Source organism: Aquiflexum gelatinilyticum, from assembly GCF_024813435.1.
In the GTDB taxonomy this organism is placed as follows: domain Bacteria; phylum Bacteroidota; class Bacteroidia; order Cytophagales; family Cyclobacteriaceae; genus Cognataquiflexum; species Cognataquiflexum gelatinilyticum.
On sequence record NZ_JANAEZ010000004.1, the window covers coordinates 115,343 to 230,685 of the forward strand.

At 40.7% G+C, this 115,343-nt stretch carries 99 protein-coding genes and 1 other RNA gene (2 of these 100 running past the window's edge); 50 read left to right on the forward strand and 50 right to left on the reverse strand.

Going from position 1 to position 115,343, the window contains the following annotated elements; all coding sequences use genetic code 11:
- The 8 genes from NK987_RS10915 to aroQ form a co-directional block, all read right to left on the reverse strand.
- Window positions 1–954, reverse strand: partial view of a DUF4249 domain-containing protein gene (locus NK987_RS10915; RefSeq protein WP_259263872.1) — the 5' portion only. The gene continues 111 nt to the left of window position 1, outside the view; the window shows 954 of its 1,065 coding nt (coding positions 1–954); the start codon lies at window positions 952–954; the stop codon falls past the left edge of the window.
- A 5-nt stretch (window positions 955–959) separates the two neighbouring features.
- The gene (locus tag NK987_RS10920; protein WP_259263873.1) at window positions 960–3,362 is read right to left on the reverse strand and encodes a TonB-dependent receptor; all 2,403 of its coding nucleotides are present in this window, start codon (window positions 3,360–3,362) and stop codon (window positions 960–962) included.
- A 10-nt stretch (window positions 3,363–3,372) separates the two neighbouring features.
- Window positions 3,373–4,842, reverse strand: coding sequence for an IPT/TIG domain-containing protein (locus tag NK987_RS10925; RefSeq protein ID WP_259263874.1), 1,470 nt, complete (start codon window positions 4,840–4,842; stop codon window positions 3,373–3,375).
- A gap of 83 nt (window positions 4,843–4,925) precedes the next feature.
- Window positions 4,926–5,642: a tRNA1(Val) (adenine(37)-N6)-methyltransferase gene (locus NK987_RS10930; protein WP_259263875.1), complete on the reverse strand. Its 717-nt coding sequence runs from the start codon at window positions 5,640–5,642 to the stop codon at window positions 4,926–4,928.
- Between the two features lie 69 nt (window positions 5,643–5,711).
- Window positions 5,712–6,164: a ribonuclease HI gene (gene rnhA / locus NK987_RS10935; RefSeq protein WP_258424964.1), complete on the reverse strand. Its 453-nt coding sequence runs from the start codon at window positions 6,162–6,164 to the stop codon at window positions 5,712–5,714.
- Window positions 6,165–6,223: 59 nt separating this feature from the next.
- Window positions 6,224–6,808: a MarC family protein gene (locus tag NK987_RS10940; RefSeq protein ID WP_259263876.1), complete on the reverse strand. Its 585-nt coding sequence runs from the start codon at window positions 6,806–6,808 to the stop codon at window positions 6,224–6,226.
- A 4-nt stretch (window positions 6,809–6,812) separates the two neighbouring features.
- The gene (locus tag NK987_RS10945) at window positions 6,813–7,868 is read right to left on the reverse strand and encodes an aminotransferase class V-fold PLP-dependent enzyme (RefSeq protein WP_259263877.1); all 1,056 of its coding nucleotides are present in this window, start codon (window positions 7,866–7,868) and stop codon (window positions 6,813–6,815) included.
- A 6-nt stretch (window positions 7,869–7,874) separates the two neighbouring features.
- Entirely contained in the window at window positions 7,875–8,294 is a 420-nt protein-coding gene (gene aroQ / locus NK987_RS10950) for a type II 3-dehydroquinate dehydratase (RefSeq protein ID WP_259263878.1), read from the reverse strand.
- 116 nt (window positions 8,295–8,410) lie between these two features.
- Between aroQ and NK987_RS10955 the strand changes: the two genes are divergently transcribed.
- The 6 genes from NK987_RS10955 to pyrF all read left to right on the forward strand — a co-directional run bounded on the left by NK987_RS10955 (window position 8,411) and on the right by pyrF (window position 15,096).
- Window positions 8,411–8,617: an addiction module protein gene (locus tag NK987_RS10955; protein ID WP_113925062.1), complete on the forward strand. Its 207-nt coding sequence runs from the start codon at window positions 8,411–8,413 to the stop codon at window positions 8,615–8,617.
- Between the two features lie 277 nt (window positions 8,618–8,894).
- On the forward strand, window positions 8,895–9,824 hold the full coding sequence (xerD, locus tag NK987_RS10960; protein WP_420841179.1) for a site-specific tyrosine recombinase XerD: 930 nt from the start codon (window positions 8,895–8,897) through the stop codon (window positions 9,822–9,824).
- A gap of 67 nt (window positions 9,825–9,891) precedes the next feature.
- Window positions 9,892–10,941, forward strand: a complete 1,050-nt coding sequence (locus NK987_RS10965; RefSeq protein WP_259263879.1) for a quinone-dependent dihydroorotate dehydrogenase — start codon at window positions 9,892–9,894, stop codon at window positions 10,939–10,941.
- A 133-nt stretch (window positions 10,942–11,074) separates the two neighbouring features.
- Entirely contained in the window at window positions 11,075–13,537 is a 2,463-nt protein-coding gene (locus tag NK987_RS10970; RefSeq protein WP_259263880.1) for an FtsK/SpoIIIE family DNA translocase, read from the forward strand.
- Window positions 13,538–13,583: 46 nt separating this feature from the next.
- The gene (lolA1, locus tag NK987_RS10975) at window positions 13,584–14,237 is read left to right on the forward strand and encodes an outer membrane lipoprotein periplasmic chaperone LolA1 (protein ID WP_259263881.1); all 654 of its coding nucleotides are present in this window, start codon (window positions 13,584–13,586) and stop codon (window positions 14,235–14,237) included.
- A gap of 40 nt (window positions 14,238–14,277) precedes the next feature.
- Complete coding sequence (gene pyrF, locus NK987_RS10980) at window positions 14,278–15,096, forward strand: orotidine-5'-phosphate decarboxylase (RefSeq protein WP_259263882.1); 819 nt, start codon at window positions 14,278–14,280, stop codon at window positions 15,094–15,096.
- 76 nt (window positions 15,097–15,172) lie between these two features.
- Here the strand turns inward: pyrF and NK987_RS10985 are convergent, their stop codons facing one another.
- Window positions 15,173–16,012, reverse strand: coding sequence for a sugar phosphate isomerase/epimerase family protein (locus NK987_RS10985; RefSeq protein ID WP_259263883.1), 840 nt, complete (start codon window positions 16,010–16,012; stop codon window positions 15,173–15,175).
- Window positions 16,013–16,163: 151 nt separating this feature from the next.
- Between NK987_RS10985 and NK987_RS10990 the strand changes: the two genes are divergently transcribed.
- Window positions 16,164–17,210 (forward strand): twin-arginine translocation signal domain-containing protein, encoded by a 1,047-nt coding sequence (locus NK987_RS10990; protein WP_259263884.1) that lies wholly within the window; start codon window positions 16,164–16,166, stop codon window positions 17,208–17,210.
- 13 nt (window positions 17,211–17,223) lie between these two features.
- Here the strand turns inward: NK987_RS10990 and NK987_RS10995 are convergent, their stop codons facing one another.
- Together NK987_RS10995 and NK987_RS11000 are read right to left on the reverse strand one after the other, a co-directional pair.
- Window positions 17,224–17,985, reverse strand: a complete 762-nt coding sequence (locus NK987_RS10995; protein WP_259263885.1) for a 3-keto-disaccharide hydrolase — start codon at window positions 17,983–17,985, stop codon at window positions 17,224–17,226.
- A gap of 62 nt (window positions 17,986–18,047) precedes the next feature.
- Window positions 18,048–19,361 carry a Gfo/Idh/MocA family protein gene (locus NK987_RS11000; protein WP_259263886.1) on the reverse strand — a complete coding sequence of 438 codons (1,314 nt, stop codon included), beginning with the start codon at window positions 19,359–19,361 and terminating at the stop codon, window positions 18,048–18,050.
- A 370-nt stretch (window positions 19,362–19,731) separates the two neighbouring features.
- Between NK987_RS11000 and NK987_RS11005 the strand changes: the two genes are divergently transcribed.
- The 3 genes from NK987_RS11005 to NK987_RS11015 are packed head-to-tail and all read left to right on the forward strand — an operon-like array spanning window position 19,732 to window position 24,486.
- A complete protein-coding gene (locus NK987_RS11005; protein ID WP_259263887.1) occupies window positions 19,732–21,084 on the forward strand; it encodes a Gfo/Idh/MocA family protein in 1,353 nt (450 codons plus the stop codon).
- Window positions 21,085–21,115: 31 nt separating this feature from the next.
- Window positions 21,116–22,582 carry a sodium:solute symporter family protein gene (locus NK987_RS11010; protein WP_259263888.1) on the forward strand — a complete coding sequence of 489 codons (1,467 nt, stop codon included), beginning with the start codon at window positions 21,116–21,118 and terminating at the stop codon, window positions 22,580–22,582.
- Window positions 22,583–22,599: 17 nt separating this feature from the next.
- Complete coding sequence (locus NK987_RS11015) at window positions 22,600–24,486, forward strand: 6-phosphogluconolactonase (RefSeq protein WP_259263889.1); 1,887 nt, start codon at window positions 22,600–22,602, stop codon at window positions 24,484–24,486.
- Between the two features lie 201 nt (window positions 24,487–24,687).
- Here the strand turns inward: NK987_RS11015 and NK987_RS11020 are convergent, their stop codons facing one another.
- Window positions 24,688–25,704, reverse strand: coding sequence for a Gfo/Idh/MocA family protein (locus NK987_RS11020; RefSeq protein WP_259263890.1), 1,017 nt, complete (start codon window positions 25,702–25,704; stop codon window positions 24,688–24,690).
- Between the two features lie 71 nt (window positions 25,705–25,775).
- Here NK987_RS11020 and NK987_RS11025 point away from each other — a divergent pair, with 71 nt between their 5' ends.
- A complete protein-coding gene (locus NK987_RS11025; protein WP_259263891.1) occupies window positions 25,776–26,153 on the forward strand; it encodes a VOC family protein in 378 nt (125 codons plus the stop codon).
- A gap of 126 nt (window positions 26,154–26,279) precedes the next feature.
- On the opposite strand, the gene NK987_RS11030 is transcribed toward NK987_RS11025, so the two are convergent.
- From NK987_RS11030 to NK987_RS11040, 3 genes are all read right to left on the reverse strand, one after another.
- Window positions 26,280–29,720: a sensor histidine kinase gene (locus NK987_RS11030; protein WP_259263892.1), complete on the reverse strand. Its 3,441-nt coding sequence runs from the start codon at window positions 29,718–29,720 to the stop codon at window positions 26,280–26,282.
- Between the two features lie 26 nt (window positions 29,721–29,746).
- Window positions 29,747–31,105 (reverse strand): SdrD B-like domain-containing protein, encoded by a 1,359-nt coding sequence (locus tag NK987_RS11035; RefSeq protein WP_259263893.1) that lies wholly within the window; start codon window positions 31,103–31,105, stop codon window positions 29,747–29,749.
- Window positions 31,106–31,559: 454 nt separating this feature from the next.
- Window positions 31,560–32,846 carry an aminopeptidase P family protein gene (locus NK987_RS11040; protein ID WP_259263894.1) on the reverse strand — a complete coding sequence of 429 codons (1,287 nt, stop codon included), beginning with the start codon at window positions 32,844–32,846 and terminating at the stop codon, window positions 31,560–31,562.
- A gap of 127 nt (window positions 32,847–32,973) precedes the next feature.
- Between NK987_RS11040 and NK987_RS11045 the strand changes: the two genes are divergently transcribed.
- From NK987_RS11045 to NK987_RS11060, 4 genes are read left to right on the forward strand one after another with little or no spacing between them, the layout of a single operon-like run.
- Entirely contained in the window at window positions 32,974–34,203 is a 1,230-nt protein-coding gene (locus NK987_RS11045; RefSeq protein WP_258424988.1) for a M16 family metallopeptidase, read from the forward strand.
- 1 nt (window position 34,204) lies between these two features.
- Window positions 34,205–34,849, forward strand: coding sequence for an O-methyltransferase (locus tag NK987_RS11050; protein ID WP_259263895.1), 645 nt, complete (start codon window positions 34,205–34,207; stop codon window positions 34,847–34,849).
- The gene (locus NK987_RS11055; protein ID WP_259263896.1) at window positions 34,846–36,447 is read left to right on the forward strand and encodes a LysM peptidoglycan-binding domain-containing protein; all 1,602 of its coding nucleotides are present in this window, start codon (window positions 34,846–34,848) and stop codon (window positions 36,445–36,447) included. Before NK987_RS11050 ends, NK987_RS11055 begins: the two co-directional genes overlap by 4 nt.
- Window positions 36,448–36,472: 25 nt before the next feature.
- Window positions 36,473–37,462, forward strand: a complete 990-nt coding sequence (locus NK987_RS11060; protein WP_259263897.1) for a DUF3078 domain-containing protein — start codon at window positions 36,473–36,475, stop codon at window positions 37,460–37,462.
- On the opposite strand, the gene NK987_RS11065 is transcribed toward NK987_RS11060, so the two are convergent.
- The gene (locus tag NK987_RS11065) at window positions 37,459–37,881 is read right to left on the reverse strand and encodes a hypothetical protein (RefSeq protein WP_258424992.1); all 423 of its coding nucleotides are present in this window, start codon (window positions 37,879–37,881) and stop codon (window positions 37,459–37,461) included. The genes NK987_RS11060 and NK987_RS11065 overlap by 4 nt on opposite strands.
- Between NK987_RS11065 and NK987_RS11070 the strand changes: the two genes are divergently transcribed.
- Window positions 37,880–38,032, forward strand: coding sequence for a hypothetical protein (locus NK987_RS11070; protein WP_259263898.1), 153 nt, complete (start codon window positions 37,880–37,882; stop codon window positions 38,030–38,032). The two genes, NK987_RS11065 and NK987_RS11070, sit on opposite strands and share 2 nt — an antisense overlap.
- Before the next feature lie 10 nt (window positions 38,033–38,042).
- Here NK987_RS11070 and NK987_RS11075 read toward each other — a convergent pair whose 3' ends face one another.
- The gene (locus NK987_RS11075; RefSeq protein WP_258424993.1) at window positions 38,043–39,188 is read right to left on the reverse strand and encodes a DNA polymerase III subunit gamma/tau; all 1,146 of its coding nucleotides are present in this window, start codon (window positions 39,186–39,188) and stop codon (window positions 38,043–38,045) included.
- A 293-nt stretch (window positions 39,189–39,481) separates the two neighbouring features.
- Between NK987_RS11075 and ssrA the strand changes: the two genes are divergently transcribed.
- Window positions 39,482–39,888, forward strand: a transfer-messenger RNA (tmRNA) gene (ssrA, locus tag NK987_RS11080).
- 114 nt (window positions 39,889–40,002) lie between these two features.
- On the opposite strand, the gene NK987_RS11085 is transcribed toward ssrA, so the two are convergent.
- The 3 genes from NK987_RS11085 to NK987_RS11095 form a co-directional block, all read right to left on the reverse strand.
- Window positions 40,003–40,215: a hypothetical protein gene (locus NK987_RS11085; RefSeq protein WP_113925085.1), complete on the reverse strand. Its 213-nt coding sequence runs from the start codon at window positions 40,213–40,215 to the stop codon at window positions 40,003–40,005.
- Window positions 40,216–40,512: 297 nt separating this feature from the next.
- A complete protein-coding gene (locus NK987_RS11090) occupies window positions 40,513–41,208 on the reverse strand; it encodes an ABC transporter ATP-binding protein (protein ID WP_259263899.1) in 696 nt (231 codons plus the stop codon).
- Complete coding sequence (locus NK987_RS11095) at window positions 41,205–42,692, reverse strand: DUF5687 family protein (RefSeq protein WP_259263900.1); 1,488 nt, start codon at window positions 42,690–42,692, stop codon at window positions 41,205–41,207. The genes NK987_RS11090 and NK987_RS11095 overlap by 4 nt, the downstream gene beginning before the upstream one ends.
- 102 nt (window positions 42,693–42,794) lie before the next feature.
- On the opposite strand from NK987_RS11095, the gene NK987_RS11100 reads away from it, so the two are divergent.
- A complete protein-coding gene (locus NK987_RS11100; protein WP_258424996.1) occupies window positions 42,795–43,526 on the forward strand; it encodes a nitroreductase family protein in 732 nt (243 codons plus the stop codon).
- 11 nt (window positions 43,527–43,537) lie between these two features.
- On the opposite strand, the gene NK987_RS11105 is transcribed toward NK987_RS11100, so the two are convergent.
- On the reverse strand, window positions 43,538–44,800 hold the full coding sequence (locus tag NK987_RS11105; protein ID WP_259263901.1) for a replication-associated recombination protein A: 1,263 nt from the start codon (window positions 44,798–44,800) through the stop codon (window positions 43,538–43,540).
- Between the two features lie 37 nt (window positions 44,801–44,837).
- The gene (locus NK987_RS11110) at window positions 44,838–45,761 is read right to left on the reverse strand and encodes a sugar phosphate isomerase/epimerase family protein (protein ID WP_258424998.1); all 924 of its coding nucleotides are present in this window, start codon (window positions 45,759–45,761) and stop codon (window positions 44,838–44,840) included.
- Window positions 45,762–45,939: 178 nt separating this feature from the next.
- Here NK987_RS11110 and NK987_RS11115 point away from each other — a divergent pair, with 178 nt between their 5' ends.
- Genes NK987_RS11115 through NK987_RS11135 form a run of 5 tightly spaced genes read left to right on the forward strand, consistent with a single transcriptional unit; the run spans window position 45,940 to window position 53,365 of the window.
- Window positions 45,940–46,644, forward strand: coding sequence for a hypothetical protein (locus NK987_RS11115; RefSeq protein WP_259263902.1), 705 nt, complete (start codon window positions 45,940–45,942; stop codon window positions 46,642–46,644).
- Entirely contained in the window at window positions 46,637–49,390 is a 2,754-nt protein-coding gene (locus NK987_RS11120; protein ID WP_259263903.1) for a TonB-dependent receptor, read from the forward strand. Before NK987_RS11115 ends, NK987_RS11120 begins: the two co-directional genes overlap by 8 nt.
- Window positions 49,390–50,535, forward strand: a complete 1,146-nt coding sequence (locus tag NK987_RS11125) for a DUF4249 domain-containing protein (protein WP_258425001.1) — start codon at window positions 49,390–49,392, stop codon at window positions 50,533–50,535. The genes NK987_RS11120 and NK987_RS11125 overlap by 1 nt, the downstream gene beginning before the upstream one ends.
- 33 nt (window positions 50,536–50,568) lie before the next feature.
- Window positions 50,569–51,726 (forward strand): DUF4249 domain-containing protein, encoded by a 1,158-nt coding sequence (locus NK987_RS11130; protein ID WP_259263904.1) that lies wholly within the window; start codon window positions 50,569–50,571, stop codon window positions 51,724–51,726.
- 10 nt (window positions 51,727–51,736) lie between these two features.
- Entirely contained in the window at window positions 51,737–53,365 is a 1,629-nt protein-coding gene (locus tag NK987_RS11135) for a hypothetical protein (RefSeq protein WP_259263905.1), read from the forward strand.
- Here NK987_RS11135 and NK987_RS11140 read toward each other — a convergent pair.
- The 5 genes from NK987_RS11140 to tilS all read right to left on the reverse strand — a co-directional run bounded on the left by NK987_RS11140 (window position 53,362) and on the right by tilS (window position 60,962).
- Entirely contained in the window at window positions 53,362–55,038 is a 1,677-nt protein-coding gene (locus NK987_RS11140; RefSeq protein ID WP_258425004.1) for a mechanosensitive ion channel family protein, read from the reverse strand. The genes NK987_RS11135 and NK987_RS11140 overlap by 4 nt on opposite strands.
- A 79-nt stretch (window positions 55,039–55,117) precedes the next feature.
- The gene (locus NK987_RS11145) at window positions 55,118–57,841 is read right to left on the reverse strand and encodes a hypothetical protein (RefSeq protein WP_259263906.1); all 2,724 of its coding nucleotides are present in this window, start codon (window positions 57,839–57,841) and stop codon (window positions 55,118–55,120) included.
- A 103-nt stretch (window positions 57,842–57,944) separates the two neighbouring features.
- A complete protein-coding gene (mdh, locus tag NK987_RS11150; RefSeq protein WP_259263907.1) occupies window positions 57,945–58,883 on the reverse strand; it encodes a malate dehydrogenase in 939 nt (312 codons plus the stop codon).
- 234 nt (window positions 58,884–59,117) lie between these two features.
- Window positions 59,118–59,642: a Crp/Fnr family transcriptional regulator gene (locus NK987_RS11155; RefSeq protein WP_258425007.1), complete on the reverse strand. Its 525-nt coding sequence runs from the start codon at window positions 59,640–59,642 to the stop codon at window positions 59,118–59,120.
- 3 nt (window positions 59,643–59,645) lie between these two features.
- On the reverse strand, window positions 59,646–60,962 hold the full coding sequence (tilS, locus tag NK987_RS11160; protein ID WP_259263908.1) for a tRNA lysidine(34) synthetase TilS: 1,317 nt from the start codon (window positions 60,960–60,962) through the stop codon (window positions 59,646–59,648).
- A gap of 50 nt (window positions 60,963–61,012) precedes the next feature.
- On the opposite strand from tilS, the gene NK987_RS11165 reads away from it, so the two are divergent.
- The 9 genes from NK987_RS11165 to NK987_RS11205 all read left to right on the forward strand — a co-directional run bounded on the left by NK987_RS11165 (window position 61,013) and on the right by NK987_RS11205 (window position 71,109).
- Entirely contained in the window at window positions 61,013–62,629 is a 1,617-nt protein-coding gene (locus NK987_RS11165; protein ID WP_259263909.1) for an OstA-like protein, read from the forward strand.
- A gap of 183 nt (window positions 62,630–62,812) precedes the next feature.
- On the forward strand, window positions 62,813–63,520 hold the full coding sequence (locus NK987_RS11170) for a T9SS type A sorting domain-containing protein (protein ID WP_258425010.1): 708 nt from the start codon (window positions 62,813–62,815) through the stop codon (window positions 63,518–63,520).
- Between the two features lie 70 nt (window positions 63,521–63,590).
- Complete coding sequence (locus NK987_RS11175) at window positions 63,591–64,499, forward strand: outer membrane protein assembly factor BamD (protein WP_259263910.1); 909 nt, start codon at window positions 63,591–63,593, stop codon at window positions 64,497–64,499.
- A 27-nt stretch (window positions 64,500–64,526) separates the two neighbouring features.
- Window positions 64,527–64,838, forward strand: a complete 312-nt coding sequence (locus NK987_RS11180; protein WP_258425012.1) for a DNA-directed RNA polymerase subunit omega — start codon at window positions 64,527–64,529, stop codon at window positions 64,836–64,838.
- A complete protein-coding gene (gene coaBC / locus NK987_RS11185; protein ID WP_258425013.1) occupies window positions 64,838–66,046 on the forward strand; it encodes a bifunctional phosphopantothenoylcysteine decarboxylase/phosphopantothenate--cysteine ligase CoaBC in 1,209 nt (402 codons plus the stop codon). Before NK987_RS11180 ends, coaBC begins: the two co-directional genes overlap by 1 nt.
- Window positions 66,047–66,087: 41 nt before the next feature.
- Window positions 66,088–66,993: a type IX secretion system protein PorD gene (porD, locus tag NK987_RS11190; RefSeq protein ID WP_259263911.1), complete on the forward strand. Its 906-nt coding sequence runs from the start codon at window positions 66,088–66,090 to the stop codon at window positions 66,991–66,993.
- A gap of 43 nt (window positions 66,994–67,036) precedes the next feature.
- Window positions 67,037–68,689: a DNA repair protein RecN gene (gene recN / locus NK987_RS11195; protein ID WP_259263912.1), complete on the forward strand. Its 1,653-nt coding sequence runs from the start codon at window positions 67,037–67,039 to the stop codon at window positions 68,687–68,689.
- Window positions 68,690–68,873: 184 nt separating this feature from the next.
- A complete protein-coding gene (locus tag NK987_RS11200; protein WP_258425016.1) occupies window positions 68,874–69,881 on the forward strand; it encodes a hypothetical protein in 1,008 nt (335 codons plus the stop codon).
- 412 nt (window positions 69,882–70,293) lie between these two features.
- A complete protein-coding gene (locus NK987_RS11205) occupies window positions 70,294–71,109 on the forward strand; it encodes an enoyl-ACP reductase FabI (RefSeq protein WP_258425017.1) in 816 nt (271 codons plus the stop codon).
- A gap of 92 nt (window positions 71,110–71,201) precedes the next feature.
- On the opposite strand, the gene NK987_RS11210 is transcribed toward NK987_RS11205, so the two are convergent.
- The 10 genes from NK987_RS11210 to ilvD all read right to left on the reverse strand — a co-directional run bounded on the left by NK987_RS11210 (window position 71,202) and on the right by ilvD (window position 83,311).
- Window positions 71,202–71,981 (reverse strand): tRNA pseudouridine synthase A, encoded by a 780-nt coding sequence (locus NK987_RS11210; protein ID WP_259263913.1) that lies wholly within the window; start codon window positions 71,979–71,981, stop codon window positions 71,202–71,204.
- A gap of 111 nt (window positions 71,982–72,092) precedes the next feature.
- Window positions 72,093–73,154, reverse strand: a complete 1,062-nt coding sequence (gene leuB, locus NK987_RS11215; RefSeq protein WP_259263914.1) for a 3-isopropylmalate dehydrogenase — start codon at window positions 73,152–73,154, stop codon at window positions 72,093–72,095.
- Window positions 73,123–74,742 (reverse strand): alpha-isopropylmalate synthase regulatory domain-containing protein, encoded by a 1,620-nt coding sequence (locus NK987_RS11220; RefSeq protein WP_259263915.1) that lies wholly within the window; start codon window positions 74,740–74,742, stop codon window positions 73,123–73,125. The genes leuB and NK987_RS11220 overlap by 32 nt, the downstream gene beginning before the upstream one ends.
- A gap of 75 nt (window positions 74,743–74,817) precedes the next feature.
- On the reverse strand, window positions 74,818–75,408 hold the full coding sequence (leuD, locus tag NK987_RS11225; protein ID WP_259263916.1) for a 3-isopropylmalate dehydratase small subunit: 591 nt from the start codon (window positions 75,406–75,408) through the stop codon (window positions 74,818–74,820).
- A 17-nt stretch (window positions 75,409–75,425) separates the two neighbouring features.
- The gene (gene leuC, locus NK987_RS11230; RefSeq protein WP_259263917.1) at window positions 75,426–76,826 is read right to left on the reverse strand and encodes a 3-isopropylmalate dehydratase large subunit; all 1,401 of its coding nucleotides are present in this window, start codon (window positions 76,824–76,826) and stop codon (window positions 75,426–75,428) included.
- Between the two features lie 6 nt (window positions 76,827–76,832).
- Window positions 76,833–78,344 (reverse strand): 2-isopropylmalate synthase, encoded by a 1,512-nt coding sequence (locus tag NK987_RS11235; protein ID WP_259263918.1) that lies wholly within the window; start codon window positions 78,342–78,344, stop codon window positions 76,833–76,835.
- 7 nt (window positions 78,345–78,351) lie between these two features.
- Window positions 78,352–79,395, reverse strand: a complete 1,044-nt coding sequence (gene ilvC / locus NK987_RS11240; RefSeq protein WP_258425025.1) for a ketol-acid reductoisomerase — start codon at window positions 79,393–79,395, stop codon at window positions 78,352–78,354.
- Window positions 79,396–79,406: 11 nt separating this feature from the next.
- Window positions 79,407–79,916 (reverse strand): acetolactate synthase small subunit, encoded by a 510-nt coding sequence (gene ilvN / locus NK987_RS11245; RefSeq protein WP_258425026.1) that lies wholly within the window; start codon window positions 79,914–79,916, stop codon window positions 79,407–79,409.
- A 16-nt stretch (window positions 79,917–79,932) separates the two neighbouring features.
- Window positions 79,933–81,615, reverse strand: a complete 1,683-nt coding sequence (ilvB, locus tag NK987_RS11250) for a biosynthetic-type acetolactate synthase large subunit (RefSeq protein WP_258425027.1) — start codon at window positions 81,613–81,615, stop codon at window positions 79,933–79,935.
- Window positions 81,616–81,634: 19 nt separating this feature from the next.
- Window positions 81,635–83,311 (reverse strand): dihydroxy-acid dehydratase, encoded by a 1,677-nt coding sequence (gene ilvD / locus NK987_RS11255; protein WP_259263919.1) that lies wholly within the window; start codon window positions 83,309–83,311, stop codon window positions 81,635–81,637.
- A gap of 644 nt (window positions 83,312–83,955) precedes the next feature.
- On the opposite strand from ilvD, the gene ispE reads away from it, so the two are divergent.
- Complete coding sequence (gene ispE, locus NK987_RS11260) at window positions 83,956–84,762, forward strand: 4-(cytidine 5'-diphospho)-2-C-methyl-D-erythritol kinase (protein WP_259263920.1); 807 nt, start codon at window positions 83,956–83,958, stop codon at window positions 84,760–84,762.
- 61 nt (window positions 84,763–84,823) lie between these two features.
- Here the strand turns inward: ispE and NK987_RS11265 are convergent, their stop codons facing one another.
- From NK987_RS11265 to tgt, 3 genes are read right to left on the reverse strand one after another with little or no spacing between them, the layout of a single operon-like run.
- Window positions 84,824–85,741: a DMT family transporter gene (locus NK987_RS11265; protein ID WP_259263921.1), complete on the reverse strand. Its 918-nt coding sequence runs from the start codon at window positions 85,739–85,741 to the stop codon at window positions 84,824–84,826.
- A 1-nt stretch (window position 85,742) separates the two neighbouring features.
- Window positions 85,743–86,816 (reverse strand): LptF/LptG family permease, encoded by a 1,074-nt coding sequence (locus NK987_RS11270; protein WP_258425031.1) that lies wholly within the window; start codon window positions 86,814–86,816, stop codon window positions 85,743–85,745.
- Between the two features lie 2 nt (window positions 86,817–86,818).
- Window positions 86,819–87,949, reverse strand: a complete 1,131-nt coding sequence (gene tgt / locus NK987_RS11275; protein WP_259263922.1) for a tRNA guanosine(34) transglycosylase Tgt — start codon at window positions 87,947–87,949, stop codon at window positions 86,819–86,821.
- 131 nt (window positions 87,950–88,080) lie between these two features.
- Between tgt and NK987_RS11280 the strand changes: the two genes are divergently transcribed.
- Window positions 88,081–89,217: a glycosyltransferase gene (locus NK987_RS11280; protein WP_259263923.1), complete on the forward strand. Its 1,137-nt coding sequence runs from the start codon at window positions 88,081–88,083 to the stop codon at window positions 89,215–89,217.
- Complete coding sequence (locus NK987_RS11285; RefSeq protein WP_258425034.1) at window positions 89,208–89,819, forward strand: RNA polymerase sigma factor; 612 nt, start codon at window positions 89,208–89,210, stop codon at window positions 89,817–89,819. The genes NK987_RS11280 and NK987_RS11285 overlap by 10 nt, the downstream gene beginning before the upstream one ends.
- A gap of 35 nt (window positions 89,820–89,854) precedes the next feature.
- Here the strand turns inward: NK987_RS11285 and nadD are convergent, their stop codons facing one another.
- The 4 genes from nadD to NK987_RS11305 form a co-directional block, all read right to left on the reverse strand.
- Window positions 89,855–90,421 carry a nicotinate (nicotinamide) nucleotide adenylyltransferase gene (nadD, locus tag NK987_RS11290; protein WP_258424319.1) on the reverse strand — a complete coding sequence of 189 codons (567 nt, stop codon included), beginning with the start codon at window positions 90,419–90,421 and terminating at the stop codon, window positions 89,855–89,857.
- A 13-nt stretch (window positions 90,422–90,434) separates the two neighbouring features.
- Entirely contained in the window at window positions 90,435–91,007 is a 573-nt protein-coding gene (gene gmk, locus NK987_RS11295) for a guanylate kinase (protein ID WP_259263924.1), read from the reverse strand.
- Window positions 91,008–91,013: 6 nt separating this feature from the next.
- Window positions 91,014–91,286, reverse strand: a complete 273-nt coding sequence (locus NK987_RS11300) for a mycothiol system anti-sigma-R factor (RefSeq protein ID WP_113925129.1) — start codon at window positions 91,284–91,286, stop codon at window positions 91,014–91,016.
- A 69-nt stretch (window positions 91,287–91,355) separates the two neighbouring features.
- The gene (locus NK987_RS11305; RefSeq protein ID WP_258424316.1) at window positions 91,356–91,949 is read right to left on the reverse strand and encodes a sigma-70 family RNA polymerase sigma factor; all 594 of its coding nucleotides are present in this window, start codon (window positions 91,947–91,949) and stop codon (window positions 91,356–91,358) included.
- Window positions 91,950–92,070: 121 nt separating this feature from the next.
- Between NK987_RS11305 and NK987_RS11310 the strand changes: the two genes are divergently transcribed.
- The 4 genes from NK987_RS11310 to murA all read left to right on the forward strand — a co-directional run bounded on the left by NK987_RS11310 (window position 92,071) and on the right by murA (window position 97,252).
- The gene (locus tag NK987_RS11310) at window positions 92,071–92,904 is read left to right on the forward strand and encodes a lysophospholipid acyltransferase family protein (RefSeq protein ID WP_259263925.1); all 834 of its coding nucleotides are present in this window, start codon (window positions 92,071–92,073) and stop codon (window positions 92,902–92,904) included.
- Window positions 92,905–92,966: 62 nt separating this feature from the next.
- The gene (locus tag NK987_RS11315) at window positions 92,967–95,219 is read left to right on the forward strand and encodes an ATP-dependent helicase (protein WP_259263926.1); all 2,253 of its coding nucleotides are present in this window, start codon (window positions 92,967–92,969) and stop codon (window positions 95,217–95,219) included.
- 56 nt (window positions 95,220–95,275) lie between these two features.
- Complete coding sequence (locus tag NK987_RS11320; protein ID WP_258424313.1) at window positions 95,276–95,947, forward strand: DUF4290 domain-containing protein; 672 nt, start codon at window positions 95,276–95,278, stop codon at window positions 95,945–95,947.
- On the forward strand, window positions 95,948–97,252 hold the full coding sequence (murA, locus tag NK987_RS11325; protein WP_259263927.1) for a UDP-N-acetylglucosamine 1-carboxyvinyltransferase: 1,305 nt from the start codon (window positions 95,948–95,950) through the stop codon (window positions 97,250–97,252). It begins immediately after the preceding gene.
- 108 nt (window positions 97,253–97,360) lie between these two features.
- On the opposite strand, the gene NK987_RS11330 is transcribed toward murA, so the two are convergent.
- On the reverse strand, window positions 97,361–98,494 hold the full coding sequence (locus tag NK987_RS11330) for a hypothetical protein (RefSeq protein ID WP_259263928.1): 1,134 nt from the start codon (window positions 98,492–98,494) through the stop codon (window positions 97,361–97,363).
- A gap of 272 nt (window positions 98,495–98,766) precedes the next feature.
- On the opposite strand from NK987_RS11330, the gene NK987_RS11335 reads away from it, so the two are divergent.
- The 11 genes from NK987_RS11335 to NK987_RS11385 all read left to right on the forward strand — a co-directional run bounded on the left by NK987_RS11335 (window position 98,767) and on the right by NK987_RS11385 (window position 108,955).
- Window positions 98,767–100,482: an IlvD/Edd family dehydratase gene (locus tag NK987_RS11335; protein WP_259263929.1), complete on the forward strand. Its 1,716-nt coding sequence runs from the start codon at window positions 98,767–98,769 to the stop codon at window positions 100,480–100,482.
- A gap of 12 nt (window positions 100,483–100,494) precedes the next feature.
- Window positions 100,495–101,259, forward strand: coding sequence for an SDR family NAD(P)-dependent oxidoreductase (locus NK987_RS11340; protein WP_259263930.1), 765 nt, complete (start codon window positions 100,495–100,497; stop codon window positions 101,257–101,259).
- A gap of 123 nt (window positions 101,260–101,382) precedes the next feature.
- Window positions 101,383–101,826, forward strand: a complete 444-nt coding sequence (locus NK987_RS11345; RefSeq protein ID WP_259263931.1) for a DinB family protein — start codon at window positions 101,383–101,385, stop codon at window positions 101,824–101,826.
- Window positions 101,827–101,828: 2 nt separating this feature from the next.
- Window positions 101,829–102,491, forward strand: coding sequence for an acetoacetate decarboxylase family protein (locus NK987_RS11350; RefSeq protein WP_259263932.1), 663 nt, complete (start codon window positions 101,829–101,831; stop codon window positions 102,489–102,491).
- Window positions 102,475–103,257 (forward strand): SDR family NAD(P)-dependent oxidoreductase, encoded by a 783-nt coding sequence (locus NK987_RS11355; RefSeq protein WP_259263933.1) that lies wholly within the window; start codon window positions 102,475–102,477, stop codon window positions 103,255–103,257. Before NK987_RS11350 ends, NK987_RS11355 begins: the two co-directional genes overlap by 17 nt.
- Window positions 103,258–103,335: 78 nt before the next feature.
- Entirely contained in the window at window positions 103,336–103,983 is a 648-nt protein-coding gene (locus NK987_RS11360) for a hypothetical protein (RefSeq protein WP_259263934.1), read from the forward strand.
- Window positions 103,984–104,020: 37 nt separating this feature from the next.
- On the forward strand, window positions 104,021–104,239 hold the full coding sequence (locus NK987_RS11365; RefSeq protein WP_259263935.1) for a hypothetical protein: 219 nt from the start codon (window positions 104,021–104,023) through the stop codon (window positions 104,237–104,239).
- Window positions 104,230–104,685 (forward strand): type II toxin-antitoxin system VapC family toxin, encoded by a 456-nt coding sequence (locus NK987_RS11370; protein WP_259263936.1) that lies wholly within the window; start codon window positions 104,230–104,232, stop codon window positions 104,683–104,685. The genes NK987_RS11365 and NK987_RS11370 overlap by 10 nt, the downstream gene beginning before the upstream one ends.
- Before the next feature lie 13 nt (window positions 104,686–104,698).
- The gene (locus tag NK987_RS11375; protein WP_259263937.1) at window positions 104,699–105,997 is read left to right on the forward strand and encodes a M20/M25/M40 family metallo-hydrolase; all 1,299 of its coding nucleotides are present in this window, start codon (window positions 104,699–104,701) and stop codon (window positions 105,995–105,997) included.
- A 177-nt stretch (window positions 105,998–106,174) separates the two neighbouring features.
- Window positions 106,175–107,956, forward strand: a complete 1,782-nt coding sequence (locus NK987_RS11380) for an alpha-amylase family protein (protein ID WP_259264049.1) — start codon at window positions 106,175–106,177, stop codon at window positions 107,954–107,956.
- 87 nt (window positions 107,957–108,043) lie between these two features.
- A complete protein-coding gene (locus NK987_RS11385) occupies window positions 108,044–108,955 on the forward strand; it encodes a diacylglycerol/lipid kinase family protein (RefSeq protein ID WP_259263938.1) in 912 nt (303 codons plus the stop codon).
- Between the two features lie 49 nt (window positions 108,956–109,004).
- On the opposite strand, the gene dnaN is transcribed toward NK987_RS11385, so the two are convergent.
- The 5 genes from dnaN to NK987_RS11410 all read right to left on the reverse strand — a co-directional run.
- Window positions 109,005–110,129 (reverse strand): DNA polymerase III subunit beta, encoded by a 1,125-nt coding sequence (gene dnaN, locus NK987_RS11390; protein ID WP_259263939.1) that lies wholly within the window; start codon window positions 110,127–110,129, stop codon window positions 109,005–109,007.
- A gap of 137 nt (window positions 110,130–110,266) precedes the next feature.
- A complete protein-coding gene (gldG, locus tag NK987_RS11395) occupies window positions 110,267–111,955 on the reverse strand; it encodes a gliding motility-associated ABC transporter substrate-binding protein GldG (protein WP_259263940.1) in 1,689 nt (562 codons plus the stop codon).
- Entirely contained in the window at window positions 111,952–112,674 is a 723-nt protein-coding gene (gene gldF, locus NK987_RS11400; RefSeq protein ID WP_259263941.1) for a gliding motility-associated ABC transporter permease subunit GldF, read from the reverse strand. The genes gldG and gldF overlap by 4 nt, the downstream gene beginning before the upstream one ends.
- Before the next feature lie 4 nt (window positions 112,675–112,678).
- Window positions 112,679–113,584: a gliding motility-associated ABC transporter ATP-binding subunit GldA gene (gldA, locus tag NK987_RS11405; RefSeq protein ID WP_259263942.1), complete on the reverse strand. Its 906-nt coding sequence runs from the start codon at window positions 113,582–113,584 to the stop codon at window positions 112,679–112,681.
- Window positions 113,585–114,037: 453 nt separating this feature from the next.
- Window positions 114,038–115,343, reverse strand: the 3' end of a protein-coding gene (locus NK987_RS11410) for a DUF5686 and carboxypeptidase regulatory-like domain-containing protein (RefSeq protein ID WP_259263943.1). The gene runs 1,352 nt beyond the window's last position; 1,306 of the gene's 2,658 nt are visible here — the last part of the coding sequence; its start codon lies off the right edge, out of view; the stop codon is at window positions 114,038–114,040.

A 115,343-nucleotide genomic window follows, 5' to 3' on the forward strand; every position in this document is an offset into this window, starting at 1 on the left:
AATGAATACTTCTTTATTTGAAACTGAAGCTGCTATAAAATAACCCAAAACAGTTTCATCAGGGTCATCCAAGCTGATGATATTTCCCCTGATGTTGGCAGGAGGCTGGTCAAATACACTTCCTGTCAGGCTTATCTGCTGTTCAATCAGTCTCAAAAACCGATGTGCTTCTCTTGACACAGACATTTGCAGGATTTCAGCCCGATAGGTATCCTTGAATCTTAAGCCATCATCTTCTATGAAAGCTACCGGAATGTTTTGACTGAGGCCATTAAAATCAATATCTGAGGCTAAAGCAAAAGTCTGAATCCTAGATTGCTCCTCCAAATAACAAGTCGAGCAGCAATCTTTTGGAGCAGAACCTCTTGGATTGGTAGGATGGTCCGGAGGTAAAGTGTACAATTCAGGATTTGCTACAACAACAAATGATCCTCTGTTCTGTCTCCAATAATAAAAGTTTGTCTGGTCACTCGGATCTCTAAATTGAGTAAAAATCTGTACCCCAATCTTATCCTGTAGCCTGTTTGCAGTTTTGACTTGGATAGCTCTGTAAGTCAAGGACTCTATCTCGGGAACCGAATTTACCTTTTCAGGCAAAGATGTGTAAGATTTCCCATCTTGAAGCTCAATAAGCAAAGAATAAGAAATCCCAACTCTTGCCCGAAAATCAGCGGGGGTTTGATAGACGCCACGCTCCTCAGTTTCAGTCAGAAAAACAACATTCCCTTCACTATCACGAATGGCAACCCCAGCTTGAGAAACAGGCCTGATAAGTCCTTCAAAAACACTTCCATATGTATCACTCCTTGTCAACCTGATAATATGTGGCCCGGGTTCTGTCGTCACAAATCCATCTACAGTTAACAATTGTTCTCCTTGGGGCAGCTCCACCTTATAGGGTTCAATGCAGGAAATAGGTAATAAAAGCAATAAGTATAGCAATCTTTTCAACATCACGATCAGAATTTAAGCGAATAACTTAGGGTTGGGAAAGGTACTCCAAGAATAGCCAATATGTACGATTGTGGAGGAGATCCTGCTTGGTCAGCAAAGAATACCGAGAATGGATTTTTTCTGCCGTAGACATTCATTACCGCAAAAGTCCAATCACCGTCATGGAACTTGGTATTTCCTTTCAATTTAAAATTCAAAGAAAGATCCAATCTGTGGAAATCAGGGATTCTTTGGGTATTTCTTTCTTTGAAAAATGCCAGGGAATTTCCAGCGAAGTCAAATTTTGCTTCAGGAAAAGAAACAGGTCTTCCTGTGCTGTAGGAGAAAGTCGCAGAGATTGAGGCATTGGTCGCCAATTTATAATTTCCTATTAGGGTCAAGTCGTGCGGTTTGTCAAAGTTGGAAGCAAACCATTCTCCATCATTGATAATCTCTTCTTCAAAGGGTGTGATGACCCTTCTCAAAGATCTGGAATACGTATAACTTGCCCATCCTGTTGTTCTACCAAGATTCTTTTTTACATATACCTCCACGCCATATGCCTGACCTTGTCCGGGGACAATTTCAGTTTCAAGATTTTGTTGCAGCAAAAGCCTGGCACCGTCTTTATATTCCAACACGTTTTCAATTTCCTTGTAATACACCTCAATCGAAGTCTCAAAAATATTTCCTTTTAGATTCTTATATATTCCCAAAGAATATTGGTCTACGATCTGTGGCTTAAAAAACTGATCACTCAACTTCCAGACATCTGTTGGCGCAATGGTAGCTGTGTTTGAAACCAAATGAATGAATTGATACATTTTATTATATCCTGCCTTTATTGAAGTCTTGGAATCCAATGAATACCTCAACGAAGCTCTTGGCCCCCAACCATCATAAGTCTGAATTGTTTCTCCAGATGCATAGGTTCTTTCACCAATGACGTTTCCTTCGTTGAGTGGCAGATTAGGTGCATATTCTTTAACTGTTCTTGGACCATAGTATTGGTACATATCATACCTGATGCCATAAGACACACCTATTTTCTCACCAAATTCAAGTTCATGTTGAAGATAAAACCCTGATTCTCTTGCAAATTCGTCTTGTACTTTTTTAGGCAATATCGTTGATTCACCTTCAGATGTTCCGGGAATAAGTTCTCCTGGTCTAATGGTGATGTTTTTTGTGTCACCCCCAAAAGAGACCCTGTTGTTTTCTCCCAAAGCATAGGTGAAGTTCAGCCTTAATCCTACGTCGGTTATCCCTGATTCAAGATCAAAATTGTTGATCCCGGATTTGTTAAAAATTGAAAAGTCATATTTAGAGTAATATCCAACAACATCCGCAGCCAATCTTTCGGAAAATTTGCCTTGATACCTAACGGTATGGCTCATGTTAGTCCATGATATTGTCGTATCCGACGCCAATGCAAAATCATCATAGCTTCGGTAAAAGCTGTAAGTAACATTGTGGTTTTCATTGATTTCGCCGTATAGAATCCCGTTTACGTCATTGAAATTAGCCTGACTTGAACGGAGGTCAGGGTTATTCATAGCCCCTAAAAGCCAGTTAATATATGAACCTCTAAATCCTATTTTTGCGGAAAGTTTGTCTTTGATCACAGGACCGTTTACTGATAACTTACCTGAAACCGTTCCGACCATCATATCACCACCCCATTTATCCAAACTTCCTGATTTGGGAGCTATGTCCAGAATTGAGGAACCTCTTCCACCAAATTTGGTTGGGATTATGGCTTTATACAAAACAAAATCATTGACAACATCCGGATTGAAAGCAGTGAACAAACCAAAAAGGTGTGAAGGGTTATAAATAGGCGCCCCTGCAAAAAGAATAAGGTTTTGGTCAGCCCCACCTCCCCTTACGTTGAGGCCTGAGGAAGCTTCACCTACCTGACTTACTCCTGGTAATGTGGCTAGGGACCTAATAATATCCACTTCTCCCAAAAACGGCGGGAGTTCTTTCAATGTATTCATACTCACACTGATCGCTCCCATGTCGGTACTTCTGATATTTTTTTCAGGATCCCGGCCATAAATCACCACATCATCCAAAGTAAAATCCTCTTGGATCATTGTCAAACTTATCCTTCCGTCTCCTACTGCCACAAATGGATAAATGACGGTTTCATATCCCACATACCGAATTTCAAGAATGTAATCAGCTCTATCGAGCACCAAGTTAAAAGTACCATTGGTGTTAGTGATTTCCGTTTTATTGAGCTCTCTGACAGTAACTGTGGCTCCTACAAGAGGATCTCCTGATATCTGATCGATAAGCCGCCCACTGATTTTGATATCCTTCAATTGGCCGATATCCCTTCCTACAATATTTTTTTGTTGGGCAAAAAGCTCACCTGATACGAAGATGAGGAAAAGGAAAATATATGGTAATGTTTTCTTCATAAATCAACTTTTATAGGCCAAAGGGATCAAAAACCCAGAACTCCATAGGTACAGCCAACTGTACCTCTGCACTTCTAAGAATATAAATAAGATTATCATGGACATAAACCCCAACATTTCTTGCAATAGGGTTTCCAGGAAAAATGTTTTTGCGGACCCACAATCCATTCGAAAGATTCAATTCCCAAACTTCCTGAGATCTATTGGCCATACCCGTGATCACCCTGTCCCCGATGGTCACACCAAAAGCTGACCCTGAATTGATATCTCCCGGATATATACCATAAAAGGACCATGTCTCCAAGTCTCCATCAAATGCATAAATCTCCTTGGTGACGGGATCAACAAGGTATTGTTTGTTATCGTAGCTAAAATTCAATACGGTCCGATTGACTGCAAAAGGAGAGTTTGCAATTTTTTGCCATTGACCTGTAGAAATATTGAACCTGTAAACATCAGTCCCAAATCCAACTGCCCCTCCCATTACAAACAATTTATTATTCAACTCAAATGAAAGCGAATTTACTGCTGTAAAGGGCAATGGAGGAAGCTTTATAAAATTATTGTTTTCATATTTCCAAAAATCAGTAGAAGGTGAACTCAATGAGTTTTGACTGATAACCAAAGCTCCGCCACCAAAATAGTTGCTGCTATTAAAAGCCCTCCAAAGAGGGTCTCCCTGAAAATCAACCTGAGTCCAGTTACCTGTCACTAGGCTATATTTCCAGAATTGGGAATTGATTGTTTGTCCGTTATTTGCTCCCAATCCCGCGAAGAATTCAAGGCCATTCTGAAAAGAAACGTTATCGAACAACTTCAAACTCGAAGGGAAATTAGGTAGTTGAGTAAACTTTCCGGTCGTATATTCAAACTTCTCTTCGAGAAGAATTTCCTGATTTTGGACAATCACCCTTACTTCCTCCAGTGCGATGGTTCCACTGCCGGGTACAATCGCGGTGATCAGTGATTCAAAATCTATTTTAAGGATCTGAGCCTGACGGTTACCAAAAAACACCTTTGTATCAGCTGTGAAATTTTTCCCCTTGATGGTGACAGTCGTACCTACAGGACCATTCAACGGTGAAAAACTGAAAGCGTCAGGTGATAGGGTGGTGATTTCTAACACATTGCCAAACTGGATCCCGTCGGGAAGGGATATGAAAGATTTGACAAAATATTTTTTTTGAATATCGAGTTCGCTTGTTTCTCCGATAAATCTCCCCGGAGCGACCCTTTCTCCCAATGAGATGATTATCGGTTGGGAAAATGATTCATTTTCCGAAATGTAGAAACCATGGTCACTTGCAGCAACATTTTGATTGGTAATAATCCTCCCAAGGACCCTTGCTCTTTCTCCACTCAGGTAAATTACTTCTTCTGTAATCAGTGAAGTTGTAACTTGGCTTTCTTCCTCACAGGAAGAGAAAATACCAAAAAAAATAAGGAGCAATGAAATTAACCCAAACTTACTTCTATCCATGTAAATTATTCTTAATGCAGGGCTAAAAATACACCAATATTGGATTTAAAAAAAAAAATCTACTTGTTAGGGCTAAATTTAAACTAAAAGATAATCAGAAATTCTTTGAGTAATTCGGAATAATCTTTTGAATAATTTCCATTTTTATCTTTGATCGAAATGTCTTTCGAATACATAGCATGATTTAAAAATGAAAATCCCAAAATTACCCTAAGAATATTTTTTGCGGGATTATCCTTTATAAAGGTTCTTGTATGGATTCTCAACCCTTTTGAGACCATTAATTTTTCCAATTCTTCCATTTGTACAGGTGGTAAAATGGCCCAAAACTCAGAAAATGGATGAAAAAGGGAAATAACGCCAGAAACCAATTCCCCAAAGGAAAGTGTATCATTGTGCAAAGCAAGATTTCGCTTTGGGTCGAGGGATTTTAGGTGGTTTGGAAAAAAGGGAGGGTTACTGACAATCAGATCATATTTTTGGGATTGGTTCACACAAAAATCCTGAAATGACATATGTACGAAGTCAATCCTGTCTTTCCAGGGACTTTGTCTAGCATTTTCAGAGGCTTGCTCCCAAGCTTCTCTGTCTATTTCAACTCCTGTGATTCTTGCCTCAGGAAATCTCTGCGCCAACATTAATGAAACAACTCCAGTCCCTACTCCTATTTCTAAAATACTTTTTGGATTTCCCGAACCTGATATGCTTCCTAAAAGGACTGCATCTGTACCCACCTTCATTGCACAACGGTCGTGATTGACAGAAAATTGCTTGAACCGAAATGGGGTAGGATTGCTCATAATTTTAAATTAAGCGGAGAAAAACCAAGGGAATTAAAGTTGAAATTGCTGAATCGGACGGTGAAGGAATCACCCTCCTCTTTCATATTCTTCATCTGGAGGAAGATTGGGTTTTTCTGCCGCCGCAACAGCCAATTGGTCACAGCGTTCATTTTCAGGATGACCCGCATGACCCTTTACCCAAACCAATTTGGGTTTATATTTGACATGCAAAGGGATATATTGCTTCCAAAGATCGGGATTCTTTTTATCCTGAAATCCTTTTTTCTGCCAACCCCAAAGCCACCCCTTTTCAATAGCATCTACAACATATTTACTGTCAGAGTATATGGTAACAGGAATGTCTCTTACTTTCAACTCCTGAAGTGCACGGATGACCGCCAAAAGTTCCATTCGGTTATTTGTAGTATACCGAAAACCCTCTGAAAGTTCTTTCCGATGTTGGTTGTATTTCATTACCACCCCATATCCCCCCGGACCGGGATTTCCTTTCGCAGCTCCGTCAGTAAAAATTGAAATCATTTATTTTTAATCTCTAATCAATAAAATACTATGGAATGAACGTGTCAAAATTTTTAAAATCAACCGATTTCTCCGGTGAATAGCGCTCCTTTGAAAATCTTGATGGCAATCGAAAGGAGAATAATCCCAAAGATTCTCCTCAAAACATCTAATCCTGTCTTACCCAATTTTCTTTCAAGCCAATTTGTACTTTTCAAAACAGCATATACTATCCCAAGGTTGATGATCATCCCCACGGCAATATTCACTTGGGTATATTCTGCTTTCAAGGTCAAAATCGTCGTCAGGGTACCTGCACCAGCTATTAGAGGAAAAGCAATCGGGACAATGGAAGCGCTTGTAGTCGAGGCTTCAGGATCCGGTTTGAAAAGCTCAATTCCCAAAATCATCTCAGCTCCAATCGCGAAGATTATTAATGCTCCCGCAATGGCAAAGTCATCGACTCCGATTCCGAAAAGTTTCAAAATCGACTCTCCAAAAAATAAAAAAAGTATCATCAGAATCCCCGCAGCAATCGTAGCTTTACCGGACTGGATATGGCCGACTTTTTTTCTGAGATTGATGACAATGGGAATTGATCCCAAAATATCAATCACTGAAAAAAGAATCAGTGTAACTGAGAAAATTTCTTTGAGATTAAACATCCGGTCAATATTTCTTTAGAAAATCCACCAACTTTGAAAATTCGGACTCATTGATGGCCGGGAAATTGGCAATTCTGAAGCTGGTCGGCTTCAGGGGACCATATCCACTTCCCAACTGCATTCCTTCCTTTTCTGCAGCTTTTTTGATTTCTGAGATGAATTCCTCCTTTCCTGAAATAGCCAATACTGTACTGCTTCGGGCTTCAGGATTTTGGATAAGCATCCTCAGCTTAGACGTATTTGCAATAGTATCTTCGAGTATCCTCATTCGGTCTCGAGTCTGTTGGTCGATATGCTGGATTTCCGGCATGTCCTGCAGCACACGGTAAAGCAGGTATATTCCAAAAACGTTTGGGGTATAATGGGTCTGGTAGATTTCTGCATTTTCCAAAATGAAATTCAGACTGTTGTACCTGCCTTTTTCCCCTTTGTCTTTTGCTTTGGCAATGGCTTTGGGAGAAACAATCAAAATCCCCAATCCTGCAGGAAGTCCGAAGCATTTCTGTACTGAAGCATACCAAATATCTGCCAAAGTAAAATCGAGCTCGATTCCTGCCATGGAAGAAGTCGTATCTACAGCGATCATTTTTTCGGGATACTTGTTGGCAATCGCAGCGATTGTCTCATTCCTCACCTGGGTGGCATTAGAGGTCTCGTTTTGGGTAATGGCGATCAGGTCAAATTCCTCTCCGAGTTGCAAAGATTCAACATCGACAGTTTCGTCAGCCCCAAGCTTATGGGCGAAAGTTTTGGGTTCGATATACCTGGCATATTCGAACCATTTCTTTCCAAAAGAACCGGAGAAAATATGGTAGCCTGCAGACTGCACTATGGATTGGGAAATAATTTCCCAATTTTCTGTAGCAGAAGACGTAAACAGAAGTTTATATTCATCGGGCATGTGAAGCTTTTCCCTCATCAGGGTTTCTGTTTCCTGATAGAGATTCATAAAAACAGCTGAGCGGTGATTGGCGCTCAAAATACCTTTTTCGTATGCTTCCTGCATGTATTTTGGAAGACTGTCATAGACTTTGGAAGGTCCGGGAGCAAATGTTACCATGGTGGATTAATTGTTGAGAAAATAACTGATAGCCAATTCATAGCCCTTGAGTCCAAGGCCTGAAATCATGCCCACACATTCTTTTGTGATGATACTCTTGTGGCGGAACTCTTCGCGCTTGTAGATGTTCGAGATATGCACTTCCAAGACAGGGGTTTTCACTCCCGCTATCGCATCAGAAATGGCCACCGAAGTGTGCGTATAGCCTCCTGCATTGAGTAAAATAGCATCATATGAAAAGCCTACCTCATGGATCTTGTCAATAATTTCTCCCTCAATATTACTTTGGAAATAGGAGAGATCGATTTCGGAAAATTTGGTTTTGAGCGTGTCAAAGAATTCTTCGAAAGAAGTGCTCCCGTAAATCTCAGGTTCTCTTTTTCCCAAGAGATTGAGGTTGGGACCGTTGATGATGATGATTTTCAAGGCAAAATAGGTTTAGTGGTTATCTGAGTTCAAAGTTAAGGAAGGATTTGTTTTTTATGGGGAATAGTTCGAGTAGAAAAGTAATTAATTATATTTAGCTTGAAAATGAATTCAATATGAGAGTAACATTGGAAATAGAAAACGAGAAAATAAATGATTTCATCACTTTAATTCAATCCTTAGATTATGCCCGCATTTCTGAGGAAATTGAAATACCCGATTGGCAACAAGAAGAAGTTCTCAAAAGACTAACTTTGTTAGAAGAAGGAATTTCTTCAAAAAGAAACTGGGAAGAGGCAAAATTGGAAATTTTTAAAAAATAATGACCTATATAGTATCAATCTCTCAACAGGCAGAGGACGATTTGAGAGAGATTTTTTTATGGTACGAGGATAAGAAACTTGGTTTAGGACTTATATTTAGGGACTTTTTTGAAACCGCCATATCAAGTATTAAGCTTAACCCGTTACAATTCCAAGTTCGTTATCATAAAATCAGAATAAAGTTTTTGGAAAAATTTCCATATTGAATTCATTACACCGTTGTCAAATCTGAAATTATCATTTTAGCTGTTTTCCATACATCTTTGGATCCTAAAAGATGGCAAAACAAGTAATCCATACCATGTCCAACCATTGGGATGCTTCCCTACGTCAGTTTCAACATTACCTTAAGCTAGAGCGCTCCCTAAGCCAAAACTCCATACTAGCCTACCAGCAGGATATGGAAAAACTGAGCAGGTATATGGTGAAGAATTTTCCCGACACCCGACCGACCGAGGTACAGTTGCAGCATTTACGGTATTTTGTGAATGGACTCGCAGAACTCGAAATCTCCGAATATACTCAAGCAAGGATTATTTCAGGGTTAAAGGCATTTTTTAAATACCTGATGTATGAGGACCGTATCTCGGAAGACCCAGCACAACTTTTGGAGGCTCCCAAACTAGGCAGAAAGCTCCCTGACACTCTCAGCTATCTGGAAATCACCCAAATCCTAGAAAGTATTCCACTTGGAGAATCAGAAGGTCATAGAAATCGGGCTATGCTTGAGGTTTTGTATAGCTCAGGACTCAGAGTATCAGAATTGACTGATCTCAAGATCGGAAACGTCTATGCAGATATTGGATTTATCAGGGTAATCGGAAAGGGAAATAAAGAACGGCTTGTCCCAATAGGCAGGGATGCGCTGAAATACCTTAAGCTATATATGGAGGAAAAAAGGAAAGACATTGAGCCGGCAAAAGGCCATGAACAATATGTTTTTCTAAATCGTCGAGGCAAAAAACTGAGCCGCGTAATGATTTTTCTCATCATCAAAAAACAGGTCGAAAACATTGGCCTTCAAAAAAATGTGAGTCCCCATACCTTCAGGCACAGTTTTGCGACTCACTTGATCGAAGGCGGCGCCGATCTCCGTGCTGTCCAGGAAATGCTCGGCCATGAAAGCATCACAACAACAGAGATTTACACCCATTTGGACAGAGATTATCTGAGACAGGTACTCAATGAGTTTCATCCAAGGAAATAAGCTGTATTTTCTTCCCTTTTCCCAAGCAATTCACTTAATTTAGCGAATTGAAAAAACCCCGATCATTGTGTATAAATCTTTGCTAAAACCAATACTTTTTGTCAAAAACCCGGAAGACGCGCATTATTTTACTTTTTCTTGGATAAAAAAAACATTCAATCTACCCCTCATCAAAAACATCATTGAGGGCATTTTTGATTACCAAAATCCTATTTTAGAAAAAGAGGTATTTGGACTTCACTTCAAAAATCCTGTCGGTCTTGCTGCAGGCTTTGATAAAGATGCCAAACTGATCGATGAAATGGCCATGTTGGGGTTTGGGTTTATCGAAATCGGAACCTTGACTCCAAAACCCCAGGAAGGCAATCCTCAGCCACGGTTATTCAGGTTGCCTGAGGATGAGGCTCTGATCAATAGAATGGGATTTAACAACGGAGGCGTGGAAGAAGCCATCAAAAGACTCCAAGATGTAAAAACCGATGTCCTCATCGGAGGGAACATTGGAAAAAACAAACTGACTCCAAACGAAAAAGCAGCCGACGATTACCTTTATTGTCTCCATGCTTTACATCCTTATGTGGATTATTTTGTGGTCAATGTAAGTTCACCAAATACGCCAAACCTGCGTGAACTTCAAGAAAAAGAGCCTTTAAAAAAACTTCTAATCGCTGTCAAAGAGGCGAATTCCAGAAAATCAAGGCCAAAACCCATACTCCTGAAAATTGCCCCGGACCTCACCGTAGGCCAATTGGATGATATCATTGAGATCGTCATCGAAACCGAAATAGATGGCGTCATAGCGACCAATACCACCATTGACAGGTCACAATTAAAAACTGGCACTTCTAAGGTAGAGGCCATGGGCGCAGGTGGCGTGAGTGGAAAAGTTCTTGCCAAAAGAAGTACTGAGGTTATAAGATACCTTTCCAGTCAATCCAATAAAGCATTCCCCATTATCGGGGTAGGTGGTATTTTCTCTGCCCAAGATGCCATCGATAAATTGGAGGCCGGCGCTTCCCTCGTCCAGGTTTACACAGGAATGATTTATGAGGGACCAGGTTTGATCAAAAAAATAAATAAAGGATTGGTCAAGTATTTGCAGGGCAGATCAAAATAAAATTCCCGGATTTTAAATACATCAAAGTTAATTCTTTACAAATGGTTTAAGGAATTTGTAAAACTCCTAGTTTTGAAATCTGTATATTTCGCCCATCTTCCATTAATTAGGAGATTGACAGCAAAAACAAAATATGGCTTCGGATACCCCAAAAACAAATACTTTCAGAAAAAAAGGTGACACCAAACCCAAAGCCCAGGAATCCACTTCGGGGAAATTTTCTTTGGCCTTTGCAAAGGATAAAAGGATACCTCTTGCCATCGGAATCATTCTGATGTCTTTTTCCGTTTTTTTGTTTTTTGCGTTTTTGAGTTACATTTTTTCGGGCAAAGCTGACCAAAGTCTTGTAGTGTCTGAAATGGAGGAAGGGATCAGGACCACGGCTTCTGAAGCAAGGAATTGGCTTGGGCTTTTTGGAGCCAAAATGTCTGACATCTTTATCAGGAGGTGGTTTGGATTGGCGGCATTCCTACTTCCACCCTACCTGTTTTTCCTGGGTTTCAAAATGGCTTTCAAAAAATCCCTTATTTCCCTCTCCAGATACAGTGGCTTTGCGTTGTTTTTTGCATTTTGGATCGGGCTAGTGACAGGGTATTTTGTTCAGTTAGCAGATGGGTTCAGCACATTGGGGTACATAAGCGGTGGTTTTGGATTTGAACTCGGACTTTTGGCAGATGAATTTTTAGGTTGGGGAACCATCATTTTGATCATTGGCTCCCTCTTGGTTTTCATCATATTCTATTTCAATATCAACCAACTCGATTGGATATCTAATCCGATTTTTAACAAATCAAAAACCAAAAATGCCGGTCCTGAGCCAAAAACCGACTTCAGGGACGAGTTGGAGGAAACCAAAGATGAAATTGGCTTTGAGGATGACCTGGAAGAAATAGACTTGGAGGAAGAAGCAAGTTCATGGACAATCAAGTCAGATGAAAAAGAAAAGGCTTTACCGGTAAAAGGACCTGTTTTCAATATTCAAGGGGATGACCTTTTGGATGACGAACCGGTCAATGAAAAGATTGAAGAAAAGAAATTTGCGATCAACAAACCCAAAGAGGAAAAGACAGCACTTGAGGTAGAAAACCTGGATCCCTATGACCCGACTTTGGATCTGCCCCATTATAAATACCCGACGTTGGATCTGCTCAATGAATATGACGTCCAAAAAGTGACCGTATCAAGACAGGAACTTGAGGAAAACAAAAACAAGATTGTCGAGACGCTGGTCAACTTCAAAATCGGAATACAGGAAATCAAAGCCACCATCGGCCCGACTGTCACCCTATATGAAATTATCCCTGACCCAGGAGTAAAGATTTCCAAAATCAAAAACCTGGAAGATGATATTGCCTTGAGTTTGGCGGCACTCGGAATACGGATCATAGCCCCAATGCCTGGAAAAGGCACTATCGGGATTGAAGTTCCAAACAAAAACAGGGAATTGGTTCCGGCCAAAGCGGTTTTGGGAACAGAGAAATTTTTGCACAGCGACAAAGATTTGCCTGTTGCATTGGGCAAAACCATCTCCAATGAAGTCTTCGTGATGGACTTGGCAAAAATGCCTCACTTACTGATGGCAGGTGCCACAGGTCAAGGAAAGTCTGTTGGTCTGAATATGATTTTGGCTTCTTTGGTGTATAAAAAACATCCTTCACAATTAAAGTTTGTTCTCGTCGATCCCAAAAAGGTGGAATTGACCCTTTTCAATAAAATTGAAAGACATTTCCTAGCGAAGCTTCCCGGAACTGATGAAGCCATCATCACAGATACCAAAAAGGTGATTTATACGCTGAACTCTCTCTGTATTGAGATGGACAACAGGTATGATTTGCTCAAAGATGCCGGATGTAGAAACCTTAAAGAATACAATGCGAAATTTGTAGCGAGAAAACTCAGTCCTGAAAAAGGCCATAAATTTATGCCATATATCGTCTTGGTGATAGATGAATTGGCGGATCTGATGATGACTGCGGGGAAAGAAATCGAAGCACCTATAGCCAGACTCGCCCAACTTGCAAGAGCCATCGGTATTCATTTGGTAGTCGCAACACAAAGGCCATCTGTCAATGTCATCACAGGTATTATCAAGGCAAACTTTCCTGCGAGATTATCCTTCCGTGTGACTTCCAAAATCGATAGCCGAACTATCCTCGATGCCGGAGGTGCCGAGCAATTGATCGGTATGGGAGACATGTTGCTTTCACAGGGATCAGACGTGACAAGAATTCAATGCGCATTTTTGGATACGCCCGAGGTCGATTCTATCTGCGATTGGATCGGAGCCCAAAAAGGCTATCCAGATGCCTATTTATTGCCCGAGTTTGTCGGTGAAGAAGGTGAAGGAAGTCTATCTGATATTGATTTGTCTGATAGGGATCCGTTATTTGACGATGCGGCAAGACTGATTGTTTTGCATCAGCAAGGAAGTACTTCTTTGATTCAAAGAAAACTAAAACTTGGCTATAACCGTGCCGGCAGGATAGTGGACCAACTTGAAGCTGCCGGGATTGTTGGCCCCTTTGAAGGCAGCAAAGCCAGAGAGGTGCTGATTCAGGATGAGGCAAGTTTGGAACGGTTATTGAACAATCTGTAAAAATCCGGATTAAAATGCTGGAAAAAATATATTCCTACTAACCAAAATGAAACAAATCACATTCTCCTTCATTCTTTTCTTTTTCATCCTATCTGTCGGCTTTTCGCAGACAAAAGATCCTAAAGCCAAAGCGATTTTGGATGGCGTAAGTCAAAAATATGCCTCCATCAAAGGTCTTAAAGCAAGCTTTGACTTTTCTTATTCGGATGTTTCTGATAGCCGGGTCCAAAACCAAAGCGGTGAGATTGCTATCAAAGGAGACAAATACCATCTAAAATTACCCGAGCAGGAGATTTTTAATAATGGAAAAACTGTCTGGACCTACATTGCAACAGACAATTACAAAGAGGTGACGATCAACAATGCCTCTGATATGGAGAATGAACTGACACCTTCTTCGGTTTACAACATTTACCAAAAAGGATTCAATTACAGGTTGATCGGCGAAAAAACAGAAGGCGGTATTGTCATCCAAGAAATTGAACTGACTGCAGAAAAATCAAACGCGCCTTTTAAACGGGTAAAACTTTTTGTTGATAAAAACAAAAAAGACCTCATCAGTTGGGAAATCTATGATGACCAAGGAGGAATTTTCAAATACAAATTCAAATCAGTCAATACCAATGCGGAACTGACTGATGACTATTTCACTTTCAATCCGCAGAAATACGGAAAGGTGGAAATAATCGACCTCCGCTGATTTTGATTTTTATCCCTACTTTTGGGAAAAACATTTCCAAATGACCCGACAGGAACTATTTGAACAAATCAAAATCAAGCAATCGTTTTTGTGCGTAGGTCTTGACACGGACCTCAGTAAAATCCCTAACCATCTTCAAAAAGAGGCAGATCCTATTTTTGAATTCAACAAGCAGATTATTGATCAGACTGCAGACTTTGCGGTAGCCTACAAACCCAATATTGCCTTCTATGAGGCATTGGGTCCAAAAGGTTGGGAAAGTCTGCAGAAGACCTTGGATTATATCCCTAAAAATATTTTTAGCATTGCAGATGCCAAACGTGGCGATATCGGAAATACCTCCGGCCTTTACGCCAAGGCATTTTTTGAAACCATGGATTTTGATTCGATCACCGTCGCGCCTTATATGGGCATCGACAGCGTCAGCCCATTTCTTTCTTACGAAAACAAATGGGTTATTTTATTGGCATTGACTTCCAATGAGGGAAGCCTGGATTTCCAGTTTTCTGAATTGAAAAACGGAAAACCTGTCTACCAAGAAGTCTTGGAGAAAAGCAGTAAATGGGGCAATCCTGACAATATGATGTATGTAGTCGGGGCCACACGGGGAGAAAAAATCGGTGAAGTAAGAAAAATTGTCCCTGAACATTTCTTTCTTGTCCCGGGAGTTGGAGCCCAAGGTGGAAGTCTGGAAGATGTGGCCAAATATGGAATGAACAGCCGTTGCGGACTATTGGTCAACTCTTCGAGAGGAATCATTTATGCAGGAAAAGGTCCTGATTTTGGAACTGAGGTCAGAAAAGAGGCTAAAAAGCTACAAGGGGAAATGGAAGTTTTACTTAACCAATATTGCTACTAGGTAAATATCAAACCATAAAAAAAGCCATGGGAACATATAGAAGTTTCCATGGCTTTTTTTATTTCAACCATTTGCTTTATTTCTCGGCCATCACTTTTTTGATATAGGCCACACTTTGAGGGATTTGCTGAACCGACCTCGAAGACTCATCCTCAAGAATCAGGTATTTCGTTCCTGACTTTTGGGCCTGTTTGATCAGTCCTTTGATATCGATATCTCCCGTTCCCAACACCACATTTGTTTCCACGTCACCCTTGCCATCTGAACTTCCCGGGGTTCCTTTTGCCCTGTCTTTCAAGTGGAGCAAAGGGAATTTATCAGGGTACTTTTTCATGATTGCCAAAGGATCGCCTCCACCCATTTGAACCCAAAAAACATCCATGTTGAATTCATAATTTTTGGCATTCTTGATCAATTCATCAAACAATACGCCATCACCGTGGGGAGTAAATTCATATCCGTGAGGATGATAACATAAGGTAATGCCTGCGTCCTTCAGGATTTTTCCTGCCTTGTTGAACAGCTCCACGGCTTCCTGTGTCTCCTTGATGCTGAATTTTCCGGAAGTGTGGGGAATCCAAAAACAGGTGGCGTATTTCGCACCATAAGCTTTTGCATTGTCAATGACGGCCTGAGGATTCTCCTGCAATTGCTTGTAATCTGCCCCTACAGCAACAACGGAAATACCAAGTCCTGAAATAAAGGTCTTGTACTCATCCTGACTCATGCCGTAAGTTCCCCCGCCTTCAATGAAATTTATTCCCATTTTGGGAATAAGAGCATGCGTACCTTTTACATCGGTTTTCATTTCATTGCGCAGGCTGTACATCTGCAATGCGATCTCTTGGGCCTGTACTTGTACCGATACCAAAATCACAATTGCTAAACTGAATAATTTAAGAAAGAGGTTTTTCATAGGTCTTATTGGGATTATTTGATGGAATATAATTAATCTTGATTTAATTACCATCCAACAATTTGACCGATGGAAATTTTACCATCCAAGAAAAACAAAATGTGATTTTTGGGATACTTTACTAAATTACTTTTCCAAAACACAAAAACCCATGATAGATCTCTCCAGACGACAATTTTTAAAGCAATCCGCTTTGGCAGGTGCCGCAATGGCGATACCAACTTCCTTCTCATTTGCATCAACACCTGACACTATTATTGGTCACGGTGATTTCAAATATAAAGTAAACACCTCTTGGGGAAACCTCGATCCTGCCAAATATCCTGTGGTCAATTGCCACGAAATGGTCATGGACAAAAAAGGCAGACTGATGATGGTAACTGATGAGGCAAAAAACAACATCATCATTTATGACCAGTCGGGAAAATACCTCGATTCGTGGACTTTGGGATTGGGATCTGCGCATGGCCTGAGCCTCGTCAATGAAGGTGGAGAAGAATTTTTATGGATTGTAGACAATGGCGGCAGGGTCATCAAAACTGATCTGAAAGGAAAGATAATCACAGAAATACCTAAGCCGACAAGTCAGGGAATCTATAAAGAAGGGATGCGCTACACCCCAACCGAAACGGTCGTCGCGCCAAACGGCGACCTGTATATTACTGATGGTTATGGTTCACAATATGTGCTGCAATATGACAGCAAAGGAAATTTTATCAGGATGTTTGGCGGTGACGGACATGGTGATGCTCAATTCAAAACTGTCCATGGAATAGCCGTCGACCAAAGAAAAGGAGGAACCCCTACCCTACTTTGTACATCCCGTGGTCATAATTCATTTAAAAGATTTACTATGGAAGGTGAATATTTAGAAACACTTTTTCTTCCTGGGGCTTTTGTTTGCCGTCCTGTTATTCATGGTAAAAATCTCTATGCAGGGGTTTGCTGGTCCAGATCCAAATACCTGGAGCTAATGGACAATTCTGGTTTTGTAACCATTTTGGATGAAAACAATAAAGTAGTCTCAAATCCTGGAGGTACCCAACCAAAATACATTGACGGAGAGCTCCAATTGATGATTCAAAAAGAACCAATTTTCAAACACTGCCACGATGTATGCATTGATCAAGACGAAAATATATACGTCTGCCAATGGAATGCGGCAAAAAGTTACCCCATCAAACTGACGCGGGTATAATCTTTCAGGTCTTTTAATTTCCAGAGGTCAAAAGAGGGGCGATCTGTTCGGCTGAGATGACTCCTGAAGGCAATTCGGTAATTTTCAGGTTTCTGAAATGAATCGGAGCGCCTTCAGATTCCAGACAGATGTATCCTTTCTTTTGACTTGATTGTCTGATGCCATTGACAAACTTACCATTTACGGAAAGTTTGATGACGCCATCTACACAAATGACAACATAAGTATTCCACTCCCCTCTTCCCAAGCATCGGTTTTCAATGGATTTACTTCGGGTTCCCCGAGGGTTATCAGGTACAGTAGTCACTCCGCCCACGCCAAACAATTCGCCATGAACGTAGGCGATTGGAGGCAAGACGCCATCTTTTTTATTTTGGTTTACCCAGTCCAATTCCAGCATCTGCACCTCGACACCATCGGGCAACCTCTGCTCTCCGGGGACAGCACTGCTCCAAACAAAAGTCCCTGAGTTTCCTCCAAGTTCCATGTGCTTCCATTCTATATGCATGATGAAGTTTTCATATTGCTTTTCGGACCGGATCACTCCGATAGGCAATCCCCTACACACCAATTCCTGTCCATCAAAATACCAGGTGTCTTTTTCTGTATTGACATTGTACCATTTCAATGAAGTTTCTTTTGGTGACTGATCGGAAACGAGGGCTTCTAACTCCCTTGATTTCCCAAACTCAAAAAGATATTCCTGACAAAAACTTGGGAAATTTGTCAGTAGAAATAGAAAAAAGCCGATGGATAATGGTCTCAGGATTTTCATTTGGAGTAAATTTTTTGGAAAGGGTTTTTAGAAAGGAAATCTATTGAGGATGGAAAGATTGATCAAAAAAACTTGGTCTTTCCCGGGATGGCCACCTCAGGAACAGGCCATGTCAGATCCCAATCATATTCTTCCAATTTAGGTCCTAAGGATTGAGAGGAATTGAGCGCTTCTTGCCATCCGATGGTTTGCCCGCTGTAGCCGACCATTCTCCCCAAAACCGCCAACATTGTACTGTTTGCCATCAGGTCACCTTCGTTGATAGACTTCCCTGACCTTATTGCCGCAAACAATTCCTCATGTTGGGTTTCATAGGGATTGTTTTTTTCACCTTCATAGCTCCAAGAATTTTGACCTTCTATTCGATGGATTTGCCTTCCGATGTCTACGATGGCATTTCCATTTCTTCCCATGATTTCCGCTTTATTGATATTGGAAGCACCTTGTTGCTGCCTGCTGAAATGGATTCCTTTTGCTCCGTTTTCATATTCATATTCTATGGCAAAATGGTCATAGATATTCCCGTATTTTTCTTCGGTTCTGGATTGTCTGCCACCTGACCCAGTGGCTTTGACTGGAAGTTTGTCTCCAAAAGCCCATGACATCATGTCAAGGCTGTGGACCATCATCTCTACGATATAATCACCCGAAAGCCAATCATAGTAATACCAGTTTCTCAATTGGTATTCCATTTCTTTCCACTCAGGTTTCCTGTCTTTATACCACAATCCTCCACCATTTCTTACCGTAAGCACGGAAGCTACTTCACCGATGTCACCATTATTGATTCTTTCAAAAAGAGCCCTTTTGGGAAAATCATACCGGAAAGTGAATCCTGAAACCACGGAGAGATTTTTGGACTTGGCTAGTTTGGCAGTTTCCAAAACACTCCGAACACCGGGAGCATCCACAGCGACGGGCTTTTCGCAAAAAACATGTTTTCCGGCCTCAATAGCAGCTTTAAAATGACCCGGCCTGAATGCAGGAGGAGTAGTAAGGATAACCACATCCACGTCAGATTCTATGACTTTCTTGTAGGCATCAAATCCAACAAAACGGTTTTCTTTACCCACTTTGACTTGATTGGGATTTGCTTCAAAAAGTGCCTGATAAGATTCATCCAGATAATCAGGAAAAATATCTCCCATAGAGGTCAGAACTGCGTCAGTATCTGCTTTCAGAGCCTGCAGTGCCGCTCCGGTTCCCCTACCTCCACAGCCTATCAAGCCCACTTTGAGGGAATTGTTTTTCATGGCAAAAGCAGGATTGACCTGAAATACAAAAGGGAGAGCGGCACTTCCAATCAAAGCAGTACCTGCGGATTTTAGGAATTCCCTCCTGTCTTTTTTTTCGTCCGAATAAATTTTATCTGACATATAAATGCTGTTTTATTTTGGGTCTGTAAATGAAAATACATTTTAATCTTTTCAATCTATTAATTATCAGTAAAATACAATATCTATCCACTAATTCAAAAAAATCGGTTTTTTGGTGGAGCTCTCCAATTAAAATCCTTCAATAAACCATGACTCCTTGGAGTTTTGGACGGATGGCAGTTGGAAAAAAAATGACTGAAGGCTCATTAAAGCAGCCATTGAAATAAAAGTGAAAGTTGGGAATTACATGAATTAACCTGTCCCGTAAAAAATCTTTATCTGCGAAGTATTAATCAATATATTGTAAATGATGGAGAAATGATTCCCGGGTCATTTCTTCAAAAATCACTTTAACCCACCACTACGTAACATGACAACTTCCAAAGATTCCAGGAGAGATTTTCTCAAAAAATCCATCGCAGGTACTGCGGTATTTTCAATTGGAGGAGTACTTCCAGCTTTCAGTCCAAAAAGCTACGGAAAAATCCTTGGAGCCAATGAAAGAATCAAGGTTTCAGTGATGGGAGTGAACAGCCGCGGAAATGCCTTGGCACAGAATTTTGCAAACCAACCAAATGCAGAGGTTATCCATATCTGCGACGTGGATCAATTGGCCGCAGATAAATGCATGAATGCAGTAGCCAAAATCCAGAACTCCAATCCCAAAGCTACTCCTGATTTTAGAAAAAGCCTGGAAGACAAGGATGTAGACGTGTTGGTGATTGCAGCTCCAGACCATTGGCACGCGCCCGCAGCCATTCTCGCATGCAAAGCAGGAAAGGATGTTTACCTGGAAAAGCCTTCCAGCCATAATCCCAACGAAGGGGAAATATTGCTCCAAGCTGCTGCCAGGTACAAAAGGCTGATCCAAATGGGTAACCAAAGAAGGTCATGGCCCAACGTGGCTGCAGCCATCAAAGAAGTCCATGATGGTACTATCGGAAGACCATATTATGCCAAAACCTGGTATACCAACAACCGCGGGCCTATTGGAATCGGTAAAAAAACGGTAGTCCCAGCCCACTTGGATTATGACTTATGGCAAGGTCCGGCCCCAAGAGAAGAATTTAGAGACAATATCATCCATTACAATTGGCATTGGTTCTGGAATTGGGGAACCGGCGAAGCATTGAACAATGGCACCCATATGGTCGATTTGGCGAGATGGGGATTGGGTGTGGAATTTCCGACAAAAGTTACCTCCGCGGGAGGAAGGTACCGCTATCAGGACGATTGGGAAACCCCAGATACCCAAATGATCAATCTGGAATTTGAAAATAAAAGTATGATAAGTTGGGAAGGAAGAAGCTGCAACGGTATCAACAATGAAGGATCGAGTGTAGGCGTGATTTTCTACGGGGAAGAGGGTTCTGTTAATATTGGAGGTGGCAATGCTTACTCCATTTATGACTTAAAAAACAAACTCGTAAAGGAAGTGAAATACGACCGGCCTGTGGATGCGAGAAATCTTTCCGACCCAACCCAAGAACTCGACGCCATCCATATCCAAAACATGTTTGACGGAATCAAAAAAGGAACTCCACTAGCTGCAGAAATTATCGGGGGACAGACGAGTACACTCTTGGTCCAATTGGGGAATATTGCACAAAGATGCGGTGAAACACTGAACGTGGATCCTAAAAACGGCCACATTATCGGTAGCAAAGAAGCGATGAAATATTGGGGAAGGGATTATCAACCTGGGTGGGAACCAAAAGTGTAAACCCAATTCCCTACTCCTCCTCCAACCGACCATGAAGCTTACTTCTCTTGACCTGATTGTAATCACCCTGTTTTTTCTCCTGATGTTGGTGATCGGGGTTTACTCCTATTTCCGAAATAAAAACGCTGACGATTATTTTGTCGCAGGAGGAAATTTACCTTGGTGGCTTTCAGGAATTTCCCACCACGTCTCGGGATATAGTGGGGCGGTTTTCGTTGCCTATGCCGCCATTGCGTATACCCATGGATTTACAATATATGTTTGGTGGGCATTTACGATTGGCTTGACAATTTTGGCCAGTGCCAAAATATTTCCCGTGCGGTGGGTAAGGCTCCGCAAAAAATTCCATATCCAATCCCCCCTTGAATTCCTTGCCCGACGCTACAATATCCTCACCCAACAGATCATGGCTTGGAGCGGCGTAATATTAAAACTATTCGATATCGGAGCCAAATGGGCCTCTATTGCCATTTTGCTCAATGTTTTTACCGGCATCAGTCTTCCGATCGGTATTTTGATATCAGGAGGAATTTCTCTTTTGTACATCACCTTTGGAGGATTGTGGGCGGTAGTGATGACTGACTTTGCGCAATTTATCATTCAACTTTTGGGAGGACTAGTTATGTTCTTCGCAGTGCTTTACAATCTAGATGGACCGGAAAGCATTTTAACGATGTGGGAAAAATTGCCTTCTGAAAACAGCCAACCGTTTAATGACCCTTATGGTGTAGGTTTTGCCCTTGCATTTTTGTTCATTAATTTTTTGTCATACAATGGTGGTCAATGGAATCTTGCAACCCGGTATATTTCTTCCCCTTCAGAATCACAGGCTACCAAAGCAGCGAGGCTATCAGGTTGGTTATATTTGATTTGGCCCTTAATCTTGTTTTTTCCGATGTGGGCGGCACCTATTTTACTTCCTGATTTGGCAGATCCTAGCCAATCTTATGGTCAACTGACCCTTTTGCTTTTACCCTCGGGTTTGGTTGGATTGGTGATTGCGTCTCTTTTTGCCAATACGATGTCCATGACTTCCTCGGATATCAATACCATTTCTGCCGTGATCACGAGAGATATTCTGCCAAACATTTCCAAAAAATTCAGCTTAGATAAAATTTCATTGCTCACGGCGAGGGTTACGACTTTCATATTTACCCTGCTGACTATCATTGTCGCCCTTCAATATGAATATTTTGGTGGAATTCTCGGCTTGATCATTACCTGGTTTGGGGCTTTGGTAGGCCCGATTGCCGTCCCGATGCTCTTTGGGGTTATACCGGCTTTCAAATCTTGCGGTCCAGTCGCAGCCATCAGTTCCATTTTTGCAGGCCTTCTTACCTTCATCATCACCAAGAATATTGAAATCAGCAGCTTGGCCTTGCAAGTAAGCCTTCCCCTGATAGTCTCCACCTTGGTATATATATTCATTGGACTAGCCCAAATCCGAACTGTTCCCGACAAAGTAAAAGCAATGCTTCAGGACATCAGTAAAGAATAAAAAACCCATCAGAAATCATGGAAATCAATGTATTCGATTCAAGAAAAGAAATGGGCGAGGCTGCTTCAAAAGCAGTAGAAGAAAGGATATTGTATGTTTTGGAAGAAAAAGAAAACGTGAGAATTGTTTTTGCAGCAGCTCCTTCACAAAATGAATTTTTAGCAGCTTTAAGTACTTCTTCAAAAATACCTTGGGAAAAAGTAACCGCCTTTCATATGGATGAATATGTGGGTTTAAGCAAGGATTCACCTGCTCTTTTTTCCAATTTTCTTAAAGAAAAACTGTTTGACAAGTTCCCTTTCGGGAAAATAAATCTCATCGATGGCAACAAAAATCCGGAGGAAGAATGTGACCGCTATGCTTCTTTGCTCCATCAGGCTCCTATTGACTTGGTCTGCATGGGAATCGGTGAAAACGGGCACATTGCCTTCAATGATCCTCCTGTGGCAGATTTCAATGATTCCAAAACAGTGAAAATGGTAGCGCTAGACCCGGTTTGCAGGCAGCAACAGGTCAATGATGGTTGCTTTTCAACTTTGGAAGAGGTACCAAGTCATGCTTTGACACTGACAATTACCGCACTGCTTGACACGGCTTATATCTGCTGTGTAGTTCCCGGAAAAAACAAAAGACAAGCTGTCACCGACACCATCTCAGGTCCGATCGAAACCCAATGCCCGGCATCGATTTTGAGAATCCACGCAAATTGCCATCTCTTTACGGATATCCACGCTTATCCTGAAAAATTGGAACCGAATGAAAAAGATGAAACTATCGAGGTTGATTGCCTGACCGGAAAGCTGGCTGTTTTCAATTCAAGTGGGAATTTTATAACCACAAGCGTCAAACCATCCAAAAATCAATTGAATGACCATTTTTTTATTGGGCCCGGTTTGGTGGATTTACAGGTAAACGGCGTAAATGGGATTGATTTCAATGATCCAAAACTCTCTGTGTCGGATATCGAAAGTGCCACACACTTTTTGTTGAGCAAAGGAGTCACCACCTTTTTTCCAACCCTGATTACCAACGAAGATCAAGTCATCATCTCCATTTTATCCACCTTCAAAAAAGCCTGTGATAATAATCCCTTGATTGCTGCATGCATCGGAGGGATTCACTTGGAAGGTCCTTTTATTTCTTCGGAAGAGGGGGCGAAAGGAGCCCATAATTCTAAATATATCCAAAAACCAAATTGGGATTTAGTAAGCAAATTTCAGGATGCATCCGGTGGAAGAATCAAGCTCATCACAATGGCGCCTGAGTTGGAAAATGCTTTTTCATTCATCAAAAAATGTTGCGACAATGGAATAAAAATAGCCATTGGACATAGCAATGCCACCTTGGAGGATTTGGAAAAAGGAGTAGAAGCAGGCGCAATCCTTTCAACCCATCTTGGAAATGCCGTTCCGCTGGTGCTTCCGCGTCATCCCAATATCCTTTGGGATCAACTCGCCTTGGATCAACTTCATGCAAGTTTGATCGCAGACGGATTTCATGTGCCGGATTCATTTTTGAAAGTGGTTTTAAAGGTTAAAGGAGAAAAAGTTTTTTTGGTGAGTGATGCAACAAAGTTTTGCGGAATGCCTCCCGGAGAATACAACACCCATATTGGAGATAAAGTAATCCTATCACCAAATGGAAAATTATCCTTGAAAAACGGCAATGGATTATTGGCAGGAGCAAGCAAAACACTCCTTGAAGGCATGGAATACCTGATCGAAAAAAAGTTAGTTGATCTTTCTATGGCTTGGAAAATGGCCTCGGTCATACCGGCGGCTTATTTAGAAATCGGTATTCAAAAACCAAATACCAAGACCGACCTCGTATTTTTCAAACTCCGAGACGGCGGAAAAATTAAAATCCATAAAGTCGTTAAGAACGGAGAGGTTTTCAATTTCTGATGTAAATAGACCTTTTGCGACATAAAAATTATGTTCGCGAAATATATTTGTCGCGAATAAAAAAATAATGTTGCATATGGAGTCCGAATTGCTCGGCGTTCATGAGGGAAGTTTTGCTCGTTTCAGAGTTTCTCCGGCTGAATTCCATATTTGGAAAGAAAACTGGTCAAGGTAAAGACCAAATTTTACCTTGACCTTTCTTTATTTTTTATCCAATAGTTCTCTCACTGAAACAGATTTACCTCCAAGCTTTTTACTGATATCCGCTGCTTCCATAAAAGCCAAAATTTCAAGCGTTTCTTCAGGCTGCACCGGCACAATGCCCGTCTCAAAATATTTTACAATATCCAAAAGCAAAGGTTCATATCCGGCATAAGGGCCTAAAACCACATTTCCGTTTTGGGTAAAAACCGTACCTCCATAATCATGTTTGCCTGTTCGGGTTCCTCTAAAAGTCCCGACTCTTCCATCTTTCCATATCCCGGTGACCACATCTGTATCATTAGTAGACACCCTTACGACAGACTCACATCCTGTGCCCATTACGGTAAATAAGGTTTCCACTCCATGTATTCCATACCAGAATAAATCCGGATGCGAAGGTTCCAATTCGGCAGGGCTAAATGTACTCGCACCTATAACGGTGCTTTTGTCAATTTTTTCAATTCCTGTAATGTATCTTAGGGAAGAAGCGGAAAAAACCGGGATTTTGTATCGTTTGGAAGCTTCAAAAATAGCTTTGGCATCTTTCAAGGATGCCGTCATCGGTTTGTCAATAAACATGCGCTTCCCGGCCTTAAATACTTCCATAGCCTGCTCCAAATGAAGTTTTCCATCATTGGTTTCCAACAACACCACATCTACTTTTTGAAGCAAGTCCGCGATAGAACTTACGATTTCAACTCCCATTTTTTGGATTTCTTCAGTATAACCGGGAATTCTATCCATGCTCGACTTTATATCCTTACTTCCAAATGGATAAGCGGCGACAACATGGTAGCCAAGATAAATTTGGTCATCTTTATGTCCATTCAATACCTTGGTAAAGGCGATACTGTGCGACGTATCCAATCCAATTATCCCGACTTTTTTTCCCTGGGAGTTGATTACTTGATCTGAAGAAAAACCGAATGAATTTCCATAAACTCCAAGACCGATACCGGCTATTGTGGAAGTTTTTAAAAATAATCTTCTGGAATGAGGCCTACTTCTTTTCATATTGATCCTTATTTTGACAAAGTAAATTTTGGATGAATTTATTAAATTTATATTCTAAACCCATTACCACTATGAAACATGTAAGCGTTGGCTGGTTTGAAATTCCGGTCGAAAATATGGAAAGAGCAATGGCTTTTTACGAAGCTGTTTTTAATTGTAAGCTTGATCGTCACAAAATGGGTCCCATCGATATGGCTTGGTTTCCCTGGGATGAAAGCAGACTCGGTGCAGGAGGAAGTCTGGTCAAAGCAGAAGGATATTATAAACCGAGTACAGAGGGCACCAAAATCTATTTTTCATCCGACGACGTAAATACCGAACTCAGCAGAATTGATAAAGCCGGTGGGAAAATCATTCAACCCAAAACAGAAATCACCCCTGATATTGGATTTATGGCATTGTTTCATGATTCGGAGGGAAATGAAATTGCACTCCATTCAAAGCAATAAGGCTAAAATGAGCCAAAGGCGGAATTCAACCTGTGGCTCATTTTTCATTTTTTTCCTAAACTATATTTTTGCGCCTTTTTTAAATTCCAAAGGGCTAAAAAGAAGGTGAAAATTGAAGTTGCCTCTTTAATAAACAGGTAATAAAATAACAAATGAAGCCCCTTCCCCATTTTTCTTTTCCAAGAGCAATGAGCCGTTATGCCCTTGCGTTATAATCTCATAACTTAAACTGAGACCCAATCCAGTACCTTCCCCTGTAGGTTTGGTGGTAAAAAAGGGCTCAAAAATTTTCTCCTGATTCTCAATAGGTATTCCTTTACCATTATCCGAAATCCTGATTCCGACTTTATCCCCGGCCATAAAAGTGGAAATCGAAACCTCAGGTTCATATCCTTCAGGGTTGTTTTTGCTTTTCTCCCAAACCGCATCAAATGCATTTCCAATAATATTGATAAGAACCTGGCCAATCTCCTGTCCGGAAATTTTGACTTTCTTCAAATTTGGATGGAAATCTTTTTTAACTGCCGTAAAAAAACCCGGATTATGGGCACCTTTACTGTTGTAGGTTAGATCGATGTATTTTTCGACAAGATTATTGATTTCAACAATTTCAAAAGTTGACTTCCCTTGACGCGTATGCTGCATCATTGACCTGACAATTGCATCAGCTCTCTTTCCATGTTCCTCAATTAACCCCGCATTGATTTTTATATTTTCCATCAAATAATCAATTTCAACTTGGTTATTATCCCTTATTGCCTGGGTCAATTCATCGACCAATTCACCGGAAAGAGCGGCAAAATTATTCACAAAATTGAGAGGATTCTTTATTTCATGGGCAATACCAGTCGCTAGCCTTCCCAAGGAGGCCATTTTCTCCGCTTGGATCAACTGATTTTGAGCAGCTTTAAGTTCTTGGTAAGCTTTTTCTAATTCTTGAATTTTTTCCAATTCTAATGCTTTTTTTTCGTTGTCAGCTTTTAATGCCCTTGCCTGCGCTTCTGAAGCCAATGACCTTGCTATCGCCGCATCCGCATGGAGTTCTGCTTCCCGCAATTTTGCAATTTCTCGTTCTTTTCGTAACACCCGTCTTCTCTGGACTCTATCAAAAGAAAAAATAACTATACCGAAAATAAATATTAAGATCAAAAATGCCCACCAACGGAGCCACCATATTGGCTTTACCATAAAAGTATATGTCATTGGCTCCGATGATTCCACTCCACTGTCATTGATAGCCACTACTTCAAGTGTATAGGATTTGGACCAAAAAAAAGCCGGTAAATTGGTGTATCGCAGACGCTTTTGATTTGTCTCAGGCGACCATTCTTCATCATAGCCCAACAGTCTGGTTTTGTATCTTACCCCCGAAATATTTGAAAAACTAAGTGCCGAATATTCAAATATTGCTTCATTACGGCCTTCTGTTCGATAAGAAATGAGAACAGACGTAAGCTTTACAGGTGGGGGTATATTGTTTTTTCTGTCTAATAAGGGATTATAAATTGATAAGCCATTTGCAGTACCGAAATAAACAAGCCCATCTTTATCCACCTTGACAGAACCATAAAGCCATACTTCATCATCTATCAATCCATCTTGTTTGGTTACTTTTTTGATAACTTCCCCACTTTCAATATCAACTTCTGCAAGACCGCTGTTGGTACCTACCCAGAGATTTTGAGTTTTGGGTGCCAAAGCAAAACTAACCGTATTATTAGCAGGTAATCCATTTTCTTTGGTGATATGATTCAAGATTGCACCTGTGTCCTGGTCAAGTAGCAGTAGGCCTTCTTGCGTACCAACCCACATTTTACCGTTTTTCCATAATAATTTTTCAATATGATTTGTTGGAGAACCATTTTGGGTTGACCAGAACTGCTCAAAAAGATTAGAATCGGTTGGTAAGTCAGCATTCTCAGAAAGGTATTCTCTGGTTATCTTTTTGGTGCTACGGTAAATACCTTTGTCCACTGTACCTACCCATAAGTATCCATTTCCATCGAAGGCTATCGATTTATTTAATACCGGAGGTAGCCCAGACTCGATACCAAAAGAGTATATTTTTCCAGAAACAACTCCAATTATACTCCTTAAACCCGCAAACCAAATTGAGCCTAGGTCTTCATTCTCAGGAGAACCCTTTATGAAAAGATTTTCAGAAGCAATAATAGGTGGGCTGTCAGGAATTGTAAAGATTATTCCTTGCTTTCCATTGATATTGATGGTTCTAATATCTTCAGCCTCTTTCAAAATCAATTTCTGATCAAAGACAAGCCCATTCAAACCTTGTGTAGTTGCTATCCAAATCCTACCCTCAGAATCAATTTCGAGACCATTTACCCAATCTCCTGTAAGACCATCTGCTTGGGTAATATAGGTAGAAGTACCCTCTTCGGAAATGCATGAAACACCTCCCTCAGTCCCTGCCAAAAGCCGAAACGGGTAAGTACCAGAAGGAACCCTCAGTATAGAATTTACTTTAGCAGAGGGTAAAATGGGCTTTTCACCAGCTATAGAACGGGTACTGAAATTCTCAAAAGCATTGAAATTAAATCTAAGTTTTGAAATCCCACCGGATTGAGCAATCCAAACGTTACCTTCCCTGTCTTTGCTTACATTAAAGACGTTATCGCTCAACAATCCGTTAGACCTAGTGAAATGGCCTATAATTTCTCCTGATTTTTGATTGAATCTGATAATCCCGTTGACTCCGCTTACCGCCCATACATTTCCTTCAGTCACAGTTGCTAAGCTTGCTATATTGGATTGTTTTAATTGGGCAATTTTCTTTGGATCGGTTGATTCATTTTGAAAAAGCAGGACTTCTCCATTTTGACGGTAAGCCCAAATTTTCCCTTTCTCATCTTCTAGAATGGAGGCGAAATTTTGATCTTCAGAGATTTTGTCGGAAGAATAAATCAATTGGATTTTATTGCCTGATATCCGAACAAGTTGGCCTCCCCCAATCCCTGCCAAAATTCCTGTCTTCCCTGAAAAAAGTGTGGTAATCTGTTGTGGTGTACTGCCTTTCATTTCGATATTTAAAACATCTACTTCTAAATTGTTTTTTTCATTGATATGGTATTTCAAAAATCCTTTCGCAACAGTACCCACCCAAACTATCCCACTGCTATCCACTGCTATTTGATTGAGATTGACGATTTCGGAATAAAGAGTTTTACCCCCAAATTCTGAAGTAAAAGTTAACCTCCTCCCATTTTTATAATTAGATACAGGCTCCTCTGAAACCACCAATCCGGAATTGGAAGTAACCCAAAGGTATCCTAATTTATCTTCCACTATCTGCCAAACCCCAAGGTCTTTGACACCTTCCTTTTGACCATAAAGATCCATCTTGGTTCCATCAAAACGAATCAAGCCAGAAGAGTGAACAGCCAACCACATAAATCCCTCACTGTCTTGAAAAACATTTGTAACCATGGCTGAAGGCAATGGATTCAATTCATTGTCAGGGGTATAATGAACAAAGGGCAGCTCTTGGGCTACCACTTTGAAACTAAAAATGAATAAAATAGAAATGGCTAAACAAAAACGGAGGTTCATCTAATGAATATAATCATTTGCATCAATTAATTCCTGATTCCACCTGTGCCATTAAAAGCAGATAATGTATTAGTGGCCTCTATCAATCTGGTATTCATTATCCTAGAACCTGCTGATTGGGAGTTTGAATGTCTGTCATTGACACCCTCACCACATGTACCAAGCTCTTCGCATCCTACAGCTTCACAATGGATCAATAATGCCTGATTATAATTATCCCATATTTCAAAAACTCCATCAACCTCTCTAAGTGCACCTCTTCGGCTGACTACGTTCAACTCAGCAGTAAGCAATTCTTTAAGGAACATTTCAATTTCCGATTTCCCTACAGGTTTTAGAATTTCCAGGGCTGTTTTGATTTTTTTGTTTCCAAACTGAAAAGGTTCAGTCAACAAGAGTTTTTCGATTTGCTTGAGGAATTCCAAAATTTCTGCCTCAGTATAATCACCCTTGGGTGATCCACAATAGTTTAACTGATCGACCCAATAATCAGTACATTCGGCAGTCCCTTCAACAATTCCTTCTAACAATTCACGGGTAGTTTTTTCTGAATCTATTTCGAATCCAAAATTGATGCAAGATCCATCTGTCTCATCAGTGCAAAAGTGCACGCTCGATGGAGTCGTTGCTTTATAACTGAGTTTAAGCAACTCGTCGGTAGTTTCTACAAAATATTCACCTTTCAAAACCTGGAAAGAAAAAGACCCATCTTCTAGGGTCATTACTGATCCCAAAATTTTATTTGTTGCTTTGTTCTTCAAAAATATTTCAATTTCAGGAATTCCTGATTCAGAGTTTTGCTTGATCCCGTCTGCATTTGCATCAATAAAAATACTGCCACAAATTTCTGTAACACCCTCACAAGGACCCATTATTTTGCATTTTTCTCTTTTGGCATTCCTCGTGATACTGCTTTCGATAACCCCAAGAGGGATATCGCCTACAAAAGTCATAGAAAAGTTTTTACTTTCATCTTTTCCGATTTCAATATTCCAAGTAATCCCTTTTGAATCCAATTTAGATGATTGAACGGGTTCCCATGAGGTAGGAACGCCGGCACATGGGGGGACCTGAAGAAAAAATTTCTCCAAATCTGAAGATTTGCCTGTACCGCTAACTTTATAATAAAATGTTGTACTTGTAACTCCATCTATCTTCTCAACATTTCTTCCCACAAATTCTACATCATAATTGTTAATCCTTGCTTTTTCAAATTCACCCAGCTGATCTGCAAAATACCCGGGTAATTCTACCCTAAAATCTTCCACATTTATATTTCGAAAATTGGCATCAATTTTTTCTATGACGACTTCTTGATTAGAAAACTGACAGCCAGAAATGATTGAAAGTAAAAGTAGAATCAAAAGATTTAGATTATTTTTCATAATGTTTTCGTTTAATCAATGCAGTTAAAAATTTGATTGTTATTTTTTGCTAGTAGGCTTAAAAAGCCCCGGATTTTCTAAAATTCCTTTGGCTTGAAGAATCAAAAACAACCTTATAAAACAAATTTAAGATTGCGAAGAACACTTTTATTGGGATGTAATTCTTTTGAAATTACTGATTTTTTTAAGAAAAAAACCAGTTTCCCAATCCCATAATTGTTATCATTTACCTACTAAAAATTTTCTAAAATTTAATTTGGAGAAATTTAGTACAACATTTCAAAAAAAAATTTTTTATATAACACATTATTATAAATTATAATATATTTTTTATTTAAAAAGTTATATTATTATATTTTGAAACTTTTTCCCGAATCAAAAAAAAAAAGCATTAATTAAGTATAATTCACCTGCCTAAAACTTCAAAAAATCATAAATCAAAAAAAGAAGCTGATTATTTCATCAGCTCCTCTATCTCTTCTGCTTCAATTGGAATTTTTCCCATCAGGTCAAAATACCCTTTTTCCAAGATTAAAATGTCATTTTCGAGACGGATACCAAGACCTTCTTTAGGAATATAAATCCCGGGCTCCACTGTAAATACCATTCCGGCAGTTATGGGTTCATGCATAGTGCCTACATCATGCACATCCAATCCAAGGTGGTGGGAAGTTCCATGCATAAAATATTTTTTGAATGCCGGCCATTTTGGATCTTGATTTTTGATGTCAGTCTGATCGATCAGTCCCAATCCCAACAATTCAGACTGCATGATCAGCCCCACCTCTTTGTGGTAATCCTGAATGTTGATTCCGGGCCTTAACATATCGGAGGCTTGGTTTTTGACTCTGAGAACTGCGTCATAGACAGCCCTTTGTCTTTTGGTAAATCTTCCATTGGCAGGAATAGTACGGGTCATATCGGCATTATAGTTACCATATTCTGCTCCTACATCAAGCAGGATCATATCACCGTCCTTGCAGACTTCCTTATTTTCAATGTAATGAAGTACACAGGCATTGCTACCGGAAGCTATGATGGGTTCATAGGAAAATCCTTTACTTCTGTTTTTGACAAATTCATGGATAAACTCTGCCTCAATTTCATATTCAGTCACTCCCGGCTTTACAAAAGATAGAATGCGTCGAAATCCTTTTTCGGTAATGTCACAGGCAATCTGTAACTGATCTATTTCCTCTTTTTCTTTAACCGCCCTTAGCTGATGCATCAATGGCGCTACCCTGTGATATTGATGCAGAGGATATCTTTTTTTACAGTTTTTGATAAACCTGGCATCACGTGTCTCGACCACAACAGCCGCCCTCAAATGTTCATTGGCATTCAAAAAAACATGCTCACTCAATGCCATGAGCGTATTGAATAGGTTGTCAAAATTTGAAACCCATTGAATATTCTCAATCCCTGAAGTAGCAAAAGCCTCTTCTTTGGTATACTTATGCCCTTCCCAAACGGCTATATGGTCATTGGTTTCCCGTAGAAAAAGCACTTCTCTAAGATTGGGATCAGGAAAATCAGGACAAATCACCAAAATAGTCTCTTCCTGATCTATGCCTGACAAGTAGAAAAGGTCATTGTTTTGTCTGAATCGCATTGTTCCATCCGCATTGGTGGGCATTATGTCATTGGAATGAAAAACCGCAAGTGACTTTGCCGGTAATTTGGCCTTGAGTTTTTGTCTGTTGTGAATATGGAAAGACTGAGAAAGTGGTTTATATTTCATATACAGGATCTTTAGGGTGACAAAATCGGAATTTTAAATTGAACCAAAAATACCATTTATCCATTGGCTAAAAAAAGACTTCAAAAAGTCTTTTATTTTTGTACTTTGAGGGAAGGAAAACAAAAGAATGCAATATAATCTGAAAGAATTGCCCAACGGCATCCGGATCGTCCATCAGGAAGTCAATCATACCAGGCTAGTTCACTGTGGTTTTGTTCTCAATATCGGGAGCCGTGATGAATCCAAAGAGCAGGAAGGGCTTGCCCACTTTTGGGAACACATGGCCTTTAAAGGCACAAAAAAAAGAAAAGCCTATCATATCATCAACCGATTGGAAACTCTGGGCGGTGAACTTAACGCCTATACCACTAAGGAGAAAATCTGTTTTTATGCGAGTACATTGAAAGAACATTTCGATAAAGCTGCCGAGCTGCTTTGTGACATTACTTTCAACAGTACGTTTCCAAAAAAACAGATAGATAAAGAAAGGCAGGTTATTTTGGAAGAAATGGCCATGTACCGAGATTCTCCTGATGATTCGATTCAGGATGATTTTGATGAAATCATTTTTGAAGGACACGCTTTGGGAAGGAATATCCTTGGCACGGAAAATACCGTCAAAAATTTTACCCAGGAGGACTTTTTCGGGTTTCTTTCTTCCAGACTTGATACCACACAAATCGTTTTTTCGGTGGTGGGTAATGTCACTTTCCAGAAAGTACTCAAGGAAGTTGAGGGTTTTCTTTCAGATATTCCAACAAAAAGAAGTCTTTACATCCGAAATGGATTCTCCAATTATAATCCGAAAAACAAAACAGTAGAAAAAGAAATCACACAGTCTCACTGTGCCATCGGTCAGCCTGCATATTCTATGTACGATCCCCGACGGTTCAAATTGTACCTTCTGAACAATATCTTGGGAGGGCCAAGTATGAATTCAAGACTTAATCTTGCTTTGAGGGAAAAACATGGATATGTCTACAGTGTGGAATCACATTACCAAACTTATTCTGATACGGGATTTATAAGTGTATATTTTGCCACTGAGCAAAATAAAGCCAACAGGGCAAGAAAATCCGTGCTCAACGAGATGGAAAAACTTCGCACAAAAAAGCTTGGTACCATGCAACTCCACATGGCCAAAGAACAGGCGATCGGACAAATGGCCATGTCAGAGGAGAATTATGCCGCATTGATGCTTGTTTTTGGCAAAAACTTATTGGATAAAGGGAAAATTGACTCCTTGGATACTATCTTTGGAATCATGAGAGAAACCACTGCCGAAGAGTTGATCGACATTGCAAACGAGGTTTTTGACCCAGCCAAGCTCAGCTTTCTTAATTACATTCCTGCTTGATATGGAGTTTATTGCACCCGAATTATTGGCTTATTGTGAAGACCACAGCAGTATAGAGGATGAACTCCTTCAGCATGTCAAGCGTGAAACATTCGCCAAAGTACTGATGCCAAGAATGCTGTCAGGACATCTTCAGGGCAAAACATTGGAGCTTTTAGTCAAAATGCTTAACCCAAAAACAATCCTTGAAATCGGTACATATACAGGTTATTCAGGTATTTGCCTCGCAAGGGGTTTAGGCAAAAACGGGAAACTCATCACCTTGGATATCAATGACGAGCTTGAAAAAATGGTAAGGGTATTTTTCGAAAAATCAGGACTATCCTCCAAAATCGACTACAGGCTCGGCAATGCTTTAGATATCATCCCGAAAATAGAAGGGAATTTTGATATGGTGTTTATTGATGCAGATAAAGCAAATTATATCAAATACTATGAACTTGTCGTTGAGAGGGTTAATCCCGGAGGAATCATCCTCGCAGATAATGTCCTTTGGTCAGGCAAAATCTTGATAGAGGAAGGTAAAAAAATCGATAAGGACACTCAAGTGATACTGGATTATAACCTGATGGTTCAAAATGACCCAAGAGTTGAAAATGTATTACTTCCCATCAGAGATGGATTGATGCTGGCAAGAAAACTATGAAACAAAATATAAGTCCCCTATTCAAAGCTGCTTTTTTATTAATTCTGACATTTTTTCCGACTTTCTTGGCATTGGCCCAAGTACCACAAGTTCCTTCGGAGCTTAGATTTGCTGACCTTACTATCAAAATCAATGAACAGGCAAGGCGTGAAATACAAAGCGATGTAGATGCACTCTACCGCAATCCGACTTATTTTAAGGTCAAAGCGGAAAGGGTTAATCTTTACCTTCCGATAGTGGAGCGCGAATTAAGAAATGCCGGTGTGCCAACCGATTTCAAATACCTGGTCATTCAGGAAAGCAGCCTTATTGCCGACGCCGTTTCTACATCCAATGCAGTCGGTTTTTGGCAATTCAAGCAAGGAACTGCAGAAGAAGTTGCACTTCGGGTAGATGGACAAATCGACGAAAGGAAAAACATAGTCGCATCCAGTCAGGGTGCTGCAAGGTATCTTAAAAAAAACAATGCCCCTTTTGATAATTGGATGTGCGCTTTGGTCGCCTATCAAATGGGTCTTGGAGGTGCAAGGTCTTATTTTGGGACAACATACAACGGAAAGAAAACTGTAGAAGTAGACAGAAATTTTCATTGGTATTTCAAAAAATTTTTAGCCCACAAAATCGCATTCGAAGCCCCGACTGTCATGTTGGCAAGCAATAACGGTATTCTGGAAGAAGTACAGGTACAGGGACCAACATCCTTAAAAGCCTTGGCACCTCGGCTTGGTGTGACCGAGGATCACCTCAAAGAATATAACAAATGGACTGCAAAAGGAAATATCCCGGATGACAGACCTTATTCTGTGCTGTATATTAGAGAAAACACCCCAAGACCACGTCAGGCAGTTGCGCAAAGTCAACCGACGAATTTGCCTTCTATTCCCGTATCAACAGCTGAGGTTAAAAAATCCGACTTCCCGAAAATCACTGGGGATGCTCAAAAGGCCACCCAACCTAATCAAATCAAGGTAAATAATATTGATGGTATAAAAGCAGCTTCAACTACAACTTTGGATAATTTCAGTGAAAAAGTCGGGATCAAAGAAGCAAAGCTAAGACGTCTCAATGATTTGGATAAAACAGACAAAATAGAAGCAGGGCAGTACTATTATACGAAACCAAAAAAGACCAAAGCCGATGCTGAAACCCATATAGTCCTTCCCGGAGAAACCCTTTGGTCCATTTCACAAATGTACGGAATCAAACTTTCGGCATTAAAATCCAAAAACAGAATCAATGATGAAAGAGAACTGAAAGCTGGGATGATCCTAAATCTCCGTGATTTCCGGCCTAGAGGTGAAGCTATTCCAACAGTCCCGGCGACTGAATACAGAAAAATCATTGCTAACCAGGGAAATAATTCAGTTCCTTCTAATTCCAATTCACAACAGCAAAACAGGTTTGAAAATAATCCTCCTGTTTCTTCGCCTTCCAGTTCCCAACCCAACAAGAAAGTTACCCACACTGTTCAAGCAGGTGAGAATCTATTTAGAATAGGACAAAAGTATGGAGTCACCGTAGAAGAAATCAAGAAATGGAATAAGCTCCCAGATAATAATATTAAAGTTGGCCAAAAGCTTATTATCGATAAGCCTTAAAGCCTTTACTTAAGTATTTTGACCCATGGTGAAAAAATTTTCGATATTCTTTTTGTTATACTGCTGTTCAATTTGGGGGTTAAAAGCCCAAGATAGACTTCAGCTAGCAGATACCCTGCTGATAGACGGAGACACAATTATCATGTTGGGCGACTCCATTATTTTCAAACAGGAGGTCAAGCCTGTTTATTGGAAAAAAGGGGGGAACTTCAACCTGAGTATTCAGCAGGTCAGCCTTTCTAACTGGAATGCGGGGGGATCGAGCAATCTTGCTTGGAATACGGCTTTGGTTTTGTTTGGGAATTATAAAAAAGACAAGATCATTTGGGATACCAAGCTGAATATCAATGTGGGCTTTAATAGGCAGGCGGGAAGAAGCTATCCTTCACGCAAAACAAATGATAATTTTATTTTCATAACCAAATACGGTCGGGAACTGACTGAATCCTGGTTTTTGTCAACCCAGCTTGATGCCAGGACACAATTGCTTGAGGGCTTTAGATATTTTAGGCCATCAGGTGCAGAGTTGGATTCAAGGTCAAAACTATCGGACTTTCTAGCACCTGCATATATCCAATCCTCCACAGGTTTGAACTATAGGAGAGAATTCAAAAACAAAGACAGGATTTCCCTGATTGCCTCACCTTTTACAGGAAGATTTACTATCGTCATGGATGACTCATTGAGTAATGCCGGGGCTTTTGGAGTGGTTCCGGGAGAGTTGGTATTGCCTGAAGCAGGGCTGTCTTTTGGTTCTACCACAGACATTCAACTTTATGAAAATATTCGCTGGAGAGCAGATTTAAACCTTTTTACCAATTTCGAAAGTTTGGGAAATTTCGTAGTCAACCTCAATTCTGTTGTCTCCATGCGAGTGAATAAATTTATTACCACAAGGATAGAAACAATTCTGATTTATGATGAAAAGGTTTTTATCCAGCAGGATTCCGGACCTCCCAAGCAAGCGATTCAGCTCCAGAATATGTTCAATTTTGGAATAGGACTGGATTTCTAAAAGTCTGTTTCCAAACCAAATCTTTGCTTCAAATCCTTCAATGCAGGCGATTTTTCAAGCAAATAGTTCAGCTTGTCTGTACTTGTATAGAGTTTCCTTTTACCATCATTTTCCTCCTCTTTGATAATCGCATCTAAATGAATGCTATAATTATTCAGCTTTCTCCTCAAGATTTGAAGAATATCAGGTTTGATTTTTTGAAAAATTCCTTCTTGAATTTCTCCATTGAGTTGAAAAATGATTGTTTCATTTTCTAACACCACAGGCTGCTTCAGAACTGTCATTTCAAGACTACGGTGTTGTGATTTGTAATCCTCAATGATTTCATTGATTTCAGATTTTAACTTGGCAAGGTCAAAAATCTCAGCGAGTTGTTCTGATGGTTTGGTTGGCTTTTCTTCTACATCTACTGTTACCATGGCCACTACTGTCGATTTTTGCTCAATAGCTACTTTGGCAGAACCAATACTCGTGGGAATGGATAGGGTTTTTTGGACAGGAGTTTTCTTCGCTGCAAAAGTATTTGTTTCTTTAAAAAGTGGTGTTGCTGAATTTTTTAAGTTTTCCTGAGGGACCTCAATCAGCCTTTTTTTTTTGAATCCTCCTGTGCCAAAGCCGCCAAAGTAAGTGCTTGAGGCAATTTTGACATTTTCATCAATGCCAATTCAACATGCAACCTTTGATTCTTGCTCGCCTTATATTGAATATCGCATTGATTACAGATGTTTAACGCAGACAACAAGAATGAAACGCTTGCCTGCTGGGATTGCATCAAGTACCTGTCTCTTGCTGATTCGGAAACCTGAATGAGATCAACCGTCGCAGGATCCTTGCATACCATAAGGTCCCTCAAATGCTCCGAAAGACCCACAATGAAATTGTTCCCGTCAAATCCTTTTTTCAAAATCTCATCGAAAATCAGGAGCACATTTGATATACTTCCTGCAAGCAATGAATCTACAACCTTAAAATAATAATCGTAATCAAGAATATGGAGGTTGCTGATGGTTTCCAGATAAGTCAATCTGTTGCCTGATGAATAAGTCACAATCAAATCAAACATTGAAAGTGCATCCCTCAATGCCCCATCCGCTTTGGTTGCAATAAGTCTCAACGCCTCATCTTCAGCATCAATTTTTTCTTGCTCCGCGATATATTTGAGATGCAAAGCAATATCGTTGATAAGGATTCTGTTGAAGTCAAAAATCTGACATCGCGATAATATCGTAGGGATTACTTTGTGTTTTTCTGTAGTGGCTAGAATGAAAATAGCATACTTGGGTGGCTCTTCAAGTGTCTTCAGAAATGCATTGAACGCTGCATTGGAGAGCATGTGCACTTCATCTATGATATAAACCTTATATAATCCTTGCTGTGGGGCGTAGCGGACTTGTTCAACCAGGTTTCGGATATCATCTACAGAGTTGTTGGAGGCAGCATCCAGTTCATGGACGTTAAATGATGCATTGTTATTAAAGGCTAGGCAGGAATCACATTGATTACAGGCTTCGAAATCTGAAGTCCTGTGTTGACAATTGATGGTTTTGGCAAGTATCCTTGCGCAGGTTGTCTTTCCTACACCTCTAGGTCCACAAAATAGAAAAGCCTGGGCCAGATGGTTGTTTTTGATCGCATTTTTTAGCGTAGTCGTAATGTGCTGCTGTCCTACTACACTATTAAAATCGGAAGGCCTGTATTTTCTGGCTGATACTACAAAATTTTCCATCGCCGCAAGATATAAAATAATTGGAATTCAGAGCTTGACTGCCGAATTGTTATTTGAGGTTTTTTTTATAAAATATTCATTTTGTAGGGGTTAATTTTAGAATTGGAAAATTGAAAAATTACAAATTCCATTTTAGGCAGCTTTCTAGTTAATATTTACTTCTTATTCCAATCACTAGGCCCAAATATCCTGAAGATCATTGTCATAGTTCTCGTTTCTTGATACCTTGTACTTAAAAAATTCCCTCCGTGGAACCATTTTTACACTATATTTGTCTCCCATTACAGAAAAATGGGGCTGACCGGTTTTGACAGTAGGTGTAAGGACTGGGCTCGCATGCAGGCCGGAGTATGTACGGCCTTGAATAATTCATACGAACATAACTGGCGAAACTTCTTACGCCATGGCTGCATAATCTAACCCTTCGGGGACAAGATAACGCTTAAAGGGTTGAGCCTCGATAGATGCTCCCCGGCCACATCCCGCAACCCCCCGTCCTTTCGGGGTTGAATCTGGGGTGTCGAAATGATCGGACTAGTATCGGCAATGCTACTAAGCCGGTGCGAAATCTAAGTAGCTAAGCAGTGGATAGGTGTGTCATCCAGCAGTATACTGACGAAAACCCAACAGATGACTAAGCATGTAGACGGTACGGTGTTTCCCTATCTGGACGCGGGTTCGAATCCCGCCAGCTCCACAAAAAATGAAGCCTTCCTCTGACCTCTTGTAAGGATTCGAGGAAGGCTTTTTGGATTATTCTCTGAACAACAAAGAAAATGAAAGTTTAAAAAATCACCCACTAAGGCTTATATTTTTAGAATAACAAGGCGCTTTTGATGCCCTGTGCCAATTTTGTGCTAAAGGAACTATAAAGTTCCTTTTTCTGATCTTTTTGAATCGAAAGAAAAGAAGTCCTGTTGCGGATGACTTCCCAAGCATTGTCTTTTGCTTCTCTTTCACTGCCTGCCAAGGTCTGGATTTGGAACTCAATACCATTGATTTCCAATTTGATTACATACTTTACCATTTTTTCCAAATTTTAATTTAAAACCTAAAAACTTTTAATTCTTAATGACAGTCTTATGACTGTACCTTCAACTTGCGATTGATCTTGTAAAGCGTTATTGTTGATACAAATTACATTTTTATATATTTAAAAAACAAATTTTTGCTAAAAAATATTTAAATAAAAACGAAAAACCTGAAAAATAGCAGGATGTAACCTTATACCTAACCAAAAGAATGTCCCATAAAAGCCAAAAAAAAAAGGTTTGAGAAAGGGAAATTCCCTGTCTCAAACCCGAATCCCAAGCTCAATCTAATCTTAAACTCCGAAGTAGGTGTTTAATTCCTCCGACATGAGTGCTTTCTCATTGAGATCTTTGATTACTTTCCCTTTTTCCAACAGAACAATCCTGTCGCAGATTTCAGTCACATGGTTCAAATCATGGCTCGAAATCAAAAAAGTAATTTTTGAATTTTCCTTGGACTGAAGAATCAGTTTCTTTAGTCTGTTTTGTGAACTCGGATCAAGATTTTCAAACGGTTCATCCAAAAGCACAACATCAGGATGCCCCATCAAGGCAGCAGCGATGCCAACCTTTTTGAGGTTGCCTTTGGAAAGGTCACGGATGTATTTTTTCTTGCCTAGAATCTCATCATTAAAAAGCTCTTTAAAGTTTTCAAGATGAAGCTTCAAATCTTCTTCGGACAGCCTGTAAATCTTCCGCAAAGTCTCAAAATATTCATCCGGAGTCAGGTAAGACAACAACATGTGTTCATCAAGATAGGCACCAACCCTGCTTTTCCAATCCTCGCTTTTGCTTACATCGTTGCCTTCAATGGTTACTTTTCCGGCTGATGCACGGACAAGGTCAAGCATAATTCGAAAAAGTGTTGTTTTGCCTGCACCATTGTTTCCAACCAACCCAAAACATTCTGATTTGGGAATTTCCAATGCTTCTACATCAAGCACTACTGCTTCTTTGTATTGTTTTTTAAGTCCTTCTACCTTGATCATAATTCTTGTCTGAATGAAGATGATATTTCGTATCTGTTTTGTAAAACTTTATCAATTGAAATCTTGGATAAATATGGAAATGCCAAAATCCCGGCTATTCCGACTATCCCTAATGCCAATAAGCCCGCATATTGACTGACCAAAAGCGCAAAGGGAAGGTAAATGACATAAGGAGCCCCAATCATCGGGATGATCATCAGGAATTGGGCAATGCCAACGCCTTCATAATTGAACATCGCACCTTTATTGAGGTCCATTGGTTTTGGTTTCCAAAGGGAAAGGTAAATCACCAAATGCATGATGACTCCCATATTGAAAAGGAATGTGGCCACATGAATCAACAAAATGTCCCAACCAAAATAAACATATGGCACAGAAGCCAATAGGCAAAGGCAGGAGGTCACAGCAAACAAAAGATATTTGCCTTTAACAAGTGCCTCAACTCCTGTTCTTTTTTGGAGGAAAAAATCAAAATTGGCTGAATTCCAACTTAGGAATAGCTGCCCATACTGAAGCATAAAGATCCCTGTGATAAATGAACCTACAAATACAAACATGTGGCTAAAACCCGTCTCGGATTTGTATGCAGGATTGGTATAGAAAATCAGCCCGTAAAGCAGAAAAAATCCCGCCAACATCAGGTAAGTCCGGCTTTTTTTATGTCTGATGATCAGCTTCCACTCGAGGTTTGCCAATTCGCCGGCAAGTCCAAATCTCGAAAATATTCCTAAATCCTGATTGACAAAGCGGACATTCTCCTCTTGAGTGAGATCTTCTAAATAGGCGTTATTAAAATAATAAGCATAGGCCAACCTGTATGTAACCAAAAACACCACCCCAAGCACCGCCACCGGAATCGGGGTAGTCAACGACCAATCAAATATCGGTTTGATCAGACTTCCCAGATTGTACCATCCGTAATAGGTAGAACCCGCACCGATCAATAACAACGCGAAAACCGCCCCGATCCCGATTAGGCTATCTTCAAATTTTTGCTTGAACCACAACATCAGCCAATGCAGCGACCAACTTGTAAACAGGATACAAAACAGCCAAGACCAAGCTGCACCAGCCCCAAACCTCGGAGCAACTTCCTGAATTGCAAAAGGAGTAAATAACAAAGGTGTGATCAAAGTCAAAGGTGACACGAATGACCTTCCCAAGAGGAAATGGATAATGTTACTCTTCTTGATTGGGAGATGAAGAAACCGTTCCAATTCAATGACAGGTAGCTTTTGTACAAAGTACCTGTACATAAATTCGAAAAGGAAAAAGTAAACCAACGCTCCACTCAATGTCGCATATGCATCGGAACTTTCGAAACCTTTCTCTATGATCGGCTTCAGGAATAGCCCGAGCATTACTACATAGGAAAGAAGCAAAAGAGCCATAAATGCCAAAAATATAGCCACCAAGGCACTTTTGGCAAATGACGTGGACCGGATGGTTTTCAATAACTCCAAACGGATCAGTTCTAAAACCATAATGGATTGAATAAGGGTTAAAAGATAAATAAATGTAATTTTGGTTTTGAATATAGGTAAAAGTAACCAAGCCTATAAACCAACCAAAATTTAATTGACCAAATGAGGGAAAATATACAGGAAATAGGATTTTTCGATATAGTACAAGGAAGAAGGTCAGTCAGGATTTTTGACCAAGTGACACTTTTTGACCACCAAATTGTACAGAAATGCCTTGAAGCAGCCACACTTGCACCCAACAGTTCCAATATGCAGCTGTGGGAATTTTATAGAATTCCTGAAACTTCCATGCTCAAAGATCCCATTTCCCGACTCTGCATGAATCAAAAAGCGGCTACTACAGCGCGAGAACTAGTAGTCATCGTAACCCGAAGAGACAAATGGAAAAGCAGGGCTGCGGCCAACCTTTCTTACATTAGGGAAACTTATAAAAACTCCCCCGGCAAAAAACAAAAGCAGGCCGAAGCCTATTATGGGAATCTCATCCCAAAGTTATACTCAAAATACCCTTTGTGGTCGCTGACCAAACAAATCATCGCTTGGTTTATGTCATTGAAAAGACCCATGGTCAGGGAAGTAACCGAATCAGATGTACGGGTGTCTGTGCACAAAAGTGCAGCCTTGGCTGCCATGACATTCATGTACGCTATGAAGGCTGAAGGCTATGACACTTGTCCTATGGAAGGCTTCGATTCGGTGCGGGTCAAAAAACTTTTGGATTTACCTAAATCAGCTGAAATAAATATGATCATAGGCTGTGGTAAAGGATTACCTGAAGGGGTTTATGGAAAGAGATTCAGGGTGGCAAATGATGAAGTGATTTTTGAAAAGTAAGCCAATTCTTTTCAATACCCATACTTACCCTTCCACTTCTCTTTCAGGTATTTTCTCAATTCATTTTCCCGGGCATTGTTTCCAGGATCATAAAGCTTGAGGTTTTTGATTTCATCTGGTAAAAATTCCTGCGTCACAAAATTCCCTTCATAGTCGTGTGAGTACTTGTATTCTTTGCCATAATTAAGATCCTTCATCAGTTTGGTAGGCGCATTGCGGAGATGTAGCGGAACAGACAGGTCCCCTTTTTCCCTGACCAAAGCTTGGGCCTGATTGATGGCAAGGTACGCGGCATTGCTTTTTGGCGAGCTTGCCAGATAAGTGACACATTGGGAAAGGATAATCCTTGCCTCGGGGTATCCTATGATTTTGACAGCTTCAAAGCAATTAGTAGCCAAAAGAAGTGCATTTGGATTGGCATTGCCGATATCTTCTGAAGCCAAAATCACCAACCTCCTGGCAATAAACTTTACATCTTCGCCACCATCGATCATTCTCGCCAACCAATACACAGCCGCATTTGGATCCGAACCGCGAATAGACTTGATAAAGGCCGATATTATATCATAATGCTGTTCGCCTGATTTGTCATAGAGCGCTACTTTCTGCTGAGCTATCTCGGTGACAATGTCATTGGTTATGACACAGGGATCCTGGTTGATCCCATCTATGACTATTTCGAGTAAGTTCAAAAGCTTACGGCCATCACCTCCCGAAAGCCTGAGTAGTGCTTCTGTTTCTTTAAGTTCAACTTTTTTCTTTTTGAGGTCAATATCCTTATCCAAAGCCTGCTTGACCATCGCTTCCAACTCGGATCTTCCGAGGGGATTGAGGGTAAAAACCTGACACCTTGACAAAAGGGCAGCATTGACCTCGAATGAAGGGTTTTCGGTGGTAGCTCCAATCAGTCTGATCGTTCCCTTTTCGACAGCCCCCAAAAGAGCATCCTGTTGGGACTTGTTGAACCTGTGGATTTCGTCAATAAAAAGCACAACACCAAGTTGAAATTTTGCTTTGTCGATAACCTCACGGATGTCCTTTACTCCCGAACTCACAGCGCTCAGCGTATAAAAAGGGGCTTTGATTTCATTGGCAATGATATTGGCGATGGTGGTTTTGCCCACCCCCGGGGGTCCCCACAAAATCAGAGAAGGCACATTGCCGCATTTGATCGCTTTATGCAAAAAAGAACTAGGCGAAGAAAGGTGCTCCTGACCGATCAGGTCTTCCAACCTGTGGGGGCGCATTCGTTCGGCTAATGGGATTTGATTCATTTAATTTTTCAAAAGCTGTAAACAGAAAGCAAAATGTCTAAATCTCATTGACGAGCTTTTTCATTTTCTCTAACCCTGTTTTGGCTACGGTCAGAGCATCTTGTTTCCAATAATCCTGGTTGAAAAGCTCAAGCGAAAGTACCTTATTTCCACCCATATTTTTCAGATCTCTCAGTATCTCTTTCATTGGGGCAGCCCCATCTCCGGGATAAACACGGTCTTTGTCTGCCTGATCTTCCCTTGGAATGGACGCTACAAAATCATTCATATGGAAGATTTCGATGGCCGATCCGTTAAGCATTTTCAATCCATCATACCCCGATCCTCCCCTAAAGAGATGATACACATCGGGCAGAATCCTTGTATCGGGATCATTGGCTACCGCTGCCACCATCAAAACCTGGCCCAAATGGTGAAAAAATGGAAATGCTCCCCAGAACTCCAATTGAGGCATAACTCCTGTTTTCCTACCCAAATCCAATAAAGCTTTGTACCGTCCTCCTGCCTTAAAAAGGTCCAAAGGGGCTGACACGCCGGCTGCAGGTGCTGCCACCCTTGTACATCCTAAGGAAGCCAAAAGCTCCATTTCCTGTTCCATTTGAATCATCCCGGCTTTTCTCTTTTCCTCATCATCTACCATCCAAGGGGCAAATCCAATGGCGTTTTCAAATTTCAATCCTGAGTCAGAAATATATTTTTTCAAACCAGCCGCTGAATTTCCTGCTGATATATATTCCTGAATATCCCTGATCCATAATTCTACACCATCATATCCAGATTTAGCAGCGATATCCAAATACCCAATCAATCCAGGTTTTTGACCCATGATGGTACTTGTATTCAAACAAAAACTGAATTGGCTTTCTTTTTTCTTTTTTTGATTTGCTTCCAAAATGCCAGCGGTTGCAAACAAACCTGTTGTCAATCCGAGGGTCTTAAGAGCGGTTCTTCTTGTAGTCATATAGGCAAACGATTGATTGGATTATTTCAAGAATTTTAAAATTCAGCAATTATGCTTAAAAATAATGTACCATATCTATAAAAATTTACCTTTTGTATAAATCCTAAATACTTCTGTTTTCACCGTGTTTTTTTTATATATATTGATTTCCAATTATCATTACTCCCAATAAAAACCTATGAAATCCTATTTTTTTCTTCTCGCTTTCTGCGCTTGTCTTGTCTCAAATCTCAAAGCACAGTCGTCTCAAGAATTAGAAGATGCCTACAAGGCAAATATCCCACTCCACCAGGAAATAGTAAGCGGCGGATACTATGTAGATCCGCCCCAAACCATAGAAGGATACCCTTATTTTAAATCGAAAAATTTTGAATACGGGAGCCTCACTATCAATGGACTGACTTATGAAAATGTCCCTTTGCTCTATAATACATTTACAGACGAAGTGATTACTTTTCATCCTGTCCATAAACAAAAAACATTGATCAAGACCGACAAGATAGATGGCTTTACCCTACCTGATAAATTCAAATTTATTCGGATTTGGGATAATCCTGAGTATAGTCACCACGGAAAGGGATTTTATGAATTGGTCGAGGAAGGAAATAAAGCTAATCTGTTGTGCAAATTCTTCAAAACAACCAAAGCCAAAAGAGAAATGAGTCAATACAGCAGTATTTTTTTAGAAAAGTCAGATTTTTTGATCCAACATGGAGAAAAGATTTATCACATAAAAAGTAAGGGACAAGCCATCTCTATTTTGGGGCTAAACAAAAAAGAAATTAATCGCGGTGCCAAAGAAAAAAGCCTGAATTATCGAAATGACCGCCGAAGTTACTTGTCTTTTTTGGTAGCATCATATAACCAATCTGCACATGAATAAGCTTTTGGCATTGCTCGTTTTTTGTGTGATTTGTTCCATTCCAAGAGCCTGGGCTCAGGAGATCAAACAAAGTGAGGAAAGGATTTCTGGATTATTTCCGGGTTTAAGTTTTGAGCGATTTGCTCTGCAAATAGAATCCCAAACTTCCTACAAGTTTTATTTTTCAAAAGAAGATGTGGCTGATTTGGTCATCAATATCAGCGCAAAGGACAACACCATCGAGCAGGTTCTTTCAGGAGTATTTGAAGGAACTGAACTGAAATATCATGTGGATGAAAATCACCGGGTTTTTATCAGCAAAGGAACCGCACTAGACACTTCTTTACCCAAGGATTTTTTTTCAAGGGTATCAGAACTGGAAAAGGACAGTATTTTAAGGCAGTCTGACATTGACAGGGCTTTTTCCAGAAATAAGCTTTACGTCATAGGAAAGCCGGACAATTCAGGAAAAACAGAGGCTGTTCTGAGAGGAAAGGTCACAGGACTGGAAACGGGTAATCCTGTTTTTGGAGCAGTGATTTTTGAAAAAATCAATTATACCCGCGCCATTGCCAATCAGGACGGTCAATTTGAAATCAAACTCCCAATCGGAAGACATACCATTTTCATCCAAAATCTTGGTGGGTTTGTGGAACAACGTCAGATAAGCCTTCAAGGCGACGGTGTGTTGGATGTAGCCATCGAAGAGAATATCATCTCCCTCTCGGAGGTTACCATTTCTTCAGAAAAAATGACCAACATTTCCCGTCCGGAGATGGGCGTTCAAAAACTGAATATGGAAACCATGAGGCAAATTCCAGCCATATTGGGAGAAGTGGACATCATCAGGAGCATTTTGACCCTTCCGGGAGTGCAGACTGTCGGGGAGGCTAGCGTTGGATTCAACGTTAGAGGAGGCGCTGCCGACCAAAACCTGATTCTGTTCAATCACGCCACGATTTACAATCCTTCACACTTATTTGGTCTGTTTTCCGCATTCAATCCTGACTTGGTGGAATCTGTAGACCTCTACAAAGCAGGTATTCCTGTCCAATATGGTGGAAGGCTCTCCTCAGTTTTGGATGTGCATGCCAAATACGGCAATGATGAAAAAATTACCGTTCGGGGAGGAATCGGATTGCTGACAGGCAGGATTTCGGTGGAAGGCCCTGTTGGGGAAAAAACGACTTTTGCACTTGGGGCAAGGTCTACGTACTCTGATTGGCTTTTGGATATTTTGGAAGAAAACACCGATTTCAAAGATGGTAGGGCAAATTTCTATGACTTAAACCTCAATGTTTCCCATAAGCTGAATGACAAAAACATCATCAGGTTAAACACCTACGGGAGTAGTGACAGATTTGCATTTGACCGGGATACTACCTTTATGTATCAAAACCGAAGCATCAATTTGGGTTGGACCCATTACTTCAGTGACCGGTTGGAAGGCGAATTTGTAGCGGGTAGAGACCATTACCAATTTGGTATTGAAGGCAGAGACAATCCGTCCAATGGATACAATTTCGGATTTGGCATCAAACAGGATTTTTTCAAAGCCAATTTCTCCTATGAATATGACTTGAGACATACTTTTACTTTTGGACTCAATACCATCAGATACCGACTAAATCCGGGATTCATCGAACCTGCAGGTGCAGAATCCATTGTCGTTCCCGAGGAAGTAAATCCCGAACAGGCCCTTGAGACTTCCATCTATATCGGAGACAATTTCGAAGTGACAGATGAATTTTCCATCAATTTCGGGATGCGTTACGCTGTTTACAACTATCTCGGACCCAATACTATCCGGGAATATAAACCGGGTTTGCCAATATCACCACCCAACTTAGTCGGTGAAACGACTTTCAACGGAGGGCAAACCATCAAAACTTACAGCGGTCCCGAGTTCAGAATCTCTGCTAGGTATAGCCTCAACAATATTTCCTCCATCAAAGCAGGATACAATACCAACAGGCAGTTTATCCATTTGCTGACCAACAATGCCGCCATTGCACCGACTGACATTTGGAAACTGAGTGATCCAAATATCCGCCCACAGTGGGGAGATCAGGTTTCTATCGGATACTATAGAAATATCAAAGTAGATAAATTTGAGTTCTCGGTGGAAGCTTATCATAGGTCAATGAAAAACCTCATCGATTTCCGGTCAGGCGCATCCCTGATTTTGAATAATGCCATTGAGCAAAGTGTCCTAAGGACAGAAGGACGGGCATATGGTGCGGAATTTTTGTTAAGAAAAAACACCGGAAAGCTTAATGGGTGGATCAGCTATACTTACTCTCGGTCTTTGTTGAGAACTGCTCAGGATGAAATGGCCGAGAAAATCAATGGAGGAGAATGGTATCCTAACAACTTTGATCAACCTCACAATGCTGTCTTGGTTGGAAATTATGCTTTGAGCAAGCGCTTCAGCACTTCCATCAATGCCAACTACAGCACCGGAAGACCTATCACATTGCCAGTTGCCAAGTTCAATTATGGGGGTTCGGAGCGGGTTTATTTCTCAGATAGAAATGCTTACAGGATTCCGGATTACTTCAGAATTGATTTCTCCATCAACATTGAGGGGAACCATAAAGTCAGAAAACTCGCCCATTCATCCTGGTCAATCGGAGTATACAATCTTCTTGGAAGAAGGAATCCTTACTCGGTATATTTCACTCCTGTCAACGGAATTTTACAAGGGTATCAATTATCCATTTTTGCTGAACCGATTCCATTCATTACTTATAATTTCCGAATCTGATGGGAAAGAGGTTATCCTATGTTGTAGCAGTTTTGTTGCTTTTTTTGTGGGGAAGCTGCCGTGACCCCTTTGAACCTGAAGTGACCAATGCGGATATTGCAATCCTTGTAGTAGAGGGATACATAGAAACAAATGGAGAAGAATCCACCATCTATTTGAGCAGAACCAACCCGATAAGAAGTGATTCTGTTGCACTACCAGTGATCGATGCTTCTGTATTTCTGATTTCCAGTACAGGGGAATCGTGGTCTTTCAGTGAAACTGATTCCGGAACCTATTCCTATTCAGGTTTCTTTGATACTGACAATACTTACCAATTGGGGATCAATCTTCCCAATGGCAAACAGTATCTTTCCGACCCCATAAAGCCTATTGTCACTCCTGAGATAAATGAGCTGAATTTCTTGAGAGATGAAGCGGGTGTCGAAATATTCATCAGTACCAAAGGCACGGATGAAGCCCAATACTTCCTTTGGGATTATGAGGAACATTGGATTTTCAGACCTGGGGTGATTTCATTCCTCAAATTTGAAGGAGGGCAGGTTGTCAGAAGAGAACCTGATGAAAGAATTGACCTCTGTTGGAACAGTAACATTTTCCCAAAAATCATTCTACAGAATTCAGCCCGTTTTGAAGACAATACCATCATCCAACGTGAACTTGTCAGAATACCAAACGAGTCTGAAAAATTGACCCAAAGGTATAGCATCAAGGTCAGGCAAAGAGCCATAGACCAGGCTACTTATGATTTTTGGGAAATTTTGAGAAAGAACTCTGATGATATCGGGGGCATTTTCAGTCCCCTGCCCTCGCTGATTGGGGGTAACATCAAAGCTGTCAACCCAGGTGATGAGGATGCCATTGGATATGTAAGCATGGGCCAATCTGCCAGCCAAAGGATTTATATTGATTATGAAGATGTACAGCCTTGGAGAGTTTTTATACCAGAATATGAATTCTGCTTTGTACTTCCTGATACCATTCCGCCCAATGAAGCGGTGACAGCATTTAACAATATTGACAGGGTACCGGCAAGGGAGGTCTTTGACGGGATGTTCTTTCTTGGATATCGTGCATCTACCAAACAATGTACAGATTGCACGCTGCGTGGAAACAATAAAGCGCCTGATTTTTGGGAAGATTGACAGTCCTTAAATAAATAATTAAAGAGGTTTTAAGTGAACAGAAATATTAAACATGTTATCAAAAGCCTAGCTTTGGCAATCCTATTTTTATCAGGATGTAGAGATCCCTTTGACCCTGAGGTGACTGACCAAGACCTTGCTGTCCTAGTGGTAGAGGGATTTATTGAAACAGGCGGGGAAATTTCAGAAATCACATTAAGCAGGACTAATCCAATCCGTAGTGGAGAAAGCTTCAGGCCTGAGTCAGGTGCAGCGGTATTTCTTAGATCAGAATCAGGTGAAGAGTGGCCTTTTCAGGAGACCCAAACAGGAGTTTATACTTTTTCAGGATTTTTTGATCAGGAATTAAATTACCAATTGGGGATCAACCTACTTAATGGCCAAAGATATCTTTCAGACCCGATGAGCCCAATCATCACTCCTGAGATTGAAGAACTTGGGTTTTTGAATGACCAAGAAGGAGTAGAAATATTCGTCAGTACAAAAGGCAATGAGGAAGCCCAATATTTCCTTTGGGATTATCAAGAAGACTGGATTTTCAGACCCGGAGTCAGAAGTCAGTTTTTTTTCAATCCGGCAACAAAAGATGTAGAATTTAGAAAAGCTGACCAGAAAATAGACCTCTGCTGGAAGTCAAATTTATTTCCGAAAATCATCTTACAGAACGCCTCCCGATTTGCAGATAATACCATTCTTCAGAGGGAGTTGGTCAGGATACCAAAAAGGTCGGAAAAATTGACCGAACGCTATAGTATCAATGTACGTCAAAGAGCAGTAAACCAGGAGACTTACGACTTTTGGGAGATTTTGAGAAAAAATTCTGATGATATCGGCGGGATTTTCAGTCCATTACCCTCACTTATCAGGGGTAACATCAAATCTGTTGATCCCAATGGGGACAATGTAATCGGAATAGTCAGTATGGGGAAATCGACGTCCAAAAGAATCTATATCAATGCAGCAGATGTGGCACCTTGGCCATATTTTATAGAGGAATATGAATTTTGCAGACTAGACCAAGACACTGTTCTTATTTCAGATTATGAAAGGGAGTTCGCATCCGGTGCAAGAATACCTGTCATTCCGGTTGTGGTGGTGACCACTACCATCGGATTTAGAGCTGCAACAAAAGAATGTACTGACTGTACTTTGAGAGGAACCAACATCAAGCCTGATTTTTGGGAAGATTAATATTCAAAAAATGACACCAAAGAAATTGATTGCCCTTCTGTTCTTTATTTTCACAGTGATGCCCAAGATAAGTTGGGGCCAAACCAAGGTGGAAGAATCTGTATTTGCCCATATTTCCAAAAATATAGCGGTCACGGGTGAAACGATTTGGTTTTCTATGTCCGCCATGGATATTGATCAAAATTTTTACTCGAAAATCGGCTATGCTGAATTGGTGGACAGAAACGGGATAGCTGTACATCAAATAGTTTACCCCATGCAAAACGGTAAGTCTGACGGATATCTTGAAATACCCAAAGACCTGGAATCAGACCATTACATTTTGCGATTCTATACACGAATCAGCCCAAAGATGAGCCAAAATGGTGTTTTCAACCAATTTGTCACTGTCATCAATCCAAAAAAACCAACCAAGTCCAAGGCTTTGGTACAAATAGGAGGAATTTACCCATCCATAAAGCCTTCAACTTTGGGTCAAGAAGAGATGGTTTCTTTTCCAAAAAAATCAAGTACTCGGCTTGATCTTTCCAATTCAAATTTGGGGAAAGTGTCCTCGATTTCTATATCTATATCAAATCCATTCTTGCCAGAAACCCTTTCAGGCTATTACCAAGGCGAGATTTACCAGGATATCGACAAAACCTTGGAACTCATTCCTGAACCCTATGGGCATATTGTCCACGGAAAAAATTTGAACTCAGAGATTGATACTACAGAAACTTTTTTCCTATCGACCCATGGCGTTCAATCATTTTTGAGTTCCGCCAAACCCAAGGAAAACGGAGATCTTTATTTTGAAATCGGGGCATTGAAGGCCTACAAATACCTGATAGCACAATCTTCAGACATAGAAAAGCAGCTCAATTTCTCTCCTGAATTGCCTTTTTTGCCTTTGGTCTTCAAAAAGGATTTTGTATTTCCAGAACTGAAATTAGAAGAAAAAGATAGGGATTTTATTTCTGATTTGATCACTGCAGGACAGGTTAGCACCTATTATTACTCCAAAGACTCTGTGGAGTTTGCTCCTATTGTGATCGGATTTGATGCTGACAAAACCTATTTACTGGACGATTATACCCGGTTTGAAAACCTTGAAGTCACACTCCGGGAGTATGTGCCGGAAGTATTGGTGAGGAAGCAGGACAAAAAAACCTTATTTAAAATACTAAACAGCCCCTTGGGTTCTGTTTTTCAAGAAAATCCGTTGATCATGATAGATGCCATGCCGGTTTTTGATACCGATGCACTGGCAGCTTTCAATCCTGTGAACCTCAAGAAATTGGAGGTAATGACCCGTGAATTTTCTTTCAATCAGGATAAATATTCCGGCGTGATGAGTTTCACCTCTTTCAAGAATGATTTTGGGAGTTTTCAATTGCCTTCCAATGCATTATATCTCAACTACCCTGAAATCCAAAAAATAAAAAAACCCAAGTCAATCCATTTAAATCAAAACCCGACTGAGTCAAGTTTTCCGGATTTCAGGAGCACTTTGTATTGGGAAACTTCATTGAATTTGAAGGATTCTATTCAAATCTTTAGCTCAGAAATATCAGGGGATTTTGAAATCATCGTAGCCACCCTAGAAGAGAATGGCAAGATGAACTTTTTAAAAAACAGACTCAAAATTCAAAATTAGGTTTCCTTTTTTGTCAGTTCCTTATCCAAAAATTCCTGTAACCGGGCTTTATAAAAATTCATGTCATTGCTTTGCGAAGGAGCAAGTGATTTTTTTTCAGGGAAGCTTTCCATATGCATGGTCTGGGTAGGAAAGGCGAACCTGACTCCCAAAGAATTGGCAAGGTTGATTATCTGAATCAATATTTCGTGACGACATTTTAATTCCTCCTGCCAGGTAGGAACCTGAAAAAAAATGTAAAACATAATGTCAAGACTATAGCTTGAGAGGTTATTAAAGTAGATATTGAATACATCCTTGCGGGTATCTGGATGAGCTTCTACTATTTTTCTCAATCCCAAAACAAAAGTCTCTATCAAATCAGAAGGCGTATCATAAGTGATAGTCAGGGTGCAATAAAATCTCCTGTACTGCCTTAGTCCATGGTTATCAATGGTAGCATCGGCTATTTTTCCATTGGGTATATACATCACCGAATTGCGAAAAGTCCGGATTCTGGTAGATCTAAATCCCACCTCTTCGACAGTTCCGTCCACTTCACCTGAAGTAATCCAATCCCCCACCTGAAATGGTCGGTCGATGAAGATCATGATAGAACCAAAGAAATTTTTGATGGTATCCTGTGCAGCCAAGGCAAATGCAAGACCTCCAATCGATAGCCCTGTCAAAAACGGAACTATGTCGATTTCCAGCCCATCTTTCAACACAAACAAAGTACCTACAATGATAACAAGCGTTTTGAGGGATTTCCTTAAAAGAGGAACCAACTGGTCATCAAGATTTGATTCTGTCTTTTCCGCAAGTTTTGAAAAATACATGGAAACGATATCCGCAACCTTATAAAAGACAATGGTGATCACCAATGGTTTTGCGACATTTAGGATTTTTATCAACCATGATACAAATTCAGCAGGAAGCTGAAGTACCCTGATAAACAAAACTGAAAAAACAATGATCAGGTAAATGCTCATCACCTTAGCCACAGGCAATAAATATTTTTCACCCAGGTATTCATATCCAAACCTCTGGAGAAAATAAAGCAATCCTTTATCCAAAACTACTGTGAGCAATTTATGGGATAAAAAAAGGAGGAATACCAAAATAAAGATCCCTGCCAACTGCCAAAAATGTATTCCAAAGTAGACTTGGGTTCCAAGTTTGGGGAGGAGATTAAGCAGTCTGCCTGTGCCATAAGGGTAAGTCTCATGGTAAAGTTTATCTATTTGAGAGACTGTTTGGGAGCTGAATTTCCATTCTTCTCCCTTTTTTTCAAGATAAATCTGAGGAAAATGTCTGGAATCGAAAAAATATTTGGATTGGTTGTTAGCCAGTGAATCTGTGAAATCAGGGTCATCGGGAATTTGTGAAAAATTTAGAATTATGCCATTTCCCTCAAATATTTGCTTGAGCCGGACAGCTAATTTTTCCGTGTCAATATTGTTGTTTTTACCGATTTCCAAAGCCTTGGATGCGTCTTCAGGACTGTAATTGACCTCATCCAAATGGAAGAAAAAAAATAGAATTGTGCTGTATGGTGTACTTAGATCAGGTTCTTCGCCGTTTTGGGCATATTTTGAATCCCAAAGTTCCTTTAAAGTTGTTTGGGCTTTTAATCCTGAGAAATAAAAACCCATTAAAAAAATCAATATTCCAAACTTTCCTGCTTTAATCATTTTTGTTTTTTTTTGATTTAAGAAAAGGAATTCAGGCGAGACTGACTCCGGATGCATAATTCATCTCCAACCAAACAGATCAATAGCGGAGACTAAATCTCTTAAATTCTTTTCCTGAAATTGCGTAAATCAGGTATTCATTTTGGCTAGGCAAATACGTAACATCAACTTTTTGGCTCCCTGTTATCGGAACAGGATTAATCAGACGACCTTCAAAGTCATACAAATAAACAAATTCCTGTACTTTATCGACAACCACAAATATGCTTTTGTCCTGTCCAAAAGTATAATACTGAAACTGTAAATCCTCAGACATAATGGGTTTTGAAAAGACTTCCTTGTAGTCAGCATCCAAAACCGTTATTTTATTGTACTCATGTACAACAAACAAATAACGACCTTCTTCCTGATCTTTGATAAGGTAAAACCTGCTTTCCCGGTCCGGCCTCAACAATTGGTTGCGAAAAGTAATCTCACCGAGAAGATTGACCATGACCACTTCTCCCTCTTTTGTAACAGTTACAAGTTGGGTTTCCTTTGAGGTTCCTCTTTCCAATAATATATAATCAGATCCCAATTCACCTTTGACCTGAACCGGTGAACCTGCCTCTTCTTCGCCTCTTCGATTGAAAAAATGGATATTCCCTTTCATTCCTAAAGCCAACATCCTGTCTCCAATACCTGCCACTCTATGGTGGGCAGGCTTTACAGCTAATGGCGATCCAATGGGTTTTGGATCCCATCCCTCCAAAAGTTCCCCATATTGATCATACAAAAAGAGGTTGCCTTTTTGGGTGGATGCAAAAATCCTGTAATTCCTGTTACCCTCATAATCCAGTAAATTCAGATGGGTGAAGGTTTCATTCTGATAGGTCAGCGGAAAGTCAACCAAAGGCTGTCCAGTTCTGTCAATAGCATAAATCTTATCATTTGTGGCAAAAAGCAATTGGAGTTTCCCATTTTTATAAAAATCAAACTGAAAAATCTCAGATATAATCGGACCATCCAAATCCAAGGAGAAAACTTCCTCTCCTTCATTGGTCAGTAGAAAAATCCTGTTCATTTCATCCTGTACAACAAATTCGACGCTGTTGTCATTGAAATTACGGATGCCTACAGGACCGAAAACGAGTCGGTTTTCAAATGCTACGGAAACATTTTCAATCAGAGAAATGTCCACGTCGGAAGGACCAAGGTCAGTTTGCTTGTGACTGATTTCAATATGGATCTTCGCATCATTGCCCTCTTCAAATGTCTTTAAATATATTTTATCAAAGGTTTTTAATTCCTGCTTGTACCTCTGAAAAAAGGATTTCCAACCCGGGGAGGAGGATTCTTCCATAGTATCCCAAAACTTGGGTCCGTCCAATGCAAAGCTGAACCCCGACTCTTCTTCCAATTTCCGGATGATATCCTCTTGGTTTGCAGACTTTCCCCAATTCTTTCCTTTTTTCCAATCCTCGATAAAAAGTTTCATGGCCTTGCTACTGTTTGCCATCACAATAATCTCTTCAATTATCGTGAAATAGGTATCACCAAAACCCACAAAATTTCCATTGAACAAGTGGGCTGGGAACTCCTCGGTTCCAATAACGAAAATTTCAATTCCTTGATGGATGTCAGAAAGCTGCAAGATATCTATTTGTTGATTTTCCCCTAAACCAAATTTTTTCAACAATTCAAGCTGGACATTCGGATTTTCTGTCCTGAGCAATAATATTTTATCCTGAGCCTCATTGGAGATTTTTTCCATATTGAGCAAAGCAATATGCCCTGTAAGGTATTTTGCGAATCCCTTTTTGATTAGTCTGGTTTCAATATCCCCAATGACAGTACTGTTGAAAGGGAAATCAGATTCAAATCCTGAAAAAAGCGCAAATGGATCTTCGAGTTGGTATTGGAAATATATTGCTGTCCGGCTTGGGATCAGGTTTTTGAAATATTCGATAGTAGAAGTGGGGATACTTTTAAGGCTTGGTTTTTTTTCCCCATCAAAAAACATCGTACCATCAAGTGATACTTTTTCTTCTTTAAAATCTATCTGAAAATTTGCGGACAATTTGGTTTTCCCTTGATGCAAAACAGAAAAATTGTTCTTCTCAGGAGTGATTACTTTGGCTATTCCGGATAGGCCGCTGCCCCCAATTCTCAAAACACCCAATCCTTTGGAAGTCGGTAATTCTTTGAATAGCTCTTCATATTGTTCGCTGAAAACAGAAAGTCCATCATTTTGAGAATGTCTGATGGCATCTTCTACTAAAAAAGAGGTGAAACTCAATGCCAAAAGGTTATCAATCTTGGCATAAGTCAAAGTCACGCCATTTCCATTTGTTTTAAGTTCTTTGATGGTTATTTCACTATAATTCCTTGAAGTAATTGTCCCTTGGCTTTGTATCTTCCTTTCAATTTCTTCTAACAGATAAAAACTTTCAGGATTTTGGTAGGCCAAAACATATAAAAAATCAAATTCCTCTTTTCCCGTTGGATGAAGGGAAATAGCCAACTGATTTCCTTTTAGATTTTTTTGAAGGATTCCCGATCTCCCGGCCAGGCTGTCCAAGAACAAAAGATTGTTTTCAGCATTTTTCAAGGAAGGTATTCCTGAAACTGATTTCCAAAATGGCTGACTTACTAGTTGGTTCCAGGCCAAAACAGGTTCCTGAGTTTCAAAAACAAACAATGCTTCTGCAGAAATGACTTCTAAAGCATTCGGGTTTGTTTCTTTGAGGATATTTTTCCAAACTATTACGGCCGCAACTCCAATACAAACCAGAACAGAAAAGACGAGGATTATTTTTTTCAATTGTCGATCATTTTGGGGAATGGCTAAATTTTCCCCTAGGCAGCAATAAAATAAAAAATCCCGATAATAAACCGGGATTTTTTTACAAAAATGAAAATTTAGATTATTTCGAAGAAATCTTGTCCAGGACGTTCATCACTTCTTTTACATGTCCTCTTGAAACTTCAAGCATGGATTTTTCTTCATCATTCAGATCAAGTTCTATAACTTTCTCCACGCCGTTTTTACCCAAAATTACAGGAACGCCCAAGTAGCAATCATCAATACCATATTCTCCGTCAAGCTTGATACAGACAGGGAATACCCTTCTCTGGTTTTTCAAGATTGCTTCTACCATTTGTGCAGCAGCGGATCCCGGTGCATACCAAGCCGAAGTACCCATCAATTTGACAAGCTCACCGCCACCAAATTTAGTTCTTTCGATGATGGCATCAAGTTTCTCTTTCCCAATCAATTCAGTTACAGGAATACCGGCTACTGTGGTGTATCTTGGGAGCGGCACCATGGTATCACCATGACCGCCCATTAGGATTGCCTGAATTTCTTTGGAAGAAACATTCAACTCTTCAGCAATAAATGCCCTGTATCTTGCAGTATCAAGAATACCTGCCATTCCGATCACTTTGTTTCTTGAAAAACCGGAAGTGATGTGGGCCTGATAAGTCATGACGTCAAGTGGATTGGATACCACGATGATGATCGCATTTGGAGAATGCTTCACCACGTTTTCGGTTACTGACTTTACGATTCCTGCATTGGTTTCGATCAAGTCATCCCTTGTCATTCCAGGTTTTCTCGGCAGACCCGAAGTAATGACAATTACATCAGAATCAGCGGTTTTGCTGTAATCATTTGTGCTACCAACAGTTCTGCTGTCATACTGATTGATCGGTGCTTTTTGCCAGATATCAAGGGCTTTGCCTTCGGCAATCCCTTCTTTGATGTCTACCAATACGATCTGCTCTGCAATCTCTCTATAGGCCAATACGTCAGCACAGGTGGCACCCACGTTACCGGCACCAACTACGGTTACTTTTGTCATGATATAAGGTTTATTTTTAGTGTTAACATTGTTTTCAAAAGTGGCGCTAAGTTATTAAACAAAGGTTTCTAAATAAAGTATTCCGATTGAATACTTGATAATCGGACTTTTGTTTTCCCAATCTTTGTTTGGTTTTACGGACCTAACTGTTAGATGTTAACTCTTGCAATTCAAATTAATGATTGCAGTCCTATTTTGAATGAAACTTTTGAATCAAAATATCGGAAATCACTTTTACTGAGGAGTCTCAAACATCTCACCAAGATTAAAAAATCCAAAGGAGTTTTTATAGGATTTGAAAAGTCTCCTGTTGTTTTCATTGTAATATTCTGCCAGGGAGGTCATCACCTTGGCTTTGATTTTTGGATTGCTGTCAAATACCTCCTGAATCGCAAAGTGAGGTATGACCATCAACTCTGCCTGATCCGTAGCTACGATGGCGGTATATATTCTTTTGGTGTTTTCTAAAAGGGCATTTTCTCCAAAAGCTTCAATCTTTCCCAATTCTTTGATGACTTCAAATGAATCTTTGATGTCAATGGTAAGATTTATTTTCCCTGATTTGATGATGTAAAATGCCTGACTTGGATCTCCCCTGAAGAAAATAACTTCGTCCTTTAAATACTTCCGGTTATGGATAGCAGGCAGAAATCTTGCCATTTCAATGTTTTTGAGTTTTTCAAAAAAATTGACTTGAGAAAGAAACTGAAAAACTTCTAACTCACTTTCATTGAAAGTCCTGGAAAAAGGATTGATCATGGTTTACTTGTTTTTGAAATAAAGTACTTTTTTTGTTTTTGAGTCACATTTGAAAAGCTCCCCAATCCGAATCCCCACTACCCATGCTATCTCTCCACCGGACCAAAGTACTAAAACCTGCTTTTTTTGGATCAAAGGCACTTTCAAATCTACTAATAAATCACTGATTTTTTTTGGCTTGTCCATTCCGAGCGGGATAAATCTGTCTCCTGATTCCCATTTTTTGATCACAAGAGGAAACATCAACTTGTCAAAATCGAGCATCGCATTTTCCTTAGATTTATCGATATCTATTTCTCCTTGGAGTTGAAGGATATCATATTTTTTTTCCTTTATCAGAATAGAGATATCATGGATTTCAATCTTTTTGGGTTCCCATTCAAAATCGTTTTTACCCAAAATCAAATAATCCCTGTCCTTATTTAGCATGGATTCTCCGGCATAGAAAGTCTTTCCCGATTCTCCTTTTTCGATTGAGGTAAATACATCCTGTACATCAGCAAATGAAAATCCAAAATCCCTCAACCAATAATATAACATGGAATGTTTTCCCGGAATTTTGCCAATCTCTTTGATGGAAAGATATTGGTAGTCTCCTTCTTTGATCACCATCTCGTTTTTCCACTTTTCATATAAGAAAAAAAACGCCTTTCCCGTATCTTTCAATCGACTGAAACTTGAATCCATTATCTTAAGACCTTCAGTAAATCCTTCTTCCAACAGCGGAAATACCTTATTTCGAAGGATATTTCTTTTGTATTCATTTTTTTGATTGCTGCTGTCCTCTCTCCATTTAAGGGAATTTTGAACCATGTAGGATATAATTTCAGCCCTGGAAAACCCAAGCAAAGGACGGATAATATCTCCCCTGACCTCCGACATCCCATAAATCCCTTCTATTCCCGTTCCCCTCAATAAGTTGAGGAAAATGGTTTCCAATTGGTCATCAGCATGATGCGCTACCAAAAGCGCCTCATACCCATTTGATTTTAATACCTGATCAAACCATTCATACCGGAATTCTCTTGCAGCCATCTGCAGCGACCCTTCTCTCTCATCCAACTCTTTGATATTAGTGTTGATCAAATGAAGTTCAACTCCCCATTCTTTGGCAAGACTCCGGACAAAAGCTTCATCACCATCGCTCTCCTTTTCCCTTAGTCCAAAATTGACATGGGCTATAGCAAAGCCAATTCCCGAAGACCGAAGTAAATATCCAAGGCAAACAGAATCAATCCCCCCACTTATGGCGAGTAGGTAGATTTTGTTTTGATCCAAAAGTTTTTTTGAACGTAAGTGGTTTTTAAAAAGCTCTTCCATAAATCAAAAATACCAATTTTGGTTAATTTGCGGCCTGATTCAAAATTCTAATGTTCAAATACACCACATTTCTCCTCTTCCTGCTATTCATGGCAATCCTTCCGGGTTTACAGGCCCAAAATCTGCTGGAGATCCAAAATGCTGAATTGCTTCAAGGGGCCAATGGGTTTGAGAGATTGCTGATAGACGTTAGAATGAAGCATCAAAATTCCTTGATTTACTGTGATTCGGCTCATTTTTATAGAGCCGAAAACCGCGCCATTCTATATGGTAGTGTCCGTATTACAGATACCGTGGATCCAATCACCACTACTAGCAGGTATGCTGAATATGATGGAAATACCAAAACAGCCAAATTAAGAAACAATGTGGTTTTTAAAAACCAAACCACGACACTCTACACTGATTTTTTGGATTATAACAGGGCGACAGGGGTGGCTAATTATTTCAACAAAGGGAAAGTAGTAGACAGCACAAATGTACTTACGAGTGAAAACGGCAACTATGAGACGACTTTGGAGAAAATCACTTTTACAGACCAAGTGATATTGATTAATCCTGATTATACCTTAAAAACAGATTTTCTCATCTATAGGACTATACCAAAGACAGCAGAAACTATTGGTGTCACTAACATTGTCTCCAAAGAAGGGCACCTTTTAAATGCCCAAAAAGGAAGCTTCTACGACACTGAAAACAAGATTTTCAGGTTTTATGATGGGGATGTAGAAACAGAAACCAGTTTGGTGTATGCAGAAACCCTCTATTACGAAGAAAATAATAAATACTATGAAGGCAAAGTCAATGTAAGCCTTTACAACAAAGAAAGAGAAATTGAGATTTTTGGAGAAGAAGGCAAGTATTGGGAGGACAGAAAATACAGCATCGTATATGGAAATGCATTAGTAAAAAAATATATGGAAACTGACACGATGTTTGTGGCGGCAGACACCCTTATTTCTGAAGAGAGTGCAGATTCAGCGCAAAGGTTCCTTTATGCTTTTCACAATGTAAGGCTCATCAAATCGGAGCTTCACGGCAAATCTGACTCCTTGGTATACATCAATTTGGACTCAACGATACATCTTTTCAAAGACCCCGTGATTTGGGAAAACAAAAGTCAGATCACGGCAGATAGTATCAGTTTCTTGATTGCAAATGAAGAAATAGACAAAGTGTTTCTGAACCAAAACGCATTTACCGTTAACCGTGACACCATCGGAAATTTCAACCAAATGAAAGGGAGGAAGATGACTGGTTATTTCAAAGATCAAAAAATCAGCAGGTTGCATATCCAGGGCAATGGTGAGTCCATTTATTTCGATCTCGTCGGGGATACCCTTTTACGGGGAATGAACAAAATGCTTTGCGCAAATATTATGATGTTCTTTGAAGAAGGAAATATAAAGAAGATCAATTGGCTAGTTAAACCTGAGGGCAATTTCAAACCTCCACATATGATAGAAGAAAAAGACAAACAATTGGAGGGTTTTAATTGGCGAGAAAGCGAAAAACCGACTATGGAGGCTATCAATGAATGGCGAACACCAAAAAAAAGGGATAAAAACAGATTTAATTTTTTTAACGAACCAGATGCTGTCATACCTCCTCCAACTGATGAGGAAATACAAAAACTTTTAGAGGAAAAACTAAAATCAGGAAACTAAATGAAAAATGGTGAAAACCAAAATTTAAATGGCCGAAGTCAAACGGCCTAACCTTGAAAAAATTTTATAAAAGGTTAACAATTTTTAACCGTCATAGTATGAAAACACCAAACCTATTTGTTAAATTTATACGTATCAAGTTTAACTGTAACACAGCAAATAGGCCTATTGATAGACATCTACATGAAACGGATTTTCTTACTTTTTACCTGCATCCTGTTCATGCTTCCCTTATTTTCGGAAGCACAGGTTAGGGTTCTGTCCGAAAACATCGAATTCAGTGGCACCATCGGCAGTTCTCAGAGAAAATCCCTGATCATACAAAACGAAAGTAACCAGGAAAAAGAATACAGCCTCAAGTTTCTCAGAGGCAATATCGGTTCTTCACAAAATGTAAAAATCTGTATCGGTGAAAAATGCTTTGACCCGAAAAGAGACCTTTCCAAAATAAAAATCAGCCTAAAACCGGGAGAGATCTTTACAGACCTTTACCTTGAGTTTGAATTAGGCATCACAGAAACCAAAGGAAACTTTGATCTTCATTTCTATAACAGTACCAACATCAGAGATGTATTTGTGATAGAATCCGTATATGAAGTATTCAATCCAAGTGCGGATGAAACCAACCATAAGGATATCAGTATAGGTGGTGCCTATCCAAATCCAACCAACAGGATGGCACAGATTGATTATATGATCAAAAATCCCAAAGCAGTTGTGAAAATAAGCATCAACAGTTTCATCGGAAACCCTGTTGCTGAATACCAATTAGATCCTCTTCAAAAGAGCCTTGTGATCAATGTCGCAGATTTCAACCCTGGAGTTTATTTTTATACTTTATTCGTTGACAACAAAAATATCGTCACCAAAAAACTCGTTGTCAAGAAGTAAGACCTTCTCCCGTTTGTTAAATAATTGGTTTCAAATGAATATTCCTTTATATTTGCGCCTCCAAAAAGCAATGAAAAAATTCTCCCTTTACATTATCCCTTTTATTCTCCTTGTTTCAATTTCAGGATGTTCCGGATTCTATAAATTAGAAAAAAGCACAAACTGGGAGGAACTTTATGAAGGGGCCAATAAATATTACAATGAAGGGGAATTCAATAAAGCTATTATCTTATATGACAAAGTCCTTCCTGTAATCCGAGGAAGTGAAAAAGCTGAGCTTGCGGATTTCAATTACGCCTACTGTCATTTTAAATTAAAGAGATACATAGAATCTGCTGGATACTTCAATACTTTCTATCAAACATACAACCGAAGCCCGATGGCTGAAGAAGCTTTGTTTATGAATGCATATTCCCTATATCTTGATGCTCCGGATTACAACCTTGACCAGAAAAGCAGTCACGATGCGGTAAATGCCATTCAGATATTTATCAACCGATTCCCGGAATCAGATTCATACGAAAGGGCAACTGCAATGATCGAGGACCTTCAGATCAGATTTGAAGAAAAAGCATATCAGGAATCATTGCTTTACCTCAGACTTACGGAAGGTTTATACCCTGGAGATTTTTACAGGGCATGCATCATCAATTTTCAAAATTTTGCAAAAAGCTATCCAGATAGCAAACACAATGAAGAACTTGGCTATAAATTAGTAGAGGTGTCGTTGGCTTATGGAGAACGGAGTGTTTTTGACAAAAAGGAAGAGAGGCTAAAGGATGTTTCCAAATTTGCATCGCAGTTCAAAAGGAAATATCCTGAAAGCAAATATATTGGCAGTGTAGATGAATTGGTCAAAAAATCCCAAGTTGAATTACTTGCACACCAAACATTGAAAAAGGAATATGAGGATGAGTTGGCTAAGGCAAAAGCTCTCAATGAAGCTGAAAAAAGTGAAGACCTCGAAAAAGACAAATAATAAAGCAGCAATTTAAATTAAAAAAATATGGCAGTTAATCCATCAATTATCACTAGAGATTTGGATAAGATTTCTGAAAAATCTGGAAACTTATATGAATCCATCCATATTGCTTCCCAAAGAGCAAAACAGATTTCTTCCAGCATGAAAGAAGAATTGAACAACAAGCTTTCTGAATTTGCCTCTACTGTGGATAATCTTGAAGAAGTATTCGAGAATAAAGAGCAAATCGAAATCTCCAAATTCTACGAAAGAATGCCAAAGCCATCTTCATTGGCTATGGAGGAGTTTTTGGAAGATAAATTGTATTTCAGACGTCCTGAGGCACCAACTGAATAATGCTTTTAAAGGGGAAAAAAATTTTATTGGGAGTCACAGGAAGCATAGCGGCTTACAAGTCTGCTGTCCTTACCAGGCTTCTTGTCAAAGAAGGAGCAGAAGTACAAATCATAATGAGTACTTCTGCTCTTGATTTTATTACCCCTTTAACCTTAGGCACCCTTTCCAAAGGGCCTGTGCATCATCGGTTTCACGATCCAAATTCCGGGGTATGGACCAATCATGTTGATTTGGGCTTATGGGCTGATCTATTTTTAGTGGCACCAATCAGTGCCAACACTTTGGGCAAGTTTGCCAATGGTATTTGTGATAATTTACTCTCTGCTACCTACCTCTCCGCGAGATGCCCTGTGATGGTCGCTCCGGCCATGGACTTGGACATGTACCAGCATCCTTCTGTAAGGGAAAACCTTAACAGAATCAAATCATTTGGCAACATCATACTTGAAGCTGAAACAGGCGAATTGGCAAGTGGACTTTCCGGACAGGGAAGACTCATGGAACCTGAACACATTCTTGATTTTGTGATCAGTCACTTCGCCAAAGGACTTGAATTCAAAGGAAAAAAAATACTGATTACTTCTGGACCTACCCAAGAAGCCATTGATCCTGTAAGATTTATAAGCAACCATTCTTCAGGTAAAATGGGTGCTGCAATCGCTGATTCATTTGCTGACCAGGGTGGAGAAGTTCATCTCATTTTGGGTGTGGGTGCTGTAAAGCCGGAAAATCCTTCCATAAAAATTTATCCTGTCAGGAGTGCGGAAGAAATGTATCAAGCTACATCCAATCTTCACAAGGAGATGGATATTTGTGTTTTTGCAGCAGCTGTGGCCGATTATGCCCCAAAGCATGTAGCTTCAGAAAAAATAAAAAAAGAAGGAGATGGAATGACCATTGAGTTGGTTAAAAACATAGACATTGCATATACACTTGGAAAAAACAAAGCTCCAAGTCAAATTCATGTCGGTTTTGCATTGGAAACAGAGAATGAAGAATTTCATGCAAAAACCAAACTCCAAAAGAAAAACTTTGACTTGATCGTGCTCAACTCAATGAGAGATGCCGGTGCTGGATTCCAATTGGATACTAACAAGGTCAGGATATTTACCGAAGATGGAAAATCCCTTGAATCTGCAGTCCTTCCAAAGGATCAAATCGCTCAGATGATTTTAAGAGAAATTAAAAATCTTCCCGTAAAAATCTGACAAAAAGAATATCGTTATCTTTAAAAGAAAACCCATTCTCCATGAAGATTCGACTTGCGGTACTACTTCTGATTTTTTTTATATCAACCCCCTCTTTTGCTCAAGAATTGAATTTTTCAATTATCATTAACAGTGAAAGAGCACGTACCCAGGAGACTGCTATTTTCGAAAACATGAAAACCAGTTTCGAACAATTCCTCAATGGCAGAACATGGACAGGTGACCAATTTCAGGCCTTTGAAAGAATCAAGGGGAATATTTTGATCACCATTTCAGACATGCCACAAGTAGGGGTCTACAATGCTACTGTTCAGATTCAAACAGTAAGGCCTGTATATGGAACAAACTATGAAAGTATGATTCTCAATTTCATAGATCGGAATTGGGGATTTGAATACCTACTCTCCCAACCTTTGGAGTTTAACAGGTTTGCATTTTTAAACAATATCAGTTCTTTGTTGGCATACTACGCTTACATAGCTTTGGGATTTGATTATGACAGTTTTTCATTACGAGGGGGTACTCCCTATTTTGAAATTGCAAACGGAATAGTCAATAATGCCCAACAATCCAACCGGGCCGGATGGGCACCAAATCCCAATGATAGGAGAAACAGGTATTGGCTGATCAATGACATATATACGTCTTCGGTTTTCGGACCAATCCGTGAGGCCATATATCTTTACCATAGAAAAGGCTTGGATTTACTCTTAACAAACCCAGAGGAAGCCTACCAAAATATGATAACGGCATTTCAATTGGTGGAAGAGGCAAATACGGCTCAGCCCAACAGCATTTTTGTAATCGCTTTTTTAGATGCCAAAAGAGATGAAATCATGCGGGTTCTTCAGAATGCACCAAAAGAAACAAGAACGGAAGCCGTTGGAATCCTCCTCAAAATTGACCCTAACAACTCAAAAAGGTACAATGACCTACTTAAAGGTTGATACCAATCTTTCCTAAATTCTTTCAAAAAATTTAACCCTATAAATGCTCCGTTCCCTCAGCATTGCCAATTATGCACTGATCCAAGGCCTGGAAATGAAGCCAAGCCCAAATCTCAATATGATTACCGGTGAAACAGGGGCTGGTAAATCAATTATGCTTGGGGCCGTTGGACTATTGCTTGGAAATCGGGCAGACACCAAAGCACTCTTGAACCCTGACAAAAAGTGTGTGGTAGAAGGGAATTTTGCTATTGGAGATTACGGATTGGAAGATTTTTTTAGAAATGAAGACCTTGATTTTGATCCAGAATGCATCATCAGAAGGGAAATCAGCCCGAACGGTAAATCTCGGGCATTTATCAATGATACTCCTGTAAAGCTTGAAACCTTGAAAGACCTTGGTAAGGCACTGATGGATATCCACTCACAGCATGACAACCTACAACTTGGAGAAGGTGAATACCAATTGGATTTGGTGGATGCATTTTCGGGAAGCCATCAAGAAAAAGCTTCTTATTTATCAACTTTCAGGTCATTCCAGTCTGCAAAAAAGGCATTTGAAAAGCTAAGTCAAGAAGCTTTGGAAATGAAGAAAGAGGCTGATTTCAATAGATTTCAGCTGGAGGAATTGTCTGAATTGAAACTTCAGGAAGGTGAACAAAATGAGCTGGAAAGTGAGCAGGAAATCTTAGAAAATGCCGAAGACATCAAGTCCAAAATCCAGGAGGTCCTTTCCCAAATGGAAGACGAGCAATTTGGCGCCTTGAAGCTTTTGGCTCTAGCAAATCAAGGAGTCCAACAATTGACCAAATATGCGCATAAGTTTGAAACCTACGGCGAAAGATTCCAAAGCGTGCTAATTGAATTGAAGGATATCGCAGCAAGTCTCGCAGAAGAAGATAACAAGGTTGAAGTTGATTTTGAAAAACTTGAAAGTGTAAGAACTAGACTTAGCAAAATCTATCAACTGCAGAAAAAACATGGTTTGGATACAGTGGAAGCACTGATCGCTTTGGAAAACGAATTGGCTGACAAAGTCTTTTTGGTGGAGAATCTGGATGAAGAACTGGAGAAACTAAAAAAAGCCAAAGAAGCTGCGGAGAAAGAATTGACCGAAAAAGGCAAAGCCCTTTCCGAAAAAAGGAAATCAGCATTTCATCCATTTGCCTCCCAACTTGCAAAACTTTTGCATCAATTGGGTATGGAAAATGCGCAGGTTGAGTTTTCACATCAGCAAGTTTCTTCAACCAAAACTGGAATGGATCAGATTGATATCCTTTTTTCAGCCAATAAAGGAGTCAAACCACAGGCATTGAAACAGGTGGCCTCAGGTGGTGAATTTTCCAGATTGATTTTTGCCATCAAGTATATCATGGCTGATAAAATGGCACTGCCGACTTTGATTTTTGATGAAATAGATACAGGTGTTTCGGGTGAAATCGCCCTTCAAATGGTCCGGATGATGCAGGACATCGCCAAACAGCACCAAGTCATCTGCATCAGCCATTTGCCACAGGTGGCTGCCAAAGGCGACCAACATTACTTTGTATTTAAAGATAATAGTTCGGACAAGACAATCAGTAAAATCAAACTTCTGGAGGGAGAAGAACGAGTTTTGGAAATCGCCAAAATGATAGCCGGTGCCAATCCTTCTGCAAATGCCTTTGAAAGCGCGAGGGAGTTACTTGGGAGGTAATTGATAAAGGGTTGTAATTGTTCTAATGGTTGTAATTGTTGGTTGGTTAATTGGTTATTGGTTATATGGTTAACTGATATTGGGTTAGATATATTTCTTGAATCTTGATAATTTCTAATTGTTATTAGGATGTTAGGTTTTCGAGTTAGCTGTAATTTTAAGGCGACAATAAAAAAAACTTTCATTGGCTTCTAATAGAAAAAATAATACCAGAAAAAAATCAGAAGGGTTTGACCTTAAATATTTAGTAATTGCGTTGGGAGTAATTGGGTTGCTATTAACATTTTATATTGGCTACAGAGCTTCAGTAAGCGACAGGAAATTATTCTCAGTAAGTCTATTAGCACTATTTGCAGGACTATTATTTGAGAGTTTCAGAGTTTCGAACAATTGGAAAACAGTTATATTAATATTTGTTGGTTCATATTTTTTTAGTTTGCTCAATTTTCTTCCCGGGAAAAGAGAACACACTTACATTTTCGAAAACCATATTGAAAGTTGGCCTTACTATTTCATTTTTTTCTATGCGTTAGCATTTGCAATTTCTCATAAAGAAAGAGTAACCGTAAAGCTAACAGAAGGAATTACACTTCTTTTATCACTTTCATTGGTATATTGGACTATTGACTATGGATTTACAAACTACCGTAATTGGTTTGCCTATTCCATATTGACAATTGCTTTTTTGTTAGTAGCATTTTCAATTTTAAATGCTTTCACAAACCTACATTTATCGAAAACAACGCGATTAACATTAAGTGTTTGGAGTACGGTAATTATGTTTGCGTTTGCTGTAGATAATATTTTTAGAGTATTTAACAATCCAGACATTGAAAGCTCATACCTATCTGACGGACTTTATATTGGACTTCAATTTTTCTTATTAGGTGTTTCAGCAGTTTATATAATGCAAAACTACATGCTTCTTGCAGCATTTATCCCAAGTAAACATGGGAATTATAGACGCGACCTAAAAGAGAACAACAAAGACCATATTGACAGATATTCAGACGAGCAAGTTTACTTTGGGCATTCTTTACTCTGTATAATATATGTAGGGATTGTTTATGGTCTTAATTACAAATATCAAATCCTCCCAAGACATACAATGATATGGTTAGTATTTCTTACTTTCCCACTGATTTTAAGACTAACGGACTTTATTATAAATGGAAGAAAAAACTACAGCTAACAATTAATATTATACCAACATGGGCTTTGCGTTAGGCAGAATGATCTGCAAACTTGAAGCTTTTTACTTTTGTTCAAGTAATTGTGCTGGTTGAAAGCAAAGTGCTCAAAAAACCCCTCGACCGATTAGCTCAAAATCATTGTAATTCGGCCAATTTTAGGTTCACTCATTCCATTTTCCTCTTACCATTCCCTTCTAATCCCATGCCTTTATCTCGCATCTTGGAACTCGGTTTTGAATTCTCAGCTCTCGACTCTTGATTCTCGCGTCTTGATACTTGAAACTTGGTTCTTGGTACTTAATTCTTGGTGCCCTATACTTTTTACAATTACTACTAACGCTACCCTTATCTCCAAATCTTATTTTTTTCCTTATTTTTACACAATATTTGACCAAATCAAAAGAACATATCATGCCAGAGAATTTATTGAAAGGAAAACTCGGAATCATCACAGGAGCTTTAGATGAAAACTCCATTGCTTGGAAAGCTGCCATCAAGGCACACGAACAGGGTGGAAGGTTTGTATTGACCAACGCACCTATCGCCATGAGAATGGGAGCTATCAAGGAACTGGCAGAGCAATGCAATACCATCGTCATTCCGGCTGATGCAACTTCTTTGGAAGATATCGAAAAACTATATACCGAAGCCCGTGAGTATTTGGGTGGTAACTTCGACTTTTTGCTTCACTCCATCGGCATGTCCCCAAATATCCGTAAAGGACGCTCCTATGGGGACCTCAATTACGAATGGGCTGCAAAATCCTATGATGTCTCTTCAGTATCTTTTCACAAAATGATGCAGGTAGCAGAGAAAATGGACGCCATGAACGAATGGGGTTCTATTCTTGGACTTTCTTACATAGCAGCACAAAGAGTTTATCCTTTTTATACCGATATGGCTGATGCAAAAGCACTTTTGGAAAGCATCGCGAGAGGTTATGGATATAGATATGGCAAGCTGAAAAAAGTAAGGGTAAATACCATTTCCCAATCCCCTACCAAAACTACCGCGGGAACAGGAATCGGCGGATTCGATACCTTCTATAATTTTGCGGATTCCATGTCACCATTGGGAAATGCTTCAGCTGAAGCTTGTGCTGATTATATCATTACCATGTTTTCAGATTTGACCAGAATGGTCACCATGCAAAACCTGTTTCATGACGGCGGTTATTCCAATACAGGGATTTCTGAAGATATCATGAACAAGTTTATGGACCTTTAAAAACGAAAACTTATTCCGCTTTTTATTAGGAACAAAATAGATATCAAGATGCCGAATACGGTAAAAAAATAAGGGCTGATTAATTTCAGCCCTTATTTTTTGAATTCAACCCTCTCCAACACCAACCCATTAGTAGGAACTGCCACAGAAATGGGAGTTGCATTGTCTGAATCCAAGGCATTTTTCAAGTCGTCCAATGTTATTTTTCCCAATCCCAAGTCCATCAAAGCCGCCATCATTATCCTAACCTGATACCTGAGAAATCCTTTCCCCTTGACGGAAAAAGTGGAGGCTTTTTCTGGAATAAAGCCTTTTCCAGCCTCAGAATGGGTACAAAGGTCAGACTCCAAAACTTCTCTTACATAATCATCTGTCACTTTATCGATGGAGCAAAACCTGCGGAAATCATGTTTCCCCTCAAAAAGTTTGGCACCCTTTTTCATCAAATCAAGATCAGGTATTCCTTCAAAAAATATTAGGTTTCCTGCCGCAAATGGGTGAAATTTTTCCCCAATCGCAAAGTGATAGCGGTATTCCTTCCAAGCGACATCCTGAATAATATTGAAGGTCAATGGTACTGGATGAAACTCTAATAACCTTATATCTGAAGACAAAATTGAATTTAATTCATCAAGAAGATCGGGAAAGATTTCATGTTTCAAAAACAGCTCGAAGGCACCACGATTACAGGAAACCCCGGTATCCGTCCTGCTTGCGCCAAGGATGGTAAAATCCTCATGTCCCAAAACATACCTGAATGCCTTTTCTAAAGTACCTTGGATAGTTTTTACTCCGGGCTGCTTTTGCCAACCGTGATACCGAAGTCCTAAATACTGCAGGTAAAAAAGATAAGTAAATGGTCTGGTTTGCATTTTGGAATACTGGGGAAATGACAAATAAAGGGATCATGCTTTCCAAATACAAAACCCTCCAAAAGATTTGAACTTTTGGAGGGTTTATATCAAGAATTAATTTTTTCAATTTTAAATATTAGCTGCCAGCCAATCCCCCACTTCCGAGGTCTTGTAGGCTTTTCCTCCCTCGGCGATGTCTTCTGTAACGATTCCTTCTGCCAGTGATTTATTGACCACATCAGAAATGGCTTTTGCTTCTTCCCTCAGGTCAAATGCATACTCGAACATCATTGCTGCCGATAGGATTGTTCCTAATGGATTTGCGATATCCTTGCCTGCAGCTTGAGGATAAGAACCGTGTATCGGTTCAAAAAGCTTGTTGTCAGTACCCAATGATGCAGAAGGCATCAAACCCATAGAACCTGAAATCACTGAGGCTTCGTCTGTCAGGATATCTCCAAACAGGTTTTCCGTAATCAAAACATCATATGCTTTTGGCCATTGTATCAAACGCATGGCGACGGCATCTACAAACTCATATTCCACTTTGACGTCACTATATTCCGTAGCTAATTCCTGCACAGTCTCTCTCCAAAGTCTGGAAGTAGCCAAGACATTGGCTTTGTCCACACAGGTCAATAATTTTCTTCTCTTCAGGGCAGCTTCGAATCCCATTCTTGCCAACCTCGTGATTTCTTCTTTGGAATAAACATTGGTATCAAATGCTTTGGTACCCTGCTCGTTTCTTCCACGGGGTTCTCCAAAATAAATCCCTCCAGTCAACTCCCTGAAGAAAACCAAATCCACTCCTTCGATCCTATCCAATTTCAAGGGAGATTTATGTACCAAAGAAGGAAAAGTAAAGGTTGGACGCACATTGGCAAACAAGCCCAATTTTTTTCTCATTGCCAATAATCCTTGTTCTGGCCTTACTTTGGCTTTAGGATCATTGTCATATTTGGGATCACCTATTGCGCCAAAAAGTACAGCATCCGCTCTCAAACAAACCTCGTGTGTCTCATCCGGATAAGGATTGCCGGTAAGGTCAATCGCAGCAGCCCCAACGGGTGCCTCCTCAAAATGGATAGTATGGCCAAATTTCTTGCCTACTGCTTTTACTACTTTGACTGCCTGGGCAATCACCTCAGGGCCGATGCCGTCACCCGGCAATAGCGCTATATTCATTTCCATAGAAATTCTTTTTATCTAGTTCAGGGTTTTCGTCCGGGTGAGTTCCGATTCCCGGCTCTGTTTTTTTTATCTTCTCAATAATGTTGAGCATTTTTTCTGTTGCCTTAAGGGCGGCCACGGTCTGATCGCTGTCAAGACCTTTGGTTTTGAAAATCCTTCCAAAATCCCAGGTAATGACTGTTTCTACAAAGGCATCAGTCTTTCCGCCGGGAGGAATGGTCACACTATAATTGGTCAAAACCGGTAATTCTTTATTCAAGGATTTGTAAATCTTTTTCAATGCCTTCATGAAAGCATCGTATTGACCATCTCCTGAAGATCCTTCTTCATAGCTTTCTCCGTTGATGTTGATCTTCAATTGAACGGTGGGTCTCAAGCCCTTTGAATGGCTGAGGTTATAACCTTCAATGAATATATCGTGGGAGATGGAGTTGTTCTGCAGCACATCAGAAATGATATAAGGTAAATCTTCTGTGGTCACGCGTTCTTTCTTGTCCCCCAATTCTATGATCCTTTGGGTAACCTTTGTCAGTTCATCAGGTTCAAGGGAGATGCCCAATTCCTGCAGGTTTTTGACAATATTGGCTTTTCCTGAGGTCTTACCCAAAGCATATTTCCTTTGTCTGCCAAATCGCTCGGGAAGCAAATCATTGAAATAAAGATTTTTCTTATTGTCCCCATCGGCATGGATTCCTGCAGTTTGGGTAAATACATTTTCACCTACTACCGGTTTGTTGGCAGGGATGTGCTGACCGGAAAATTGCTCTACCAACTTGCTGACGCGATAGATTTTGTTTTCTTTGACGTTCAGCTTAAAGTCTGTAAAGTCCTTCAAAACAGCAATTACTGATTCTAATGGCGCATTTCCGGCCCTTTCTCCCAATCCATTGACCGTGGTGTGGATACCGCCAACGCCGTTATAAATTGCCTCGAGCACATTGGCTACTGACAAATCATAGTCATTGTGCGCGTGAAAATCAAAATGGGTATCAGGATATTCACTTGTAATCAGCTTGAGAAAATGGGACACTTCTCTGGGATTGAGCAACCCCAATGTATCGGGAAGCATGATTCTCCTTACCTGAAGCTGTACCAAAACACCAATCAAATCCATGGTGTAATTCATGGAATTTCTCATGCCATTGGACCAATCTTCCAAGTAAACATTGACCGAAATACCATTTTCGCGGGCATAGAGCACACTTTTTTCAATATCCTTGAAATGTTGCTCCGGGGTTTTCCGAAGCTGATGGGTCAGGTGATTGAGAGAACCTTTGGTCAAAAGATTGAGAACCTTCCCTCCGGCTTCCTTTATCCAATTGATCGAAGCAGGGGTATCGACAAAACCCAATACCTCTACCCTATCCAGATATCCTTTTTCGGCAGCCCACTGGGTAATTCTTTTCACTCCTTCCAATTCCCCTTCAGAAACCCGGGCAGAAGCCACTTCGATCCTATCCACCTTCATTTCATCCAATAGCAGTTTGGCTATCTGAAGTTTTTCTGAAGGAAGAAAGGAAACTCCCGAGGTCTGTTCTCCATCCCTCAGAGTGGTATCCATGATTTCTATTTTCCTGTGATGACCCATTTTTTGGAGTTTGGCACAAAGTTTACAAATGCGTGCTGCTGGATTTAATGTTTAAGAAGGATGATTAGAATCCGCTTACCTGTTTTCGGCGAAAGCAGCAATTTCATCCTTAATATTTAATAGATAATCAATGTCGTCAAAACCGTTTTTCATGTTTTCCTTTTTGTAGGAATTGATGTCAAAAGATTCAGATGCTCCTGTGCTGAGCAGTGTGATTTTTTGTTTGTCGATATCTATTTCAACTTCTGTCTTTGGATCCGCTTCAACTGCTTTAAACAAAACTTCTGCAAATTCGGGACTGATGGTCACCGGCAAAACACCGATATTCAGACAGTTATTCTTGAAAATATCAGCAAAGAAACTTGAAACAACTGCCCTGAATCCATAATCATAGATTGCCCAAACTGCGTGTTCACGGCTGGAACCTGAACCGAAATTTTTTCCTGAAAGGAGAATTTTTCCTGAATAGGTAGGATCGTTGAGCACAAAATCCTTTTTGGGATTTCCTTCCACATCATATCTCCAATCCCTGAACAGGTTGTCTCCGAAACCTTCCCTTTCGGTAGCTTTTAGAAAGCGGGCCGGAATGATTTGGTCCGTGTCGACGTTTTCGGCAGGTAAAGGAACAACTGTGCTGGTAAGTATATTGAATTTATCGTAAGCCATTTTTTCTTTCTTTTTGATTAAAATACTTCCCTTGGATCTGCGATTACGCCCGTTACGGCTACAGCTGCGACCGTAAGTGGACTGGCCAAAAGTGTTCTTGCACCTGGACCTTGTCTTCCTTCAAAATTCCTGTTGGAAGTAGACACGGCATATTTACCTGAAGGAATTTTGTCGTCATTCATGGCAAGACAGGCTGAACAGCCCGGTTGTCTCAATTCGAAACCGGCATCTTCCAATATTTTTACCAAACCTTCTTCATGCGCCATTTTCTCTACTTCTCTTGATCCTGGAACAATCCAAGCGGTGATATTATCCGCCTTGTGTTTTCCTTTGACAAAAGCAGCTACCGAGCGGATGTCTTCGATCCTGCCATTCGTACAGCTTCCTACGAATACATAATCCACCTTTTTTCCTTTGATTGGTTCACCTGGGGCAAAACCCATATATTCCAAAGATTTGAGATAGGAGATTTTATTGCTTCCTTCCATTCCTTCGGTTGTCGGGATGTTGCCTTTGATTTTGATACCCATACCAGGATTGGTACCGTAGGTTATCATCGGCTCGATATCAGTGCCATCAAAAGTATATTCTTTATCAAAAACAGCACCTTCGTCTGTTTTCAGCGTTTTCCAATAAGCTACAGCTTTGTCCCACGCTTCACCTTTTGGTGCATACTGTTTTCCCTTGAGGTAGGCAAATGTGGTTTCGTCAGGAGCTATCAAACCTCCACGGGCACCCATTTCGATACTCATGTTGCAGATGGTCATCCTTGCTTCCATGCTCAAGCTTCGGATAGCCGAACCTGCATATTCCACAAAGTACCCTGTTGCCCCTGCAGCCGAAATCTTGGCAATGATATAGAGAATGATGTCCTTGGAAGTCACTCCGGCCCCTAATTCACCATCTACTGTGATTCTCATTTTTTTGGCCTTGGTCTGCATGATGCATTGTGTCGCCAAAACCATTTCCACTTCAGAGGTTCCGATTCCAAATGCAATAGCCCCAAAAGCACCATGGGTTGAGGTATGGCTGTCTCCACAGACAATGGTCATGCCCGGTTGGGTGATGCCCAACTCAGGACCAATCACGTGAACAATACCATGGTGGTCAGAACCCAAATCATGCAGTTCAATGCCATATTTTTTACAGTTTTCCCTCAATTTTTCAACCTGCATGCGGGAAAGTTTGTCTTTAATGGTTTTGTCCTGATCGACGGTAGGTACATTGTGGTCCGGAGTACCGACTGTTCTGTCGGGATGAAGAACACCAATGCCTCTTTTTTCCAGATTCAGAAATGCTACCGGGCTTGTCACTTCATGGATAAAATGCTTATCAATGAAGAAGACATCAGGACCATTGGGTACGGAACGCACCACATGTGAATCCCAGATTTTATCGAATAATGTATTTTTTTCCATCTTAACTTACGCTACAATCACTTTGTCTTTGACAGGTATTTTGTTCAGGGCATCCACAAATGCCTGTGCTGAAGCCAATACGATATCTGTATTGGATGCAAAACCATAATAAGGTCTGTCACCCTGAATAATCCTCATGTGTACTTTGGCAACATCATCACTTCCATGGGTTATCGCTTGGATGAGGAATTCCTCCAGCTCAATCTGTGGTTTGACAATGGATTCAATTGCCTTCAAAACCGCATCTACAGGACCGTTGCCGGTTGAGTCTGCCTCAAAATTTTTCTCCCCAACCTTCAGTTCCACACGGGCTTTGATTTCACCGTTTGACTGGTAGCTTACTTTCCCAAGTTCAATAAAGGAGGAACCGTCCATAAACTTCCCAACAAGGGAAAGCAGATCCTTTGTTCCGATATCTCTTTTAGAATCAGCCAAAATCAAAAATTCCTCATATACCTCACGCAGCGGTTCACCTTCAAGTTCTACGCCCAAAGCATCCAAATGGTGCTTGAGTGCAGCCCTACCGCTTCTCGCAGTCAGGACGATAGTAGATTCATGAACGCCAACTTCTTTTGGGTCGATGATCTCGTAATTTTCTCTGTGCTTGAGGACGCCATCTTGGTGGATGCCAGAGGAATGGGCAAATGCATTTCTTCCTACTATCGCTTTGTTGGGCTGCACCGGCATGTTCATCAACTTTGAGATCAACCTGCTTGTCCCATAGATCAATTCGGTCTTGATATTAGTATGGACCGGAATGGCATGGTGGCATTTGATCGCCATGACCACTTCTTCCAAAGAGGTGTTTCCTGCACGCTCCCCAATGCCGTTGATCGTAAGTTCTGCTTGTCTTGCGCCGTTTTGTACCCCTGCTATGGTATTAGCAGTGGCCATCCCCAAATCATTGTGGCAATGTGTTGCAATAATCGCTTTGTCGATATTCGATACGTTTTCCTTCAGGTAGCGGATGATCGCGCCGTATTGCTCAGGAAGACAATAACCGGTAGTATCCGGGATATTAACTACCGTTGCGCCGGCTTTGATCACTGCTTCGATGATTTTTGCTAGGAATGGCAACTCAGCCCTTCCTGCATCCTCAGCGTAGAATTCAACATCCTCGACGAAGCTTTTTGCATATTTCACCGCCCTTATACCTCTTTCGATGATGTTTTCAGGAGTGGATCTCAGCTTGAATTGAATATGGTAAGGGGACACTCCGATGCCTGTATGGATTCTTCCTTTTTTGGCATACTTCAAAGCATCGGCAGCGACTTCTATGTCTTTCTCCACTGCCCTTGAAAGGGCGCAGATGATAGGATTAGATACAGCTTTGGAAATTTCTACTACCGAATTGAAATCGCCTGGACTGGAAATTGGAAATCCTGCCTCGATGATATCAACTCCAAGTTCTTCTAAAGCTTTCGCCACCACTATCTTTTCCTGGGAGTTTAACTGACATCCCGGTACCTGCTCTCCATCCCGGAGGGTAGTATCAAATATCCATAGCTTTTCACTCATAATTATCTCAGTTATTTTCTGGTCTCAATTTTCTGACAGTAGCGCCTGCTTGCCACATTTCAGAATCTCTCAATTCTTTCAATTCAACTTCCAATTTTTCTCTGTAATCAGGCTTGCTGTTAGAGTCAATTGATTTTTGGGCTTCTTTTCCTGATTTTACACTGTTATACAATTCCTCAAAAACAGGCTTGGTGGCATCTCTGAAAGGTTTCCACCAATCCAAAGCACCTCTTTGGGCAGTTGTGGAGCAATTGGCATACATCCAATCCATTCCGTTTTCGGCTACCAATGGCATCAAGCTTTGAGTCAATTCTTCCACTGTTTCGTTGAATGCTTCAGATGGCGTATGTCCATTTGCTCTCAACACTTCGTATTGAGCAGCAAAAATCCCCTGAATCGCACCCATCAAAGTACCTCTTTCTCCGGTAAGATCGGAAGTCACTTCTCTGTAGAAATCTGTTTCGAACAAGTATCCTGAACCAACTCCGATTCCAAGAGCAATTACCCTATCTTTTGCTCTGCCTGTTCCATCTTGGAAGATAGCATAAGAAGAATTCAAGCCTCTGCCTTCGACAAACATCCTTCTTAAAGAGGTACCTGATCCTTTTGGAGCAACCAAGATTACATCTACATCAGCAGGGGGAATAATGCCTGTTTTTTCCTTGTAAGTGATCCCAAAACCATGGGAAAAATAAAGGGCTTTTCCAGGAGTAAGGTATTTTTTAACGGTCGGCCAAAGTGTAATCTGACCAGCATCAGAAAGAAGGAACTGAATGATTGTGCCTTTTTCGCAAGCTTCTTCCAATTCAAACAAAGTCTCACCCGGTACCCAGCCATCAGCAACAGCTTTGTCCCAAGTTTTGGAGTTTTTCCTTTGTCCGACGATGACATTGAAACCGTTGTCTCTCAGGTTGAGCGCCTGGCCGGGGCCTTGCACGCCATATCCCAATACCGCAATGGTTTCATCCTTCAATACTTCTCTTGCTTTCTCCAAAGGAAATTCCTCTCTGGTGACTACGTTTTCTTCTACTGATCCGAATTTCAGTTTCATAGTGTGATAAATTAGGTTTGATTATTTAAATATTCTGTGATGGAAAATTTGGGTTTGGCGATAGCCACCCTTCCTGAACGGGAAAATTCCAAGAGGTTAAATGGTTTCAAAATTTCAAGCAAAGCCTGTGTGTCTTCTTTGTGACCTGTAAACTCCAGTACAACAAATTCTTTTTCAGCAGCAATGATATGTGCGTTGAATTGTCTGATGACTCTTTCTAGCCCAGGATCCAAACTCTCGATCGGAATTTTGTACAATGCGATTTCCTGATATACCACTTCATCATCCATGAAATAATACACCTTGATCACATCCACTACTTTTTCAATTTGCTTGGAAAGCTGTATAATTTGCTCATCTGTCACGGTGACCTCAATGGTGATTTTATGAATACCATCAAGGCGGCTCTCTGATGCAGTCAAAGCATCAATGTTTATTCCCCTTCTTGTGAAAATAATCGTGATGCGGTTTAGAATCCCGATAAAATTTTCTGTATATACTAATATGGTGTAGCGGTTCATAAATTCAATTTCAGTCCTAACTTAATCTTACCTCTTCTACCGAACAACCAGTAGCAATCATCGGGAAAACATTGTCTTCTTTCTCCACCACAACCTCAAGAAAGAATGGTCCTTCATGTAAAATCATCTGAGCTACTGCATCTTTCAATTCTTCTCTTTCGGTCACTTTTACAGCTTTGAGCTTGTATGCTTCCGCAATTTTTACAAAGTCAGGATTTTCAAGCTCCGTAAAAGAATATCTTTTATCAAAGAAGAGTTGCTGCCACTGTCTCACCATTCCGAGATAATTGTTGTTAAGTAGGACAACTTTAACGGGGGCCTTGGTCTGCATGATAGTTCCAAATTCCTGTATGGTCATCTGTATCCCGCCATCTCCGACCACACAGATAACCTGTCTTTTGTAATCATGTAATTGTGCCCCCAAGGCTGCAGGAAGTGCAAAGCCCATAGTTCCCAAGCCTCCTGAGGTAACTTGTGTTCTGGATTCTTTGTAATTATAATATCTCCAGGAGATCATTTGGTGCTGACCAACGTCTGTCACGAGAATGGCGTTTTCATCCTTGAACTGATTGATCAATTGAATGACTTCTCCCATATGCAAGCCACCATGGGTAGATTCCAAATCGTAAGACATGACGGCAGCTTTCTCCTCTTTATCCAATTCCCTGAATTTCTGGATCCATTCACTGTGGGTATTGGAATTTACAGCATCGGTCAATAAAGGTAAACTGGTCTTACAATCCCCCAAAACCGGAACTGCACATTTCACATTTTTATCAATCTCCGATGGATCCAATTCCAAATGGACTACTTGTGCTTGCTTTGCATATCGCTTCAAGTCACCGGTAACCCTGTCATCAAACCTCATTCCGATGGCTATCAACACATCGCATTGATTGGTCAAAAGATTCGGTGCATAGTTACCATGCATGCCTAATTTCCCGACATAACAAGGATGATCTTGAGAAATAGCTCCAGAACCAAGCAAGGTGGAAGCAGCGGGGATTCCGGATTTATCCAAAAACTCTTTCAGCTCCTTTTCGGCGTTGGCAAGGATTACTCCCTGTCCATACAGTACGTATGGTCTTTTTGCGTCATTGATCAGCTGAGCTGCCGCAGCAATGGCTGTCGGATTGATTGTAACATATGGCCTATATGATCTGATTCCCAAACAAGGTTCATAATTGAATTCACCAAACTCTACCTGTGCATTTTTGGTGATGTCCACCAATACTGGTCCCGGCCTCCCACTTTTGGCAATATGAAAAGCCTTGGCAATGGCAGGTGCAATATCCTCCACCCTTCTGACCTGAATGTTCCATTTGGTACCCGGCATGGATAGACCGATCACGTCAGTCTCCTGAAAAGCATCTGAACCCAATAGATGGGCAGCTACCTGTCCTGTAATGCAGACTAGAGGGGTGCTGTCGATTTGAGCATCAGCCAGACCGGTTATCAAGTTGGTGGCGCCGGGACCTGAAGTTGCAAGTACGACTCCTACTTTTCCTGAAACCCGTGCATAACCCTGAGCGGCATGGATCGCTCCCTGCTCGTGACGTGTCAGCACATGCTTGATCTGATCGCTATAATCATACAAAGCATCATAAACCGGCATAATTGCTCCACCGGGATAACCGAAGATGAATTCTGCATTTTCGGCGATCAAGGATCTCACTACGATGTCTGCTCCTCTAATCATAGAATTTGATGATTTTAAATTACTTATCAGTCACACATCCTTCCGAAGCGGAGGACACGAGTTTATTATATTTTTTTAGTGTACCCTGAAGGTCACTCAAATCCTTATTTTTCCAATTCTTCTTCCTTTCCGCCATTTCAGCATCACTGACCGCACAGCTCAAAGTCAATGAATCCGCATCAATGGTAATGATATCGCCATTTTGAAGAAGACCAATAGGTCCTCCTGAATAGGCTTCGGGCGTCACATGTCCAACCACAAATCCGTGCGTTCCACCTGAGAATCTTCCGTCAGTGATCAATGCCACATCTGAACCCAAACCTGCTCCGATAATCATGGATGTAGGCTTGAGCATTTCAGGCATTCCCGGTCCACCTTTGGGACCTATATAGCGGATAACAATAACTTCACCTTTGTTTACCAATTTATTTTTGATCCCTTCATTTGCTTCCAATTCAGAATCAAAAACACGGGCAGGTCCTGTGAATGATTTTCCTTCTTTTCCTGTGATTTTGGCAACAGCCCCTTCAGGAGCAAGATTTCCTTTCAAAATGCAGAGGTGTCCGGTTTCTTTCAAGGGAGTTTCCAATGGATGAATGACATTCACCATAGAAGGAATAACAGGGTCAATATCTGCAAGATTTTCAGCGACAGTTTTGCCTGTCACAGTCATGCAGTCGCCATGAAGCATGCCATTATTCAATAAATATTTCATAAAAGCAGGTAATCCACCCTGCTCGAATAAATCTTCCATTAGGAATTTACCTGAAGGTTTGAAATCGCCCAAAAGCGGGGTTTCATGATTTACTCTTTCAAAGTCGGCCAAGGTAAAGTCCACTCCGGCAGTTTTGGCAATGGCCAAGATATGCAATACCGCATTGGTACTTCCACCCAGCGCAACTGCTACCCTGACAGCATTTTCAAGACTTTTCTTGGTGACAATATCTTTTGGCTTGATATCTCTCTCTAAAAGAATGGTCAAATATTTGGATATATTCTTGCACTCTGCGACTTTTTCATCTGCTGTAGCAGGTGTCGATGAGCTGTATGGCAATGACATGCCCATGGCTTCAATGGCCGAGGACATGGTATTGGCTGTATACATCCCTCCGCAGGCACCTGCACCCGGACATGCATTTTCAATGACACCCTGATAATCCCGATCGCTGAGTTCACCTTTTACCCTTTTGCCATAGGCTTCAAAGGCAGATACGATGTTCAATTTTTCTCCTTTGTAATTTCCGGAACGAATAGTCCCACCATAAACCATAATGGAAGGTCTGTTGATCCTCAGCATCCCCATAATGGCTCCCGGCATGTTTTTATCACAGCCGGCCACTGCGACACAGGCATCAAAAGAATGGCCAAGGATAAATGATTCGATGGAATCGGCAATGATCTCTCTCGACACCAATGAATACCGCATCCCGGAAGTTCCCATAGAAATCCCATCAGAAATCCCGATGGTATTAAAAACCAAACCGGTCAGACCATGAGCTCTTGTAGCTTCCTTGATCAGACCGGCAAAGTCATTGAGGTGCATATTGCAGGGGTTACTTTCATAGCCACAACTAGCTATCCCTACAAAAGGCTGATTCATCTGTTTATCAGACATTCCCGTAGCATATAGCATGGCTTTTCCTGCGGGATGTTCTTCATTCTGACTGATTTCCCAACTGTGTTTTTTCAAACTCATGGTTACTTCAGGTTGGTTTAATAGGTTTATAAAAAAAGTGCCCCATCATCTGAGGCACTTAACATTGTATGGTTGTAGGTCAAATATGTCAGTGCCTCAGTATTTATTACAAATGAGAATAATAAAGCTTAGAGGAGTGACTATTTGAAACATGTGGTGTGGTTCTTTTTTCTTGGCTAATGTGCTACAATATTAAACCTCTATTTCCAGAGATACAATATTTAATTTCAATTTTTATGGTAAACATATATTTATAATGAATGAAAAAGTTTTATATATAGTATTATATTCTGCAAATATTTCATTTATAAAACTTTTACCTATCCTGAACTCATATTTATTCACAAATCAAAAGAATGTATCGATTTCACATATCTTTAACCAAAAGCTATTTTTCTTGGTTTTTTTTCAAAAGAAAAATAATCATATATCAAATTCAACAATGGATATGGATAATTGCTATTCAACTATCAATAGGATAATAAATGTAACCTGTTTGATTTTGATGATTTACAGATGGAATTCGTAAATATCCGGTTCAAAAATTTTTCAAAGAACAATCCATATCTTCCATTTCAATTTTTAATTCTAATTTCAAAGCTGAATCATTGATACTGAATTTATCAAAACATCCTTATTTTACCATGATTTCATTTCCAAATGCCAAAATCAACTTAGGTCTACATATTACCGCCAAAAGAAAGGACGGATACCACGACATCGAAACGTGCATGGTCCCGGTTCCTCTTTATGATGCCTTGGAAATTATATTGGCCAACAAGACAGTGTTTGACACTTCCGGGATTGCTATTCCCGGTGAGGAAAAAGACAACCTGATATTGAAAGCACTAAAAATCCTTAGAAAGGATTTTAACGACCTGCCACCTGTACACATTCATCTGCACAAAAACATACCTATGGGTGCGGGTCTTGGCGGCGGTTCAGCCGATGCAGCTTTTGCGCTGACGCTGATGAACAACCTCTTTGACCTCCATCTGGAAAACTGGTTTTTGGAAGACTATGCAGCACAACTTGGAAGTGACTGCGCTTTTTTTATCGACAATACTCCAAAAATCGCAATAGGCCGAGGCGAAATCATGGAGCCTGTCGAAGTAGACCTGAAAGGTAACCATCTTTTGCTAGTCAAGCCTCCTATCCATATCGGCACCAAAGAGGCCTATGCAGGCGTAAATCCCAAGAAACCTGAGAAAGACCTTGCTCACATCCTAAAGGATAAAACTGTTTGGAAAACCGAGCTGCAAAATGATTTTGAGAAAAGTATCTTTCCGAAATATCCTGAATTGGCAGCTATCAAAAAATCCTTGTACGATATGGGCGCATACTACGCCGCGATGTCCGGTTCCGGTTCTACATTGTTTGGATTATTTGATCAAAAACCTGAACCAAAAGAATGGGACAAGGAATATTTTGTTTTTGAAGGGGAAATGTAAATTGAGAAAAAATTTAAAGACTTTGGATTGTCTTCAAATCCAACTTGTACCCCGTTTTGGGCTAGGTTCCCAACATTCTCTTTGGCATTCTTCTTTTTAGAATGTAATTGTAAATCGGATAGATCAGCACTGAAATCAAGATAATCAAAGTCCCATAGTAGAAACCCGAAGTCATTTTTTCCTTTTCTCCCAAAATCAAAACTGCCAGGATAATCCCATAAACAGGTTCAAGATTTACAGTCAGGTTAACCGTAAAGGCTGTAATCCTCCGCATCAATTCCACCGAAACAGAAAAGGCATATACTGTACAAATGCCGCTTAAGATCAACAGCCACAACCAATCCATCGGTGCAGGGATCAGCTGTAGTCCATTTTCAGCAAAGAAAAAAGCATAGACCGGAAGCATCATGAATGCAAAAACACAGGCTCCAAACATTTCATAAAAAGTCAGTACATAAGGATCATGCCTTTTGGTAAGTCTTCCATTGATAACTGAAAATAAGGCTCCCATCAATGCTGACCCTATAGCCATAGACAATCCCAACCAATACCCCCACTCAAACCTGAAAATCACATAGATCCCCGATATCACAAGCAGACCCAAAAAAACCTCAAATCCTTTGATCTTTTTTTTGTTGATGATAGGCTCTAGAAATGCCGTCCAAAGGGAAGTTGTCGCCATGCCGGCCAAGCAAACTGAAGCCGTAGAAACCCTTGCCGCCCAGAAAAACAGAATCCAATGGATAGAAATGAGGAAGCCTGTACCAATAATTTTGATCAATTCGGATTTAGAAACCCTGATGGAGGTTTTCTTCCAAAGGAAAATCAGGCCAAGCATGGCAGATGCAATAAGTGTCCTGTAAAACACCAACTCTACCGATGCGATACTTATCAAAACCCCAAGAATGGCAGTAATGCTCCAAATAGCCACAATAAAATGAAGCATGAGGTAATCCTTAATGCCTGAATTTCCTATCATATTACCTTGGCACAGTTTTATACAAAACCAATCCTGTAGCCGCAAAAACTATATTTGGAATCCAGACTGCTAAAATCGGATAGGCCGTCCCCGCTTCTGCAAAAGTCCTTGAAAGCAAAAAGAGGATGATGTAAACAAATGCCAACATGAATCCCAAAGCGATCTGAAAACCTGATCCGCCCCTAGTCTTTTTGGCTGAAACAATCACCCCGATAAACGTCAAAATCACTGCCGCAAATGGCGACATAAACCGGACGTATTTTTCAATTTTGTAAAAGTTGACATTGTCAGCTCCCCTTTCTTCCAGTACCTTAATTTGCCTGTTTAATGCCGGAAGTTTTAGTGTCTCATGGTGATTGATCGGCAAGTCGAAGTCATTGGGAGTGATAGAAAGCAAAGTATCCAAAGATTCGCCTACAGTATAATACTCTCCACCTTCGTGAAGCACCCTCATCCTCCAGTTTTTGGCTGACCATGAATTAATTGCGGTATCCCAGACAATCCTGTCAGCTGACAGCTTGGCAACCAACTTTCCCTCCCGGATTTCTTCCAAAGTAAAATTATAACCCGTATTGCCTGAGGTATAATATCTTGATATATAAGCATAAACATCAGGAGCCACTTTGATATGGATATTCTGTTGGGTAAAAAATTTGTCATCCTCCAACCACCTCGATTTGAATTCAGTAACACCCGCAGTTGCTCCCGGAAGAATCCATCCATTCATCAGAAAACTTACAATTCCGATCATAGAAGCAGAAAAAAGAAAAGGGAAAAGCATCCTCACGAAACTTGTTCCACTGCTCAAAATGGCAACAATCTCAGTTCTTCCTGCCATTTTGGAAGTAATGAAAATAACAGAAATAAATACTGTAATCGGGGTCAAAAGATTATTCAAGTAAAGTCCATAGTTACCCAGATAAACAAGGATATCTTTTGCAGGGACTTTATTACGGATAAAAGCATCGTTTTTCTCGGTGAAGTCCAACACCAATACAATCATGATCAGCATCAAAACCACAAAGAAATAGGTTTTGAGAAAATCTTTGATGATGAGCTTATCGAGAATTTTCATGTTTAAAGTCTTCTACTCACTTTTTCGACCATTTCTGTTTTCCATATTGCAAATTCACCGGACTTGATTTTTTCCCTAGCCTGACCTACCAGCCATAAATAAAAAGCAAGGTTATGGATACTTGCAATCTGTGCAGCCAAAATCTCCTTTCCGATCACAAGGTGTCTCAGATATGCTTTGGAATAAAAAGTACTAACGTAGGAATTGATATTTGGGTCAATGGGACTGAAATCTTCCTTCCATCTTTCATTTTTGATATTGATGATCCCTTCAGATGTGAAAAGCATGCCGTTTCTTGCGTTTCTTGTCGGCATGACACAGTCAAACATGTCGATGCCCAAGGCTATCCCTTCAAGGATATTGGCAGGTGTACCAACCCCCATGAGGTATCTAGGCTTGTCTTTTGGCAAAATATCCGTGACCATGTCTGTCATCTCATACATCATTTCCACAGGTTCTCCCACCGATAGACCTCCGATGGCATTCCCTTCCCGTTCGCAGGAAGCAACAAATTCCGCAGACTGTTTTCTCAAATCTTTGAAGACACTTCCCTGTATTATCGGGAAAAGTGTCTGATTATACCCGTACACACCCTCAGTACTATCAAATCTATCGATACATCTTTTTAGCCACCTATGCGTCAGGTCCATAGATTTGCGGGCATAAGAATAATCACAAGGATATGGTGGACATTCGTCAAAAGCCATGATGATATCCGCTCCGATGATCCGCTGAATATCCATCACTCCTTCGGGGGTGAAGGTATGTTTGGATCCGTCAATATGTGATTTGAATATGGCCCCTTCCTCAGTCAGCTTTCTGTTTGCCGCCAATGAAAACACCTGATATCCTCCCGAATCAGTCAAAATCGGCTTATTCCAACCGTTGAATTTGTGGAGTCCTCCTACTTTTCGAAGTACATCTAAGCCAGGCCTGAGGTAAAGATGATAGGTATTTCCCAGGATAATCTGGGCTTTAATGTCATACATTAATTCCCGCTGATGAACAGCCTTGACCGAACCAGCCGTACCCACAGGCATAAAAATAGGGGTTTCTATATCCCCATGGTCAGTTTTGAGTAATCCTGCCCTTGCTTTGCTATTTGGGTCTGTGGCTTCTAATCTGAATTTCATTCTGTTTGAATTTACCCCCAAAGCTTTATGCCGTCTAGGGATAGGTTCCCATTTTTGAATCACAAAAATATAAGCTTATTCTTAAATGAATGCTCAAATTGATTTTATATTTGCCCCACAATAACAAGAGGATGTTTATAAAAATTTTGTGGATCGTTTTTTTTGTAAGCCTTGCCATACAATTATTCTATCTGCTGATACTATTCGGTCGATTCGCATTTTTTTATAAAAAGAAAACCGAAAAACCTTCCATTGAAAAAGAACCTGTGACTGTGGTTATCGCCGCGCATAATGAGCGGTCAAACCTTAAAAAAATCATCCCGCTGCTTTTCCAACAGGATTATCCCAACTTTGACGTGATGGTCATCAATGACCGGTCCTATGATGGGACCAAAAAAGTCCTTGAACAATTGATGGCCATTTATCCGAAACTGCGTACCGTAACAGTCAACTATACCCCAAACCATGTCACCTCAAAAAAATATGCGCTGACCCTAGGTATCAAAGTGGCAAAAAATGACGTCCTGCTTTTGACGGATGCAGACTGCAGACCCAAAACTGACAAATGGATAGAATTAATGACGGCTCCTGTGCGTTTAAAGGGAAAAGATTTTGCGTTGGGTTTTTCACAATATGAATCCCAAACCGGCTTACTCAACAAATGGATCCAAATTGAAACCTTGTGGACAGCCATCCAATATTTTTCATTTGCACTTTGGAAATCCCCTTTTATGGGTGTTGGGAGAAACCTCTGTTACAGAAGAAGTTTCTTTATGGCCAAAAAAGCATTCAAAGGACTTTGGGATATTGAATGCGGAGACGACGACCTGTTTGTAAACTTACATGCCAACAGTTCAAATGTAGCCGTGGTGGTAGATCCTGACAGCATTATCTATTCTGTACCCAAATCCACTTGGGAAGAATATTTTATTCAGAAGAAAAGACATTTTCATGCAGGCAAATACTACACTACCGGAAACAAACAAAAAGTAGGTTGGTATGCTTTCTCCCATTTTCTGTTTTGGATAACAGGCTTGGTATTGCTTATATTTTCAGTTATTCAGCAAAATTGGGAACAAATTTTGGTTTTAATGGGTATAATAATTATCCGGTCTATGTTAATCACCTCGTTATTCCGTCTATCCAGAAAAAAACTTGAAGGCAACATCAAGGTTTTGTTCGCGCCGGTTTTCGATGTCATGTATATAGGGTATTTTTGGATTCTGGGTTCATTGGGGTACCTATCAAAAAAAGTTAAATGGAAATAAACGAAAGAGGATTTTCAAGCAAGGCATTAGAGGATTTCGAACTCATAGACAAAGCCGTCCTTGAGTTGGACCAACAGGCTTATGCCATGCTGATGAAGCGGTATAAAAAAGCCGTTTATTTCATGATTCTCAAAATGATCAGGGATACGGATGATGCCGAGGACCTGACGATGGAAGCATTTGCCAAGGCTTTCAAAAACCTCCATAAGTTCAAAAAGGATTATACTTTCAGTACCTGGCTATTTAGAATAGCCACAAACAATACCATCGATTTTATCAGGAAGAAGAAACTCAAAACTATGAGTCTCAATACAAGTATGACTGATGATGGGGGCAACTCTGTGACTATTGATGTGGAAGATGATGACAACAATCCCCAAGATGAATTTATCAGATCCCAAAGGATCGAGATGGTGAGGATTTTTGTGGACAAGCTTCCCGCCAAATACCGTAAATTGGTAGAGTTGCGCTACTTTGATGAATTGTCCTATGAAGAAATCGCCCAAGAACTTGATAAACCATTGGGAACTGTAAAAGCGCAACTGCATCGCTCAAGGGAACTGTTGTATGAGATCGCCTCAGGAAAAGAGGATCATATTTAGACTATTCTCCTTTTAGAAATTTCAAAATCTTCGACTTACAAGAACAATTTCTTGTCCTGGATATAATCCTCAACAGGTTGAGGAACTAGATACCTAACCGAGTTACCGTTTTTGATGGCTTCTCGGATAAAAGTCGCAGAAATATCCATCAATGGCGCTTCGACATACCGGATATTTGGATGTTTCAAATCAGGTAAATCTCCCGGACGGGGATAGACATATAATCCGTATTGCTCCAAGATGACCTCATAATTTTTCCATTTATGAAAATGTGTCAAGTTGTCTCCGCCGATGATCAGTCTGAATTCGTGATTTGGATGCTTCTCTGAAAGGTAAGTAAGTGTATCTATCGTAAAGCTCGGTCTTGGCATATGAAACTCCACATCGGAGGCTCTGAAATAAAAATGATCGGCAATGGCGAGCTCTACCATTTTAAGCCGATCAAATTCATGTAACAATGACTTTTGCTTCTTGAAGGGATTCTGTGGACTGACAATAAACCAAACCTGATCTAGGTCAGTTCTGTCCTGCATCACATTGGCGATGATCAAGTGGCCTATGTGAACAGGATTAAAAGATCCAAAAAACAATCCTATTTTCAAAATAACTTTTTGATTATTTGGCTAGAAAATCCCCAACAAGCTTCTCTGCTTCAGCAAAGGATTTTTCTTTTTCGTCATTCAAAATTATGACATCGAACTTATCTTGGAAAGTACTTTCGAATTTCGCTTTATATAATCTACGGGATAAACTTTCTTCTGATTCGGTTCCCCTGTCCCTCAGTCTTTCATGCAGTACTTCCAGGGATGGCACTTCTACAAATACTGCTAAAGCCTTGTCACCAAAATATTTCTTAAGGTTGATCCCTCCTTTTACGTCCACATCAAAAATGACATGCTTACCTTCATCCCAAAGCCGTTGGATCTCTTCTTTTAAAGTTCCGTAGAAATTACCCTCATAGACTTCTTCCCACTCGATAAACTCATTATTATCGATTTTATTTTTAAAATCTTCGGGAGTCAAAAAATAATAATCCTTTCCGTTTTCTTCTGTTCTGCCTCTTTTATCACGCGTAGAAGCGGATATGGAAAAGCCAAGATTTGGAAATTTACTTAAAAGATGTCTGACGATGGTGGTTTTGCCCGAACCTGAAGGGGCTGAAAAAATGATTGCTTTTCCTGAGGACATGGCGGGTTATTTTTTATCCTGGATGATCTCTCTGATACTGGCCTCAAGTTCGCTTGGGACAGTTTGTTTGGTGCATTTTGTTTTCAGAACATCGCGGATGGCTTGCTCCAAATGAAAATGCTTGAAACAGGGTTCACATTTGGCCAATTTTTCATTGAGCATTTCCTTCGAATTGGGCATGTTTTCCCCATCTAAAATGCTCTCCAAAAGCTGGAAACATTTACTGACATCAGAACACGAAAGCTTCCTTTCTCCGGATGGTGTTGAATTATCGTCCATTTTTAATCTTACTTGATATACTGAAATTAAATAAAATTTTCCCTTCCTTTTATTCGCGCCGACTAGGCATTATTCCTCTTCATCTGTGCCATATCCCATTGTCGACGCATAGGAACGCAGTTTGTCTTTCAATAAGTTCCTTGCTCTGTGCAATCTTGACCTTACGGTCCCGATCGGAATATCCAATATCTTGGCCATCTCTTCGTAAGTAAACCCTTCAAGGTCACAGAGAATAATCACTGTCCTGAAATCTACAGCAAGACTGTTGAGCGCATTGGATATTTCGTCACCGAGCATATCCTTGACAGCATCTACCCTCAGGTCAGTTGTACTTGTGTAATCAACATCATCAGAATTGTAATAAGTTTCAACTTCCTGATAATCAATTTTGGCAGGCTGTTTTGATTTCTTTCTGTAATCATTGATAAAGGAATTTTTCAAGATCCGAAACAGCCAGGCTTTGGCATTGGTTCCTTGCTCAAATGAGTTGATAAATCTAAAAGCTTTGAGGTAAGTATCCTGTACCAGATCCTTGGCATCATCCTCATCAAATGTCAACCTGTAGGCAAAATTATACATCGAGTCTATGTTTGGCATAAACTCCTGATCGAAGATTTTACTCTTTTCCTGTTCGGAATATTTTTTTCTCTGAACTTCAGACATAAGATTCAAAAGTAATCAATGGAAGAATTTATCACTAATATTTTTGAATAAAGTCCTTGCTTTTGGCTTATTTTGGGCTTTGTGAAAAGAAGTCAAAAATTCTTCAACCCAAGTTTAGAGCATGTTTTTATTCAAACTGATATCCTATTTACCTCTTTGGGTATTATATATCTTTACGGATGTGGTCTATCTAATTGGATACCATGTTTTGAAATACAGACAAAAAGTCATCTTTGAGAACATTTCATATTCATTTCCCGAAAAGTCCGAGGCCGAAAGGAAAGCCATCGCAAAAAAATTTTTCAGGACTTTGACCGATTCGTTTGCCGAGACACTTAAATTCTACACGATTGACAAAAAGGAACTTGCCAGAATGCTTCAGATCAAAGGTGGCAACATGCTTTCAAAAAGAGTGGAAAATGGTGAAACTGTCATCATGGTCAGCGGACATTTCATCAATTGGGAAGCTTTTGTAGTAGGATTCAATGCCTTGGTTGACTCCAGATTGGAAACAACCTATTCCCAGCTATCAAATAAAACTTTTAATAACCTGATGATGGCTATCAGGGGGAGATTTGGAGGTACTCTTGTAGAAAAGTCAAGTTTCAGCAGAAATTTCCTTGAAAAAAGAAAAGTCCCAAGGATTATTGGCCTAGCTGCCGACCAAAGACCCGGAAAATCAGAAAAAAGGTATACTGCCAGGTTTATGAACAGGGAAACGGCTTTTTTTGAAGGACCCGAAAAACTCGCGAAAAGATATGGGTATGCGGTCTTTTATGTAAAAATGGAAAGGCCAAAAAGGGGTCATTATATCATTTCTTATCAACTGATGAGTGAACCTCCCTACTCGCAGGATGAGCCAAATAGCATCACCGACGAATTTATCCGACGGACCGAAAAAGGAATCCGCGAACAACCTGAGATCTATCTCTGGAGCCACAACCGGTGGAAGTAAACTTAATTTCCTTTGCCCACCCAAAATCCCTAACTTTGCGACTTGTTGGATTAAATTGACCCATGGATTATTTAAAAGGACTCAATCCCCCCCAAAGAGAAGCAGTAGAACGAACAGATGGCCCGGTGATGATCATCGCAGGCGCGGGTTCAGGAAAGACAAGGGTACTCACTTACCGGATTGCACACCTGATCCACGCCAAAGGAGTCGATCCTTTCAATATCCTATCCCTTACTTTTACCAACAAAGCGGCAGCGGAAATGAAACTCCGCATCGAAAAACTCATAGGACTCGATGCCCGCAATACCTGGATGGGGACTTTTCACTCCACATTTGCGAAAATTCTCAGGGTAGAAGCTGACAAAATCGGTTATCCCTCCAACTTCACCATCTATGACACCGACGACAGCAAATCGTTGATCAGGACAATTGTCAAGGAAATGAAACTCGATGATAAGGTGTACAAACCAAGTACAGTATTGTCTAGAATTTCCGGCGCCAAAAACAGGCTGATTGCATGGGAAACTTACCTCAACGATCCCTACATCAAGTCTGACGACGATGCAGCAATGAAACCCCGCATGGGAGAAATCTACAAAAACTACCAAAAGCGACTCTTTCGCTCCGGCGCAATGGATTTTGACGATTTACTTTTTAATACGAACATTCTTTTCAGAGACCATCTTGATGTACTCAACAAATACCAGCAACGCTTCAAGTATGTGATGGTGGATGAGTTTCAGGACACCAATGTCTCCCAGTACCTTATTACTAAAAAGCTGGCTGCAGTCCACCAAAACATATGTGTGGTCGGTGACGATGCGCAGAGTATTTACGCCTTCCGAGGTGCGGACATCCAGAATATCTTGAATTTTGAAAAAGATTACCCTGATCTGTTTGTGGTAAAACTGGAGCAAAATTACCGCTCTACCAAAAATATCGTACAAGCTGCCAACAGCATTATTGCCAAAAACAAAGCACAGTTGAAGAAAGACATCTGGACGCAAAATACCGAAGGTGACCTGATTGAACTGATCAAAGCCAGCTCGGATAATGAGGAAGGAAGGTTGGTGGCTACGACAATTTTTGAAGAGAAAAACAACAAAAAACTCAGCAACAGCGACTTTGCTGTGCTTTACCGCACCAACTCCCAATCCAGGTCCATTGAGGAGGCCTTGAGAAAAATGAACATCACCTACAAAATAGTTGGGGGATTGTCATTTTACCAAAGGAAAGAAATTAAAGACCTTTTGGCCTACCTTCGCTTTGTGGTCAACCATGAAGACGAAGAAGCATTCAAGCGGATCATCAATTATCCCAAAAGAGGAATCGGCGACACAACAGTAGAAAAAATGTTGGTCGCGGCCTATGAACATGACATTCCGCTATGGGATGTGATCCAAAATGCAGCCAGTTTCTTGGGCGGCCGTGTTGCCAACTCCGTGGATGATTTCTGCACGATGATCAAAAGTTTTGGAATCGAGGTGGAAAGAAAAGACGCTTTCGAAGCAGCTTCGAGTATTGCAAAGCAATCGGGATTATTAAAGGATTTGTATGAAGACAAGACTATCGAAGGTCTGAATAGGTACGAAAACGTACAGGAATTGCTCAATGCGATCAAAGAATATGTCGACAATCCTGAAAATCCCGAAAAAAGCCTAGGGGCTTTCCTTCAGGAAATCGCGCTTCTGACTGACAATGATCGAAATAAGGACACTACGGATTCTGTCACTTTGATGACAATCCACTCTTCCAAAGGCTTGGAATTCAAGCAGGTTTTTGTTGTAGGCATGGAAGAGGACCTTTTCCCATCCCAGATGATGATGCAGAGCAGGGAAGACTTGGAAGAAGAAAGAAGGCTTTTTTATGTGGCTTCGACTAGGGCGATGGACAAATTGTACCTCACTTATGCTTTGACACGGTATCGTTTTGGCCGGTTGCTGAACTGTGAACCGAGCCGTTTCCTCGAGGAAGTCGATCCGATGTGCATCAAAGTCAATAAAAGGATGACTTCTGCTCTTGCAGGAGCATTGAGAAATGAATCAAGTGAAGGAAAATCAGGTTTTGTGGGAATCAAAAACCAAAGTCAAAGACCGATGACCACCGCCAAAATCCATACACCAAGCCCTGATTTCAAACCTTCAAACACCAATAACCTCCAGGAAGGAGCCAAAGTTGAACATCCAAAATTCGGTTTTGGCTTGGTGAACAAAATAGAAACCGAAGGAATCAACAGAAAAGCGAGCATTCAATTTGATAATTTTGGAGAGAAGACATTATTACTTAGCTTTGCGAAGCTTCGAATCATCGAATAGAACATTCCCCCAAAAAAAGTTTTTTTACTTTAACAATCGTACCAACGGGAGACAACATGAGCAATCAAGAAATTACCGATAAGCATTCAGTCATATTGAAAGAATACGGAAAAAACATCCAACGTCTTTCCATTTACATTTCCGAAATGGAAGACCGGGAAAAGCGCACCCAAAGTGCCTACCTTTTGGTAGAGATGGTCAAGCAGCTCAACCCATCCATGAAAGCAGAAAACGACCAAAAGATTTGGGATGACCTGCATATCATGTCTGATTTCGCTTTAGATGTGGATGGGCCTTATCCAAGCCCCCAAAGGGAATTGCTCTATAAAAAGCCAGCTCCAATCGGTTATCCAAAAGGGGAAATCAAATTCAAGCATTACGGCAGAAACATTGAAAAACTGATCGAAAAGGCTGTTGAAATCGAGGATGATGAGGAGCAGGAAGCTGCGATCATCTACATTGGTCAGTTGATGAGGAGTTTTCATTCTACCTGGAATAGGGAAAACTTCGATGACGGGATCATTTTGGACGACATCAAAACCCTTTCCAAAGGCAAACTGCACATTGACCTTGAGAAAGTGAGAGAAATGGGGCTTTTCGAAACCAATACAAGAAGAGATTTCAAATTGCCCTCAGAGCCTGAAGCTAATTCCAACAACAACCGCAGGAAATTTAGCGGAGGCAATGAAAGAAGAAGAAACAATGGCGGCCATAAAAAGCGTAGATAAATGTCATCATTCAAAGTAAAAGGCGGCCTCAAACTGAAAGGTGAAATTATTCCCCAAGGCGCAAAAAACGAAGCACTCCAAATCCTTTGCGCGGTGCTGCTTTCTCCCGAAAAAATTACCATCCATAAAATCCCCGACATCAGGGATGTCAATAAGCTCATAGAACTCCTTGGAGACATGGGTGTAAAAGTGGAAAAAATCGGTCCAGAATCTTATACTTTTCAAGCGGATAATGTTGACCTGAACTACCTCGATACGGATGACTTTCTCAAAAAAGCATCTGCACTCAGAGGTTCTGTAATGATCCTCGGGCCACTTTTGGGAAGGTTTGGACATGGAAGATTATCCAAGCCCGGAGGCGACAAAATCGGTCGCAGGAGAATGGATACCCACTTTTATGGATTCCAAAAACTCGGGGCCGAATTCCACTATGACAGCAAAAGAGAGATTTTTCATATCGATGGCAAAAACCTGAAAGGTGCCTACATGCTATTGGATGAGGCGTCCGTGACCGGAACTGCCAATATCGTCATGGCCGCAGTCATGGCAGAAGGCAAAACCACTATTTACAACGCCGCCTGCGAACCTTACCTACAGCAGCTATGCGACATGCTCAACCGCATGGGTGCAAAAATCACCGGAGTGGGTTCCAACCTTTTGCATATCGAAGGAGTGAAATCCCTCAAAGGAACAGAACATACCATGCTTCCGGATATGATTGAGATCGGATCATTTATCGGCCTTGCTGCCATGACCCAATCCGAAATCACCATCAAGGACGCCCAAATCCACCGATTGGGAATCATTCCCGATACTTTCAAAAGGATGGGGATCAAAATGGAATTCCGTGGAGATGATATTTTTATCCCTGCTCAAAAGCATTACGAAATCGAAACCTTCATCGACGGATCTATCCTGACTGTCGCAGATGCGATTTGGCCGGGATTCACGCCTGATTTGCTCAGTATCATTTTGGTCACCGCAACTCAGGCAAAGGGAACTGTTTTGGTGCATCAGAAGATGTTCGAAAGCCGTCTCTTCTTTGTCGATAAGCTGATCGACATGGGTGCACAGATTATCCTTTGTGATCCTCACCGGGCAACGGTCATTGGATTGGATCGAAAATACCCACTGAGAGGCATCCGCATGACTTCTCCTGACATCAGGGCTGGTGTTTCATTGCTGATCGCAGCGCTCTCTGCGGAAGGCACTTCTATCATTGACAATATCGAGCAAATCGACCGAGGGTACCAATTTATCGACAAGAGATTGAATGCACTAGGTGCTGAGATTGAAAGATTGTAAAATGGTTGTAAAGTTAAAAAGTTGAAAGGTTGGAAAGTTACTTTTCGGAAACCATCATAAGAATAGATAAATAAAACCTAAGCTCATCACTCAGGTTTTTTTTGCCCATTACCTAGGAGTTAAAAACTTATCAAGAGGTTTGTAGTATCCGCTAACACAGTTTTTATCACTAGCCTCACAGCCTGTAGTAACTAAGACTGTTGAATTGTCAATGAGACAGATAGAGGTGATAAAGGTCCCAATAAGACCTACATTATCGAGAGGGAACAATTTTATAGATTGCTCATTCATTGACATACGAAAAATCGATTCCCCTTCAATGAGGACAATGGTGCCGTTTATACTTGAAAGGTTATCAAAAGAAATCCCAATACGCCTTCTATCTTCATTGGAAACTTGGCCAGAATTATATGTACCTATCAGCTCAGGGTTTTTTCCTGACAGGTCAGACTTATAAACCTTCAAGGGGAATGTTTCCCATCCATCACCTACAAAAGTGATGATTTCGTTACCTACCTGCACAGATTTGGTGTAAAATTCAAAACGCAGTTCCATATTCCCATTTTGGTCAAAATCAAAAGTCTTATTTCCGATCGTGACCCGCATGAAGTTTTCAAATACTTTAAAACCATTTATTGTTACCCAATCATCGAAAAATTCCTCTTTGATTAGTTTCTTTTCCAATATCTCAACCTTGCCGTCAATGACAGCTGTCTTGAGCCAAAGGAAATTAGGGGTGTATTTTGATACTCCGGGACTTTTTGGTGCACCATAAGGTGCCAGCACGTGGCCTTTTGAATCAATACCAATCTGATCACCATACCCGGAAACAATTTGTTTGAAATCATAAAATCCCGGATCAAGATCCTTCATCTTGATGACAAGGGCATCTTCTTCAAAAGGTTTTCCAATCGGCAAAAGGATAAGCTCATCGGAATTGATGGTGGCCATGAGTTGGTCCGAGATGGGAAGCCTATAGAGGAAGTTGTCAGGTAAAAAAGCACTGAGATCAGAATATTTGTTTATTCCAAATAGGGTCGCCTCACTGAATATTCTTGTTTTAGACGCAGCATATAGCTTTCCGTTGATTTCTTTGGCATGTGTAAGTCCTTCTTGGAAACTTAGCGACTGTTTCCAAAACACAGCCACTTCTTCTTTTGGGGTTTCAAATGTGCTACAGGAAAAAAAAGAAAAGATGCCAATGAAGATCAAAAGAATCGGAAAACGGGTTGAACTTTTCATAATGAGTATCCTGGCTTCGTGATAATCTTCAAACGCTTAAAACTAAGAATTATTATTATAACATGATCCAATTGCTGGTATTTTCATTTTTGAATAGGTAAAAAAAGTTTGATTCTTTATCCAAACAAGTGACTTTCTACTTGGCTTATCCAATTGAACAGGCGTAGACACAAACCATTTGCCTCCGCAGGTAACATTTTTAAATATCTTTTCCCTTTCCTCCAAAACATTTCCTAAATTCTGCGCCAATTCAAACCAATAAACCCATTGTCATGGAAGAAAAGAAATTGCGAAGCCAAGAGTGGTTTGGCCGCAAAGGAAAAGACGGTTTTATCTACCGCGCATGGATGAAAAACCAGGGATTTCCCCACCACCTTTTTGAAGGCAGACCGGTCATCGGCATCTGCAATACCTACTCCGAACTCACACCCTGTAATGCACATTTCCGCGAACTAGCCGAAGCCCTCAAGCGGGGAATCTGGGAAGCCGGCGGATTTCCATTGGAATTTCCGGTAATGTCTTTGGGCGAATGCTCCATCAAACCTACCGCCATGCTATTCCGAAATCTCGCCAGCATGGACGTGGAGGAAAGCATCCGCGCCAATCCCATGGACGGTGTAGTCCTGATGTGCGGTTGTGACAAAACGACACCATCCCTAGTCATGGGCGCCGCCAGTGTCAACTTGCCCACCATCGTCGTCTCCGGTGGACCGATGCTTGCAGGAAGGTTCAAAGGAAGAAAAATAGGTACTTCTGATCTTTGGAGATTTGCTGAGGAATTCAAAAAAGGTGAACTCTCTCAGGAAGATTTCACTGCTGCTGAAGCTGCCATGGCGAGGTCGCAGGGACATTGCGCACCGATGGGAACAGCCTCTACAATGGCTGCCATGGTAGAATCTTTGGGTTTGGCATTACCCGACAATGCCACCATTCCGGCAGCTGATTCGAGGAGGAAAGTACTTGCCCATATGTCAGGAATCAGGATTGTGGAGATGGTCAAAGAAGACCTCAAGATGACCGACATCCTTACCAGAAAATCTTTCGAAAATGCAATCATGGTCAACGCCGCTTTGGGTGGTTCTACCAATTTCATCCTCCACCTTTTGGCCATAGCCGGTCGGATCGGGGTAGAATTGAATATTGATGACTTTGACAAATTCTCTTCTCATATTCCTTTGATAGCCAATGTGCAGCCATCAGGTGAAAATTTTGTGGAAGACCTTTTTTATGCAGGTGGGTTGCCTGCAGTAATGCGGGAAGTTTCTTCCTTATTGCACCTCGATACCATCACCGCGAATGGAAAAAAACTCGGCGAAAACATCCTGAATGCAGAATGCTGGGACAGAAACCTGATCGGAACTTTGGAAAAACCCTTCAAACCAGAATCAGGCATTGCTGTACTGAAAGGAAATCTTTGTCCTGAGGGAGCGGTTTTGAAACCTTCCGCAGCCACTCCTTCCCTACTCCAACACAGAGGTCAGGCGGTGGTATTCGAAGATATTGATGACTATAAGAAAAGACTGGATGATCCGGATTTGGATGTCACGCCGGATTCTGTTTTGGTACTGAAAAATGTTGGGCCAAGGGGCTATCCCGGTATGCCGGAAGTAGGCAATATGCAACTGCCCATGAAAATCATCCAACAGGGAGTGAAAGACATGGTGAGGATTTCGGATGGAAGGATGAGCGGAACTGGTTACGGTACCGTGGTCCTTCACGTTTCCCCCGAATCTGCGATTGGCGGTAACCTCGCCTTGGTGCAAAATGGGGATTGGATAGAGCTGGACGTACCGAACCGTACTTTGAATTTGGAAGTTTCGGACGAGGAACTGGCAAAAAGGAGAGCTTCCTTTCAGCCTGTACAGCTAGGGTATGACAGGGGTTATGTCAACATGTTTATACAAAATGTAACTCAGGCGCATGAAGGCGTGGATTTTGATTTTCTAAAAGGAGCTTCAGGGCCTGAAGTCAAAAGAGACTCACATTAATCTGATTTGATTATGAAAAACCATGATAAAGTTGCCCTGATCACCGGAGCCGGTCAGGGCATCGGCTTGGAAATCGCCAGGGTATTGGCGAGTAATGGGCTTCACATTATTTTGAATGATATTGAGAAAAGCCTGACAGAAGAAGCCGTGGCGGAAATTCTGAAAGAAGCCAAAGGAAAAGTTTTGGGGATATCCGGGGATTCGGGAGATACGGTATTCATCCAGGAAATGGTCGGTTTGGCAGAACGGGAGTTTGGGAAGTTGGATATTGTCGTCGCCAATGCCGGAATTACCCTATACGGTGATTTTTGGGAATATTCTCCGAATGATTTTTTTGAGGTAATGCGGGTCAATGCAGGTGGTACTTTTTTCCTTGCCCAAGCAGCAGCCAGGTTAATGAAAAAACAAAAAACCGGTGGTTCGCTTCTTTTTACCTCCTCGGTGACTGCCCATCAGGCACATAAAAACCTTGCAGCATATGCCATGAGCAAGGCAGCAATTGAAATGTTGGCAAAGAATTTGGTAATCGAATTATCAGAGTACCACATCAATGTCAATACCATCTCACCCGGCGCTACATTGACTTCCAGAACGGCCTCAGATCCTGATTACGAAAAAACTTGGTCCAAAATCACGCCCATGGGCCGGCCGGCTTCAGTCAGGGACATTGCACAGACAGCTGCGTTTTTGATATCCGACGAAGCAAAACATATCACCGGGCAAAACCTCATCATTGATGGGGGATGGACCTGCATCAGTCCATCTCCTTACAATTAATTCAAAAAATCATTTCTTGGTTTGAAATTAAAACTAATATTGCACGATAATTACCAACTAAAGACTCTAATCTATTTTACAACACATCCGGCCTAACCCCGGAAACCAATCCAACGCCCACATATGAAAATTGCCATCCATGACCTTTTGGAGTATATCCAAAAGAGCAACAACTCCACAATTGACCTTTTGGTTGAAAACAAAGCAAACCTCCCACAAAAAGCCATTGAAATTTATAGCCATATGATCAACGCTCACCATGTGTGGAATGCAAGGATCCTCGGAAAAAAACCATTTTTCAAAGTTTGGCAAACCCATTCCGTAGAGGTTTTTTCGGAAATGAATGAAGAAAATTACCTGATTTCCAAAAAAATACTTGACAACAATGAACTTGATAAAATAATCTCATATCAAAATACCAAAGGTGAGAAATATCAAAATACCATCAAAGACATCATGTTTCACATCATCAACCATTCAAGTTACCATAGGGGCCAAGTCATGATGCTCGTCAGAGAGGCCGGTCTGGAACCTATCCCTACAGATTATATCCTCACAAAAAGATAGCCATGAACGGACCCCAAAAACCTGAATACTACTTTCCCGGTCCCTGGAAATTAAAAGGCGAAGGCATTATCCTTGCCTATAAATTCAAGAAAGATTGGGTAGAGCAAAACGGGTTTTTGAAGGAAGAATTAAAAGGGAAATTCAAAGGAGGCTTGGGATATGTGATGCTCGTAAGGTATACCGTATCCCCTGCCGGACCTTACAATGAATTGCTTTTTATTCCCGGAAAATTCAGTCCTGAAAACAGACAGACCATCACCAAAATCTATGTGGATTCCAAATCAAGCACCGAAAATGGCCGGTACAAATGGGGAATCCCAAAAGAAACAGTTCCCATCATCTGGCTCAAAAACGGAAAAACAGAAACCATAGGAGTTGGGTCTGAGGATGACCCGGTTCTTTTTTGCAAGATCAGTTCGGGTGGAATACCTTTTCCTGCCAGCACAAAACTCCTTCCGATCAGACTTTTTCAGGAATTGGAAGGGAAAACATTTTTGACCGACCCAAAAGGTTATGGGTGGGGAAAGTTTGCCAAAATAGAATCTATGAAAGTGAATTCCGATTTTTTTCCGGACATCAGCAAACTCAAACCACTACTTTGTGTGAAGATCAATCCGTTTACCATGGAGTTTCCTTTGCCCATACAAAATGGTGATCAGCAATAAGCATATCGTAATCACCGGTGCTGCCTCCGGGATAGGAAAAGAGCTGGTCCTCGAACTTGCAGGAAGCGGTAATAAAATCCTAGCCATTGACATCAATCAAGAAGGTTTAGAAATCCTTTCCAATAAATCTTCCCAAATCCATACCCTGACTTTAGACCTAACCAAAAAGGATAGTGTCTCAGCAATTTTTGATTGGATCCAACTCAACTGGAAAACCGTTGACTACTTTTTTGCCAATGCGGGCTTTGCAAAATTTGGGCCTTGGGAGGATACAGATCAGGATACTTTCGCCAAAATGCTTCAAATCAACGTCCTATCCCCTATTGAAACGGCCAAAATTTTGAAACAAACCCAGGCACATTACTCTTGTCGGCTGGTCGTGACTGCCTCCGCAATGTCTTATTGGCCTGTCCCAGGGTATGCCGCTTATGCTGCTACCAAAGCTGCGCTCCACCATTTTGTGGAAACTTTAAGAAGCGAAGGAGATGGGGATTGGATAACCTTGGTCTATCCCGGCGCCACGGAGACGGATTTTTTCAAAAATGCCGGAAAAGAAATCCCCAAAGCCTTTCCGGTCCAAACGGTCCAAACAGTAGCGCGTCATATCCTACAAGGTGTTTCCAAAGGAAAAAAGAAAATCTATCCTTCAAGGCTTTTTCAGGCAACCATGCTGATCGACAGAATTCTGCCTGTCTTCAAACCACTTTATTTTTTATTAGAAAGAAAAAAACTGAGAAAATGGATCGATGATAAGAACGGTGGCTAATCATACATGAAAGGCATCTGTTTTTTCAAAAGAAAACAATAAATTGGAAATGAATCTGAAAGACCAAATCCAACACTTATGAAATCCAGAACCCTGCCCCTCTTACTTCTCGCCATGACGGTGATATTTTCCTGTGCCAAAAAAGAAGAAGATACCCTACCCATGAAAGTCGCCAAAGCGTATGGCTATGAGAATTTTGACAAAATTAATTCCATAGCTTACCAATGGAATGTGCAGCCAAATCCCGAAACCCTTCGAACCAGGAATTGGAAGTGGAACATCAAAGAAAGGACTGTGGAATTTGCTGACGCTGACACGAGCTATACCTACAGCCTTGACCTCCCAAAAGAGCAAATGCCGGAAGCTGATGGCGGCTTTATCAATGACAAATATTGGCTGATGTTCCCCTTTCAGCTGGTTTGGGACAAAGGATATACCTTCACTGTATTAGAAAACGTCAAAGCCCCTATTTCCGGATTGCCTACGACACAGTTGACCATCGTCTACAATGATGTCGATGGCTATACTCCGGGAGATGCCTATGACTTGTTTTTGGATGAAAACCACCTGATCAAAGAATGGGTTTTCAGAAGAGGGAATGGCTTAGAAGGACGACCGATAACTTGGGAAAATGAGCAGGAATTCAAGGGGATCAAGTTTGCTACTGAACATAAAAATGACGCCGGGGTAAAATTTATCTGGTTTTCAGATATCGTGGTGGAATAAATTACAGTTAAATTAGGTGGATTAAAATAGGATAAACATGAAAACTTCCGAAAAAATAGAAGAAATCCTTCATGATATAGATGCACTTGGTGACAAAGAACAACTGGAAATTTTGGAAAAATTGATCCTAAAGCTAAGTCCACATACCTCAAGTAATACAGGGATAAAATTATCGGATCTACAAAATCTAGGTTCTGAAGTTTGGAAAGGAGTTGACTTGGACAATTATATTAAAGAAGAACGGGAGTGGGATTAAAACCGGAATTTTTGCAGAAACTTTATTTTTTGGATACTGCTCCATTAATATATTTGATTGAAGGAAATTCCCAATATCAAGAAACATTGAATGTATTTTTTAAAGCCAATGAAGATGGGGGAATCTTAATGGCATCGTCTGTTTTAACTATCACCGAGATTTTAATTCAACCTTTTAAATTGGGTAAATATGAATTGGCCTTGAAATACAGGCAAATTCTTTCCGGTTCCGATAATTTCAATATTTTCGATATCAATCAAGAAACAGCATTTCAAGCAGCAGAGTTGAGGGCGAAGTATGGTATAAAAACCCCTGATGCTATCCAAATTGCTTCCGGAATCCAATCAAAATCTGACTATTTTTTAACAAATGACTTTCAATTAAAAAAAGTAAAAGAGATTGAAGTCATATTGATTAATGAGCTTTCAGAAATTATTTTAAAATAAATGAACTAAGAAAATGAAAATCCGATCACTGTTCTTCCTTCTCACATTTCTCCTTTTTTATATACCTTCCTTTTCGCAAAACCTTTCCAAAACGGAAAAGCAACTGATAGAAACAATTGACAAAAACTACAAGGAAACATTGGCGCTGCTGGAGGAGGGAGTGAATATCAATTCCGGGACTTTCAACATGCAGGGTGTACGGGAAGTAGGCAGGGTCTTCGAGAGGGAATTTGCAAAAATCGGGTTTGAAACTGAATGGTTTACTCTACCGGATTCGCTCAAAAGAGCAGGACATTTTGTAGCTACAAGAAAAGGTACCAAGGGTAAAAAGCTGTTTTTCATAGGTCATCTGGATACTGTTTTTGAAAGAGACATGCCTTTCTATCCTTTTACCATGGTCAACGACTCCACGGCCAAAGGGCAGGGCGTCAATGACATGAAAGGTGGAAATGTGATGGTCTTTGCGACTTTGAAGGCAATGGAGGAATTGGGTTTGTTAAAAGATCGGACTGTCACGGTTTATTTTCCAGGCGATGAGGAAAATGCCGGCAGTCCCTCATGGGTAAGTAGATTGGACTTTGTCGAAAGGGCCAAGCAACATGACTATGCTTTGGGTTACGAGACAGCACAGGGATTCAATACGGCCACTATTGCCAGAAGAGGTGCAAGTGGATGGACGTTGAAAACTACCGGAAAACAGGTTCATTCCTCAGGTGTTTTCAGGGAATCGGTGGGGTACGGCGCTATCTATGAGGCCGCGCGGATCCTCAACCAATTCAGGGAAGAATTGGCAGGCGAGCAATACCTGACATTCAATCCCGGCCAAATCATCGGCGGTTCAGACATCAGCTATGACGGGGATACAGGAGCCGGAGAAGCATTGGGAAAAACAAACATTGTGTCAAGGGAGGCTTTTGTGACAGGTGATTTGAGGTTTCTTGGTGAAGCCCAGAAAGAGGCAACGCGTGAAAAAATGAAACAAATCGTAGCCCAAAACCTGAATGGGACCACGGCAAGCATTGAATTTGAGGATGGGATTCCCTCTATGCCTCCGACAGAAGGCAATATGGGGTTGGTCACCATCCTGAGTCAGGTAAGCTTGGACATGGGGTATGGTGAAGTAAAAGCTGGAGATCCGGGTTCAAGGGGCGCAGGTGACATTTCTTATGTCGCAGATTACCTTGATTGCATCGATGGACTTGGCGCATCCGGTACAGGTGCCCACTCCCCCGCCGAAACCATTAACATGAAACAATACCCCCATCTGATCAAAAGGAGTACTTTGTTTGTTTATCGGTTATTGAATTTGTGATTCATATAAACCAAACCGGATTTTTACTTTGTGTTTTTGTGTCTTCGTGGGAAACAACTTTTTATATTTATCCCCATGAACAAACTTCCTACCCAAATCACCTTTTTTGCAACCGTGCTATCAATCCTGATCTGTTGCAACTCGCCCCAGACCCAAATCCCTGAAGCCAATACCAAAATGGAAACTCCAAATAAAGTGATCGTTTATCAGGTTTTCACCAGGCTTTTTGGCAACACCAATACCACCAACAAACCATGGGGAACTTTGGAAGAAAATGGCGTTGGAAAATTCAATGACTTCACGGACAAAGCACTATCAGAAATAAAGTCTTTGGGAGTCACCCACATTTGGTACACAGGAGTGCCCCATCACGCTTTGATCAATGATTATACCGAATATGGCATTTCCAATGACGACCCCGAGGTAGTCAAAGGGAGGGCAGGTTCGCCTTATGCCGTCAAAGACTACTATAATGTCAATCCTGACCTAGCAGAGAATCCGGAAACACGATTGGAGGAATTTGAAGCCTTGATCGCAAGAACGCATCACCAAGGCATGAAAGTCATCATAGACATTGTCCCCAACCATGTTGCAAGGAGATATGAAGGAAAAAGCAATCCCGAAGGAGTAAAGGATTTTGGCGCAGGTGACGACACTTCGGTCGAATACAAAAGAAACAATAACTTCTATTATATACCTGGCAAGGATTTTAAAGTTCCGGCACCATTGGACAATTACAAGCCTTTGGGAGGCAAAGCACATCCATTGGTAGACGGAAAGTTTGATGAATCTCCCGCCAAATGGACAGGAAACGGTTCACGTGAAGCCCAGCCACACTTTCATGATTGGTATGAAACGGTCAAGATCAACTACGGAATCAAACCGGATGGCAGCAAGGATTTCATAGAATTGCCGGCTGACTTTGCGCAGAAAGATTACAAAGCGCATTATGAATTCTGGCAAGACAAAGATGTCCCCGATTCCTGGGTCAAATTTAAAGATATAGCCTTGTACTGGATCGAAAAAGGCGTGGATGGGTTCCGCTATGACATGGCAGAAATGGTTCCTGTGGAATTTTGGAGCTATATGAACTCTGCCATCAAGATGAACAATCCCGATGCTTTCCTTTTGGCAGAAATATACAATCCCAAGGAGTACCGGAATTATATCCATTTGGGGAAAATGGATTACCTCTACGACAAAGTAGAACTTTACGACACGCTCAAAAACATCATGCAGGGAAAGGGCTCCACGGACAACATCCTCCCGATCCAAAAGGGATTGGCAGATATTGACAAGCACATGCTACACTTTCTTGAAAATCATGACGAGCAACGCATCGCAAGTCTGGGATTTGCAGGCAATGCAGAAAAGGGAAAACCTGCCATGGTCGTGTCGGCTATGATCGGTTCATCGCCAACGATGATATATTTCGGACAGGAAGTCGGCGAACCCGGTGCTGAAAAAGCCGGATTTGGATCTCCGACGAGAACATCCATCTTTGATTATATCGGTGTTCCCCATCACCAGAGATGGATGAACGGAGGAAAATTTGATGGAGGACAATCATCTGAAGCTGAAAAATCCCTGAGAGACTTTTATAGCCGACTCTTAAATTTCACCAAAACAAGTCCTGCTTTAGCAGGAAATTTTACAGACATACACAGCCATAACAGACAAAATACCGAATGGTATAATGACCGGGTTTTTTCATTTGTCAGATGGAATGAAAACCAAAAACTGGTCATCATTTCCAATTTTGATGCATCCGAATCCTACGGATTTGACCTTGAACTTCCCTCCGAAATCATCCAAACCTTGGGTCTGAGTGAAGGCGAATACCCGCTGTCTGAAAAACTGTATGGCGCTGTCAATCCTGTTTTGAAAATCCAGGAAGGGAAGGGAAAAGTAAGGGTAGAATTGAAGCCTTTGGAGAGTTGGGTATTAGAAATCCTATAGATTTACGAAACCAAGCCTGGTAATAGTGCTTTCCGTTTCCCAATAAACCCACCTATATTCTGATACCCTGATCTAGATATACGGAAAATGGCAGATACCCCACACATTGCCTTCATCGTCCACGGAAAAATTAAAGCCAAATCCCGATTATTGGCGAAGCTCTCAGAGCATTTCCAATCTATTGGAACCTTGACATTCTTCACAACGAAACCGGATATGTGTGGATTAAAATGCTCTTCGGAAGCTCTTCGAAAAGGCGCAACTATATTAATTGCTGTGGGAGGTGACGGGACTGTCAATGAAGTAGCAAATGCCATTTTAACCAATCCAAAAGCTTCAGAGCTAAAAATGGGTATTCTTCCTTTTGGAAAAGGAAATGATTTCTGTAGAAGTTTAGGAATAACCAAAGACTTGGCCGCCCTCCGAAAAAATATTCTTTTCGCCAAATCAAGACTGATTGATGTTGCAGAGTTGGAGTTTACCGGAAAAGGGGGAACGCCATCTAAAAGGTATTTTGTTAATATTGCCGATGTAGGGTTAGGTGGATTTGCTACCCAGATGCTTCGAACAGGAAGGTCCATTTGGGGCTCCAGTATGACTTATTTCTTTGTCATTTTACGCTCCTTTTTATTTTACAAACCAGTCAAAGTCAAATTCTTTTCTGAAAATTTTGAATTAGAAAGTCCGGCAATGAGTATCTGCATGGCAAATGGAAAATACTTTGCTAGTGGTTTAGGAATTGCGCCGGAAGCCAAAGTTGATGATGGATTATTAGATTGGGTTTTTCTCCTCAAAATCTCAGTTTGGGATTACTTGAAAAAACTTCCACAACTAAAAAAAGGGAGGAAAATCCAACACCCCCAAGTATCCTATGGTCAAGGGACGCAATGCAAAATCACCGGTGAACATCCAATACCTATAGATATGGATGGGGAGTTTGTTGGCTTTACACCATTGACATGCAGAATTGCGCCCTCCGCTTTATCCATTTTGGCATAAAAAAAAGGAACCGATTTCTCGGTTCCTCTATTTTTTTGAAAATCTAATTTTATACGTAGTTGTTTAACATTACCGGCATCACCAGCATCAGGATATCTTCATTGTCTGACTTGCCAGATGGTACGATCAACCCTGCCCTGTTTGGTGCAGAAAACTTCAAAGTCACTTCTTTGGAAGAAAGGTTATTCAACATTTCCACCAAGAATTTTGCATTGAATCCGATCTCAATATCTTCACCGTCATGGTCACATGACAATCTTTCATTTGCTTCGTTGGAGAAATCAAGGTCTTCAGCAGAGATCTGCAATTCACTTCCTGTCAATTTTAACCTTACCTGATGGGTAGTCTTATTTGCATAGATGGCGATCCTTCTCAGTGAACCCAAAAACTCCAACCTGTCGATGGTCATGTGGTTTGGATTGTCCACAGGGATGACATTTTCATAATCCGGGAATCTCTCATCGATCAACCTACAGATCATCTTGATGCTGTTGAATTTGAAGTAAGCGTTGGAATTGTTGAACTCAACTGCTACCGGAACATTTTCGGAAGGCAGAGTTGATTTCAAAAGGTTGAGTGCTTTTCGCGGGATGATGATGCTTGCACCATCTGCTGCTGCTACATCTACCCTTCTGTATCTTACCAATCGGTGTCCGTCAGTAGCAACAAAAGTAGTGTTGGTGCTGCTCAGGTTGATATAAACCCCGGTCATGGCAGGTCGCAACTCGTCGTTGCTGGTTGCGAAAATCGTATTGGAGATCGCAGAGCTCAATATTTCAGTAGACATGTCCACTGAGGTTGGGTTAGTCACCGTTGGGATTTTTGGGAAATCCGTTGCGTTTTCCCCTGCCAGCTTGTAGCGTCCATTGTCAGAACTGATTTCGATACTGTAAGTATCTTGGTCAATGCTGAAAGTGACAGGCTGTTCAGGAAGGTTTTTAAGTGTTTCGATCAGAATCTTTGCAGGAACAGCAATGTTTCCGTCCTCCCTTGCCTCGACATCTATCTCTGTAATCATGGAAGTCTGCAAATCAGACGCTGTAATGGTCAATTTCCCTGCTTTGATTTCAAAAAGGAAATTTTCCAAAATCGGAACCACTGGATTGGTAGTTACTACGCCGTTGATTGCTGAAAGCTGTTTTAAGAGTGCATTAGAAGAAACAATAAATTTCATATGGGAGGGTCTTTATTTTCGTTTTTTATTGAACATGGTAAATTTATAAATAAAATTATAAAAGCTGCCCTTGACTTACACTTTAGAGTAAAAAAATCAGAGGCTTGAAGGATATTTTACCAAATGTTTTTTGAATTTCAACTTCTTTTGGAAAATGTCCGCTTTTTGATGCTGATCCAAACCATCCCCAAGATCGAGAATAAAACCACAGGTACAAGAATGTTGATTACCTGCCATTTTGATTTCTCGTTTTGCACCTTGATTTTGTTGAGGGGGCGGATCTGAAACTGTTTGGTCCTGGTGGCAATAATACCCTCAGGTTCTACAAGATAACTGATCGCATTCAATAGAAGCTGACGGTTGGCATACTGCACATTGCTAAATGGATCTTGTCCCAAAGGCAGATGATTTCCATCTGTGGGAGTGAGATCGCTTTGGAAAAGACTGCCCGTTCCGGCCACAATGACTTTCCCTTGAGATCCAGATTCCTTGAAACCCGTTTTGTCGGCAGCATCAGGTAGAAACCGATTTTTGAAAAAAGAAGTAAAATTTCCTTCCAGTAAGTATAGCAAAGGAAGGTTTTTCAATCCAAATTCATTGAGGTCGGGCTCATTTTCCATGTCTACAAATGCCAATCTTACCGGTGCAGGGGATTTTTTGGAAAAATCCGAACTGAAAATCAAAGGGGTTTTTCTAACGCCATCTGCCTTTACAGTATCCAAAGAACTTGAAAACTTAAACATCACCTGATCCAATCCTTTGGTGATGGGGTGTGAAGCCATCTTCCCTGCCAAAACAAAAAACGGCCAAGGCAGTGGGACCAACTGTTGCTGATCTCCAAAATTACCTGCCATGACAGGATAGCGACCAAAATTCATGTCCTGAATCAAATCTTTGTTGACCCGGACGCCATACCTGAAGAGCAACTGGTCCAGACCATTTTCAAAAGGCATGGCCACCGTACCCTCTCCGCCAGCCTGCGCCATGTCATAAGCCAAGGCATCAATCATAAAAATGATGTTTCCCCCATTCATGAGGTATTGGTCGAGGAGATAAATTTCCGTTTCTGTGTATTTTTCCTTTGGCCCCGAAACGATCATAATTTTGAAAGGGTCTAAGTCAGAAGGTTTTTTTGCCTGCTCCAAGGGGACTTTGTACACCTCATAATTATCAGCGAGTGCCTCCACAATCCCAAATCCCTCATCAACACTCAGTTCTCCCTGCCCCATGGCAAGTCCAATTTCAAAAGCCTGTTTGCTGATCAGTTTTCGGATTCCGTTGATCAATTCAAATTCAAGATTTTCCACAGATTGGTTGAGCACCTGATCAGGTCCCATACCCATTTCTCCCCTTAATAAGAGCGAACCGGTCTCAAATTCAGCATTGCGGATGATTACACCCGGGAAAATGAGTTTTGATTTTTGCCCGCCATCTTCATTGACATAAAGGTTGGTGGGATTGATGCCGTATTCTGACAATCCTACGATATAGTCTTCTTGTTCCTCTTTTGGCAAGGCCAAGGGATCCTGATAATAAAAAGTAATTTTTTGGCTGCTGTAAGCATTGAATGTTCTGATCTTCTCCTCGATTGAGCGCTGAAGCCTCCTCATGCCGCCGGGGAGATTACCGGTAAGTAATATTTCCACTTCCAAAGGTTCTTCCAATGATTCCAAAACCTCGACGGTCGCAGGATGGAGGGAATACCTTTTGTCTGAAGTCAAGTCAATTCGATAAGGAACCAATTTCGCCAAAACCCAAATCACAACCAGGATACCGGCAATGATTCCAAGATTTTTTATAAGCGATATGTTGGCGGATCTCTTCATTTTCTACGGATTAAAATTCCCGTCAAACCCAACATCAATACAATCACGGAAAGAAAATAAGCAATATTCTGTGCGTCAATCACCCCCCGACTCATACTTTGGTAATGATAACTCAGGCTCATTTCTTCCAAAAACAAAGCAAACGGACTCATCACCTGAAGCTGCACCAAGGCCGTCAGCCCAAAATAAAGCAGGAACGAAATAAAAACTCCTAAGATAAATGCCACGATCTGATGTGAAGTCAAGGCCGATCCCAATATCCCGATAGAGGCAAAAACCGCCCCTATAAACACCAATCCGATCCATGAACCAAAGAAACCTGCATGGTCAATATTTCCCACAGGATCTCCCAACTGAACGATACTGTAGTAGTAAACCAAGGTGAGAAGCAAAGCCACCACGATCAAAGTCAGGGCAGCAGCGTATTTGGCAACAATGATTTTGGGAATGGAAAGCGGGGAAGTCATGAGGATTTCCCATGTTCCGGACTTCCTTTCCTCGGCAATCATCTTCATGGTAATGGCCGGAACAAGGAATGTGAAAACATAAGGAGTGTACACGAATAAGGGCTCCAAGTCTGCAAATCCATATTCCAAGACGGAAGTGTCAGGAAATACCCAAACAATCAAACCCAACGAAACCAAAAAGACCCCAAGGATAAGGTACCCGCTCAGGTTACTGAAAAATCCATTGACTTCCTTCCAATACAGTGCACGCATCGGCTTAGCTTTGGGTGATTTGGTGAAAAATAGATTCGAGGTTCTTTTCCTTTAGCTGAATGCTGACGAGTGTCAGATTCCTTTCCTGAAGGATTTGAAGTAATTCTTTTCTTGCAACAGCGGCATCTTTTACCTTAAGCTGAATGGCTTTATCGGAGTTGGAAAAAGTGATTTCGCCTATGGGCGCAAACCATTCCAACAAAAGGGATTCCTCTGTTTCCAATATCAAAACTGATTTGCCTGCTTCGGATTTTAGGTTTTTCAAGAGGTCCGAAGCAACGATTTTTCCTTTGGATATAATGACAACTTTGTCGCAAATGGCTTCCACTTCCTGCATGATGTGGGTGCTGAGAATCAATGTTTTGTTTGCGCTGATATTTTTGATCAGTTTCCTTATCTCTACCAGTTGGTTGGGATCGAGGCCTGTGGTGGGTTCATCGAGAATAATCACTTCCGGATCATGGATGAGTGCTTTCGCCAAGCCAACCCGCTGTCTGTATCCTTTGGAAAGTTGGGATATTTTCTTGTGGGCTTCGACTTCCAATCCACAAAGCGGAATCAGTTCTTCAATCCTATTTTTTAGGGAATTTCCCTTTAGTCCGTAAAGTCCCCCTATAAAATCCAAAAACTCCCGGATGTACATGTCATGGTAAAGCGGATTGTGTTCGGGAAGATAACCGACCAAGCGGCTGACTTCTTTGGGATTCTGAAGGACAGAAAGTCCATTGACAAGGACATCACCCTGATCGGGCAAAATAAAGCCCGTCGCAATTTTCATGGTGGTGGATTTGCCGGCACCGTTAGGACCCAAAAACCCCAAAACCTCTCCCTTCTCTGCCACAAAAGAAACCTCATCCAGCGCCTTTTGGGAACCGTAAGTTTTTGTCAGCCTGTTTACTTCTAATGACATGTGTGGGATTTGGGTGGCTAAATTAAGGACTTGTCATGGCTTAATCAAAGTCTATAAACCAAAAAAGGCTTCTAAGAAGCCCCGATGAAAGTGAAATAACCAAAGGTTATTCATCTTTATTGATATTAAACCTTACAGATGCCAATATAGAAGGCTTTGCGGTAAAATCAAAATTTGGGATTGGTTAATGGGTTAATGGGATAAAAAGTTGGAAGGTTGAAAAGTTATAAGGTTGGGTGAAAGGGTTATTTGGTAATTTGGTTAAAGGTTAATAAGGTCGACAGTCCACGAACTACAGACCACTCCTTCCAGGAGGAGGGAAACCCCGAATTATTGATTCCACTATTTGAAAATATTTATATTTCAATGAAGCGATGGATTCAAAAACAATATCCTAATATCTTAATATCCCAATATCAAATTCTAGAAAACATAACCTCTTACTTAGGAGATTTAATCCTCAAAATTCACATTAATAAAGCTGGCAATGCCAAACCGGAATCCTCCTCTTTGGTAATTGCTGTTTTCGAAGCCGGCACCCATTTCTACCCTGAAGATCCTGAAGAGATTATCTAAAGAGTAACCGACTTCCCAATAATGGGGGGAATTCTGGGTTTTGAGGTAATTGAAAAATATATTTTCTCTCACACCTGAAAACCGCAACATCGGTAACTGGGTCAGCAAAAACTTCCTGAACTGGTAATGTACAATCCCGCTGACATACTGGGTCTGGGTGCTATATTGGTAGTAATCCAAAAACCTGTAATTGGCCGCCACTCCCATATTGGCAAAGATGGTTCTGTTACCGCCAAAATGTTTGAAATCCATGAAATACACTCGGTCATTGTTTAAGAATGCCCCAGCACTGACATTGAAATCCAATTTGCCGCTCACCCCAAAGTTGAAGAAATGCTCAATACTTGCCTCCACAAAATCAAATTTGGAAGCCATAGGATTGTTGAAAACTCCGGGAATTGCTTTGGTATACCGGAAATTGACTAAAGGGGCGGATTCGTACAATGGATTTTTTCTGCCATTTCTGACATAGTATTTCAATCCAGGACGCCATTCAAGGTTATTGGTCCAGATTAATGCGTGATGGTTTTCAAACGCAACGGGATCTGCTTCGATATTGACAGGACGGTTTGGCGTATATTCCCGTTCAGCCCGCTTCCAAAGGCTGACATCAGAATTATTGAACAATTCCCTTCGGTAAGCATAAGTTACATTGGTGCGGAAAGTGACGGCATCTGTAAACCTATGGCTATAATATCCTTTCAGAAATGATTGCTCGTAAAGCTTCATGTAATTTTGCCTGAAAAGCAGAGAATAAGCCATGTTGACTTGCTCGGAAATGGGGTTATCACCATTGAACTGGAAGATATATTGTCCTCCCGTCAACCCAACCGTATATCCCGGCCTGCCTTTGTTGACCGACCTACGGATATCAAGCGTTCCATAGAGTTGGTCGCTGGAAAAACCATATCGTACTTCAGGTCTGAAATTCCACGTCCGGCGATGCATCGTCACTGAATCGGCCATTTTGGTACTTTTTTCAATCCTATAAAAGCCCGAAAGTCCGAATTTGAAACCTTCCACCGTGTTGAAGGAGATTTTTGTCAGGTTGGTGTGAAAACCTGCCGACCTGCCTTTGCCGAAGGAATAGGATCCTCCCGTCAGGATTTCTCCAGGCTTGAATCCTCGTCTAGCCTTTTTGGCAACGCTGTCCACCTCACTGATTTTGGCAGCTTCAACTACT

What these genes read in the sequence shown, in the direction of transcription:
- NK987_RS10920 (WP_259263873.1), bottom strand. Translation starts at nt 3,362, where the DNA reads ATGAAGAAAACATTACCATATATTTTCCTTTTCCTCATCTTCGTATCA.
- NK987_RS10925 (WP_259263874.1), bottom strand. Translation starts at nt 4,842, where the DNA reads ATGGATAGAAGTAAGTTTGGGTTAATTTCATTGCTCCTTATTTTTTTT.
- NK987_RS10930 (WP_259263875.1), bottom strand. Translation starts at nt 5,642, where the DNA reads ATGAGCAATCCTACCCCATTTCGGTTCAAGCAATTTTCTGTCAATCAC.
- rnhA (WP_258424964.1), bottom strand. Translation starts at nt 6,164, where the DNA reads ATGATTTCAATTTTTACTGACGGAGCTGCGAAAGGAAATCCCGGTCCG.
- NK987_RS10940 (WP_259263876.1), bottom strand. Translation starts at nt 6,808, where the DNA reads ATGTTTAATCTCAAAGAAATTTTCTCAGTTACACTGATTCTTTTTTCA.
- NK987_RS10945 (WP_259263877.1), bottom strand. Translation starts at nt 7,868, where the DNA reads ATGGTAACATTTGCTCCCGGACCTTCCAAAGTCTATGACAGTCTTCCA.
- NK987_RS10955 (WP_113925062.1), top strand. Translation starts at nt 8,411, where the DNA reads ATGAGAGTAACATTGGAAATAGAAAACGAGAAAATAAATGATTTCATC.
- xerD (WP_420841179.1), top strand. Translation starts at nt 8,895, where the DNA reads ATGGCAAAACAAGTAATCCATACCATGTCCAACCATTGGGATGCTTCC.
- NK987_RS10970 (WP_259263880.1), top strand. Translation starts at nt 11,075, where the DNA reads ATGGCTTCGGATACCCCAAAAACAAATACTTTCAGAAAAAAAGGTGAC.
- lolA1 (WP_259263881.1), top strand. Translation starts at nt 13,584, where the DNA reads ATGAAACAAATCACATTCTCCTTCATTCTTTTCTTTTTCATCCTATCT.
- pyrF (WP_259263882.1), top strand. Translation starts at nt 14,278, where the DNA reads ATGACCCGACAGGAACTATTTGAACAAATCAAAATCAAGCAATCGTTT.
- NK987_RS10985 (WP_259263883.1), bottom strand. Translation starts at nt 16,012, where the DNA reads ATGAAAAACCTCTTTCTTAAATTATTCAGTTTAGCAATTGTGATTTTG.
- NK987_RS10990 (WP_259263884.1), top strand. Translation starts at nt 16,164, where the DNA reads ATGATAGATCTCTCCAGACGACAATTTTTAAAGCAATCCGCTTTGGCA.
- NK987_RS10995 (WP_259263885.1), bottom strand. Translation starts at nt 17,985, where the DNA reads ATGAAAATCCTGAGACCATTATCCATCGGCTTTTTTCTATTTCTACTG.
- NK987_RS11000 (WP_259263886.1), bottom strand. Translation starts at nt 19,361, where the DNA reads ATGTCAGATAAAATTTATTCGGACGAAAAAAAAGACAGGAGGGAATTC.
- NK987_RS11005 (WP_259263887.1), top strand. Translation starts at nt 19,732, where the DNA reads ATGACAACTTCCAAAGATTCCAGGAGAGATTTTCTCAAAAAATCCATC.
- NK987_RS11010 (WP_259263888.1), top strand. Translation starts at nt 21,116, where the DNA reads ATGAAGCTTACTTCTCTTGACCTGATTGTAATCACCCTGTTTTTTCTC.
- NK987_RS11015 (WP_259263889.1), top strand. Translation starts at nt 22,600, where the DNA reads ATGGAAATCAATGTATTCGATTCAAGAAAAGAAATGGGCGAGGCTGCT.
- NK987_RS11020 (WP_259263890.1), bottom strand. Translation starts at nt 25,704, where the DNA reads ATGAAAAGAAGTAGGCCTCATTCCAGAAGATTATTTTTAAAAACTTCC.
- NK987_RS11025 (WP_259263891.1), top strand. Translation starts at nt 25,776, where the DNA reads ATGAAACATGTAAGCGTTGGCTGGTTTGAAATTCCGGTCGAAAATATG.
- NK987_RS11030 (WP_259263892.1), bottom strand. Translation starts at nt 29,720, where the DNA reads ATGAACCTCCGTTTTTGTTTAGCCATTTCTATTTTATTCATTTTTAGT.
- NK987_RS11035 (WP_259263893.1), bottom strand. Translation starts at nt 31,105, where the DNA reads ATGAAAAATAATCTAAATCTTTTGATTCTACTTTTACTTTCAATCATT.
- NK987_RS11040 (WP_259263894.1), bottom strand. Translation starts at nt 32,846, where the DNA reads ATGAAATATAAACCACTTTCTCAGTCTTTCCATATTCACAACAGACAA.
- NK987_RS11045 (WP_258424988.1), top strand. Translation starts at nt 32,974, where the DNA reads ATGCAATATAATCTGAAAGAATTGCCCAACGGCATCCGGATCGTCCAT.
- NK987_RS11050 (WP_259263895.1), top strand. Translation starts at nt 34,205, where the DNA reads ATGGAGTTTATTGCACCCGAATTATTGGCTTATTGTGAAGACCACAGC.
- NK987_RS11055 (WP_259263896.1), top strand. Translation starts at nt 34,846, where the DNA reads ATGAAACAAAATATAAGTCCCCTATTCAAAGCTGCTTTTTTATTAATT.
- NK987_RS11060 (WP_259263897.1), top strand. Translation starts at nt 36,473, where the DNA reads ATGGTGAAAAAATTTTCGATATTCTTTTTGTTATACTGCTGTTCAATT.
- NK987_RS11070 (WP_259263898.1), top strand. Translation starts at nt 37,880, where the DNA reads ATGGCCACTACTGTCGATTTTTGCTCAATAGCTACTTTGGCAGAACCA.
- NK987_RS11065 (WP_258424992.1), bottom strand. Translation starts at nt 37,881, where the DNA reads ATGGTAACAGTAGATGTAGAAGAAAAGCCAACCAAACCATCAGAACAA.
- NK987_RS11075 (WP_258424993.1), bottom strand. Translation starts at nt 39,188, where the DNA reads ATGGAAAATTTTGTAGTATCAGCCAGAAAATACAGGCCTTCCGATTTT.
- NK987_RS11085 (WP_113925085.1), bottom strand. Translation starts at nt 40,215, where the DNA reads ATGGTAAAGTATGTAATCAAATTGGAAATCAATGGTATTGAGTTCCAA.
- NK987_RS11090 (WP_259263899.1), bottom strand. Translation starts at nt 41,208, where the DNA reads ATGATCAAGGTAGAAGGACTTAAAAAACAATACAAAGAAGCAGTAGTG.
- NK987_RS11095 (WP_259263900.1), bottom strand. Translation starts at nt 42,692, where the DNA reads ATGGTTTTAGAACTGATCCGTTTGGAGTTATTGAAAACCATCCGGTCC.
- NK987_RS11100 (WP_258424996.1), top strand. Translation starts at nt 42,795, where the DNA reads ATGAGGGAAAATATACAGGAAATAGGATTTTTCGATATAGTACAAGGA.
- NK987_RS11105 (WP_259263901.1), bottom strand. Translation starts at nt 44,800, where the DNA reads ATGAATCAAATCCCATTAGCCGAACGAATGCGCCCCCACAGGTTGGAA.
- NK987_RS11110 (WP_258424998.1), bottom strand. Translation starts at nt 45,761, where the DNA reads ATGACTACAAGAAGAACCGCTCTTAAGACCCTCGGATTGACAACAGGT.
- NK987_RS11115 (WP_259263902.1), top strand. Translation starts at nt 45,940, where the DNA reads ATGAAATCCTATTTTTTTCTTCTCGCTTTCTGCGCTTGTCTTGTCTCA.
- NK987_RS11120 (WP_259263903.1), top strand. Translation starts at nt 46,637, where the DNA reads ATGAATAAGCTTTTGGCATTGCTCGTTTTTTGTGTGATTTGTTCCATT.
- NK987_RS11125 (WP_258425001.1), top strand. Translation starts at nt 49,390, where the DNA reads ATGGGAAAGAGGTTATCCTATGTTGTAGCAGTTTTGTTGCTTTTTTTG.
- NK987_RS11135 (WP_259263905.1), top strand. Translation starts at nt 51,737, where the DNA reads ATGACACCAAAGAAATTGATTGCCCTTCTGTTCTTTATTTTCACAGTG.
- NK987_RS11140 (WP_258425004.1), bottom strand. Translation starts at nt 55,038, where the DNA reads ATGATTAAAGCAGGAAAGTTTGGAATATTGATTTTTTTAATGGGTTTT.
- mdh (WP_259263907.1), bottom strand. Translation starts at nt 58,883, where the DNA reads ATGACAAAAGTAACCGTAGTTGGTGCCGGTAACGTGGGTGCCACCTGT.
- NK987_RS11155 (WP_258425007.1), bottom strand. Translation starts at nt 59,642, where the DNA reads ATGATCAATCCTTTTTCCAGGACTTTCAATGAAAGTGAGTTAGAAGTT.
- tilS (WP_259263908.1), bottom strand. Translation starts at nt 60,962, where the DNA reads ATGGAAGAGCTTTTTAAAAACCACTTACGTTCAAAAAAACTTTTGGAT.
- NK987_RS11165 (WP_259263909.1), top strand. Translation starts at nt 61,013, where the DNA reads ATGTTCAAATACACCACATTTCTCCTCTTCCTGCTATTCATGGCAATC.
- NK987_RS11170 (WP_258425010.1), top strand. Translation starts at nt 62,813, where the DNA reads ATGAAACGGATTTTCTTACTTTTTACCTGCATCCTGTTCATGCTTCCC.
- NK987_RS11175 (WP_259263910.1), top strand. Translation starts at nt 63,591, where the DNA reads ATGAAAAAATTCTCCCTTTACATTATCCCTTTTATTCTCCTTGTTTCA.
- NK987_RS11180 (WP_258425012.1), top strand. Translation starts at nt 64,527, where the DNA reads ATGGCAGTTAATCCATCAATTATCACTAGAGATTTGGATAAGATTTCT.
- coaBC (WP_258425013.1), top strand. Translation starts at nt 64,838, where the DNA reads ATGCTTTTAAAGGGGAAAAAAATTTTATTGGGAGTCACAGGAAGCATA.
- porD (WP_259263911.1), top strand. Translation starts at nt 66,088, where the DNA reads ATGAAGATTCGACTTGCGGTACTACTTCTGATTTTTTTTATATCAACC.
- recN (WP_259263912.1), top strand. Translation starts at nt 67,037, where the DNA reads ATGCTCCGTTCCCTCAGCATTGCCAATTATGCACTGATCCAAGGCCTG.
- NK987_RS11205 (WP_258425017.1), top strand. Translation starts at nt 70,294, where the DNA reads ATGCCAGAGAATTTATTGAAAGGAAAACTCGGAATCATCACAGGAGCT.
- NK987_RS11210 (WP_259263913.1), bottom strand. Translation starts at nt 71,981, where the DNA reads ATGCAAACCAGACCATTTACTTATCTTTTTTACCTGCAGTATTTAGGA.
- leuB (WP_259263914.1), bottom strand. Translation starts at nt 73,154, where the DNA reads ATGGAAATGAATATAGCGCTATTGCCGGGTGACGGCATCGGCCCTGAG.
- NK987_RS11220 (WP_259263915.1), bottom strand. Translation starts at nt 74,742, where the DNA reads ATGGGTCATCACAGGAAAATAGAAATCATGGATACCACTCTGAGGGAT.
- leuD (WP_259263916.1), bottom strand. Translation starts at nt 75,408, where the DNA reads ATGGCTTACGATAAATTCAATATACTTACCAGCACAGTTGTTCCTTTA.
- leuC (WP_259263917.1), bottom strand. Translation starts at nt 76,826, where the DNA reads ATGGAAAAAAATACATTATTCGATAAAATCTGGGATTCACATGTGGTG.
- NK987_RS11235 (WP_259263918.1), bottom strand. Translation starts at nt 78,344, where the DNA reads ATGAGTGAAAAGCTATGGATATTTGATACTACCCTCCGGGATGGAGAG.
- ilvC (WP_258425025.1), bottom strand. Translation starts at nt 79,395, where the DNA reads ATGAAACTGAAATTCGGATCAGTAGAAGAAAACGTAGTCACCAGAGAG.
- ilvN (WP_258425026.1), bottom strand. Translation starts at nt 79,916, where the DNA reads ATGAACCGCTACACCATATTAGTATATACAGAAAATTTTATCGGGATT.
- ilvB (WP_258425027.1), bottom strand. Translation starts at nt 81,615, where the DNA reads ATGATTAGAGGAGCAGACATCGTAGTGAGATCCTTGATCGCCGAAAAT.
- ilvD (WP_259263919.1), bottom strand. Translation starts at nt 83,311, where the DNA reads ATGAGTTTGAAAAAACACAGTTGGGAAATCAGTCAGAATGAAGAACAT.
- ispE (WP_259263920.1), top strand. Translation starts at nt 83,956, where the DNA reads ATGATTTCATTTCCAAATGCCAAAATCAACTTAGGTCTACATATTACC.
- NK987_RS11265 (WP_259263921.1), bottom strand. Translation starts at nt 85,741, where the DNA reads ATGATAGGAAATTCAGGCATTAAGGATTACCTCATGCTTCATTTTATT.
- NK987_RS11270 (WP_258425031.1), bottom strand. Translation starts at nt 86,816, where the DNA reads ATGAAAATTCTCGATAAGCTCATCATCAAAGATTTTCTCAAAACCTAT.
- tgt (WP_259263922.1), bottom strand. Translation starts at nt 87,949, where the DNA reads ATGAAATTCAGATTAGAAGCCACAGACCCAAATAGCAAAGCAAGGGCA.
- NK987_RS11280 (WP_259263923.1), top strand. Translation starts at nt 88,081, where the DNA reads ATGTTTATAAAAATTTTGTGGATCGTTTTTTTTGTAAGCCTTGCCATA.
- NK987_RS11285 (WP_258425034.1), top strand. Translation starts at nt 89,208, where the DNA reads ATGGAAATAAACGAAAGAGGATTTTCAAGCAAGGCATTAGAGGATTTC.
- gmk (WP_259263924.1), bottom strand. Translation starts at nt 91,007, where the DNA reads ATGTCCTCAGGAAAAGCAATCATTTTTTCAGCCCCTTCAGGTTCGGGC.
- NK987_RS11300 (WP_113925129.1), bottom strand. Translation starts at nt 91,286, where the DNA reads ATGGACGATAATTCAACACCATCCGGAGAAAGGAAGCTTTCGTGTTCT.
- NK987_RS11305 (WP_258424316.1), bottom strand. Translation starts at nt 91,949, where the DNA reads ATGTCTGAAGTTCAGAGAAAAAAATATTCCGAACAGGAAAAGAGTAAA.
- NK987_RS11310 (WP_259263925.1), top strand. Translation starts at nt 92,071, where the DNA reads ATGTTTTTATTCAAACTGATATCCTATTTACCTCTTTGGGTATTATAT.
- NK987_RS11315 (WP_259263926.1), top strand. Translation starts at nt 92,967, where the DNA reads ATGGATTATTTAAAAGGACTCAATCCCCCCCAAAGAGAAGCAGTAGAA.
- NK987_RS11320 (WP_258424313.1), top strand. Translation starts at nt 95,276, where the DNA reads ATGAGCAATCAAGAAATTACCGATAAGCATTCAGTCATATTGAAAGAA.
- murA (WP_259263927.1), top strand. Translation starts at nt 95,948, where the DNA reads ATGTCATCATTCAAAGTAAAAGGCGGCCTCAAACTGAAAGGTGAAATT.
- NK987_RS11330 (WP_259263928.1), bottom strand. Translation starts at nt 98,494, where the DNA reads ATGAAAAGTTCAACCCGTTTTCCGATTCTTTTGATCTTCATTGGCATC.
- NK987_RS11335 (WP_259263929.1), top strand. Translation starts at nt 98,767, where the DNA reads ATGGAAGAAAAGAAATTGCGAAGCCAAGAGTGGTTTGGCCGCAAAGGA.
- NK987_RS11340 (WP_259263930.1), top strand. Translation starts at nt 100,495, where the DNA reads ATGAAAAACCATGATAAAGTTGCCCTGATCACCGGAGCCGGTCAGGGC.
- NK987_RS11345 (WP_259263931.1), top strand. Translation starts at nt 101,383, where the DNA reads ATGAAAATTGCCATCCATGACCTTTTGGAGTATATCCAAAAGAGCAAC.
- NK987_RS11350 (WP_259263932.1), top strand. Translation starts at nt 101,829, where the DNA reads ATGAACGGACCCCAAAAACCTGAATACTACTTTCCCGGTCCCTGGAAA.
- NK987_RS11355 (WP_259263933.1), top strand. Translation starts at nt 102,475, where the DNA reads ATGGTGATCAGCAATAAGCATATCGTAATCACCGGTGCTGCCTCCGGG.
- NK987_RS11360 (WP_259263934.1), top strand. Translation starts at nt 103,336, where the DNA reads ATGAAATCCAGAACCCTGCCCCTCTTACTTCTCGCCATGACGGTGATA.
- NK987_RS11365 (WP_259263935.1), top strand. Translation starts at nt 104,021, where the DNA reads ATGAAAACTTCCGAAAAAATAGAAGAAATCCTTCATGATATAGATGCA.
- NK987_RS11375 (WP_259263937.1), top strand. Translation starts at nt 104,699, where the DNA reads ATGAAAATCCGATCACTGTTCTTCCTTCTCACATTTCTCCTTTTTTAT.
- NK987_RS11380 (WP_259264049.1), top strand. Translation starts at nt 106,175, where the DNA reads ATGGAAACTCCAAATAAAGTGATCGTTTATCAGGTTTTCACCAGGCTT.
- NK987_RS11385 (WP_259263938.1), top strand. Translation starts at nt 108,044, where the DNA reads ATGGCAGATACCCCACACATTGCCTTCATCGTCCACGGAAAAATTAAA.
- dnaN (WP_259263939.1), bottom strand. Translation starts at nt 110,129, where the DNA reads ATGAAATTTATTGTTTCTTCTAATGCACTCTTAAAACAGCTTTCAGCA.
- gldG (WP_259263940.1), bottom strand. Translation starts at nt 111,955, where the DNA reads ATGAAGAGATCCGCCAACATATCGCTTATAAAAAATCTTGGAATCATT.
- gldF (WP_259263941.1), bottom strand. Translation starts at nt 112,674, where the DNA reads ATGCGTGCACTGTATTGGAAGGAAGTCAATGGATTTTTCAGTAACCTG.
- gldA (WP_259263942.1), bottom strand. Translation starts at nt 113,584, where the DNA reads ATGTCATTAGAAGTAAACAGGCTGACAAAAACTTACGGTTCCCAAAAG.